Consider the following 89,831-nt stretch of genomic DNA (forward strand, 5'->3'; position numbering starts at 1 on the left):
GCTACGATTTGATTATTCAAGACGCCGTTACCGTTAGCCCCCGTGTTGATCTTACCGACCAGGTTCTTCAAGCGTTGGGTGGCTAAAATTTCATGCCGGTGTTGCTCGCGCCTGAACAGGCGCCTTCTTTAACTAATCTGCTGGCCAACGTTAATACGGCAGGGTTGAATACATTTATTGCAGATAACTCACAGCCGGATCCCATTATCCAGGGAATCGGCTCTTTGCAACAGGCGGGGCCCAACGAGATTAGTTTCCTGTCGAATCCTCGTTTGAAGGCAGAGCTCGATCGCTGTAAAGCCGCTGTGGTTATTGTCCCGCCAGAAGTATTTGAAGCGCTGAAAGATCGAGACCTTTCGTATCGGCTGGTTAAGTGCGATCAGCCCTATCTTTTATATGCGTTGCTGGCACAGTGGTTTGATCGCCATCGAATTAGCCGGCTCCCGTCGGGAGTTCACCCCACTGCGGTTATTCATAGCAGTGCACAGCTTGAATCAAACGTCCATATTGGGCCGCATTGTGTTGTTGAAGCGGATGCCCGTATCGGCTCCGGTTCGCGTCTCGGCCCAGGGTGTGTAGTAGGGGAAAAGAGTGTTTTAGGGCACGATTGCCTGCTGCACGCCCGCGTGACCATTTATCACGGTGTTCAAATCGGTAGCCGGGCTATTTTGCATAGCGGCTCGGTGATTGGGGCAGATGGCTTTGGTTTTGCGCCTGACCCATCCAGCCAGGGTGCCTGGGCCAAAATTGCCCAATTGGGTGGTGTGCATATTGGTGACGATGTGGAAATTGGTGCCAATACCACGGTTGATCGCGGCGCGCTCGACGATACGGTTATTGGTAACGGCGTAAAGCTGGATAACCAAATCATGATTGCACACAATGTGCATATTGGTGACCACACCGCCATGGCGGCGTGTGTCGGTGTGGCGGGGTCAACTGTGATCGGCAAACGTTGTACCATCGGCGGGGCGGCGATGTTGTCCGGCCATATCACGTTGGGCGACGATGTCCATGTTTCGGGTGGTACGGCTATCACGTCAAATGTTGCTCAGCCGGGGCGTTACACCGGGGTTTATCCATTTGCCGAGCACGTTCAGTGGCAAAAAAATGCAGCCGTTATTTCCCAGCTTTCGCAGTTGCGACGCCGGGTCCGGGCCTGCGAAAAAAATCAGGATTGAATCGTTTGTATTAGGTATGGCGCGCAAAGCGCTTAGGAATAATTATGGAACTGGACATCAAGCAAATAATGGCGCGCCTGCCGCATCGGTATCCGATGCTGCTGGTTGACCGCGTACTGGAAATGGTGCCGGGTAAAAGTATCGTTGCGATCAAGAATGTTTCAATGAACGAGCCATTCTTCGAAGGTCATTTTCCCCATCACCCAGTGATGCCGGGCGTGCTGATTATCGAAGCGATGGCCCAGGCTTCCGCACTTTTTTCCTTCGAGGGAGACGAAACTGTTAATCCGGGGGACAAACAAATTGCTTACTATCTGGTTGGGGTCGACGGCGCGCGTTTTCGGCGCCCTGTTGTGCCGGGCGACCAGTTGCGTTTGGAAGTCACTGCCGATCGAATTAGTCGCACCATGTGCAAATATACCGGTCGGGCTACGGTTGATGGTCAGGAAGTGGCGGAAGCTAAACTCATGTGCGCAATTCGCGTTCTGGAAGACGCATGACGAATCCGATTCACCCAACGGCACTGGTGGCTCCCGAGGCCCAATTGGCCGATGGTGTCAGTGTTGGGCCTTATAGCATTATTGGTCCAAACGTGAGTATTGATGAAGGCACGCAAGTGGGCCCGCATTGCATTATTGACGGCCATACAACGATTGGGCGTAACAATACTTTTTACCGCTTTTGTTCAATAGGCGGTATGCCGCAAGACAAAAAATACCAGGGTGAACCCACACGCCTGGAAATCGGCGACGGCAACATGGTGCGCGAATATGTAACCATTAATACCGGTACAGTGCAAGATGTGGGTGTTACCCGCGTTGGACACGATAACTGGATCATGGCGTACGTGCACATTGCGCACGATTGCCAGGTGGCCAATCAAACTATTCTGGCTAATAACGTGCAATTGGCAGGACATATTCATATTGGAGACTGGGCTATTATCGGCGGTTCCAGTGCGGTGCATCAGTTTGTGCGTATCGGTGCGCACAGCATGGTTGGCGGCACCAGTTCCATTCGTCAAGATATTCCTCCCTATGTTATGGGCGCCGGCGACCCTTTTCGCCCTGTAGGCATTAACTCCGAAGGCCTCAAGCGGCGCGGTTATGAGCCGGACACGGTGTCTGCACTTAAGGAGGCGTACAAATGCCTGTATCGGCGTCAATTAAATGTCGAGCAGGCGCTTGACGCAATTCGCAAATTACAAGCTGAACGTAGCGCTGCGCATGACGCATTGCAGGTGCTTATCGATTTTCTAACCGCCGACGGGCGCGGCATCGCTCGCTTATGACAACGCGTATCGGGCTGGTTGCCGGGGAGCCTTCGGGCGACCTGTTGGCGGCGCGAATGATGGCGGGACTTACGGAACACATTGAGCAAGCGCAGTTTGAAGGTATTGGTGGACCGGCCATGCGCGCGCAGGACCTGAGCCAGTGGTATCCCATGGATGCATTGTCGGTCTTTGGCTACGTTGATGCCTTGAAACGGCTGCCTGGTTTGCTCCACACATACTCCCGCGTACGTTCGCGCTGGTTAAAAAACAAACCCGATGTGTTTGTTGGTATCGATGCACCCGATTTCAACCTGAGGCTTGAAAAAACGTTAAAGCAAGCCGGCGTACCTACTGTACATTTTGTCGGGCCGTCGATTTGGGCCTGGCGCTATAGCCGCATTCACACCATACGTGAGTCTGTTTCACACATGCTGGTTCTGTTTCCGTTCGAAACCGAGTTATATGAACGGGAAGGCATCCCGGTGACATTTGTTGGGCATCCATTAGCCGACCTGATTCCGGTACAACCCGATCGCCGAGCCGCTCAGGCGCGGTTGGGCCTGGATCCTAACCGGAAAGTGTTAGCCGTTTTACCGGGAAGCCGGGCCTCGGAAGTGCGACTGCTTTCCGCACGGTTCCTGCAAGCGGTGCGGTTATTACAAAAACAATCCCCCGATTTGCAAATTGTCGTTCCCATGGTGAATCAACAACGGCGCCGGGAATTCGAGGCCATTGCGCAAGAGAATGCGATTGAGCATATGTTGATTATCGATCAATCTTTGCAAGAAGGGCGTCCGGCGGCGTGGGAAGCGATGGAAGCCGCCGATGCGGTTCTGGTTGCCAGCGGTACTGCCACATTGGAAACGGCACTCTTCAAACGACCCATGGTCATTTCATATGTTTTGTCACCCATGATGCGACGTCTAATGGCCTGGAAGTCGGGCCAGGAAAAGCCCTATGTGCCCTGGGTAGGTTTGCCTAACGTTCTGTTGCAGGACTTTGTTGTGCCGGAGTTATTGCAAGACGACGCCACCCCTGTGAAGTTGGCTGAGGCTTGTTGGAATGCCTTGTCGGATGAAACCTATGTGGCCGACGTTGAAAAAAAGTTTGAACAATTACATCAAAGCTTGAAGTGCGACACGCCGAAACGGGCCGCAAACGCTATTTTAAAAGTCTTGAATCGTGAAGCAGGCACAACTGTTTGAGTCTCTTTCCAGGTCTGAGTATGTTGCGGGTGTTGATGAAGCCGGCAGGGGGCCTTTGGCCGGCCCGGTTTTCGCGGCAGCGGTCGTGCTTGACCCCGATCGTCCCCTTTTGGGGCTCGCCGACTCCAAAAAACTGTCGCCAGCCCAGCGCGATGTGCTGGCGGATCGGATTCGTCATTCAGCCCTGGCCTGGTGTGTTGCCAGCGCATCGGTAGAGGAAATTGATGAGCTGAATATCCTGCAAGCCACCATGTTGGCAATGCGCCGGGCGTGCGACGGCCTGACGCTTGCCGTATCGGCGTATCTTATCGACGGCAATCGGATACCACATGGTTTAAACGGCCCGGCCGAAGCCATTGTTAAAGGTGACAGTAAAGTGCCCGCCATCTCCGCCGCATCGATCTTGGCGAAAACGGCGCGTGATGCAGTATGTGAAGCGTTACATGAACGGTATCCCGTTTATGATTTTGCACGTCATAAGGGCTACGGTACCGTGTTGCACCGACAGCGTCTGGCCGAGTTTGGGCCGTGCCCGGCACACCGTAAAAGCTTCAGTCCTGTGCGAGACGCCCTTTTGCAACACAAAGGTGTGACGTAATGAAGCAAATCGAGTCGCGAGACAATGCGTTATTCAAAAGCTTTGTTCGGGCTGCCAATGGCAAAAGCCGCAACCAGGCGTGGTTGGAAGGCGTGCACTTGTGTCAAGCCTGGTTGCAGCACGGGGCAACGCCGCCGCAATTTGCTGTTTTCGACACAAGCCGTGTCGACCAAAGTGTTGAAATACAAGCACTGTATCGGGCAGTACCCGACCAATCGAAGGTTTTGCTTGCTTCCGGCCTGATGAAAAAGCTGGACCAGGTAGAAAAGGGGCAGGGCGTAGGTTTTATCGTCGCGCCTCCTGCTGCCGTTATTCCCGAGCATATTAAAGAAACGGTTCTGTGGCTCGATCGTGTTCAGGACCCTGGAAATATGGGCACCCTTTTCCGTACTGCAGCGGCGGCAGGGGTTGGGTCGGTTTATTGTTCGACGGGCTGCGCAGCAGCCTGGTCGCCTAAAGTGCTGCGTAGTGCGCAGGGGGCCCATTTTTCCCTTACCATTCACGAAAATTGTGATTTGCAAGCGTTGTTCAACAGGCTGGAAGTTCCACTTGCGGCTATGACGCTGCAGGGAAGTGTCTCTTTATATCAGGCTAAGCTTCCTCATCACATAGCCTGGTTGGCCGGTAATGAAGGGCAAGGCATTCTGCCGGCGCTTGAAGCGATTGCTCAATTGAAAGTTTATATTCCTCAAGCAAGCGATATTGAGTCATTGAACGTCGCGGCCGCGACGGCAATTTGCCTGTTTGAGCACCGTCGTCGATTTTTATCTGGAGAATAATATGATTTTGGCTGCGCTCGCGATACTGGGTGGTTTCGCGTTAATGATCTGGAGTGCCGATCGTTTTATTGAAGGCGCCGCAGCCACTGCCAAGCATGCGGGTATGCCGTCATTGCTGATTGGAATGGTCATTGTCGGGTTCGGCACCTCGGCTCCGGAAATGGTGGTGTCGGCTATGGCCGCTATCGACGGGAACCCCGATCTGGCGCTGGGTAACGCGCTTGGCTCGAATATTGTGAATACCGGCCTTATCCTGGGGATTACCGCGCTGGTTGCACCGATTGCCGTGCATTCGAAAATCGTGCGCAAAGAGTTGCCGATCCTATTGTTGATTGGCTTGTTTGCCGGTGCGCTTTTCTGGAATGGCGAGCTTAGTCGCTTAGAGGCGTTTATTTTATTGGCGGGCTTTTTTGGCCTTATCGGCTGGACTATCTTCGCGGCAATCAAAGGGCGGGGTGATGCGCTGGAGGTGGAAACAGAACAAGAGTTAACGGCACACCCCATGCCGCTCGGGCGCGCGATTATGTGGTTGTGTATCGGCCTGGTTTTGCTGATTGTCAGTTCGCGCATTCTGGTATGGGGCGCGGTGACGATTGCTCAGTCACTGGGCGTTAGTGATCTCATCATTGGCCTCACAATTGTGGCCTTGGGAACGTCATTGCCCGAGCTGGCCGCCTCAGTCATTGCCGCTCGTAAAGGAGAGCACGACATCGCCATTGGCAACGTGGTGGGGTCGAATATGTTCAACCTGCTTGCGGTAGTGGGCATTGCCGGTGTCATCGCGCCTATGCCGCAACTGTCTCCCGATGTGTTAACACGTGACTGGCCGGTGATGATGGCCATGACGGTCGGCCTGTTCGTTATGGCATATGGTTTTCGGGGTGAAGGCAGGCTCAATCGAATTGAAGGCGTGATATTACTGGCGTCGTATATTGCCTACAACATTTGGTTGTTGAACAGTGTCATGGCGGGCTAATGTCCGCCATGTTGGGTGTTCATTTAATATTTGTGCCCGTCCAACCCCACTTCCTGCAGTACCTTGGTTGAAATTTCCTCGATTGACCGGGTGGTAGTGGATAAAAACGGGATACCTTCCATGCGCATGAGCCGCTCTGCTTCGGCAACTTCGTACCGGCATTGCGCCAACGAAGCGTATTTGCTGTCGGGCCGGCGCTCATTGCGCACCTCCGAGAGGCGTTCGGGTTGAATCGACAAACCGAACAACTTTGCACGAAACGGCGCCAGTGTAGAGGGCAGGCTGCCGCGCTCGAAGTCTTCGGGAATCAGCGGAAAGTTTGCCGCTTTAATGGCATATTGCATGGCCAAATAAAGGCTGGTTGGCGTTTTGCCGCAGCGTGAGACGCCCACCAGAATCACATCGGCTTTTGCCAGGTCATGGATGAATTGGCCGTCGTCATGTGAAAGGCTGAAATTAATGGCTTCGATCCGGTCACGATACTGCTTGGTGCTGCCGCCGGCATGAGAACGCCCCACCGAATGGCTGGATTTCATCCCCAGGGCTTCTTCCAGTGGTTTCACAAAAGTCCCGAAAAGATCAAGGAATGTTGCATTTGCACCACGTAAAATTTCAGCCATTTCCGGATCGACCAAGGTGCTGAAAACCAGAGGGGCATCGCCTGTTTCGACTGCATTGCGGTTAATCCGCTCAACTGACTCTATTAGTTTTTCCCGGCTATCTATAAAGGGCAGGCGAATGGTCCGGAAAGAAACCTGTTCAAATTGCGACAGCACAGAATGGCTGAATGTTTCGGCAGTAATGCCGGTGCCATCGGAAACAATAAAAACGGTGCGTTCGCGGGTAGAGGAAGTCATTGATTGAATCAGCCCATATGGAAGGTGGAACGGGTACAATTGCGTGTTGCCTTTACACCGAAAGATGGCGAGGCTCGTTTGCTTAGTGCACAGATTTATAGCACAAGCCTGCCTGCGCAATAAGCAAACAAGCTTTCTTTTATCGCATTAAAGGTGACTTTATGTCTTATGTTGTATCTTTCGAGCAGCTTCGCATGTCGGATGTTGACTCGGTAGGAGGAAAAAACGCCTCACTGGGCGAGATGATCAGCCAGTTATCAGAAGCAGGGGTTCGCGTTCCGGGTGGGTTTGCCACCACGGCCGACGCTTTTCGTGGCTTTTTGAAACAAACCGGTCTCGACCAGCGTATTGTGCAGCGCCTTGAAACGCTTGATTCCGACGATGTCCGGGAGTTGGCGTTGGCCGGGGCGGAAATTCGTCAGTGGATTGTTGAAACGCCTTTTCCGGCTGAACTGGAACAGGCTATTCGCGAGGCATTTGCCAAGCTCGATGCTGACGGTAAGGGTTCGTTCGCGGTACGCTCATCGGCAACAGCTGAAGATTTGCCCGACGCGTCATTCGCCGGTCAGCAGGAAACGTTTCTGAACGTCGTAGGCATCGACGACGTACTCGATAAAGTCCGTCACGTATTTGCTTCGTTGTACAACGATCGTGCCATTTCCTATCGTGTTCACAAAGGGTATGCGCATGCCGACGTGGCCTTGTCCGCCGGTATTCAGCGCATGGTGCGTTCCGACCTCGGCAGCGCAGGTGTTATGTTTACACTCGACACGGAGTCGGGCTTTGATGACGTGGTGTTCATCACTTCATCGTACGGTTTGGGCGAAACCGTGGTCCAGGGTGCGGTGAATCCCGACGAGTTTTACGTTTTTAAGCCTACGCTGGCGATTGGAAATTACCCCATTATCAGTCGTCGCATCGGCTCCAAGCTTCTGAAAATGGAGTTTGACACTGAACGTGCCTCGGGTTCGTCTGTACGCACAGTTGACGTCCCTGTGTCCGAACGCAATCGTTATTCGTTAACCGACGACGAAGTTATTGAGCTGGCGCGCTATGCCGTTATCATCGAGAGACACTATCAGAGGCCCATGGATATCGAATGGGGCCGAGACGGCGTCGATGGAAAAATCTACATTTTGCAAGCCCGGCCGGAAACCGTTAAGTCGCAACAGTCGGGGCACGACGTTCAAGAGCGTTACCGTCTGAAAGCAACGGGTGACGTCCTAATTACCGGGCGTGCAATCGGCCAGAAAATTGGTTCCGGTAAAGTTCGTATCGTCGGCGATATTTCTGAAATGGATCAAGTTCGCGCCGGCGATATTCTGGTTACCGACATGACCGACCCGAACTGGGAGCCCGTAATGAAACTGGCTTCCGCCATCGTAACCAACCGTGGCGGCCGTACTTGCCACGCTGCCATTATTGCTCGCGAGCTTGGTATCCCTGCAGTGGTAGGTTGCGGTAACGCAACCGATGTTCTCACCAGTGGCAAAGAGGTAACGGTGTCGTGCGCGGAAGGCGACGAAGGTCGTATTTATGATGGCCTGATCGAAACAGAAATCGAGCAGGTTCAGTGGGGTGAAATGCCGGAAATCGGCGTGAAGATTATGATGAATGTGGGTAATCCACAATTGGCGTTCGATTTCTCCCAAATTCCGAATGCGGGTGTCGGCCTGGCACGTCTTGAGTTCATCATCAATAACAACATCAACGTTCATCCGAAAGCGGTACTCGATTATCCCAATGTCGACAGCGATTTGAAGAAAGCGGTGGAGTCGGCGGCGCGTGGCTATGCCAGCCCGCGTGCCTTCTTTGTTGAAAAGCTCGCCGAAGGCGTGGCCACAATCGGTGCGGCGTTTTACCCCAAGCCCGTTATTGTTCGCTTGTCCGACTTTAAGTCCAATGAGTATCGCAAATTAGTGGGTGGGTCCCGTTACGAACCTGAAGAAGAAAACCCCATGTTGGGTTTCCGTGGTGCGTCCCGGTATCTGGCCGAGGATTTCGAAGAATGCTTCCGTATGGAGTGTGAGGCGCTGCGTAAGGTTCGTGACGAAATGGGCCTGACCAACGTTGAAATTATGGTGCCGTTCGTGCGGACGGTGAAGCAGGCTGAAAAAGTTATTGCCTTGCTGGCCAGCCACGGCTTGGAGCGCGGCAAGAATGACTTACGTGTCGTCATGATGTGCGAGGTGCCTTCCAACGCTATTTTGGCGGATCAGTTCCTTGAGCACTTTGATGGATTCTCCATTGGTTCGAATGACATGACACAGCTTACTTTGGGCCTTGATCGTGACTCGGGCATGGAGTTATTGGCAGCCGACTTCGACGAGAGAGACGATGCCGTTAAGTTCATGCTGGCACGTGCAATTCAAGCGTGTTTGAAAGCGAACAAGTATGTCGGGATCTGTGGCCAAGGGCCCAGCGATCATCCGGATCTGGCTGAATGGTTGCGAGATCAAGGCATTTTGTCGATGTCGTTGAATCCTGATACGGTGGTTGATACTTGGCAGCGTCTGGCGGCAAAATAAGTCGTTGCAGTTAGTGCCTGATGCCCGGCCCGCGCACGTGTTTTAAACCAGGTGAGCGGGTTCCGGGCATTTTTCTGAATTGTTGCCATGTGCCCGTAGGAACAAATCAACCAAAAGGGTGGCTTTGGCATTCATTTGTTCACGATTCAAAGTTGGTCCGGCCCCTAACAGGTGGGCCATTAAGTCGCATTCGCACAAGGTGCGAAAATGCATGGCCATCACATTGGGGTCGTCTTTTCGCAAGTATCCGGCTTGTGCCTGTTGCCCCATGAACTGAGCTACCCGCTGCCATACGACCTCGGTTCCCAAATCAAAAAAACGGCGCCCTATGGTCGATTTTCCGCTTACGGAAATCGCAACCCGTAAAACTTGCTGGGTTTCCTCGGTTGCCAATACCTGCATGAGCGAATGAGCGAAGCGCGTCAGTTGCGCACGTACGTCGCCATTCGATCCGATAAGTGCAATAATATTCTCACCGTGTTCGCGGGCAGACGCATGCATGGCTTCAAGCAATAGTTCCTCTTTCGAGGAAAAATAGTTATATAGCGTTGCTTTTGAGCCACCTACGCGAGCAGCAATCTGCGACATGGACGCCGCCTCAAACCCAACCTCGCGAAACACGGCAAGCGCAGTTTGAAGTATGGCGTTGCGTTTGGCTTCACTTTTTCTTCTCATTATTCACCCCGCATGAAAATGGCCGATAAATGCGATTTTAACCATACTGTACGGTAATTTTCCGTTATGCAAGCAGAAACCTTATTTCATCGAGAAATTGAAACGCCATTAGGGTTGGCTGTTTTAGCAGCCGACACAACCGGTTTGGCCGGCTTCTATTTTTCCGACCAACGTGATTGCCCCATCGCGCTGGATCAGCGTCGCACGCAAAGAATCAGCAACCCGCAGGCCGGAGAGCATGAAGGCACAATGTTGCGGCGCTATAGGGTTTTGACACGTTCCGGTAACACCGACAAGGCACTTCGTCATCCTCTGTATACCAAGGTGAATTGGCAACGCGGAGTGGCTGCCGAAGACGCGAGCAGGGCGCAGCGCGCAAACGGATCCTTACCCGATTCGGTCTTATCGTACTTCGAACAAACAATGGAAGAACTTGACGCTTATTTTCGTGGCCGATTAACGCGTTTTTCCGTGCCGCTTTCCCTTAAGGGTACGCCTTTTCAGGTGAAAGTCTGGAAAGCCTTGGCAAAGTTGCCCGAAGATCAGCTTATTTCGTATAGTGAGCTGGGGCGTACCGCCGGGGTGTCGCCTGGGGCGTATCGGGCGGTTGGTGTGGCTGTGGGTCGTAATCCCGTCTCTATTATTGTGCCGTGTCATCGAGTTGTGGCCGCAGACGCACGGCTTACTGGTTATGGTGGTGGCCTGGAACGTAAAGTGGCGCTGCTTGAACACGAAGGTTTTCAGTTACGCTAGCAACGTCAGCCCGGCGTTCGGGTGTTTATGATTAAGGCATTCTTATGTGGTTCTGGTTTGGTATAGCGGCTTTGGCCCTAATTGGCGAGGTTCTAAGCGGCACTTTTTATCTATTGTTGATTGCCGTTGGGTTTGCCGCTGCCGGTATCGCCGCCGCGATGGGCACAGGGCTTGCAGTGCAAATTGCGGTTGTTGCCGTCATTACCGGTTTGGGCTTAATCGTGTTGCGTAAAACCCGTTTTTTAAAGAAACGTGAAATAAATGCCGCCCGTAATCGCGATGTTGTTTTAGATATTGGCCAAACCATTATGGTTACGACGTGGTCGGAAGGCAATCGCGCCAAGATTCGCTACCGGGGTGCGACCTGGGATGCGCGTTTGGCCAAAGGGGCAACGCCTAAGCCGGGCCCGCACAAAATTGTAGAAATGGATGGCACGGTGCTGATCCTGGAACCTGAAGAGTAACTGTCATGACATTCCTAGATTCTGATTTTTCGCTGTTCGTATCGATTATCGGTGCCGCATTGGCTTTTGTTATTGTCGTGAAATCAATCGCGATTGTGCCGCAGCAAAATGCTTGGGTGATCGAGCGTTTGGGTAAATACGATCGTACATTATCGCCGGGCGCGGGCTTTCTTATTCCCTTTATTGAACGCATTGCCTACAAGCACTTGCTGAAAGAGGTCCCGCTTGATGTGCCCAGCCAGGTTTGTATTACCAAAGACAATACCCAATTGCAGGTCGACGGGGTGATTTACTTTCAGGTCACTGATCCGATGCGGGCCTCTTATGGTTCATCAAATTATATTTTTGCCATTACCCAGCTTGCACAAACCACCTTGCGCTCAGTCATTGGCAAAATGGAGCTCGATCGCACCTTCGAAGAGCGGGAGTTAATTAACAGTACCGTGGTAGCCGCGCTGGATGACGCCGCTTTGAATTGGGGCGTTAAGGTGCTTCGGTATGAAATCAAAGACCTCACGCCGCCAAATGAAATTTTGCGTGCCATGCAGGCACAAATTACCGCAGAGCGTGAAAAAAGGGCGTTGATTGCGGCCTCTGAGGGGCGCCGGCAAGAACAGATTAATATTGCAACGGGAGAGCGCGAGGCTTTCATCGCCCGTTCGGAGGGCGAAAAACAGGCACAGATCAACAAGGCGCAAGGTGAGGCACAGGCGGTACTGCTCGTTGCCGAAGCCACGGCAAAGGCCATTTCACATGTTGCACAATCCATCAACCAGCCTGGGGGTATCGAAGCAGTGAATTTGAGCGTGGCGGAGCGCTACGTTGATGCATTTGCGAATTTGGCCAAAGAAAGCAACACTTTGATATTGCCATCCAACCTATCTGACATCGGAGGTTTAATCGCTTCCGCAATGAAAGTTGTTGATAAAGCCGGAAGCAGCTAAGTTTAACTGCCTTCGCCACGCAAATAGGCTTGTGCCCGCTGCGCCATGAGCGCTTCGCGACGAATGAAGTCGGCAACGAAAGTGCTAACCGGGTTATGGTGCAAGCCGTAGGGTGAGTCCCATTGCACGATATTTCCTTTTTCCATCACACCGATACGATCGGCAATGGCAAACGCTTCCGCCTGATTATGCGTTACCAGTAGGGCAGTATGGCCGGTTGCCTGAAGAATGTCACGCACCTCGAAAGCCAGCCGCTCCCGAGTGTCGACATCCAGATTCGAGAAGGGTTCGTCTAGCAAAAGGAGTTCGGGTTCGGGGGCCAACGCACGGGCCAATGCAACACGCTGTTGCTGCCCACCTGACAACTCATGTGGAAAACGGCTTGCTATGTCGGTGAGTCCAACCAGCTCGAGCATGTCCATTACGCGATCACGACGCTCGTGACGATTTTTGTGTTGCAGGCCGAAGCCAACGTTTTTTTCAATATTCAAATGCGGGAACAAGGCGTAGTCTTGAAACATCATGCCGACATTGCGATGCTGCGGTTCAACTTGATAGCCGGGTTCCGATAATAGTGTCTCACTCAGGAAGATTTTTCCCGCACGTAAGGGCTCAAACCCGGCTATCGAGCGCAAAACCGTCGTTTTCCCACAGCCCGATGCACCCAACAGGCACCCGATATAACCTTTTTGAAGCGTGAGTGATAGGTCGTTGACAACCGGCAGTAACCCTTCGGGTGTGTCGTAGGCCAGTGAAATGTGATCCAGCTTTAAATGATCTTCAGGCATAGCGTGGTTTAGTGTCCGGATTGCAATTGCTTTCGGGCCAATACAATAACCGGCAGCAACCCTGCCAGTACGATGGCCAGTGCAGCGACGGCGCCTTCTTCGTATGTCCCGCGTGCGGCCTCGGCGTAAAGCCAGGTGGCCAGCGTTTCGAAATTGACAGGCCGTAATAATAACGTGGCCGGCAATTCTTTCATGGTGTCGACGAAAACCAATAAGGCAGCCGCGCCCAGGGCGGGGCGCAATAAAGGTAAATGAACTCTTTTCAATGTTCCCGTTGCCGACTCACCCAGCAAACGCGAGGCCTGCTCTAGTGAAGGCGGAATGCGTGCCAACCCCGATTCGATTCCTCCCACGGAAATGGCGAGAAATCGGATGACATAAGCACAGACCAATGCGGTGGTCGATCCCATAAGGATGAGCCCGGGGCTGTGGTCGGAAAACACTTCCACGAGCCAGCCGATGGCATTGTCGAAATAAATGAGCGGGGTGAGCAGGCCAATGGCCAACACCGTGCCGGGCAGGGCATAGCCGATTGTGGAAATACGGGCCAGCGCATGATAGGTACCGGACCATGACGAGGCGCGCGCGCCTCGCGCGGCCCAGGTCACCACCAAGCCGCAAAAAACCACCACCAAGGTGGCGATGAGTGCGATTCGCAGTGTGTTAAAGCCACTCAATAAAAGCTGCTCCGAGACCCCGCCCTTGATTTGCAAATGCTTGATGGTTTCGTTAAGCAAGTAAAGCGCCGGCGCAATAAAGCCCACTACGATGGGAATCCAGCCTAATATGACTGCCACAAGTGCGGCCATGCCTTTAAGCTGCTTGGGTTGGACGGGACGCATGCGTTGGGTGTTGGCATAACGCTGCCTTTTGCGCCCCTGACGTTCAAGCAAAATCAACCCCACTACAATCGCCAACATGGCCAGTGCGATTTGTGCTGCACCGGCCAAATCGGTTCGCGTAACCCAGGTGGTATAAACCGAAACGGTTAGTGTATGTACACCCAAAAACTCAGACGCCCCGATATCATTCAGTGTTTCCAATAGGGCAAGACTTACCCCCACGGCAATAGCTGGACGCGCCAGGGGCAGGGCAACGCGAAGGAATACACCCCTACCGGATAAGCCCAGAATACGCCCGGCTTCCAGCAAACTGGCCGCTTGTGTTGAAAACATCACACGCGTGCTTAAATAAACATAAGGGTAAAGAACAAAGCCCAATAAGAAAATGGCGCCGGGGAGTCCACGGATATCGGGCAGATGAAATTCACGTGCACTGGAATAGCCCAGAATGCTGCGGATGAGCTCCTGAACTGGGCCAATGGGGTGAAGGAGATCGAGATAGGCAAACGCAACAATATAAGTGGGGACCGCCAGCGGTAATAAAAGGGCCCACGATAAGATGCGCTGCGAAGGAAAGCTAAAAGCCGTAACCAACCAGGCTGCACCAGTGCCTAAACAGGTTACAAGCACACCCACGCCCAGCAACAATAAAACGGTATTTTGAAACGCGGTGGGGATAACGTAATTAAGCAGGTGCACCCAGTGCTCAAGCGAGCCGCTGGCGGCTAACCCGCCTAACGTTAAAACCGGCGTGATAACGCATATTGCAATGAATAATGCGCCCAGCCGCCAGCCGGCATCGGATCCAAATTGGAGAGGGCGGGGTAGCGGCAAACGAGTCGGTTCCTGAAATGAAGCAGGCTGCACACCCTGCGGCTGTGCAGCCTTCACAGAAGGGTTGAACGAGTTGTTATTGATCGAACCCAACTTTGTCTACCAGCTTACTGGCTTCTTTACGATGCTTGGCGATTTCAACCAGCGGCAGCGGATCGACTTTAAGTGGCCCGAAACTCGCGACAACAGGATCAAGCTTAACACCGGCGCGAACCGGATACTCATAATTGGCTTGTGCATACATTTGCTGGGCTTTATCTGACACCAGATACTCCAGCAATGCCAGCGCGTTGTCTTTGTTAGGGGCATATTTTGCCACAGCTGCGCCGGAGATGTTTACATGGGTACCCTGGCTTTTTGTGGAGGCAAAAGTAGGGCGAATGACTTTAATGGCCTGGCCCCATTTGTGGTTGTCGCTGCCGGGTTCGGCATTTTTCATGCGGCCTACATAATAAGCGTTTGCGATGCCAATGTCGCAAATCCCACCCAGAATATCGCGGGCAACATCGCGATCACCCCCTGCAGCTTTGCGCCCCAGGTTTGCTTTAACGCCTTCCAGCCACGTCTCTGTGGCCTCAACACCGTTGTGCGCGATCATGGCTGCGATGAGCGCTGTATTGTATGGGTGCTGACCTGAACGGATGCACACCTTGCCTTTCCATTTGGGGTCGGCAAAGTCTTCATACGTGAGGCTGTCGATGTTGAGTTCTTTTGCTACGTAGGCAACACGGTCGCGTAAGGAAAGGGCGTACCAATGGTTGTCGGCGCCGCGCAAATTGGCGGGAATAACTTCGGTAAGTGTCTTGGACTCAACGGGCTGGGTGATGCCGCCCTGTACCAGGTCGATCAAGTTGCCAATGTCAACCGTCATCAGCACATCGGCGGGTGATTTATCGCCTTCAGCCTTAACACGTTCAAGTAGGCCGTCTTTAACAAATACGGTGTTTACGTTGATACCGGTATCGGTTTTGAATTGTTCAATAATCGGCTGTATCAAGCCTGGTTCGCGCGTGGTGTACAGATTTACTTCGTTGGCCTGCGCAGACGCAGCGGTGAATAGTCCGGAAAGTGCGATTGCAGATAGCAGAGCACGGGAAAATAACTTCATGAAGAGACTCCGAAGCGGAAATAGGCGTTGTTACGAATTAATGATAAAGCCGCACGCAGTGCACTGCTTGCACGGCTGGATGAAAACACTGTTGAGTTTGTAAATAACAATGATTCTCAAATAGAATAGCATAAATCAGGAATAAAGGGGTATGGTCTTGTCGTAATAAAGCGTAAACACTCTATTATTGCCGGGTCAGGCAAATGGGAAATAAACCGTCAAACAACTTGAAAAGTTGTGGTCTAACAACTTATCTATTGAAATTACAGGATAAATTGGTAAAATTATAGTAAGCCTGAAAATCAGATATGGGCAGGTATGGCAAACCTAAATGCAGTGTATTAATGCAATTATGCTGAAGGCTTGCTAATAAAACGGCATATATTATGCTCTAACCACCGAAGAAGACACTTATTATGGCAGCTTTCAATTCAGAAAAAGTTCTCAGTGTTCATCACTGGAACGAAACGCTTTTTTCCTTTACCACCACGCGCGACCCCGGCTTGCGTTTCCACAATGGACACTTCGTTATGCTGGGTCTGGAAGTGGAAGGCAAACCGCTGCTGCGTGCTTATAGCATCGCTAGCGCCAACTACGAAGAAAACCTCGAGTTTCTTAGCATTAAGGTGCCCGACGGTCCATTAACGTCGCGCTTGCAGCATTTGAAGGTGGGCGATGAAGTACTGGTTAGCAAAAAGCCGGTTGGCACGCTGGTTGTGGACGACCTGAATCCGGGCAAACATCTTTACCTGTTCGGTACAGGCACGGGCCTTGCTCCTTTCATGAGCATTATCAAAGATCCCGAAGTCTACGAGCGCTTCGACAAAATCGTTCTCATGCATGGCGTGCGCTTCGTTAGTGAGCTGGCCTATGCCGATTTCATCGAAAATGAGTTACCCAACAACGAATTCTTCGGTGACATGGTGCGCGAGAAGCTTATTTATTATCCGACGGTTACACGCGAAGAGTTCCAGAACAAAGGGCGTATTACCCATGCGATTGAAAGTGGTGATTTTGCCCGCAAAACCGGCTTGCCCGATCTGAACCCCGAAACCGATCGCGCAATGATCTGCGGTAGCCCTGCGATGCTGGAAGATATCAGCAATATGCTTGATACCCGCGGCTTTACCATTTCTCCGGGGGTCGGCGATCCTGGCGACTACGTTATTGAGCGCGCTTTCGTGGAAAAATAAGGGTTTTCATTGCTGCGGTGGGCTGTTAATTTTGTCTATAGAAAGATAAACTCTAATAGTATTTTCAACTCCAATACTTATGTAGAGACTTATCATGACAAAACAGGTTATTCACTCGAACGACGCCCCCGCAGCAGTAGGCCCATACTCTCAAGCCATTGCGGCCGGCTCAGGGAAAACGGTCTATTTATCGGGTCAAATTGGGCTTGAACCTGGTACGGGCGAATTGGTGTCCGAAAATTTTGAAGGGCAGGTTCGCCAGTCATTTGCCAACCTAAAAGCGGTGATCGAAGCGGCTGGTGGCACGCTCGACAGTATTGTTCGATTGAATCTGTATTTAACCGATCTTTCCAAGTTTGCCGGCGCCAACGCGATCATGGCCGACATCATTCCCGAGCCTTTCCCTGCCCGCAGCACAATTGGTGTTGCCAGTTTGCCCAAAGGGGCGCAGTTTGAGGTAGACGCCATTATCGTGGTTTAACACACCACTGCAGGCTTGCCTGGTTGAAACGAAAAACGGTGGCAACAAGCACATTGTCGGCAACGGAACGTCGCCTTCAGCGTCTTGGGTTGCGAACGCCCCAAGATTGCGTCATTCATTTGCCCATCCGCTACGAAGATGAAACGCAATTGCATCGCATCGCTTCGGCGCGCGTTGGGCAAACAGTGCAACTGGAAGGCGAAATTTCCTATAACGAAGTACAGCTTCGTCCACGTCGTCAGCTTGTTGCCTTATTAAGAGACGACACAGGCAGCATATTCCTGCGCTGGCTGCACTTCTACCCCAACCAGCAAAAGCAGGTTTCGAAAGGGCAATTAGTCCGTGTTCGCGGCGAAATTCGGTCTGGTTTCAACGGCTTGGAAATCGTGCATCCGCGCGTCAGCAGAGCAGGAGGGGCGCTTGCTTCCACATTCACTCCCGTGTATTCCACCACAGATGGGTTAACACAACCTGTTTTGCGGAAAATTATCGGGCAGGCACTTGAAAGCGCCGACCTTTCCGATACATTGCCGGACACAATTCGCCATCGTTTCAAGCTGATGCCGTTTGCTCAAGCAGTACGCACGCTTCACTACCCACCAACGCAAACCACGCTCTCCAGCCTTGAAGAACGTTCCCATCCTGCCTGGCAACGGATAAAGTTTGACGAGCTTTTGGCACAACAACTGTCTCTGGCTTCAGCGCGGGCATTACGCCTGGAGCAAACGGCAACCCCGCTGAACGCCAATCATGAACCGCTGTTTAATGCCTTGCGTGAACGCCTGCCTTTCGCATTGACCCGCGCGCAAGAACGGGTCATCAACGAAATTAGCCAAGATCTGTCACGCGCGTATCCCATGCATCGTTTGTTGCAGGGCGATGTTGGCAGCGGGAAAACGATTGTGGCTGCGTTTGCTGCGCTTAAAGCAATTTCAAGTGGTGCCCAAGTGGCGGTGATGGCACCAACCGAATTATTGGCCGAACAGCACTATCACAAATTGCAGGCCTGGATGACGCCTTTGGGTGTTCAGGTTCAATGGTTAAGCGGAAGCCAGAAGAGCAAAAACAAACAGCAAGTTCTAGGCTCCATTGCCGGCGGCGAAACGCAATTGGTCGTGGGCACTCAAGCGCTCATTCAAACTTCGGTTGAGTTTCATTGTTTAGGGTTGGTGATCCTGGATGAGCAGCACCGTTTTGGCGTGGGGCAACGGTTGGCACTAGGGCAAAAAGGTGAGCAGCAGGTCTCTCATGCGCCGCTGCTGCCGCATCAGCTCAATATGAGCGCCACCCCGATTCCACGCACATTGGCCATGACACTGTTTGCCGATCTCGACGTTTCGGTGCTCGACGAGCTGCCGCCTGGGCGCCGGGCGGTTGTAACGAAGTTGGTTGCCGACAGTCGTCGGCAGGAACTCATTGCGCATATCCATTCCGAGATACAGAAAGGGCGGCAAGTGTACTGGGTGTCCCCATTGGTTGAAGAAAGTGAGGCGCTGCAATTGCAAACCGCTGTGGATACCCATGCTTATTTACAGCAAACGTTGCCGGATTTAAGTATTGGCCTGGTTCACGGCCGCCTGAAGTCTGCCGAGAAAACCGAGGTAATGGAAGCGTTTCGCAGCGGTGAAATATCCCTGCTGGTTGCCACAACAGTGATCGAAGTCGGGGTCGATGTACCGAATGCAACGTTAATGGTGATCGAACATGCCGAGCGATTCGGCTTGGCGCAGTTGCATCAGCTGCGCGGTCGCGTCGGCCGTGGTGCCGAGCAATCAGTTTGTGTTTTGCTTTATCAGCCGCCTTTGTCGGCTATTGCGCGTCAACGCTTGCGCACTATGTACGAAACAACAGATGGTTTTGAGGTTGCTCGCCGTGACCTGGCGCTGAGGGGGCCGGGCGAGTTTCTTGGTTTAAGGCAGTCGGGCGTGCCGCTTTTGCGTTTTGCCGACATCGAAACGGATACCGCTCTTGTCGAACAAGCCCAGTCGCTTGCCACCGAACTATTGTCGAATGCACGCGACATTGCGCAGGTGCATCTTGATCGATGGATGAAAGGCAAACATGTTTATTTACGCAGTTAACAACGGGATCAGGAGTTGCCATGACGCTGACTGAGTTGAAGTATATTGTCGCCGTTGCCCGTGAGCGCCATTTTGGCCGCGCGGCTGATGCCTGTTTTGTCAGCCAACCGACATTGTCCGTTGCGATTCGCAAACTCGAAGAGGAATTGGGCGTGACCCTGTTTGAGCGAGGCGGGAATGAAATTGCCGTTACTCCCATTGGGTTGCGTGTGGTGGCTCAAGCCCAGAAGGTTTTGGAGGAGGCGGGTAATTTAAAGGAAATAGCACGGGAGGGGCATGATCCACTTGCCGGTCCGTTAAGGGTGGGAATTATTTATACGATTGGGCCATACCTATTACCTCGTTTGGTTCCGGCTCAAATTGAAATTACGCCTCAGATGCCGCTGATTCTTCAGGAAAACTTCACGACACGGCTCATTGAGTTGCTCCGACAGGGCGAGATTGACTGCGCGATCATGGCATTGCCTTTACCCGATGCGGGGCTGGAAGTGTATCCACTATACGATGAGCCTTTTGTGATTGCGGTACCGCGTCGACACCCTTGGGCCAAACGCAAAGAAATCAGCGCTTCGGAGCTTAAAGACGAAACCATGTTGTTACTGGGTGTTGGTCACTGCTTTCGCGATCAGGTATTGGAGGTGTGTCCCGAGCTTTCGCGCTTTTCAGCGTCCAGCGAAGGGATTCAGCGAACCTTCGAAGGCTCATCGCTGGAAACGATACGTCATATGGTTGCGGCAGGAATTGGCATCACCGTTTTGCCGGCTAGCGCGATTCCAGGGGCGCCTAACGATTTGTTGGCTTATATTCCGTTCAAGAAGCCCATCCCCAGCCGCCGAGTGGTTTTGGCGTGGCGGAAAAGCTTTCCCAGGCCTGCTGCCATTCAGGCGCTGATTCAAGCTATTGAGCAGTGCGATTTACCGGGTGTAAGCCCAATGTCTTACAACCAGCCCGTGTTATCGTGATATCACTGGCTTATCATTATCAACTTAGTTAAAAAATTATCGCTATGAGCACTCATCAGGAACTAAAACTTGCCTTCATCGGCGGCGGGAATATGGCATCGGCCCTGGGCGCCGGGCTGATCGGAAAGCGGTGCGGCGCGCAAGACGTCCACGTGGTTGATATTGATGAAAATGTACTAAAGCGCTGGGCAGAGCAGGGGGTCAGCACGGCTTCGCAAGCCGACGAAACGCTTGGCAACCATCGGGTCTGGGTGTTCGCAGTGAAACCGCAGGTTATGAAAGAAACCGTGGCGGCCTGCAAGCCCTTTTTGCGTGACGACACATTAGCGATCAGCATCGCCGCCGGCATCGATTCGGACACGTTCGCGCAATGGCTCGGTGAGCCGGGGCAACCCTGGACTCGCCTGGTTCGTTGCATGCCAAATACGCCGTCACTGGTAGGGGCCGGTATTTCCGGCTTATGTGCCGCAAAAGGCGTTTCCGAGCAAGATCGCGCTTTGGCACAGCAGCTGCTGCGGGCGGTTGGGGAAGTTGTGTGGGTCGACAACGACCAGCAAATTGACGCTGTTACGGCTTTATCGGGAAGTGGGCCGGCCTATGTGTTCCTGTTCCTGGAGGCCTTGATGCAAGGGGGCCGGCAGTTGGGTCTTTCCGAGGCGCAGGCCAGGCAATTGGCGTTGGCAACATTAAGCGGCGCAACAGAATTAGCCAGCTTGTCACCGGAACCCCCATCCGTGTTGCGTGAACGTGTCACTTCCAAAGGGGGTACAACGGCCGAAGCTTTGCGTGTTTTCAACGAACGTGATTTTGTGGCCATTGTTCAGGAGGCGATGAAGGCATCGTATAATAGGGCTTCCGAGCTGTCTGTTGAACTTTCCAAATGAAATCAAATTCTTATCACGTGCCCATGACGGCGCGTCAAATCCTGTTGGCTGTGGCCGCCATGGCCATTGTAGTGGTGGGGTCGAACGTATTGGTTCAGTATCCCATTAACAAATGGCTTACTTGGGGCGCCATTTCTTACCCTGTGGCTTTTCTGGTAGCCGACCTGATCAACCGGCGTTTTGGTGCCAAATCGGCCCGACAGGTTGCCGTGGCGGGTTTCGTGGTGGCCATTGTATTTTCGGTATGGGTTGCAACGCCGCGGATTGCGCTGGCTTCCGGGGTTGCATTCTTATTCGCCCAACTGCTTGATATTTACGTATTCGATCGTTTGCGGCAACAACAATGGTGGCGCGCTCCACTTATCGGCGGAGTGGCGGGTGCCACGCTTGATACCATTCTGTTCTTTAGCATTGCATTCGCAGGAACCGGCATTAACTGGCAGGCCTTGTTAGTGGGTGACCTGGCCGTTAAGCTGGCCGTGAATGTGGCCTTGCTGGCGCCTTTCCGGGCATTAATGTGGAATATCGCGCGGCCCGCCAAATCGGCTTAACAGGGCGGGCCGGGCGCATTTAGCTGTTTGCCAATTATTCCAAGCCCTGGCGGCTTAGCGCATTTTGAACGCCGGGGTCTGTTGCCATACGGTTGTAGAATGCGTCCAGGTTTTTCAGGTCAGGCATATCAATGCCTTTTGCGCGGGTCCAGCGATTAACCGTATACAGGTAAGGGTCGGCCAATGAGCGTTTCCCTGCCAGATAATCACGGTCGGCCAGGCGCTTGTCGGCCACACTAAATAAAAATTTGATACGTTCCGCCGCTTTGGTTGCCAGTTCCTCTTGCCCCTGCGGCGTGCTTTGAAAATTCTGCGGCACAAAGACCAGCGAGAAGGTACGGTGCAAATCGGAATTGCAAAATGATAGCCAGCGTCGTACTTCTGCACGTTCTTTTGCAGTGGTGCCGTGCAGCCCGCTTTCGGGATGCAATTCGGCCAGATATTCCATAATGGCCACACTTTGTGACAGAACGAAATCATCATCAACCAATACCGGTACGGATCCAACGGGATTCAAAGCCAGGAACTGGGGCGTTTTGGTTTGCTCACGAGTGACTTCTTCAAGCTCGTAGCCAACATTCATCCACTCGAGCACAATTTGCGATGCCAGCGGGCAGGCGCCTTTCAGGTAATAAAGCTTCATGGTTATCCTTGAATCAGTTAAATCGAATTGAGCTGATATTCTATCGATGACCATCGCGAATGCAAACAGGCTTGATTAAACCGGTAGTTTGATCCGATCAGGTTGCAGTTGCGCTACCATGTTATTTTTGGAGTGCGTTGTTACCATGTTCAAGCCTGATTTTTCGTTGAATAATCGTCTTGCTCTTGTTACTGGGTCCACTCGCGGATTAGGCTATGCCATTGCGTCTGCTTATGCCGCCAGCGGGGCCAATGTGATTATTAACGGACGAGACCCGGAACGCACGCAAGCGGTTGCCCGGCAATTACGTGAGCAAGGTGCAACCGCGCACGCATGGGTGCAGGATATTGCCGACTTCGACTCATTGCCCCAAGCGTACGCGAACCTTTGTAACCAATGGGGTACACCTGATATTTTGGTTAACAATGTGGGAATTCGTATCCGAAAACCCTTGTCTTCAGCCTCAGTCAACGATATCAATCAATTAATCCACGTGAATTTGTCGGCCGCAGTTTTCTTATCGAAGCTGGCGGCAGGGGCCATGCTGGACCATAACTCACAACCTTCCGGTCGCATCATCTCCTTAACCTCTATTGCAGGGAATCTGGCCCGCTCAGGTGACGCCATCTATCCTATTGCAAAACTAGGTTTGAAAGGCCTGGTTCACAGTTTGGCGGTGGAGTACGGGCCTTATGGCATTACCAGTAATGGTGTGGCTCCTGGTACTTTTGCCACCGAAGCGAATGCCGATCTGGTGGCTGACCCCGTTCGCGGGCCGGTCGTTATCGGTCGCAATCCGCTGGGTCGCTGGGGGCAGCCCGAGGAAATCACCGGCGCGGCAGTTTTTCTGGCGTCACCCAGCGCCGCCTACGTGAACGGCCATGTTTTGGTCGTTGACGGTGGTTTTTCTATTACATTCTGAATGGTTTTTTATGTCTGCAAAACTTCGTCTGGCAATTAATGGCTACGGGCGCATTGGCCGTTGCTTCTTGCGTGCACTCTACGAATCGTCGGCTTGTGAGCAATTTGAAATTGTTGCAATTAATGAGCCGGCCGACCTGGATTCCATGGCCTACCTTACGCGCTTTGATTCAACACACGGCGTTTTTCCGGGCGAAGTCGATCAAGGTAAACAAACGCTCATTATCAATGGACATTCAATCAAGGTAACGCACGCCGAAAAACCTGAATCGGTTGATTGGGGTGCTTACAACCTTGATGTGTTGGTTGAGTGTTCAGGTCGTTACAGTAGCAGAAGCGAGCTGATGCGGTTTATTCAGGCCGGATGCCCCCGGTTATTGTTGTCACAGCCGGCCGACGGAGCGGCCGAGGTTGATCAGACCATTGTGTATGGTATTAATGAGCACGTATTAAAAGGCGATGAGGTTCTGGTTTCGAATGCCTCATGCACGACAAATGCCATTGTGCCGGTGCTGGCAGCATTGAATCGTGCTTTTTCGCTTGAACACGCTTTCCTGACAACATTGCATTCGGTTATGAATGATCAACCGTTAATTGATGGCTACCATAGGTCGGATTTGCGTCGCACACGTTCAGCCATGCAATCGATTGTGCCGGTTTCAACGGGGTTGGCAAAGGGGGTCGAGCGATTGCTGCCGGAGTTGGCGGGTAAAGTTGTGGCCAAGGCGATCCGCGTTCCAACGTTGAATGTTTCTGCGATTGACCTCATGGTCACAACGAAACAGGTGGTCTCTGTCGAGGCGATCAATACGCAAATGCAAGCCCTTGCTCACAATGCAAAGCGTCTTGTGGCGTACTCAAGTCACCCCCATGCTTCAGTCGACTTCAATCATAATCCGCACTCAGCCATTATCGACGGCAGCCAAACACGCGTGAATGGTGAGAATTTTGTGAATTTGCTGGTATGGTTTGATAACGAATGGGGCTTTGCCAATCGGTTGCTCGATACCCTGGGGTATTGGGCAACCCACTTAAACCTCAGTAGCCCTGTTCAGTTCAAGCAACCAGCCTGATCGACAGGAGGCCAAAATGAGCAAAATGCGCACGGAGTACGATTCAATGGGACCCATCGACGTTCCGGCCGATCGGTACTGGGGCGCACAAACGCAACGGTCACTTCATCACTTCCCAATCGGTGCCGACCGCTTTGTCTGGCCTGCCTCCATTATCAAAGCGCTGGGCTTGTTGAAAAAGTCTGCCGCCAAGGCCAACGCATCGCTGGGGGAGCTAGACCCAAAACTGGCCGACTTAATCATTCAAGCCAGTGATGATGTCATTCAGGGGCGACTGAATGCACACTTTCCATTGGTGGTGTTTCAAACGGGCTCGGGAACCCAGTCGAACATGAACGCCAACGAAGTCATTGCCAATCGGGCTATTGAACTGGCCGGGGGGCAATTGGGGTCGAAACAGCCGGTTCATCCCAATGATCATGTCAATCGCGGACAATCTTCGAACGATACTTTTCCTACCGCAATGCACATTGCAGTGGCCCAAAGCGTGCAGCATCATTTGCTGGATTCGGTACAGGCTTTACGTGACACACTCGATGCAAAGTCGCGCGCGTACGACCAAATTGTGAAAACCGGGCGTACCCATTTGCAAGACGCAACGCCCATTACCTTGGGGCAGGAAATAAGCGCCTGGGTGGCGCAGATTGATTTCGGCCTGGCGGCTATCAAACAGGCATTGCCGGGCGTTTATGAGCTTGCAATTGGAGGTACGGCCGTAGGAACGGGTCTGAATGCACATCCTGAATTCGGTGACCGGGCCGCCGTGTATTTGTCGGAAGAAACAGGGTTGCCTTTTATTTCGGCCTCTAACAGGTTTTTTGCATTATCAGCGCATGACGCCCTGGTTCAAATGTCTGCGGCGTTGCGGACGCTGGCGGGTGGCCTGATGAAAATGGCTAACGACATTCGCTGGCTGGCCAGCGGACCCCGTTGCGGCATCGGTGAATTGTTGATTCCTGAAAACGAACCGGGTTCTTCAATTATGCCGGGCAAAGTGAACCCAACCCAATGTGAGGCTCTGACCATGGTTTGTGTACAGGTTTTTGGTAATGATGCCGCCACCGCCTTTGCCGGTACGCAAGGTAATTTTCAACTTAATGTTTACAAACCGGTCATGGTGCATAACGTGCTGGAAAGCATCCAGCTTCTGGGCGATGCATGCGGTACATTTAATCGCTTTTGCGCTGAAGGCATTGAGCCAAATAAGCCGGTAATCGAGTCACATTTACATCAAAACCTAATGCTGGTCACTGCGTTGAACCGCCATATTGGATACGACAAAGCAGCCGAAATTGCCAAGAAAGCGCATCGGGAAGGGATGTCGCTGCGCGAGGCGGCCATTGATTCTGGTTACCTTAGCGGTGAACAATATGATCAGTGGGTGGTTCCGATGAACATGACCCGACCGGGAGTGTAAGACGATGCTTGATATTGATACTTCAAAATGCCTGAATGCGCCTAGAGGCCTGTTGAGGTCGGCTTTTGCCTGTGCCCTCATGCTGTTTACGGCACAGTTTATGACTTTGTCACACGTTCGTGCGGCAGAAATCGAGGTTGAAGAGCTTGCTCAAGGTTTGCAACACCCTTGGGGCATGGCGTTTCTGCCCGACAATCAGGGCATGCTGGTGACTGAACGTGAAGGTTCTCTACGCCATGTTTCCTCAAACGGCCAGGTTTCCGACCCCATTAACGGGGTACCTGAGGTGTGGAATAAAGGGCAGGGTGGCTTGCTTGATATTGCATTGGCGCCGAATTTCAACCAATCCCGAAATGTCTATTTATCGTATTCCGAGGGTGGCAGTGCCCGCGCAGGAACGGCCGTGGGCTTCGGCAAGCTAAGTAACGACATGCGACAACTGGAGGGTTTCAAAGTGATCTTCCGCCAGGAGCCCAAAATGTCCACCGGCCAGCACTTTGGTTCCCGTTTGGTATTTGATAATCGCGGCCATTTATATATTACGTTGGGAGACAACGGGCAGCGCCCGTTGCCGCAAGATCTTGACAAGTTACAAGGTAAGGTCGTACGTATTCTCGCCGACGGCACGATTCCATCCGACAATCCCTTCGTTCGCGACCCAATGGCGCGAGATGAAATCTGGTCTTACGGGCATCGTAACCCGCAGGGTGCGGCATTACATCCCGAAAGTGGGCTCCTCTGGATAAATGAACACGGCCCACGCGGTGGCGATGAAATTAATATTCCGAAAGCAGGGAAAAATTACGGCTGGCCGATTGCCACGCATGGCATCAACTATTCCGGTAGTCCTATCCCTGAAGCAAAAGGGGAGCAAGTAAAGGGGACGGAGGCGCCGAATTTTGTTTGGGAAGTGTCGCCTGCGGTGAGCGGAATGGCTTTTTATACCGGCGAACGTTTCCCACAATGGCAGGGCTCGATTTTTGTGGGTGCCTTGCGCGACCGCAGCCTGATTCGGCTGACTCAAAACCAAGACGGCGTTATTGAAGAGCAAGAGCGCCTGTTAAAAGATTTGAATGAACGTATCCGTGATGTACGCAGTGGCCCCGATGGGTTTATTTACGTGCTAACAGATGCAGATAACGGGCGTTTGCTTCGCATAGGCTTGCAGTAAGTAACAGTAAAAAAACCCCGGTTTTAAGGCCGGGGCTTTTCTTGTGACGGCACATACTGCCAGATGATTATTTCATCAGTTTCCAGTCGCCGTCTTTAACCTCAACCAGCATGCGGGCACGTTCATCGTGGCCGAAGTGGTCGGTGGGGCTCATGTTGAACACACCATGCGAGCCGACGACTTCTTCTGAGTTTTCAATCGCGTCACGCAGCGCTGCGCGGAATGCTTGAGTGCCTGGCTCAGCCTTTTTAAGGGCTTCGGGAGCCGCTGCTTCAAGCACAAGATAAGCATCGAAAATATGGGCACCGAAAGACGAGAAGGAGCCTTCGCCATACATTTTTTCGTAAGCTTTGATGTATTCAATACCAGGTTGCTTCGAAGGGTGCGAATCAGGTAGTTGCTCTGCAATTACAACCGGCCCGACCGGCAGAATAGTGCCTTCCACCGCTTTGCCGCCTACACGAATGTACTCTTTACTGGCGGTGCCGTGCGTTTGGTATATCTGCCCTTTAAAGCCACGGTCTTGCAGGGTGACCTGGGGCAGAACCGAGGGGGTTCCAGACGCAACAACCAAAATAGCGTCGGGTTTTGCGGCAACCAGTTTCAAGGCTTGGCCTGTTACGCTGGTGTCGTTCCGGTTGAAACGCTCAACGTTTTCCATACTGATACCGGCCTTTTCAACCAAGGGGCGCATTTCTTTGAGCCAAACCTCGCCATATGCGTCAGCATAGCCGATAAAGCCCAGTTTTTTGACCCCGTTTTCTTTCATGTGGTCAACCAATGCACCTGCCATAAGACGTACGTGTTGGGGGGTGCGGAAAACCCATTTTTCTTTATCGGCTGGCAAGTCTAATGGGGCAACGGCGATTTGCGGTACCTCGAGTTCGTTGGTTATCTCAGCCACGGCCACGCTGGTTGGCGTTGAAGATGAGCCAAAAATAATATCGACTTTGTCTTCGGTAATGAGTTTGCGTGCATTACGACCCGCTTGCGTTGCGTCAGTGGCATCGTCGAGCACAATGTAGTTAACTTTGTGGCCTGCGATCTCTGTTGGTAAAAGCGGGATGGTATTACGCTCGGGTACCCCCAACGCGGCGGCCGGGCCGGTGCTGGAGAGCGTAACGCCCACATTGATGTCTTTGGTTTGCGCTGAGGCAACCATTGCACTGGCCATAAGGCCGGCCGCGGCCACGCCGGCCAGTTTCATTGAGAGTTTCATGTTTCCTCCGGTTGTAAGAAATTTTATTAATTGCGACGTTTTGAAAACGTTGCCAACTTTACGTAAACGTTCTGATTATGACAATAGGGGTGAACCCAGCGCAACTCTTGATTTTCATCAAGGTGGCCACCAAATAGCAGGTGTAGCATGAACATGCCAATTTGGAACTTAACTTGATAGAGAGGTGAGTCATGGCAAACTTAACACGTTTTGATCCATTTCGTGATTTAACGGCAATGGAACCCTGGCGAAATTTGGAGGACTTTTTTAGCGATTTCAGCTTGCGTCCTTTGGCGGATAAAGTCCAAACCGAGCCGCGCATCCGAATGGACGTAACCGAAGCGCAAGACCATTACGCCGTCAAGGCCGAGATCCCGGGTATGCGTAAGGAAGACATCACTGTTTCCATCGATGGTAACCAGGTAACCCTAAGTGCCGAGATCCGTCAGGAAAAAGAACAGAAAAAAGACGAAAAAGTGGTCCGTCGTGAACGTTTTTACGGCCGTCAGACGCGCAGCTTTTCACTCGCCCACGATATTGATGAGTCTGCCTCTTCAGCGCACTATGAAGACGGCGTATTGAACTTGAAGTTGGTAAAAAAGGCCGGTACGAACGGTAGCCGAACATTGGCTATTCAATAAAAATAAAGCTATAAATTATTGATCATAGGGGCGTTACATTACCGCCCCTAACTTTTTCCCTTTCGCCGCCGTTAACTAACAAATTGTCCTTTTTCAATTTGTTGCATTTTGTTATAAACCGGGGTAGTCTAGCGATTTTGTCTGGCGCAGGTGCCTTTATTCTGGCGGAAGGTTATGGTTTCTATTCTTCAAGGCGCAGTCAAGCATTTCCCGACCGACGCCAAGCGTCTGGCGAAGAAGATGCCATCGGCACACGGCCTGCAATTGTTATATAACGCAGTACAACGCCTTTCGGGAACCCGCAGAATTGATACCGGGTTGGCCCAGGTTCTTGAGTTGCTTTGTACGCATTCGCAATGGCAAGCTGCAATCGCCTGGATCACCCGACCACATGAGAAGCCGCAGTTTCAGTGTGCCTGGCATGAAACGCAGCACGGTATACAAGCGCTGGAAGCCTGTTTTCGCAACGGCGCGTTCAGCCACCAGGACACCATTCCATTCTTGGTGATGCAACAAGAAAGCGCAGTTTTCGCAGCAACCATTCCACAAAGCAATCACAACGAAGCAAACAATGTGGTTCGTAAACTGGGCTTGCACTCCGCCCTGGGTATCCCACTGCCTGGGCGTGTTCATGTTCTAGGCGTCATCGAGCTGCTGAGCACCGACACAAATGAGCCTGACGCCAGCACAATTGCACTACTGCAAACGTTGGGTAGCGACATTGGTTTGTTTCTGGAGGCCCGCCAGTTGGAGGGGCAATTACAGGAAAAGAATAAAAAATTGTTGCAGACACAACGTATTGCACGCCTGGCTTCCTGGGAAATCGACTTACTTAACTTAAAGCTATACGGTAGCCCTGATGCCGCAAGGGTCATGGGTTTATCGGTTGATGCTTTGCCGTCGAATTTGCATGAGCTATTGGCCTTGATTCCGCAAGAAGATCATGACATTTTCAATAGCCTGTTGGCCGGCGCACAACAGCGCGCGCATCCTTTCGTTACTGTAGAGCATCGTTTATGTTCTCCGGGCGGTATACGCTACCTTATGGTAAGGGCGGAAGGGCGATTCGACCACGGCGGCAAGCCGGTACGTATCACCGGCACGATGCAAGACATTACCGAACAAAAGCTCGCCAACATATATGCCACCCAGTCAGAGCAACGTTGGGAGGCCGCGTTTCGAAATAGTCCAGTTCCTTCCATTATTACGGAGCTGGATTCCGGGCTTTGCCTCGATGCCAACGATGAAATGTGCCGTCTGTTGCGGCTGGAACTGAATGAGGTGGTTGGCAAAACTACGACCGAACTCATGATTTGGCCGGCAAGCGAACCACGCGCCACGTTTATTGAAGAGGTCAAGAAACAGGGTTCGGTGCGCCAAAAGGAATTTCGGGCTATGGTCGACGGTGCCGAACACTATCTTCTGATCAATATGGAGCGCATTGAGTTTAACGACCACGATGCGCTTTACGGCCAATGGGTCGACATCACACCCGTAAAAAAACTCGAAGAAAAGTTGCGTTTAACCGCTGCGGCAGTCGAGCACGCCGCCGACGCGCTGGTGTTAATTGACCGTCAAGGCGATATTGTTGCCGTTAACCCCGCTTTTTCCACTATTACCGGGTATGCAACGGAACAAGCTCTGGGCAAATGGTTTCTGGGGTTACTCCACAAACCCACTGGGCGTCACGACAAACATTTTTTTAAAAACGCCGTCGATACGCTGGAGGATCACAATCAGTGGAAAGGTGAGGTCTGGACGCAACGGGCTAACGGTAATATTTTTCCGGCCCTGTTAACTTTAGGAGCGATTCGCAGCCCGGAGACAAACAAAATCACCCATTATGTTGGTGTTTTTTCTGATATCTCGCGCCAGAAAGAATATGAAGACCGCCTGCGCCAGCTTGCTTTGCACGATGAGTTAACTGGGCTCGCCAATCGTACGTTACTCATCGAACGGGGTAATCGTGCGTTGCTTCAAGCTGAACGGCATGACGGCATGGTAGCCGTATTGTTTATTGATTTGAACCGCTTCAAATCTGTTAATGACGCGCACGGCCATGCAGTAGGTGATGCACTATTACAACAAGTGGCTGATCGCCTGGTGTTATGCGTGCGGGCTTCCGACACAGTCGCCCGGGTCGGCGGTGATGAGTTCGTTATTCTACTTACTGATCTTTCACAAGACGACGACGCCTATCAAGTTGCCGATAAAGTGCACCTGGCAATGGTGCAGCCGTTTCGGGTGGAAGGTGTTGATATCGATGTAGGAGCCAGTGTCGGCGTGGCACGCTACCCACACGACGGGGTCGACATGACAATGCTGCTTAAATTTGCCGATGAGGGGTTGTACCAGGCAAAGCGGGCAGCAGGGCGGCGCGACTAAAGCTTTATTCCGGTCAATTCGGGTTTTTGTTGCAGTGATATTAAAGTTTGCGCCACACTTGCCGTTAACCTCCCGTTAACCTGTAAAGTGGTGCTTGCTTATGACGAATAACGACACGCAAGTCGGCTCGAACCCGGCAAATCTGCTCAACCAGATTGACCACCCACTGGCAGTTCATCTTTTACAAACCGAGAAAATGGCGGGGATCGGCCAGTTGGCGGCGGGTGTAGCCCATGAAATTAATAATCCAGTGGGTTATGTGTTTTCAAACCTGAAAACCTTGGCCGGTTATATGCAAGACATGCTGAAAATCATCGATGCGACCGATCATGTCGAGTCTATGGGTGAATTGCATCAATTGAAAAAAGCCCTGGATTACGACTACATTCGGCAAGATGTGCCGGCATTGTTACGCGAGTCCGAAGAGGGAATGGATCGCATAAAGCACATTATTTCAGCGTTGAAGTATTTTTCCCACACCGACGATGACAGCTTCCGTTTGGCCGACCTTCATCAAAGTATTGAGTCGACTTTAACGGTGGCAGGCAACGAAATTAAATATCGCGCACAAGTGATCAAACAATTCGGTGTTTTGCCACCCGTGCAATTCAATGTGTCGCAAATCAATCAGGTTGTGATGAATTTATTAATCAATGCAGCACAATCGATTGAAAATTCAGGCATGATTACATTACGTACCAATCAGGACGGCGCCTGGGTATGGTTCGAAGTTGAAGACACGGGGTGCGGTATGACAGCAGAGATACAGCAGCGTATTTTTGAGCCCTTTTATACAACCAAGCCCGTTGGGCAGGGCACCGGTATGGGTTTGGCCCTCTCTTACGGCATTGTTCAAAAACATAATGGCAGAATTGACGTATTCAGTAGAGTGGGACACGGCACCCGCATTCGTGTCTGGTTGCCGGTTCACCAACCCAACTTCTAAGTCTGGGTGTGATCATGTCTGACGCTTCACAATCGGCAACCATTTTAATTGTTGATGACGAACCCAACGTCATCAGTAGCCTCAAACGTGCTTTGCACGCACAACCTTTCAAGTTGTTGGGGGCCACCAATGGCGAAAGCGCTTTGCAATTGCTGGAAGAGGAGGGCGCCGACCTGGTCATCTGCGATGCCCGCATGCCGGGCATGGACGGCCCAACTTTGTTGCGCACCATTGAGTCGCGTCGGCCCGACTGCATGCGTATTCTTTTAACTGGATATGAAGACATTGACCAAACCATCCGTGCTATTAACGAAGGGCGTATTTTCCGTTACATCAGCAAACCTTGGGACGACCGGCTTTTGTTACTTGCGATCAAGCAGGCATTGGAGCATCAGCATATAGAACGTGACCGCAATCGTTTGCAACTATTAACGCAAGAACAGAATATTGCACTTCAGCAAGTAAATAGTGAACTGGAAAGCCGGGTTGAGTCGCGAACTGCCGAGCTTATGCGGGCGGCTGAAATGCTGTCGGCGGCCAATGAAGAACTGAAACAAGCGTATGTAACGGCAACTGAGGTTTTCTCGGCACTATTGGCCCAACGGTTGCCGCGCAGCCGACAAACCAATAAAGAAGTCATTGAGTTGATGCGCGCTTTTTGCAAGGCGCAAGAGTATTCCCAGCAACTGACCGACGACCTTTCAATGGCCGCCGCCTTATATAACCTGGGCAAACTCACCTGGAACGACGCCCTGATCGCCTTGCCGCCGGAATCTATGGATCGCGTTCAGCGCGAGAATTATAAAAACTACCCAACAACGGGTGAACGCCTGCTGATCGCGCTTGAGCCGGCACATGATGCCGCCCTCATTATCCGGCATCATCAGGAACGGTGGGACGGGGCGGGATTTCCCGACGGTCTGGTGGGCAATGCCATCCCGTTTGGGGCACGGGTTCTTAAGCTGGTGGTTGATTTCGTCGAAATGAAAATGGGCATGGTTTTTGCGCGCAAAGTGCCGCATGAGGAAATGGTAGAAAAAATGCCCAAGTATGCCGGGCGTTTATATGATCCGGAGTTATGTGCGGCGTTTATTGAATTAGTGAAGCGTTTGGAAGAAGAAAAAGAAGCGGAAAGCGAAGACGTTGTGACGCACAATACAAGTACGTTGCGCCCGGAGATGATTATTGCGCGCAGTTTGCATGCACAAAACGGCATGCTGCTTCTAAAGGAAGGTACGGTCATTACGGAAAGGCTCATCAATAAGCTCAAAGACTTCGAGGAAAACGAGGAAACGCAATACGTTATTCATGTCTTGCAGGTACTGCAAGACGAAGAGGCATGAGCGCATTCGGCTTCATTCGGATGTGTAGTGTTTATGGCGCAGCGCGTTTTTTACCCGCGCTGGCATTACTGTTTTTTGGCTTGGGCGGCCTGCTCGACGCCGTCATCAACTTATTGTTCTTCGCTCGCGTACCGCTTGTTTCCTGGGGCGAAATCACGCTTTATATATCAACCGGCCTAACATTGGGTCTGGCTGCCCATTGGGTTTGGCCAGGTCGTATTTTGGCGCTCGTGACACTGGTTGTTGCTGTTGCCTACACCTACTCGGCAGGTCTATGGGGTGGTTTGCTATTAGTTGGGGCATTTGGCTTAATCGCAACAATGTTCCCTTTGCCAAAACAAAAACTTGTTTGTCTCTTGATCGCCGCTTTATTGTTGTTTTTGTCGTTTTTTGCAGTGATTGTGCCCGACGACTGGGTAGTTTCACGCTTGCAAAGTTATGCGCACGAAACCCATATCGACGCCATCATGGGGGGGCTGATCGCCCTGGGCCTGGTTGGTCATGCATTTTCAAAAACCACTTCAGCCGGTTTTCAGGCGAAAGAAGAAGAGCGTAAACAATTTTTTGTCGCAACCGGCGGTGTTGCATTGGCCGTTCTATGCTGGTTTTTATTGGCGGAACAGGAGCAACGCTTTGCCGAACAACAAGCAACAATCAGCTCTGCACAGGCGCAAAGTGCCATCACCGAATCTTTGAGCGAAAAAATCGCCGCATTGCAACGCCTTCATTATCGCGTTGCAGCCTGGCAAGGCCCGATGCACGACGAAGTACAACTGATTGCCGAGGCGCAGCGTTTCATACAAGACCACACCACCGCGCTAGGCGTTGCCATCGTAAGCCAGTCGGGGCGAACCGAAACCGGCTATTCGTTGAATCATCCGCAACGCTTTTCCGACGTCCTGAGCCACTGGCCGGCTCGTGCCGAGGTGCAAAGCTGGCTCAGGCATGTTGCCTCGGAGAGTACACCGCATCTGTTCCTTTACAGTTCCGATAATGTCTCCGACTGGTTCTGGCTGGGTATAGCTTTGCCGGGCCCGAACGCGAGTCATCAGGTGTTGGTGGTGGCGCATAGTCTTGAGCAGTTTCTTGATTCCGCTCTGCGGCCCGACCTTGCCGCCATTCGGTTCCAGCTGCATATGGATGGCCGAATGCTATACGACAACCTGGAAGAGCAGGGCGTTCAAGCAGCCCGCTATCTGGGCACCAGCCGGTTCGATCCACATCATGATATTCACTGGGAATTGTCGACATGGATATCGCCGCGAGCGGCCCCGCTTATTAGCCGTTTGCTGCCCGACTTTCTGTTCCTGGTTTGTCTGGGTTTTACGATCCTGTTAGTTCGAACGCTGCGTCTGTCACAAGACGTTGTTCAACGATCCGACGCCCTTAGCCAGGCAATTTTTTACGACTATCTTACCGGGCTGCCCAATAAAGCATCTTTAATAGAAAAACTGGATGATGTATGCAAACGCGCCCGTGCACAGGCAAGTTGTGCCTCGATTATTTTGCTTGATTTGAATGGGCTCAAACTGATTAACGATTCGATGGGCTTTGAAGTGGGCGACCGCATACTGCGCGAAGTGGCAAACCGGTTGGCCGGCTCGATACAGGCTCCCCAATGGTTGGCCCGATTGGAAGGGGATGAGTTCGTTGTGGTGGTACCGGACGCGCCGGGCCATCAGGTGACGCAACTTGCACGACGCCTGATCAACGTTATTGCACGGCCTTACCAGCACCAACAGGCTGAATTACACCTAACGGCGTCTGCAGGCATTACCACCCACATAGCGAATGTGCCTGAACCGTTGGAGCTGATTCGCGAAGCCGACCTCGCATCGGCACAAGCCAAGCAAAGTGGCCGCAATACCTGGCGTGAATATGCAAATGAATTGGCTTCCGATGTGAATACGCGGCTTTCACTGCGCACCGACTTGCAGAAAGCGTTGGTCAACGACCATTTCAGTATGCATTATCAACCGCTCATCAACGGCTTTACCGGTCGCATCACTAGCGCAGAGGCATTGCTGCGTTGGCCGCACTCCGATCGCGGCTATATTTCGCCTTCGGTATTTGTGCCGATTGCCGAAGAGTCGGGCTTAATTGTGCCTTTAAGCCAATGGGTGCTGCATGCGGTTTGCCGTGATAAAGCGGCGTTAAATCGAAAAATCATGGCGGACTTTCCCTTCATCATTAACATCTCGCCCTTGTATTTTCAGCACCCGCGATTTGTTGAGGAGCTGACCCATGCGCTGGCAACGCATAATTTATCGCCACAGGATATCCAGATAGAAATTACAGAAGGCGTGCTGTTGGAAAGGGTTGATCACACCATCAGCAAATTGAGCACACTGCGTGAATTGGGGTTCAGTGTCTCGGTGGATGACTTTGGTACCGGCTATTCAAGCTTGAGCTATCTGAAAGATCTCCCGGTCGACAAAATAAAAATCGATAGTTCCTTCGTACGCCAAATCGCAGGAGACAGAAAAAGCGCGGCGATTAGCAAGGCCATTATCAGTCTGGCTCATCACCTGGGGCTTAAGGTGGTTGCGGAAGGCGTGGAGACGGAGGCGCAATACTGGTTCCTGAAACGGCATTTTTGCGATGAGTTTCAGGGGCATTTATTTGCCCGCGCTATGCCGATGGAACAATTGGAAACACGCTTAAGGGAAAAAGGGGGGGGTGAAACGCTTCCCATGGCACCGGAAAGCGATTTAACCCATCGCGCCATCCTGATCCTTGATGACGAAGAAAACATACTGAATGCGCTTCACCGTGTTTTGCGCCGTGAGGGTTATCTTGTATTCAAGGCTTCAAGCACACGCGAAGCGTTCAACATATTGGGGGAAAACGCGATACATGTCATTATCTCCGACCAGCGTCTGCCCAATATGACCGGGACCGAATTTTTCAGTGAAATCAAAAACCTTTACCCGTCGACCATTCGTATTATTTTGTCGGGCTATGCCGACTTGAAATCACTGACCGAGGCGATTAACCATGGCGCCGTATACAAGTTCATGGCCAAACCGTGGGACGAAGAAGAGCTGCGTCAGACGCTGTTGCAGGCGTTCAAGGAAGTTGAGCTGCGTGGTACATTCTCAAACTAATTCGCGCTGTTCTTCCTGAACCAACCGGTCGATCATACGCCGTGCTTGTACGCCGCCTGAATCAATATTGAGCATCAGCAAACGGCGCTCGGGATGACCGGCCAGATTTTTTTGCTGCGCTTCCAGCACCCCTAAATCCTGAGCAAAAATTTCGCCCTGGTTTTTGCGAATACGTTCGGTTAGCTCCGCGTCATCGGCCTTGAAATGACGCGCCATGCCCCAGAAATACCAATGTGAGTTTTCCGTTTCGGGGGTGATGAAATCAACCACAACGGCTGAAACCTTCACGGAAGGGTCGGCATCGAAGCCACCTTGGCCGGCATAAGCCACACCAACATTGATCAGGATATGGCTGGGGGGTGTAAAACGCGAAATTTGCCAACGGTCGACTGGTTTGTCCGGATTCAGCCCATTTGCGCGCATGGCGTTGGCTAGAAAGGGCGGTGCCTGAATGTTATGCATGAAACGGCTGGTAATGACCGTGTCTCCTTCGACCCGCGTATTAACCGGCGCTTCGTCGATCTCGTCTTGCCCAATACTTTCGGGATGCACGTAGGTTTCGTGCGTGAGATCCATTAAATTGTCGATCATTAAACGGTAATCGCAATTCAAGTGATACATGCCGCCGCCGTAGGCCCATTCATTGCTAACCGCCCATTCGAGATGCGGGATAAGGGCGGGGTCGGCTAAGGAGGCGTCGCCTGGCCAAACCCAGATAAAGCCGTATCTTTCAATCACCGGGAAACTTTTGATGCACGGGAAACCACCCACGCGCTGCATCGGCATCGATACGGTTTTGCCATCGCAACCCATCGCAAGGCCGTGGTAGCCGCATACGAGATTGCCGTTCTCGACAAAACCCAGCGATAAAGCAGCACCACGGTGAGGGCAAAAGTCTTCCACGGCCGCCACCTGGTTGTTCTCACCGCGATAAAACGCAATACGTTCCCCGCATATTTGGCGGCCCAACGGCTTGTCGTTAATTTCGTCGGGTGTACAGGCAACGTACCAGGTGTTTTTTAAATACATGATGGGATTTGTCTCCGTATTGATTTCGATGGTGCTGATGCCCACGAGTTGTACTTATTTTGTGGAGGGTATTGTAGCGATGCAGGCTAAAGGGATAAAGCCGTTAATAACGGTATGGATTCATAAATACTCGAATTTACATAATATACATTATGCGCATGAAGCCCTAACTAAACGTGAGCGATCTTTTTCAAGTTGAGGTTGATCCACAGCAAGGCCCTTTAGTAACTGAATAAGCCATTGCGGCGCACTTTGGGCAAGATCATAGAACACCCATTGACCTCGACGCCGATCAGACAGCAGCCCACAACGTCTTAGTTGTGCCAAATGCCTGGAAACCTTTGACTGGCCTTCGTTCAAAGCGCTGGTCAGTTCACAAACGCAAAGCTCTCCTTCTCGCGAAATGAGCAAAAGCATTCGCAGACGTGTTTCATCCGCCAGGCACTTCAGTATGGCTAATTCATTTATTGCGCTCATGGTTTCGTTCGCCATCCATTAAGGATCAATTTGGTTTCATTAAATTATGCCAGTTGCATGTAATCAGATCGCCCACCGATTTGATACTTAACAGCCATTATATTTGCTATTCCATATATGTGGTAAAACAGATATAATATTTCCACACGCGGGGAGTCACGACTCGCGCAATTCTATTCGTCATCCAAACTTGAAAAGTCTATATGTCAGAAACCACTGCAACCTCGCACAAACATGTCGACACACCGCCCATCAGTTTTTTTGAACGTTATCTAACGGTTTGGGTTGCGTTATGTATTATTGCCGGAACGCTACTGGGTTTGTATTGGCCAGGCGCAGCCCAAACGCTGGGAGCCATGGAGATTGCCCATGTCAATATTCCGGTTGGCATTTTGATTTGGTGCATGATTATTCCCATGCTCATGAAAATCGATTTTTCTGCGCTCAGCGAAGTGTACGAACAACGCGCAGGCATGGTCATCACCCTGGCAGTGAACTGGCTGATTAAACCGTTCAGCATGGCGCTATTTGGTTGGTTTTTCATTAAAGTGGTGTTTGCGCCCTGGTTACCGGCCGCATCACTCGACAGTTATATGGCTGGCCTCATTCTGTTGGGTGCCGCGCCCTGCACCGCCATGGTGTTTGTATGGAGCAATTTGTGTAAAGGTCACGCGAATTTCACGCTCACACAAGTCGCGCTGAATGATCTGATTATGGTGTTTGCCTTTGCCCCGATTGTGGCGTTACTGCTTGGCGTTTCGTCTATTCCCGTGCCCTGGGATACGTTAATTCTATCGGTGATCATGTACATCGTAATTCCACTGAGTATTGCCCAAGCATTACGCTTTTGGTTAATCAAAAAAGGCGGGCTGCCATTTTTCGAGAAGGTTTTATCCCGTATTGGCCCTTGGTCAATCGTTGCCTTGCTGGCCACATTGGTCTTGCTGTTCTCATTTCAGGGTAAAGCCATTGTCGAACAGCCTGTCATTATCGCCATATTGGCCGTACCCATTCTGGTTCAAACCCTGTTTATTGCTGCATTGGGTTATGTCTTGAACCGACAACTAAAAGTTCGACACGATGTTGCCGGGCCATCGACGATGATCGGCGCATCGAACTTCTTCGAATTGGCTGTAGCCGTCGCCATCGTGCTCTACGGATTTGATTCGGGCGCCGCGCTGGCCACCGTTGTAGGCGTGCTGATTGAAGTGCCTGTGATGTTGTGGCTGGTGCGAACCGTAAACCGCACGCGTCATTGGTATGAACAAGCATTGCAGGCGGGATAAGCCCCGCCTGTCCGCCTGCTTTTCATGACTGGTTAAATGACTCGCCTGCCTTGTTCATCCAAAACCGGTGTGCCGTCTTCCTTGGCGAAAGCTTTAGGCGGCATAGGCGGTAAAAGATCCAAAACCTTTTCACAAGGTCGGCATAAGTTCGCGCCTTTTTCAGTAATCACGAACGGGCGATTCAACAAAATGGGATGTGCCTCGAGCGCGTCGAGAATCTGCGTATCGGTAACGTTGGGTTGGTCGAGCCCCAGTTCCAGAAAAGGCGTGCCTTTTTCACGCAGCGCTTCGCGCAGGGAAAGGCCGGCCTGTTTAACCATATTGATGATGGTTTCGCGTTTGGGCGGTGTTTTCAGGTACTCAATAATTTCCGGTTCAATGCCGGCATGGCGAATAAGCGCCAGCGTGTTGCGAGAAGTCCCGCACTTGGGGTTGTGATAAATCGTGACGTTATGCATGACGACATTCCTTGTTTTTCAACGATATTCTGCTAAAAGGTCAGTATATGAGTGATAAAGTCTACAACGTGCTGTTTTTATGCACCCACAACTCTGCCAGGAGCATTATGGCAGAAGCGTTGTTGAACACGATTGGGCGTGGTCGTTTCCGCGCCTACAGTGCAGGTAGCCAGCCCGGCGGCAAAGTGAATCCATTTGCCATTGAAAAAGCATCGGCCATCGGTTACCCAATTGGGAATTTGCGCAGTAAAAGCTGGGACGAGTTCGCGCTGCCGAATGCCCCGCAAATGGATTTTATTATTACCGTCTGCGATAACGCCGCCGGCGAGGTTTGTCCTATTTGGCCGGGCCAACCTATTTCCGCGCACTGGGGGTTTGCAGACCCCGCGTCTGTTGTTGGTAGTGATGACGTTAAACGTGCTGCTTTTGACAAAATATTTCGACAGATTTCCACGCGTATCTCGATTTTTGCTAACATGCCTCTCGAAAAGCTTGAAAAAGCAGCAATCCATCGCGAGCTGAAAATTATTGGTGAAAACCCCGTTTCTCCGGCGTAAAACGTCGTGGCCGGAGGGGTGAAATGGCGCAGCATACTTAACCTTGACGGCCTTTAACGAATTTCTGCATTGGCGTTCCGATGGGCAAACACTGTTTGTGCAGGTTGCCGGTTCCTGGACGCTTGAGCATTACGGAACGCTAGCCAAAATACGTAATTTGCAGCAGGAAGATACGGGCGGCTCGCTGGTGCCGGTATTTGCCGGGCCGATAGAAATTGATCTAAGCGACCTCAAGGCTTTGGATACGGCAGGCGCGCAACGTTTATACGAATTGTTGGGCCCGGCGCTGGAAACATCGTTAGAGTCACACACTACCCTTCCTTCGGAACGTATTGCGCTGATCCGCACAGTTATTAACGCAATAAAACAAGCGCCCGCGTCAGAGCGCGCAATGAAGCCGCCATCCCCCTTACTGGAAATCCTTGGACGGATGGGCCAGGCTGTTGCCGAAGCGGGTAAACAAGCATGGTTGCTTCTGGGGTTTATCGGTCTGACATTGCAGGCGCTGTCTTACAACGCATTCCGTCCACGGCGCTGGCGTCTTACCTCCGTGATTTGGCACATCGAACATACGGGTTTTAACGCCGTTCCAATTATTGCGTTACTGACATTCATGGTGGGCGCGGTAGTGGCGTTTTTGGGCGCGACCATTTTGAAAGGGTTCGGTGCGTCGATTTACACCATTAATCTGGTGGCTTTTTCTTTTCTGCGAGAGTTTGCCGTCCTTCTTACGGCCATCCTCATGGCCGGTCGAACCGCCAGCGCCTTTACCGCGCAAATCGGCTCGATGAAGTCCAACGAAGAACTGGATGCCCTTCGCATGACTGGGCTGAACCCAATTGAATTACTGGTATTGCCCCGCATCCTGGCTTTGTTGGTCGCCCTGCCCTTGCTGACCTTTGTCGGCATGGTGTCGGGTATTGCCGGCGGAATGATGGTGTGCGCTTTATCGATGGATATTTCGCCGTCGATGTTTCTAACCATCATGAGCCGGGATATTGATTTGCGCCATTTTCTGTTGGGTATGGCGAAAGCGCCTTTTTTCGCCTACCTGATTGCCATTATCGGCTGTCTGGAAGGCTTAAAGGTGAAAGGCAGCGCTCAATCCATCGGGCAACACACCACCTCCGCCGTGGTGCAGTCTATTTTTGTGGTGATTCTGGTTGATGCGTTGGCGGCAATTTTCTTTATGGAAATGGGATGGTAGACGCCCGGTTTTCAAACGCTGACACCGTTGTACAAGTGCGTGATGTTCGCAACCAATTTGGGTCGCACATTGTGCACGACCATTTGAGTCTGGATGTGTATCAAGGGGAAATTCTGGGCGTTGTTGGAGGCTCAGGCTCGGGCAAATCGGTTTTACTAAGAACCATTGTCGGCCTGCAAAAACCCAGGGCCGGGCAAGTGTTGTTGCGTGGTAATGACGTATACAACCACTCCAACTTGAAAGCTCAAACGCAGAATAACTCCGCAATGGATATAGAAACGCGCCGTCGTTTTGGCGTGTTATTTCAGCGGGGTGCTTTGTTTTCTTCGCTTACGGTGCTTGAAAATATTGCCTTGCCATTAATTGAGCACGCAAAGCTTAGCCGGGACCTCGCCGAGCATATTGCCCAAATGAAGCTGGGGCTGGTGGGCTTACCTGGGCATGCGGGTCAGTTATATCCCGCGTCGTTGTCGGGTGGGATGATCAAGCGGGCCGCTTTGGCGCGTGCTCTGGCGCTTGATCCAGACATTCTGTTTCTTGATGAGCCCACAGCAGGCCTGGACCCCATCGGCGCGGGTGCGTTTGACCAACTTATTCGCACCCTGCGCGATGCGCTGGGTTTAACGGTTTTTCTAGTCACGCATGATCTTGATACGCTTTACACCCTATGTGATCGAGTGGCGGTTATTTCACAAAAAAAAGTGCTGGTAGCTGATACATTGGGCGTTGTCGCCGAGGTCGATGACGCCTGGATTCAGGAGTATTTTCACGGCCCACGTGGCCGTGCGGCCCTCGCTGCCACAGAGCAAACAAAAGGACACGCATAAACATGGAACCCCGCGCACACCACGTGCTGATTGGTATTTTTACGGTTGTTGTGATTGCGCTGGGATTACTGACCGCGCTTTGGTTCGGGAAATATGACCGCCGCTCTGACGCGGCACTTTACACCGTTGTTTTCAAGGATCCGGTTCGAGGCTTGTCGACAGGCAGCTCGGTTCAGTTCAACGGAATTCGAGTAGGCGAAATCACCGATTTGTATTTGGACCCCAGCGACGTCGCAAACGTCAAAGCCACGATTTCGATTCGCTCAGATATACCCGTGCGCGAAAACACGCAGGCGCAATTATCCATTGTGGGTATTACGGGCATGGCCGTGATTGCTTTGACATCGGGTTCGGGCGACGCGCCGCTACTGACTGCGCCACAGGGCGAACCCTATCCGGTTATTGTGGCCCGCCCCTCCCCCATTGCTCAAATATTTCGTAACGGTGATGCCGCACTCAGCGGCCTCACCGAGCTCATTCAGAACGCCAACACTTTATTGTCGGCGCAGAATGTGCAAGCATTTTCAAATACGTTGACACACCTCGAGGCTGCGTCCGCCCGCCTGGCTGAGCAAGACATCGGTGTGCTGATTGGTCAATTAACCAACGCCGCCCAATCGGCAGCAACAACGCTTGAAAATATCGATACGCTGGTTTCAAAAGAAGGTCGGCAAATGATGCAGAATGCTTCGCAAGTTATGTCGACTCTTGAACGCACGGTTGTCCGGCTGGACACTCTGATTAAAACCAACCAGCAGCCGCTAAGTGACGGTATGGAGGGATTTGCCCAACTGGGCCCCGCGTTGCAGGAGTTGCAAAGTACGCTGGCCACGTTGCGTTTAACGTTACGGCGTCTGGATGACAACCCAGCGGCTTATTTATTTGGGCGTGAACCTTTACAAGAGATTAACCCATGAACCTTGTTTATTGTTTTAAACGTTCGTTCACTTTTTTTTGCGTTGCCGCAAATGGGTTTGCCCGATGGGTGGCGGCGGGGGTATTTGCCGTCGTATCGCTGGCCGGCTGCTCAATTTTGCCGGAATCCACTCCACAACGCGTGTATCAATTACCAGGTGCACTTGTGCCTTCGGCACAAGCAGATATGCCCGCTATCACCGCGCCCTCACTGCGGGTCTTAACGCCCTCAAGTCCGTTGATCTTGGCTTCCAATCGCATTTTGGTCATGAGCAACCCTAATGAATTGGCCGCTTTCAAAGGCGTAAGATGGTCTGATCCCATGCCTCAGCTTTTTCAACGCAGGCTGGTGAGCTACTTACGTGAATCAAATAATTGGCGCGTTGTGACAACGGACGGCACACCGCTGACGGGTGATTACCAGCTCATTTTAAGCCTGGCCCAATTTCACGCCGTTAGAATGCCTGGGCAAAAGCCCAGGGTCGAAATTCGTGTTGATGCAATACTCAGTGATCGTGAAAAAAATAAAGCGGTTGCCAGCCACACGTTCATGGAAACGGCTTTCGCCGAAAGCGAGGCTTTCGACGCGTTATTAAACGCTTATGGTGAAGCGGGGAATGCTTTAGCCGGAAATATCAGTGCATGGGCCTACCAACAAACTCAGTTTTAACGTACCCGCACTGAAGGTGTATCAGGCCCTGACTCAGCCTCGGAGTTCATATTGTTGCCGTTAGCGGAGTTTGAAGTCGGTTCCCAATTCAGGCTGGCACCTTTGGATCTCGCAAGATAAACCGCCTGATTCCGATTGTGCGCACCCAGGCGCTGATAAACGCTTTCGGTATGTGCCTTGGTCGTTCCGAGTGAAATATCCAAAATGCGCGCCACCGACTTCAATGCGTGGCCACGCGACAACAATACCAAAACTTCGTATTGACGCCGCGTCAGGCCAAGCAGTTCGGACTCCTTCGCAACAGCCGCACTCGGTGCTACCGATGAACGCAGAGCAACCGTATTGGAGTGAGCTGCCGAGGCGGCCTTGGGAGCCGGCGACGGTGAAACCATTGAAGTGCCTAATCCCGAATGACTGCCATCGATGTGCGTATTGGATAAAGAGTGGTTATCCTGCGCCCCAACTGAACCGACGTTCTGATCCCAGGGGAAACACGTGTGCCCGCTTAACACGCGCCGTACGCTGTCGACGAAAACCTCGGCCGGCGCGGCCTGATCAATAAAACCTGATACTTGCCGGGGCAAAGCACTGATCGCCGAATAGTCTGGCGTGCTTTCGCTTAGTAAAACCACTTTTTGCGGCAGGAAAGCGCGTAAGCCGGCCGTAACCAGTGATGTGAGCCGCTCGGGCGAAGCAATGGAAATGAGTAACAGGTCAATTGACTGAGCGGGATCGGGATATCGGTCGAGATCGTGATAGGAAAAGCCCATTAGGCGAACGTTGGGAACCACGTCGGCCAAAATTTGTATCACGCCGGCCCGAAGCAAGGTGTTGCGGGACACCACGGCGATGGTAGTGATGAGAAACTCCTTTACGCCTTTGTTCTGGCTACGATAACGTTGATGGGCGGATAATTAAAACTATGTATGCAAAAGTAAAATTCAGTTTCAAATATCATAAAGAAATGTGAATATGATGGCAATACTGTGTTACCCGTCATCTGCTATGGGTGCACTTTTTTTCCCGCACTTTAATTCATAAGGGGACAGTCATGGGCGACCCAGAAAATTCCATGGCACATACAAAAACACACGATAACAGTCTTGCGCCAAGCGAAATTCGTCGAATAGACGCCTTTTGGCGCGCTTGCAATTATCTTTGCGCAGGAATGATCTATTTACGGGATAACCCTTTACTGCGGGAACCGTTGCAACCAGACCACATAAAAAAGCGATTATTGGGTCATTGGGGCTCGAGTCCCGGACAAACTTTTATTTGGGCGCATCTGAACAGAGTTATTCAACTGAATGAACTCAATATGATTTATCTGTCGGGGCCAGGGCATGGTGCACCGGCGGTACTTGCGAATGCCTATCTTGAGGGGAGCTTTAGTGCCATTCACCCCGAGGTATCGCTTAACGCAAGCGGTATGTTGGAACTCTTCCGTTCATTTTCGTTTCCGGGGAAATTGGGCAGCCATTGCACGCCGGAAATTCCTGGGTCGATTCATGAAGGCGGAGAGTTGGGCTATGTGCTGTCTCATGCATTTGGTGCAGCCTTTGATAATCCCGACCTTATTGTTACCGCAGTGGTTGGCGATGGTGAGGCGGAAACCGGTCCGCTTGCCACGGCCTGGCACAGCAATAAGTTTTTGAATCCCATCCGTGATGGCGCCGTTTTGCCTATTTTGCATCTGAACGGATACAAAATTGCCAATCCCACTATTCTTGCCCGCATTGGTAACGACGAGCTTACCCATTTAATGAAGGGGTACGGCTGGACACCGTTCTTTGTTGAAGGTGACGACCCGGTTGAAATGCATAAAAAAATGGCCGGCGTGCTAGACCAATGCATTGCAGCCATAAGAAAAATTCAACACCACGCAAAAGCAACAAACTCCCCGCAACGCGCGATATGGCCAATGATCGTCTTGCGCACGCCAAAAGGCTGGACGGGCCCCGATACGTTCAATCATCATCAAATTGAAGGGACATGGCGTTCGCACCAAGTGCCACTGGCCGATGTGCGCCAAGATCCAGCACAGTTAAAACTGCTCGAAGACTGGATGCGAAGCTATGATCCCGCCTCATTGTTCGACAGTAACGGGGCTTTGTTACCAGCGATGCAAGCAGCAATGCCCCCACCCGCCCTGCGCATGAGTGCAAACATGCATGCCAATGGCGGGCGATTGCGGATGCCACTATTCATGCCGGACTTTAAGGAATATGGCGTTACAGTCGATCGCCCCGCCGTCATGCGTGTTTCACCTACCGCTGTTCTGGCCGCTTTCCTGCGCGACATCATGCAACGTAACCCTAATAACTTTCGTTTGTTCAGCCCGGATGAGAATGCTTCGAACAAACTTGATGGGGTTTATGAAGTAACCGGAAAAACGTGGCTGGCAGATCGATATGCCTCAGATGACGATGGTGGCCATTTGTGCGCCGACGGTCGTGTCATGGAAATGCTCAGTGAACATACTTTGGAAGGCTGGCTCGAGGGCTATCTTTTAACCGGGCGACACGGCCTGTTCAACACCTATGAAGCCTTCGCCCATATTGTTGACTCCATGGTCAGTCAGCACGCGAAGTGGTTGGACAAATCACGTTTGGAAGCGCGCTGGCGCGCACCCATTTCTTCGTTGAACATCCTTTTGTCGTCATTGGTGTGGCGCCAGGATCATAACGGTTTTACGCATCAAGACCCGGGGTTTCTCGACGTGATAAGCAATAAAAGCGGTGACGTTACGCGAATTTATTTGCCGCCCGACGCCAACTGTCTGCTAAGTGTGGCAGATCACTGCCTGCGCAGTGTGAACTACGTTAATGTCATCGTGGCCGACAAACAACCTCATTTGTCTTACTTAGGCATTGAAGAAGCGGCAACACATTGCGCCAAAGGCATTGGCATCTGGCCGTGGGCAAGCAGCGATGAAGGCCGGGAACCTGACGTCGTCATCGCCTGTGCGGGGGATATTGTGACTGCGGAGGCGTTGGCTGCGGTTGCCTTGCTGCGAACCCATGTTCCCGATCTGAAAATCAGATTTGTGAATGTGGTCGATTTATATCGCTTGCCACCCGACACCGATCATCCGCATGGCATGACCCATTCAGATTTCGATGCTCTTTTTACACGTAACAAACCGGTTATTTTCAGCTTTCACGGTTATCCCTGGTTAATTCATCGCTTCATTTATCGCCGGCATAATCATGCCAATTTCCACGTGCGTGGCTATCGCGAAAAAGGCAACATTAATACACCGCTGGAATTGGCTATCATGAATCAGATAGACCGCTATCATCTGGCTATGGATGTGCTGAACTACGTACCACGCTTGCAGAATCAAACTTCACACTTTAAAGAGTGGCTTAAAGGGTGCCTGATCGATAGCGTAAACTACGCGCACACAGAAGGAACCGATCGGCCCGAAATATCAGGCTGGACATGGCCGGAGCGCAAAGTTTGAGTACATTTTTGGTTTGGTTGATGGCGACCGCCATTGGGGGAGCGGTAGCCAGTAATTATTATGCTCAACCCCTGCTGGATTCGATTGCAACAGAATATAGCGTCTCGTATGGCGCGGTTGGCATTATCGTTACCGTCGCACAAATTGGTTACGGTATCGGTTTGTTATTGCTGGTTCCATTAGGCGATAAATTTGAGAAACGCAATCTCATTTGCATCATGACTCTGATTTCAGCCTCGGGGTTGCTCATTAGCGGCCTGTCACCCTCTTTACCATTTCTTTTATTGGGTACGGGCATCACCGCCCTGTTTTCCGTCGTCACCCAGCTACTGATTCCTTTCGGTGCTCAGTTGGCACGCCCCGAAATGCGCGGCCGTATCGTCGGCGTGCTCATGAGCGGCTTGTTAATGGGCATCCTGCTTGGGCGTAGTGTCTCGGGCGGCTTATCTGCGTTTGGAAGCTGGCGAATTGTCTATTTTGTTGCCGCGGTATTCATGAGCCTGGTTGCGTTGCTGCTGTGGAAGTTATTGCCGCAACATCGCAACGAGAAGCAGGTTTCGTACGCTGAACTATTACTATCGGTGGGGCGACTTTTCGCCCAAGAGCCGGTTTTACGGTCTCGTTCCGTGATGGGCGCATTGTCGTTTGGTTTGTTTGCCTTGTTTTGGACACCACTTTCTTTCCTGCTCAGCGCCCCACCCTACGAATATTCCAATGCCGTTATTGGTTTATTTGGTTTAACCGGCGCGGCCGGCGCAATTTCGGCGGGCTGGGCAGGCCGCCTGGCCGATAAAGGAAGGTCGAATTTAGCTGTTATCCTGGGTTTGGTCATTATGCTGGGCTCATGGATTCCCCTTGGTTTTTCTCCTGTCTCCGTTATTGCGTTAGTTGTAGGTGTTATTTTTCTTGATTTTGCCGTGCAGTTGGTACATGTAAGCAATATGAACACAATTATTAAATTGCACCCTGAACAACGCAGCCGACTGAACGCCGGCTATATGACGGCTTACTTCGTCGGTGGGGCAAGCGGTTCGTTCATCGCCGCGCATATTTATGAAGATTACGGCTGGTTGGGCATCACCTTAACCGGATTCGGCCTATCGCTATTAGCGCTAACGCTTGGCCTGAACGGTCTTCATCGGGAAAAGCGCAGCGCCTGAAAACGGCGCAAGCGCAACGCATTCGACACTACAAATACGCTCGACAAAGCCATTGCGCCTGCTGCAAATACAGGGGAAAGCAAGATACCATAGGCCGGGTACAATACCCCCGCCGCCACGGGCACCAACGCAGCGTTATAGACAAAAGCCCAGAACAAGTTTTGCCGGATATTACGCATCGTGGCCTTGGAAAGTGCGATGGCATCGGGTACACCCATCAAATCGCCCGACATCAATACGACATCGGCTGCTTCCATGGCAACATCTGTGCCGGTCCCAATAGCAATCCCAACCTGCGCCTGGGCCAAGGCCGGTGCGTCGTTAATGCCGTCGCCAACGAACGCTACTGAACCATACTGCTCAAAAAGACGGCTGACAGCGTGAACCTTGCCGTCGGGTAAAACTTCCGCCACCACCTCGTCAATACTCAACTGGCGGGCAATTGCCTCAGCCGTGCGCTGGTTGTCGCCGGTAATCATGGCAACTTTCAACCCTAGCTGATGTAAAGCCGCAATGGCTTGCACAGTGTTCTCTTTCAAAGGATCGGCAACGGCGATAATGGCCGCCAAACGGCCATCTATTGAGGCATACATGGGTGTTTTACCCTCATTACCCAGTTTTTGCGCCGTCTCATTGAAAATACTCACATCCAACCCAAGCTTCTGCATGAAGCGATCGGCACCCACCGCCACCTTCATACCATTGGCTTGTGCCTGAACGCCATAGCCCGTCACGGATTCAAATTCCGTCAAATCGGGTAAGGACAATGACTTGTTCTTTGCTGCAGTGACAATAGCCTGCGCAATAGGGTGTTCTGAGCGCGATTCAACCGCCGCTACAAGGGCCAATACGTTTTCTTCGTTGAACTCATCTGCCACTACCAGGTCCGTTAAAACAGGTTTTCCCTGGGTCAGCGTGCCGGTTTTGTCCACCGCCACAACTTTCACGTCACGCAGCAGTTGCAATGCCTCGCCTTTACGAAACAACACACCAATTTGGGCGCCGCGCCCCGTTCCCACCATAATTGACGTTGGCGTAGCCAGGCCCATTGCGCACGGGCAGGCAATAATTAAAACCGCTACTGCATTCACCACAGCAAACGTAAGCGCCGGGCTGGGACCCCAAACGAACCAGATAACAAAAGTGAGCATGGCAATGCCCATGACGACAGGCACAAACCATAAATTGACGCGATCAACCAGCGCCTGAATGGGCAATTTTGCACCTTGCGCCTGCTGCACCATATGAATAATTTGTGCCAGTACGGTGTCTTTTCCAACGCTGACAGCCTGTACGCGTAATGCACCGGTCTGGTTCACCGTCCCCCCAACAACCTGAGTGTCGATGGATTTTTCAACCGGTACGGGCTCCCCGCTAATCATCGATTCATCAACAAAGCTATGCCCGTCTAGTACTTTGCCATCCACCGGAATACGTTCACCCGGGCGAATTTCCAGGGTGTCCCCCACCTGGACTTGGTCAATTGGTAGATCGGTAATGGTTCCGTTGCGCACAACCCGTGCGGTTTTGGCTTGCAAGCCCATTAAGTGTCGAATCGCCTGGGACGTGTTGCCTTTGGCGCGAGCCTCAAGGAAGCGTCCAAGTAAAATCAGCGTAACAATAACCGCCGCCGCTTCGAAATAAACGTTCACCGTTCCATCAGGTAACAGCGAAGGCATAAATGTGGCCACCACGGAATAAAGATAGGCTGCGGCCGTACCAACAGCCACCAATGAATTCATATCGGGTGCGGCCTTAAGCAAAGCCGGCACGCCTAATAGATAAAAATGACGACCCGGCCCAACCAACACGGCGGTTGTAAGCACAAACTGAAGGAGCCAGCTATTTTGCGTGCCGATGGTGTTTGCGACCCAGTGGTGAAACGCCGGCACCAAATGTGCCCCCATTTCCAGAATGAATACCGGCAAGGTGAGCAATAAAGCAACCCACAGTTGCATGCGCAAGTGCGCCACTTCCGCCTGCTGCCGATCTGCCAAATGATCGTCCCCTCCTTCCGACACGACCGCGGCCTGATAGCCCACTTTTTGAATCGCCTGAATGGCTTGCTGAACCAATGACGCATCGGTTACGTCGATTTCGGCCCGTTCCGTTGCCAAATTAACATTCGCCTGTTCGACTCCGGGTAGTTTTTTCAGGACACGTTCAACACGACCCACGCACGAAGCACAAGTCATGCCCTGCACGGACAAGCTGATATGACTGGATTTCATGGGAAACCTCGCAACAAACCAATAGAAGAGATTTGACCAGAATAAACCTTCCCATTGTGACAAGGTCAAGCGTCAGGTTGTCATACCGATACTGCTCATAATCCAACGCAGAACCAAAGCGAAAACCGTTAACGCCGCAACCCCGCCGAACCACAACGCCACCAGCCACCCCAACCGTTTAAGCCATGGTTTACGCGCGTCTGACATCTTTATTCATTCCGGACTGATAACGTTAGTGATAACCATCGCCTGGCCTTACTTTGCCCCGAAAAACATAATACGACCATGCCGTATACATAAGAATAAGTGGAATAATAAGCAACGCTCCCACAAGCGCAAAACCTTGGCTTTGCGGTGGCGCGGCCGCATCCCAAATGGTGATGTCAGGCGGGATGATGTATGGCCAAACGCTGATACCCAGACCGCTATAACCCAGAAATACCAGGCACAAGGTGAGCAGAAAAGGCCCTGCATGAGGCTGTTGCCCCAGTTGCCGCCAAGTAGCCCACGTCGCCAGCAAAACCAGAACCGGAACCGGCATGAAGTAAAACAGGTTGGGCACAGCGAACCATCGATCGGCGATTTCGGGATGGCTAAGCGGTGTCCAGAGGCTGATTAGGCCAATGACCGCCAACACGGTAAGCAGGAGTGGCCGCGCAACGCGAATCATGTTTTCCTGCAACTTGCCGTCTGTTTTGAAAATCAGCCAGGTGCATCCCAGAAGCGCATAGGCAATAACCAGGCCGATTCCGGTAAATACGCTAAATGGTTTCAGCCATTCAAGTGCACCACCGGAATACGTGCGCTCAACCACGTGAACACCATCAATAAAACCACCCAACGTGACGCCTTGGAAAAAAGCCGCACATATCGACCCGGCAATAAAACCTTTGTCCCACCAGTGCCTTCTTCTTTCAGATGCCTTGAATCGGAACTCAAACGCCACGCCACGAAAAACCAGCCCTAAAAGCATGAATATCAGTGGCAACATGAAGGCATCAAGAATGACTGAATACGCCAGTGGAAACGCCGCCAGCAAGCCTGCCCCGCCCAAAACCAGCCAGGTTTCGTTGCCGTCCCAAACCGGTGCCACCGTATTCATCATGACATCGCGATCGGTTTTGTCTGGAAAAAACGGAAACAAGATGCCGATACCGAGATCGAAACCATCAAGCACCACATACATGAAAACGCCAAACAGAATAATAATGGCCCACAACAAAGGTAAGTCGATACCCATTACTGGTCTCCGAAATGTGTGGAACGGTCATGCATCGCCGCCGATATCGGGCGCCGTGCGGTGGCAACCGGTTCTCCCGGCGACCCGGCGTCAGACGGCTCAGGCTTGGGTTCGTAGGGCTGCGGCCCTTTTGCAATGAGCTTTAACATGTACACAATGCCCGCGCCGAACACGAAAAAATACACCACTACAAAAAGCGCCAACGTCACGCCAAGTTCAATGGCCCCGTGAGGTGATACCGCGTCGGCCGTTCTCATGACGTTATAAACAACCCATGGCTGACGCCCTGTTTCCGTCGTGAACCAGCCCGCAAGAATGGCAATCAACCCGGCCGGCCCCATGACAAGAGCGGCCTTATGCAAACGGGATGACTCGTACAGGCGCCCTCTCCATCGCGCCCAGTTCGCCCACACCGCCAAGGCGATCATCAGTAGCCCCAGGCCGACCATTACCCGGAAGGACCAGAACACAATCGGCACGAAAGGACGGTCTTCAGGAGGAAACTCTTTAAGGCTTTTGAACTGACCTTCCCATGAATGAGTAAGAATCAAACTCCCCAGGTGTGGAATCTCGAGAGCGAAACGATTGCGCTCCTCCTCCATATCGGGCCAGCCGAACACAACCAGCGGCACGCCTTCACCCGGCTTGTTCTCCCAATGCCCTTCAATAGCGGCCAGCTTGGCCGGCTGGTGCTCAAGCGTATTTAAACCGTGTTGATCACCGACCAGTGCCTGGATGGGCGCCACCAGCAAAAGCATGCCCATCGCCATGGAAAACATTTTCTTCACCGCCGCCGATTTGTTACCTTTCAGAAAGTGCCAGGCTGCCGAGGCGCCGACAAACAACGCAGTTGCAAGAAATGCGGCCAGCACCATGTGCGTGAGGCGATAGGGAAATGAAGGGTTGAAAATGACTGCCAGCCAGTCTACGGGAATGACACGGCCATCAACAATTTCATAACCGGCCGGCGTTTGCATCCAACTGTTGGAAGCAAGAATCCAGGTTGAGGAAATTAAGGTGCCCAGCGCCACCATAATAGTGGAGAAAAAATGCAGGCCAGGCCCGACGCGGTTCCAGCCGAACAGCATGACACCCAGAAACCCGGCCTCCAGGAAGAAAGCCGTAAGCACCTCGTAAGCCAACAACGGACCGGTAATACTTCCGGCAAAGTCGGAGAAAAAGCTCCAGTTTGTGCCGAACTGATACGCCATAACCAGGCCCGACACGACACCCATCCCGAAATTAACCGAGAAGATTTTGATCCAGAAGTGGTAGAGATCGCGATACAGCGGGTTGCGGGTTTTCAGCCACAGCCCTTCCAATACCGCTAAATAGCTGGCCAGGCCAATGGTAATGGCGGGAAAGATAATGTGAAAAGATATCGTGAAAGCAAATTGAATCCGGGCCAGCAATAACGCATCGATATCCATCTCACACTCCAGGTTCCATCAAATAGCGGGCTTCACTTTAACCCATTTTAGCGGTGCCTTTATACCTTAACGTACCTGACAAATGCCGTTACACCGAAGGCGGTTCGCGATGATGCGGTGTCGTGAAGTCGATGTCCGGCCCTTTTGGAACCACGCCGGTGGGATTAACGGTGGCGTGACTCTGGTAATAATGGTTTTTTATGTGTTTGAAATCAACGGTTTCGGCAACCCCGTGCCACTGATAGAGCTCACGCGTAAAGCCCCACAAATTGGGCATGTCGACAATACGCTTCAAATTACATTTGAAATGTCCGTGGTAAACAGGGTCGAAACGTACCAGTGTGGTAAACAACCGCCAGTCGGCTTCGGTGATGCGATCACCCGTTAAATAACGCTGTCTCGACAAACGCAGCTCAAGCGACTCAAGCGCATCGAACAATTCCGTGACAGCCTCGTCGTAGGCATCTTGGGTGGTGGCAAACCCCGACCGATAGACACCATTGTTCACACTGTTGTATACCAACTCGTTAACCGCATTGATTTCCTGATGCAGATCAACTGGATAGTAATCCCCTTCCTTCGCACCAATATCATCGAATGCTGAATTGAACATACGGATGATTTCAGAGGACTCATTACTGACAATAACTTTCCTTTCTTTATCCCAAAGAATGGGAATGGTGACCCGTCCGGTATAGTCGGGCTGCGTTAACGTATATAACTGATGCACGTAATCGCAATGATTAACCGTATCCGGCACAACGCCCTCACCCGGTTCGAACGACCAACCTTGGCGCCCCATGAAAAAGTGCACAATCGAAATGTCGATCATGTTTTCCAGGCCCTTGAGCTTGCGGAAGATCAGCGTGCGATGCGCCCAAGGGCACGCCAGCGAGACATATAAATGGTAACGCCCGGGTTCGGCTTTGAAGCCGCCCTCACCTGTTGGACCGGCAGCGCCATCGGCGGTCACCCAATTGCGAAACTGCGCCTCAGTGCGAATAAACCGCCCGCCGGTTTTTTTGGTGTCATACCAATCGTCGTGCCACTTACCATCAACTAGTAAACCCATTTTTTCTCCTGTTATTGCTTAATTTGTGCAGGCGGTTGTGCCAAATCTTCAAGAATGGGACATTCGGGTGAGTCGTCTCCGCCGCAACATTGGGCCAACCGCTCCAACTCGTTGCGAATGGAAACCAAACGCGCGATGTCAGTGTCTAATTCCCGAATATACCCCTGCGCCAGTGCTTTTACGTCTTCGCTGCGACGATTGCGGTTACGCCAGAGCTCAAGTAGTGTTTGAATTCGCTCAAGCGAGAACCCCAAATCGCGCGCTCGGCGAATAAAAATAAGTGTCTGAACATCAGTGGGACCGTACCGCCGGTACCCCGAATCGGATCGGTCCGGGGGTTGAAGCAAACCCACTTGCTCGTAGTAGCGAATCATTTTTGCACTGATGCCCGATTGCTTTGCCGCCGCGCCGATGTTCATTGCTTGACCTTCCCACCGTGGGAACGATTAGATTAAAGTATGCTAATGCTAACAAATGCCTTCGGGCAACGCTGTAAAGGAGTTTAAAACCATGCAATTTAATGTTCAGGACATGACCTGCGGCCATTGTGTCGCCGCCATCACTCAAGCGGTGGAAAGCGCCTTTCCACAGGCTAAGGTATCGATTAACCTGGAGCAGCATCGGGTGGTTGTCGACAATGTCGACGACATCGCTGCAGTGCAGAAAATTATTGAAGAGGAAGGCTATACGCCGATTCCTGCCGAACAGTTGAAGAGAGAAATATGATTGATTTGTACTACTGGACCACCCCTAACGGGCATAAAATTACACTTTTCCTTGAAGAAACCGGCTTGGAATATAAACTGATCCCTATCAATATCGGTAAAGGCGATCAATTCAAACCCGAATTTTTGAGCATTGCACCGAATAATCGCATTCCGGCCATTGTCGACCAGGCGCCTGCCGATGGGGGCAATCCTATTTCCATCTTCGAATCGGGTGCAATTTTGCAGTATTTGGCCGAAAAAACAGGCCGGTTTTTGCCCGCCGATTTACGGGGTCGCACTGAAACGGTGCAATGGCTTCATTGGCAAATGGGTGGCTTGGGCCCGATGGCGGGACAAAATCACCATTTCAATCAATATGCGCCCGAAAAAATCGCGTATGCCATTGACCGCTATGTACGTGAAACTGCGCGTTTATATGGTGTCTTGAACAAACGGCTGGCCGATCGCGAGTTTATTGCCGGGAACGAGTACACCATTGCGGATATGGCCAGTTACCCGTGGATTGTTTCTCACCCCAAACAACAACAGAATCTCGATGACTTTCCCCACCTTAAACGCTGGTTCAACAACATTGCCGAACGGCCGGCAACCAAACGTGCTTATGCACGCGCTGCCGAAGTGAACAGTCAACCTACGGTACACGACGAAGAGGCACGCAAGCTACTGTTCGGCCAAGGTGCTCATACTGTCAAATAAAGTTGCAGCTTATGAAAGGCTTTTTCTCTCGAATTCATCCGGCGTCTGCCATTCTGGCCTGCCTCATGCTGGCAGGTTGTGCCTCGTCGCCTTCGAACATCTCTTTAATTCCGGCCGACAAGGTGGCCTCGCAAACGGAAAAGGAAGGCTTGTTCACGCAACCGGTTGAGTGGGAAAAAACCCGGCCGGGTTGCGAAGGTGAGTGCCCGACAATAACGGTCAAATCCCTGGTTTTTCCAGGGGTACCCGTGTTAACAGACTTGGTTGACCATGCCCTGGCCATGATGACGGGGGTGAATGCGCAGCGAGCGCCCGGCTATACCACCATTGCAGGGTTCGAGTCTTATTTCTGGCAAACAGCCGGTCCGCGCGATGAGGTGATTCTGAATGCCAAAACCCGTTACAGGAACCGCTATCTGACTGTTATTGAACTGGATAGCTGGCAATATTTAACCGGCGCCGCACATGGCATTGCGGCTACGCAGTTTTTAAACTGGGATAATGGCAGCCGGAAAGTACTGGGCATTCGCAATGTATTACAGCCAAATCAATACGAAGCGTATCTAGAAGCGCTACGTCGGGCGCATCAGCGCTGGCTGGAAACTCAGCCTGCCGCTCGCGAAAAACCCGCTGAATATAACCGTTTATGGCCGTTTCAACCCAGCGACAACTACGCCTTTACTGATACCGGTTTGGTCGTCAAATACGACTCGTATGCCATAGCGCCCTATTCATCCGGGCAGCCCGAATTGCTTATTCCATACAGTGAACTGCGCGGTGTTTTGCGCCCGGAATTTATACCGGCTGAAACAGCTTAAGAAAGGTCAAGGATTTGGCCCTTGCCTTTTGTCCAGTCAGTGAGTTGGGTGCAAAAATCGTCGCATTGCGCCTCAGGCACACGCAATTGCCAAACAACGCCGTGCGCGTCAAATTGCTCAGACTCTATATGCGCGCTGAACTGCCCCAATCGCCCTCGAATCAGGGCCATATCGGAAAAAGGGCACCAACAAGACAACGTGCGGGTTGGCACCCAGGGGGTTTTGGCCGCCAGCCTTAAGCACTGCCCTGCTGCACCACCATAAGCCCGTGCCAAGCCTCCCGTACCCAATTTAATGCCGCCAAACCAGCGTACGACCAAAACAACCGCATAATCAATTTCATGGCCTTCAATGGCTTGTAAAATAGGGCGCCCTGCGGTACCGCCCGGCTCACCATCATCATGAAAGCGATAATTTTGCCCGATGCGCCAAGCCCAGCAATGATGATTCGCGTCGGGATAAACATGTTGTGCAATAAAGCTTTGGGCTGCCTCGGTATCATTTACCGGTGCGGCAAAAGCCAGAAACCGGCTTTTGCGTACCTCCTCTTCAAATGAGTGAGCCTGGATAAGGACAAACGTCACCCGTGTTACTCCTCGATACCCCGCACGCTCAGAAAGTCATCGTAATTGCCCGCGTAATCCACCACCTCGCCATCCGCTTGAATTTCCCAGATACGCGTGGCCAGGCCCGACACAAACTGACGGTCGTGCGAAACGAAAATGAGCGTACCTTTATACAATTCCAAGGCATACTGAAGCGACTCGATCGACTCCATATCCAGGTGATTAGTGGGCTCGTCGAGCAGCAATACATTATGGCGCCCCAACATCAGGCGGCCGAATGTCATGCGATTCTTTTCACCCCCCGACAACACTTTCACCGGCTTTACGATGTCGTCGGCCGAAAACAGCAAACGCCCCAGCACAGAACGAATGGCTTGGTCGTCATCGCCGGGCTCGCGGTAATCTGTCATCCAGTCGAACACTTTTTTGTCAGTCTGAAACTGGTCTGATACGTCTTGGGCCATATAGCCGCAGTCGGCGTTTTCCGACCATTTGATACTGCCCTGATCAGGCGCCAGGTCATCGGCGAGCATACGCAGCAGCGTTGTCTTACCCACCCCGTTCGCCCCAATAATGGCGATTTTTTCACCCGCCTCCACCATGGCGGAAAAGGACTTAATGACTGGATGGTCGTATGTTTTGCTAACCCGCTCGGCGGTTACGGCCAAACGATGCATCACCTTCTTTTGTTCGAAACGAATATACGGGTTTTGACGCGAAGAAGGCTTGACTTCGATAGTATCGGCCTTGATTCGGTCGATTTGCTTCAGACGGGAAGTAGCCTGCCGTGACTTGGATTTATTGGCGGCAAAGCGGCGTACAAAGTCCTGCAATTCCGCTACGCGTTCCTTGGCTTTAGCGTTCGCCGTTACGGTCCGCTCACGCGCCTGAGCCGAAGCCAGCATGTAATCATCGTAATTGCCCGGATACACTCGCAACTCGCCGTAATCAAGGTCGGCCATGTGAGAACACACCGCATTTAGAAAATGGCGGTCGTGGCTAATGATGATCATAGTGCTTTGATAACCATTCAGCACATTTTCCAGCCAGCGAATCGTGTTGATATCCAGGTTATTGGTGGGCTCGTCGAGCAACAACACGTCGGGGTTGGAAAACAACGCTTGGGCCAACAAAACACGCAATTTCCAGCCAGGCGCGATTTCGCGCATAGGCAGGTTATGTTGCTCAACTGGAATTTCCAGTCCCAGCAATAGTTCTCCGGCGCGGGCCTCTGCGGTATAGCCGTCATATTCGGCGAATTTGGCTTCCAGCTCAGCCGCGCGCATGTAATCATCTTCAGTGGCGTCGGGGTTGGCGTAAATGGCATCGCGCTCGCTCATGACGCGCCACATTTCAACGTGGCCCATCAACACCACGTCGAGCACACGACTGTCTTCAAAGGCGAATTGATCCTGGCGCAATTTCCCAAGCCGGGTGCCCGGCTCCAACGACACATTGCCCGATGACGGTTCCAGGTCGCCGCCCAGAATCTTCATCAGTGTCGACTTGCCTGAACCATTGGCACCAATCAAGCCGTAACGGTTGCCTTCACCAAACTTGGCGTTGACGTTTTCAAATAAAGGCTTGGGGCCAAACTGAATTGTTAAGTTAGCGGTGGTAATCACAGAAAATACCGGCTCTATAAAAAAATAGGCGCCACTTTTCAAAGCAGCGCACAAAAGGGTGAATGACGTTAACCCGTTAGTTTAACAAGTTCCGTTTTAATGTTCTTCCAACACCAAATAGGCCATGCCGTCTTCAGTGGCAATGCCCACTTTACGCCCCACCGGCAGCGTTGCTTTTACTGCCACGTGGCCGTAGGGCAATCCGGTAACAACCGGTACTTTGACGGTGTTTCGTAACCAGGCCACTACCGAAGGCAAGTCGAAACCGTTATCCAATGGGCCCAGTTTGTAATCGGTAAATTGCCCCAGCACAATGGCCTTTTGACGCGCCAGAATCCCCGCCTGCCACAATTGCGCCAACATACGCTCGATACGATAGGGGTGTTCGGCCACGTCTTCAAGAAATAAAATACCGCCTTTAACCTTGGGCATGAATGGTGTGCCCACCAACGAGGCCACCATGGCTAAATTGCCACCCCATAAAACGCCGCGCGCGTCCACCGGGTCGGCATCAGGCGCTTCGAAACTCAAAATTTCCAGTTCACGGCTTAACGCCTCAGTGAACAGGGCGGCAGTTAAGTCGTTTATCTTTTTTCCGCCAAAATCATGAAATGCCATGGGGCCGGAAAAGCTGGTCGCACCGGTTTTTGCCAAAAGCGCCAGATTAAACAAGGTGAAATCACTTAAACCCACAAAAGTTTTACCGCTATCGGCCACGGCACGCCAATCGATTGCCGGAAGGATTCGACTTAAACCATAACCTCCCCGAGTTGCCATGACGACCGGCTGTTTTTGTTTTGTAGCGCGGTTAATGGCGGCCAATCGCTGCGTGTCGGTGCCGGCGAAACGCTCATGCACAGCCAAGGCGGCGCGATCGACTGTCGTGCGGAACCCCATTGACTTCAAATGTGCCCGAGCACGGTCCAGCGCCTCAGCATCCGGCACCACCCCGGACGGGGAAAACAAGTATATGCCCTTGGGCGCGGCTTCCTGATGGTGACCCATACTGCTTACCTCTTCAGTTGTTCACGCTGCGCACGAGCCTGGGCCCGCCTGTCGCGAAAGAAATCGGATAATAACGCACCACACGCGTCAGCCATGACACCTCCCCGCACCTGGGTATGATGATTCAACTGCTTAAAAGTAGAAATATCCAGCACGCTGCCGCATGCCCCCGTTTTGGGGTCGGATGCACCAAAAATCACCTCGGCCACCCTGGCATGCATTAAAGCGCCCATGCACATCACACACGGTTCAAGCGTTACATATACACGTAGCCCCGGCAAACGGTAGTTTTCCTGTTCCGTTGCGGCCTCGCGCAAGGCGACGATTTCAGCGTGGGCAGTGGGGTCGTGGTTAATAATGGTGCGGTTATGCCCTGCTCCCAACACACGACCTTGTTCATCGAGCACCACCGCCCCAACGGGAATTTCGCCCAGTTCAATCGCCCGTTTGGCCTGATCGAGCGCCAGTGCCATCGCAGCCGCGTCGCGCGCCGCTAAAGCTGTTCCAAGGGGAGCAGATTCAGTCATGCTGATATTGCCTTAGCCGACATACATACGCGACTGCAGCGCAATTCGACCGGCCAGGCTTTCAACCGCCTCTTCCAGCCATTGATACAGCTCGGCGTCTTCGTCGTAACGCGCCTGATTCAGGTTCGAGACCCGCCCTTCCTGAATAAACCCCCAGGCCCGGCTGCGCTTCTCGCGGTGGGCGCGGTCCCACACCCCGAACGCGACGCCACCGGCCTGGCGTACAAGTGAGAAACACGGCACATCGGTGTAGCCGTCGCCGATAAAAATCATTTGTTGAAAAGGCACGCGCAGTTTGTCGGACTCTACCTTGCGATTAACTTCGAAAGGTTTATTACGCGACGAGGCGCCGATAATACCTTTCTGAATATGAAACAAATAACGTGTTTTATCGGTAAAACTAACCACCCGGCGGGGAAAGTCGATTCCGCCATCGGCGCCATATTTGAATTCCGATGCCCAAATATCGGTAAATTCTTTCGCAATGGAGGTATGACGCACGACATCGCCTATACCACTGGAAATCAGATAAAACTCCAGTTGTACTTGCGGATGATCTTTGCGGACATGCCGACGCAAACGCTCGAACAGGGTTTCCACCCCTTGATGCAAAGGCAATCGGGCGCCCCACTCCTGCAACCGCTCCCGGGTAATTAAGCCGTACTCACGCGAGCGCGAAAGCGCAATCATTTCATGCAAATACGCGGGAATCGGATCCCAATCGTGCTCATTTAGCAACGGCCCCACTTTTTCAGACCAGAATTGCCCGGCATCGACACCGATATCGTTTAAAAACCCGGTGGTACTGTCCGGGGCAAGGGTGTCGTCGAAATCGAACACGAGGGCAATGACATCGGACATATCGGCTCTTTAAGAATATCTTGCGTTAAATCAAATAGTCGGCTTGGTGATCTTACTAGAATGAAAGAGACACCATACGTTATTAGGGGAAAATTATGCTGGGACGCATTGCTATTGATCTTACCAAAGATGGAAATCACATACGCCGACTGGACACTACCCTGCGTCTGGCCAAAAAACATGAAGCCGAGGTTGTGGGGGTGTACCCTCGGCCTGAACCGACAGAATATTTGCGTGGCAATAATTTAATGCCGCCTGAGGTGTCTAAAATGGTTAGCAGCCAATTGGCTGAGGAACGCACGGAGATGCATGAGCTCTTCAAAAAGCGTACTCAAGAAGCAGGAGTCAAGGCCACTTGGCGTGAGCCGCAAGGCTTCGCTGAAGAAGTACTGGCGATTCATGCACGCTATTGCGATTTACTGGTTATGAGCCAAAGTGAAAAACAGACCGCATCTATGCGCTCCAGCCCGGCCGAAACAGTTATTACCACTGCCGGGCGACCCATACTGATGGTGCCCTTTATTGGTGAAATCAACCCCGTTGGTAAACGTATTCTGTTTTGCTGGGACCGGGGACGGCGCGCAGCCCGCGCGTTGGCCGATGCCGGCCCGATTCTGCAACAAGCCAAAGACTTGGTCGTTCTTACCATTGACGAGAACCGCGAATTGGCCAAAAAACAAGATCTGCACGATGACGACTTCAATGCTTATTGCGCGACTCGAGGCTATCCGCAACCCAAATTCATCAGGCAGATCAGTGATCACACCAGCATCGGCACACTGATCTTGAACGACGCAACTGACCAAGGTTGCGATATGGTGGTAATGGGTGCTTACAACCGTAGTCGCACACGCGAGTGGGTATTAGGCGGCACCTCGAGAACGCTGCTCGATTCCATGACCGTCCCTATCTTGTTTTCTCATTAAGTCGTTAATTCACAGGCACCCGCCGCAGTACTTTTAGCGCTGCAGGAATTAAATGGATTAAATCATCGGCAACAAGACCGGGGCCATGTTGGCGAGCAGCCTCGCCGTGTAACCAACATGCAGCACACGCGGCATTAAACGGCGGCATTCCCTGGGCCATGAGGCCGGCAATCATGCCGGCCAAGACATCGCCCGCGCCACCTGTGGCCAGGTCAGGCGGCGCATTTGTATTCACAATCGCCCGGCCATCTGGATGCGCTATCACGGTATCGGCGCCTTTCAACAACACCACGGCACCCGACGTACGAGCCGCCATACGCGCACGCTCAAGCTTGCTGCCGCTTACATTGAAGACCCGGGCAAACTCCCCCTCGTGGGGTGTAAGCACACTCTTTTCTGATACGGCGGCGAACAACCGTTCCGGCTGCCCACTGAAACTGCTGATTGCGTCGGCATCCAGCACACAGGCACGCTGTTTCGCCAAAATTTGCAAAGTTTGATTCTGCGTGGTTTCACTGACCCCCAAACCCGGCCCAACGACGAACACGTTTTTTCGGGTATCCGCCAATAGCGACTCAAAGGAGTACTCATCACAAAAGCCTTCCACCATAATACTTTCCAGCGCAGTGGCGTAAACCGGCCATGCCGGCTCGGGCGCAGCCAGGGTAACCAACCCAGCACCCGCTCGTGCTGCAGCTCGCGCCGCTAAACGTGCTGCGCCGGTCATGCGATTGCCACCTACCACCAGCGCGTGTCCCCGACTGTACTTATGGCCTGTTAATTGCGGCCAGGGAAACGTCGCAGACCAAACGTCCGGACTATTTTCAGCTGTATGGCCTGCCAAACCGGGCAACACGGTATCAGGGATGCCGATTTGCGCCACAACTGTCGGGCCGCACAAAGCGCGCCCAGGAAACAGGACATGGCCCGGCTTTTTGCGAAAAAAGGTAATCGTTAACTGCGCCTGAAGTGCAGCACCCAAAACGGCGCCGTCTTCGCCATTTACCCCACTGGGCAGATCGACTGCGCAAACAGGAATATCCGAGTCATTCAGCGCCTGGATAAATGCTGCGGCATCGCCGCTTGGGGGCCGGGCCAGGCCGGCCCCAAACAAAGCGTCAATCACCAATCCTTCGCGAACGGTGTCCAACAATGCAGCCGACAATCGAACAACGGGCCGGCGCCATAAGCCCGCATGATGGGCCGCATCGGTTTGCTCAGAGGGCATGCGACCTTCCAGCGACGCTACGGTAACCGGCCACCCCCAATCGGCCAGGTAACGCGCGGCAACATAGCCGTCTCCGCCGTTATTACCCGGCCCGCATGCCACCAAAACCGGGCGTCGCGACCAACGACGGACAATTTCCCGTGCCACCGCGCGACCCGCATTATCCATTAATGCAGCACCAGGCACCCCGCTTGCGATCGCTGCCTTATCGGCCTGCCCCATTTCCTGAGGCGTAAGAAGCGCCGTTGAAAACATGTTGATCATGGTAGAGTTAAGCTCGCTGAACAAGACTTTATGATGCCATGAGTTCCGTTATATCGATACGCAATGTTTCGAAAACCTATGCGTCCGGTCACCGGGCCCTGAACAATATCAACCTGGATATCCAGCGCGGTGAAATTTTTGCGTTATTGGGTCCGAACGGCGCCGGCAAAACCACTTTAATCAGCATGATTTGCGGCCTGGTGAATTTGGACGAAGGCGAAATTGTCGTGGGTGGCCACGATATCAAGAAAGAATTTCGTGCTGCGCGCAGCCAAATCGGCCTGGTGCCCCAGGAGCTTACCGCCGAGGCATTTGAAAAAGTCTGGAATACGGTCATTTATAGCCGGGGACTATTTGGCAAAAGAGCCAACCCGGCGCATATTGAAAAAATACTGAAAGATTTGTCGCTATGGGAAAGGCGTGACAGTCGGTTACTGACCTTGTCCGGTGGCATGAAGCGCCGTGTGCTCATTGCCAAAGCGCTCTCGCACGAACCCCCTATCCTGTTTCTTGACGAGCCCACTGCCGGTGTTGATGTCACGCTGCGCAAAGGCATGTGGGATATCGTACGTAAACTACGTGATACGGGCGTCACAATTATTCTCACCACCCATTACATTGAAGAGGCCGAAGAAATGGCCGACCGGATCGGGGTCATTCGCCAGGGCGAACTGATTCTGGTGGAAGAAAAAGCGCGACTAATGCGTTCGTTGGGCAAAAAAGAACTTACCTTGCAATTGTCCCAACCTATACAGGAATTGCCGGCCACATTGGCCAATACCGGTTTAAAACTGTCCTCTGACGGCCGACGTTTAATGTATGCCTACCGCACCCAGGAAAACGACCAACATATAGCCGACCTGCTTCACCAGGTTCACCAGGCAAAGGTGGTTTATACCGACCTTCACACACGGCAAAGTTCGCTTGAGGATATCTTCGTTGATTTGGTACAGGAGCCGCAATGAACTGGTTGGCGATACGGGCAATTTACCTTTTTGAAATGAACCGCATCCGGCGTAACTTATCGCAGAGTGTGTTGGCGCCTATTATCTCAACGGTGTTGTATTTCGTCGTATTTGGCGCCGCCATTGGCAATCGTATTACAGAAATGGATGGGATTAGCTATGGCGCGTTTATTGTGCCCGGTCTCGTCATGTTAACGGTGCTAACCCAAAGTATTTCCAACGCCTCGTTTGCCATCTACTTCCCGCGCTTCACCGGCACCATATACGAGTTATTGTCGGCGCCGGTGTCGTACGCTGAAATTTTGCTGGGCTATGTGGGCGCCGCTGCCACCAAGTCGTTGGTATTGGCCACCATTATTATGATAACGGCCACATTTTTCGTGCCAATGAACATCCAACACCCCGTGTGGATGATTGTATTTTTGGTGCTAACCGCACTGACCTTCAGCCTGTTCGGTTTTATTATCGGGGTATGGGCCGATAGTTTTGAAAGCCTGCAAATCGTGCCGTTACTTATTGTGACACCGCTCGCCTTCCTGGGGGGCAGCTTTTACTCCATTCATATGCTGCCCCCTTTTTGGCACACTGTGTCGCTATTTAACCCGGTCGTTTATTTGGTCAGCGGTTTTCGCTGGAGTTTCTATGGTTCAGCCGATGTATCACCCAGCGTAAGCCTGGGCATGACATTTGTTATGCTGCTTGTTTGCCTGGGCATCGTGGCCTGGATATTCAAAACCGGTTATCGGTTGCGCAATTGAACTTTAATCACGAAAGTTGTTGAACTGCAGCGGTAAGTCGATATCTTGCTTGCGCAGCAAGGCCATTACGGCTTGAAGGTCGTCGCGTTTTTTGCTGCTGATGCGAAGTTTGTCGCCGTTAATTTGGCTTTCCACCTTTATTTTGCTGCCTTTAATGGCCGCGATCAACTTCTTGGCAGTAGCCTGTTCAATACCCTGACGCACGGTAATCTTTTGCCGCGCACCCGCCACGTTTTCCGCAACGTCGCCCAACTCCAGGCAACGCACATCAATGCTGCGAGCCGACATACGACCACGCAGGATGTCGAGCATCTGTTTAAGCTGAAATGAACTTGGCGCGGCCATGGTTACAACATATTCCTCCAGCTCAAACGTGGCGTTCGACCCTTTAAAATCAAAACGAGTAACCAATTCTCGATTGGCCTGATCAACCGCGTTCGACAATTCATGTTTATCGACTTCGGAAACAACGTCAAAAGATGGCATGGCGAATTTTTCCCCTATTTCTACACCAAAAGATCTGATTAATTAGAACGTGAACAAACCTAATGCAGCAAGCACAAACGGCACTATCACTGCCGTCGCCACCCCGTTCAGGCTGAGCCCCAATGCGGAAAACGCACCGGTGGTTTCATCGACCTGAAAAGCCCGCCCGGTACCGATTGCATGCGCACTTAAGCCCATGGCAAAGCCATGTACCACCGGGTCTGTAATTTTCATGAAACGCAACAAACCGCCTGTGAGAATTGCGCCGGAAATACCGGTAATAGCGCATGCCACGGTGGTTAACGATGCTATTCCACCGGTTAAGTCGGCAACCTCCATGGCAATCGGCATGGTGGCCGATTTCGGCGCTAACGACAATAATGTATCGGTGGTTGCACCAAACACCCAGGCAATGCCCAAAGCGGAAAGAATCGCAGTGAAACATCCCACCAGCAATGCCACGCTAATCGGCTTCCACATTTGTCGCAAACGGGGCAATTGTGTGTATAAAGGCACCGCCAGGGCGACCGTTGCCGGGCCGATCAGAAAATACAGAAATCGGGTGGCCTGTTCATATTCTGCATACGGTGTCCCCGTTGCCATAAGAATACCCACCACCACAATAACGGCCGTTAGTACGGGTAACAACAATGGATGGTTGTTGAAATGATCATAAATACGAAAGGCCGCCAGATAAACCACCAGCGTAACCGTAATCCACACCACCGGCGACGCAATCAGTTCAGGCCACGGAGCAAGAAACCAATTTTGCATGGTTAATCCTTTTGAGTGCGCTTAAGCACCCAACAAAACGTAGCCGCCGTTACCGCCACGGTAATGGCCGTTCCAACGGTGCACGCCAACACAAAGGGCAGCCACTCCTGTTCCAACCGTTCAAAATGCAACGTAACGCCGGCTACCGCAGGAATAAAAAGAAACATTAAATGCGGCAACACGTGATCGGCAGTTTGACGCAGGCCGGTTGGCAAGCGCCCCAACACCAACAAGGCCAAAAAAAGTAAAAGCAAGCCAACCAGCGCCCCCGGCACGGGCAAGCCCACAACACGTACAATCCATTCCCCGGCCAACTGCATCACAAGCAACGCGGCAACCGCATATAGCACCGGCATAATTCACCTGTTTTCACTTAAGTCTGCTGTCAGGGTCCCGGCGGTACAATTTCAGGCTTTACACACCCAAATGCCAGGCAGACAAGCAGTGCCATCCGACGACACCTCATTCAGCTTAAAGAAAATTTCGGTTGCCGCCTTCGGCCCTTCGTTATTGTTTGGTATTGGCGAGGGTGCCATCTACCCCGTTATTGCACTCAGCGCCCGCGATCTGGGCGCTTCAGTTGCACTTTCGGGCATTATTGTTGCACTGATTGGCATCGGTTCGCTACTGAATAATATCCCCGCCGCCATTCTAACCGCCCGCTTCGGTGAACGTCGGGCCATGGTGGGTGCCGCAATTGTCGCCATCATCGCCTTAATTATTTGCTTATTAGCGCCGAATCCCTTCACTTTGGGTCTGGGAATCTTATTGGTCGGCATGACCCGCGCCGTCTTCTTGTTGGCGCGCCAAACCTATTTAACGGAAGCGGTGCCCATTGCCATGCGGGCACGAGCCTTATCCACTCTGGGTGGAGTAACGCGTATCGGCATGTTTATTGGCCCTTTCGCCGGGGCCGGGTTAATGCATTTTATGGATCTACAGGGTGCTTACGTTGTTGCCATTGTCACTTTTGTCTTTATGGCGGCGCTGGCATTCGCCATTCCTGATTTACCGCAACATGCAGCCCACGAACAAGCCGATAGCGGGCCCTCAACACAGGGCTTGCGACACATCGCCCGTACGCATTTCAAAACATACCTGACATTAGGCGTAGGTTGTTTGCTGGTTGCCGCCGTTCGTTCAAGCCGTCAAGTCATCATCCCCTTGTGGGCGGCGAACATTGGTATCGATGCCGCCACGACCTCATTGGTTTACGGCCTGATGGGTGCCATCGACATGTTGCTTTTCTACCCTGCGGGGAAGCTGATGGATCATAAAGGGCGAGCGGCCGTGGCCATTCCCTCCATGATCATTATGGCGGTGTGCCTGGCGATGATGCCGCTTACCGCAAGCCTATGGACGTTTGTGACGGTCACCATGGTGCTCGGTTTCGGGAACGGCATTTCATCAGGCCTGGTCATGACGGTTGGCGCCGACGCATCGCCAAAACAAGGTCGCACCCAGTTTCTGGGCATGTGGCGTTTTATGGCCGATATTGGCAACAGCGGCGGGCCGCTTTTGTTATCAGCCATCACCGCCATGGCGTCGCTGGCAGGCGGTATGGTGGCCATCGGCGGCTTGGCCTTGATTTCAGCCGGTATTTTCTGGCGGTGGTTACCAGCGTCATTGTCAAAACCTGTTTCCCGGTCTTAAGATACATGTAAATATGCAAGGGGAAGCAAAATGGCACTACACCACGCACAACCCGGAGAAATTGTCAGTTTGGCGCCGCTGGGCAAATACCTGCCTGAAGCTCGTTCGGTGGCTATTACAAAAAAGGCGGGGTTTGAAACATTGCGGCTTATTATGCCGGCCCATTCCAGCATTCCCCGGCACGCGGTCCCCGGTAACGTCATGCTTCATTGCCTGGAAGGCAGTATCGAGCTTTCGCTGCCCTCGTCCAACGTAACGCTGAACGCGCATGACTGGGTTTATCTTGAGCATAGCGAGCCTCACAGCTTGAAAGCGTTGCAAAACAGCGCCCTGCTGCTCACTATTTTGTTCAATCCCGGCCCCAAACTCAAGCCCAGCCAACCTGCTCACGAATCATTAGAGCGCTGGGAGGATGAGGGCGGCTCGGCAAACGCGTATCAACTCGGCCCACCCTAATCGAAAACCCATCCAATCGACATCAAAGACGCTAAGTTTGAAATAAGACGAACTTATGTAGGTCAAACACAACTTCTTCTGTTACCGTGAGGAGTCCAACTATCAACAAGGGTCGCAGAAAGTGCGTAGCACAATATTATGAAGTACAAAGTTCGACCCTATTTGGCCTCGCTACTCTTTGCTGGCGTAGCCGCCCTGCCGTTAGCTCTCGTGCAACGTCTTGGCAAAATATGCGGATGGATTCTATTTATTGTGCCTGGTCGCTACAAGCGTCGGGCTAAAACGAATCTTGCACATGCATTCCCCAATCTACCGCCTGCCGCGCTTAAACAATCGTTGCTGGCAGTGGGTCAGCTTTTCCTGGAAATGCCCTATTGGTGGGTACGACGAGACGATCGGGCGCTGAACAAGCAGGTTCACTGCAATGATTGGCCATTATTTGAGCAGGCGCTCGCGCGTGGCAATGGGGTAATTTTGTTATCACCGCACTGCGGGTGTTTTGAATTATTGGGGCCGGTCTATTCCAGCCACTACCCTTCCACGGTCTTGTTTCGCCCGCCCCGCAAGGTATGGTTGCAAGACTGGATTATCAAAATGCGTACCCGCAAACAGTTAACCATGGCACCCGCAAACAAATCGGGGGTACGAACAGTTGTGAAAACCTTGCTGCGGGGGCACACAGTGGGTATTTTGCCCGACCAGGTCCCTGTTTCAGGTGAAGGTGTTTGGGCGCCATTTTTCGGTAAACCCGCCTACACGATGACGCTTGTGCAACGACTACAGAAACTGACAGGCGCCACCATTTTCATTCTGGGCGCGGAGCGAAACCCTGTGGGTCAAGGCTACAAAATGCATGTGAAGGAAATGACGTCGCCCCTGCCCGATGACCCAACCGAAGCAGCCACTATCATTAATACTGAAATGGAGAATGTCATTCGTATGATGCCTACTCAGTATTTGTGGGGCTATAACCGATATCGCCAGCCGCGTGAGAAACCGGCATAAACAACAAATCGGTTACGCCGAAGTCAATGCCCGAGCGCAATAAAGCCGCCGTAATCTGGCCGCGGTGATGCGTTTGATGATTGAAAAAATGCATCACGGTTCGGGCAAAGTCCATGTCTTTGGGCTGCTGATCGAGCAAGCTCACGTAATGCAACCGCTCCGGCAACGGGTTCCCCTGCAACCCCAGCGCCCACTGCTCAATCTCCCTATCTGTTTCGCGCCGTGCCTGATGAAGCGCATTGAAATCAGCGAATAATTCAGTGCTTAAGCTTTTACCCGCATAAGGTCGACCCACAAAACGAGCAAACCACATTTGATCGCACAACAATAAATGGTTCAGGGTTCCGTGAATCGATTTGAAGAACAGACCGGCATCGGCTTTACGTTGCTGATCGCTTAACGCTGAACAGGCATCATATAAGTTGTCGTTCATCCACTGGTTGTACTGCGCCATGGTCAATGCATAAGTATCAATACCGAACGCCATGCTGTCTCCTGTTAATCCGTTATGCTTGCACATTTATACATTCTATCGTTATCCGGGTCGTATCTATGTTGAAAACAACCGGCTTATTCATTGTGACCGCCGTGGCCACCACCGATTGGGTGGGCGCCACCGTAGCGCCGACAGGGGTGGGTATTAGGGTGTCAGGCTGGGAAGGATGAGCATTCGCGTGATTACGTTACCTTTCAACCGATTAAAAGTAGCCGGCTTTGCAGTGCTGTTTGTCGTGCTCAGCGCGCTGGTGCCCCTTACTATTCAACAGGAATTAAACGGCAAGGCCGACCAGCTTTGGAATGCCCTGCTCAACCCATGGATAATTTTCTCCGCCTTGGCGCTGCTGGCAGTCTATTATTTAAGTGACGCGCTCAGGTTGTGGTTCACCTTGCGCGCCCTTGGCCAACATCAGCATTTGCGCACCATGTTCCCTTTGGTGTTCATTAATATACTGTTTTCCAATATTACGCCCATGGCGACCGGCGGGGGTGTCGTACAGGTTTGGTTTTTACATCGGCGCGGAATACATATCGGTGCCGCAACGGCGGCAACGACATTACGCACGCTGCTGGCCAGCTTAATGATTTTCCTGCCGGCACCTTTTCTCATGGTCGGCATCGACCACCTTGTCGATAACCCGGCAATCAGCACCTGGGGCCCCTGGATGGGGCTGTTCGCCGCGCTTTATGTCGCCTTCTTTTTTGTCGTGCTCTTGCGTTTGCGCTGGTTTATGCATGCCGGCGCCACAATACTGGCAATTTTACGGCGAACTCATTTAATTAACCCAGCTCGTGAGCATCGGTGGCGGTTTCGTCTAAGACGGGAAATAATTCGTTTTGATTACAGTTTTCGGGCCTTTTTTAAAGCCGGTCGCACCGATCGATTGGCGGCACTGATATCAACGGCTACATTTCTGGTTTCTCTTTTTTCCTTCCCGGCTTTACTCATGTGGGGCCTGGGATATCCAGTCGACTACCCGTTGATTCTGGCGCTGATGCTTGTTAACACGTTTATCATGTATTTTGCCCCTACACCTGGGGCCGCCGGCATTGCCGAGGGTGTATTTGCAATATTGTTCTCCACGCTGGCTGGGTCGGGCGAGTTACTGATTCTGGTGTTGGGCTGGCGGTTTCTTACCGTTCACCTGGGCATGTTAATTGGCGTACCCATTACGTTATATGCCCTGGGTCGCAAAGGTTAAAGCCATGGATAGAAGAACACTTCATTGGTTGTACTGGTTCAGCGTCATGCTGGCGATTGCGCTCGTGGCGTATCAAATCTACCTCAATTTCTTCGAAAAAGACTTCACAGCCGAACACACTATTCAAATTGAAAAAATAGAAAGCACCCTGAAAGATCGTGAATCGTACCGTTTTGCCGTTCTGGGCAATATCAACAACTCGGTTGGTATTTTCGAACGTAAAATTATTCCCTTGCTAAATAAAGAGAAGTACGACTTCGTTGTGTCCGCGGGCAATGCCGTATCAAATGGCGGCGAAGACAAATACCGTGCCATTTATCGCACGTTATCGCGCTTGAATATGCCCTATTTGCTGGCCTTCGGTCCGCAAGAGGAAAGCCGGATCGGCGGATTTCGCTTTTACGATCACTTTGGCCCCTACCACTTCAGCTTTAAAGCAGGGAATAGCCGCTTTATTTTTCTGGACAGCACCGGTACCACCGATTTTGGCTGGCAACGCCGCTGGTTAAACAAGGAATTAAACAGCACGCAAGAGCCGAACAGCTTTGTGTTCAGCGCCCACCCGTTCTATCCGGTCGACAAGGCGGGTTTATTCGGCCTGACCGATGAGTATTTGCTTGCCGATGACGAAGAACGTACACGTATTGCCGCGCTTATTGAGCAGTTCGGTGTCGACGCCGTCTTTTCCACCAATTTACCCCAGTTCGACCGCCAAACCCATAATGGCACGCATTACATTATTACTGGTGGCGCCGGCGGGTTAATCATTGATAATGACCGGAGCCATCATCATTTTGTTTCGGTGGATGTTGAGGGCGACCAAATCACGATTGAACAACGGCAGCTCAACATTGCGCAGCCGCCGTTTTGGCGTACCCTGGAAAGCTTCTGGTTTTTTGTTCACTCCCTGTTTTATGTCGGTTATCTCAACTTTATTCTGTTGGTAACCATTGTCGTTGCAATTGCCATTTGGTTACGCAATCGAATCTTTACGGAACAAGACTACTACCCCAATTTTGACATGGACCCGGACGCGCTGAAAAACGCCCGACTGCGCATTGCCATGTTTACCAATAATTATTTGCCGTTCATCGGCGGCGTGCCCATTTCCATAGAACGACTGCGTCAAGGCCTACTACAGCAGCGGCACAAAGTACTTGTTGTTGCACCGGCGTATCCCACAGCCAACAAAACAAAGCATGGAATATTGCGTGTGCGTACCCTCATTCCTTTCGGAAAAGGCAAAAGCTTTCGTTTGGCAAATATATTCTCACCCGCACTGTATAAACAGGTTTTGCGTTTTAAACCAAACATCATTCATGTGCATCATCCATTCTGGCTTGGCAGCGTAGGGCTCTTTATTGGCCGGCGTTTGAATATTCCGGTTATCTACACCTACCACACCCGGTTGGAGCATTATGCCCACTATGTTCCCCTGCCAAGCGCTTTGTTTCGGAACCTGGCGTCGCATGCAATCGTACGTCGTTTCGCAAATCGATGTGACGGCGTCATCGTCCCAACCGAATCGGCCGAAGAGTATCTGCGTACCATTGGCGTAAAACGACGTGTTCTGGTTCAACCCACCGGTATCGATTTGCAAAAATTCGATGCCGTCGCCGAAGATCGCATTAATCTGTTGCGCCAGGAGCACGCGCCAAATGGCGAACGTATTCTAATCAGCATTTCCAGGCTGGGAAGGGAAAAGAATATCGACTTTTTGCTGGATGCCATTGCGTTATTAAAAGAAAGTAAGTTGCCACCGTTCAAACTATTAATTCTTGGCGATGGCCCTGAAAGGAACCGCATTCAGGGAAAAATTAACCAGCTGGGGCTGCGTAGTTCGATTTCTCTACTGGGGTCTGTACCGCCCGAGCGCGTTCCGGAGTATTGCCGGGCAGGCGACTTGTTCTTATTCGCTTCGCGCTCAGAAACCCAGGGCATGGTCATATTGGAGGCGATGGCGTCGGGCATGCCGGTTGTTGCCGTGCGTTCAAGTGGTATTGACGATATTGTTGAGAACGGCGTAAACGGTTTTAAAACGCCGCCAAGCAAGCAACAATGGTGTGAACGGATTAAACAAATTTTAGACAACGAGCCTTTGCACAAGCAACTGTCAGAAAATGCAAAGCTAACGGCCTCGAATTACAGCATCAAATGTTTCAGTGAACATGTACACCAGTTTTACGCCCAAATCCTGACTGCCGCACGACAGCTTGAAAAGTAGGTATGCTGGTACTCATTTGGAGGCTGTGTCACATGCGTGTATTTTCCAATCCAGTCGGTCCGGGCTCACTTTGGTTTGATAACCTGACCACTGCCGACGGCACCCCAGTTGCCTACGACCCGCAAGCACGTGCATTTCTACCAATGCCCCCTTTTTGTGCAAACCGCGAGCGGATTAACTGCAACTGGATTGCGCCGAAACAAGGCGCCCTTTGTCGATCATGTGCCATGACGACGCTGACGCCCGACCCAAACATTCCTGACGCTATTTTCAACTGGGCGCTCACCGAAGCGGCCAAGCGCTGGGTACTCGATAACCTGGGCCGATGGCATTGGTTCCGACCCGAAGACCCTGGTACACGACCCGTTTTCCACATGCTCGCTGAAGGCAATATTCCTGTGCTGATGGGCCACGGTGACGGTGTCGTGACCATAAGCGTCGCCGAAGCCGATCCCGTAGTGGGCATCACGCGCCGCCAAACCCTTGCAGAACCCTACCGGACCATGATTGGTCACATGCGCCACGAGATCGCACACATGCTTTGGTGGCGGTTAAGTTTGCGCGACGATTTTCTTGAGGCTTTTCGTGCGATGTTTGGCGACGAACGCGCCAATTACACCGCCGCGCTTCAACGCTATTACAACGAAGGCCCACCGTCCGACTGGACCCAGCACTTTCTAACCTCGTACGCGACCTCGCATCCGCATGAAGACTGGGCCGAGACGACAGCGCATTTATTACACCTGACTGATATTACCGACAGCTTCGTCGCGGCCGGGTTGTCGTCCCCGGAATTACCAACTGGAGGCTGGGACCCCTACGCAGAACCGGATACCAACCGCCTGATACATATCGCCGCATCGCTGACGGTAGGCGTCAATCACGTTAACCGCTCAATGGGCTTGTCGGATCTTTATCCGTTTGTACTGTCAACCACCGCACGCAATAAACTTACTTTTGTGCATGATTGGTTGCGCCGTGGTGCGCAAGGGCTTTAAAACGCCTTAATATCTTCCAGAACCAAGTACAAACAAGGCACCAGAAACAGAATCAAAGCGGTGGCAAACACAATACCAAACCCCAGTGACACTGCCATAGGAATAATATAGGTTGCCTGGAGCGAAGTTTCAGCAATAATGGGCGCAAGACCCCCAAAGGTAGTCAATGTCGTCAGGACGATAGGTCGGAAGCGACGCAGCCCCGCTTCGTAGATCGCCTGAGCCGGGCCCAAGCCCGCGCCTTGCTGTCGATTAGCATACGACACCATGATAAGCGAGTCATTCACCACGACACCAGACAATGCCACAATGCCCATGATGCTTACCAGTGAAAGCTCCATTCCCAGAATCATGTGGCCGATAATTGCCCCCACAGCACCGAAGGGTATCGCCAGTATCACTACCAAAGGTTGTAGATAGCTGCCGAAAGCGACTGCCAGCAATGCAAAAATAGCGATCATGGCCAGTCCGAAGCCGCCCCAAAGCGCCGCAGTGGATTCTCTGAGATCGGCCTGGCTTCCCTGAAAGCTCCAGGTCAGCCCTGGGAAATCCGCGCGTAGTTGCGGCAATATTTCAGTTTGTACCAATTCCAGCACCTGACCGACTGCCGGCTTGGGCTCGACATCCGTACCGACGGTGATGATCCGGCGACCATCCCGACGATCGATCGAGCGAAAAGAGGTGCTAACTGTGATCTCTGCCACATCAAGTAACGGGACCTCCTGACCCGAAGGCGTGCGAATCACCAGATTGTTCAAGTAATAAAGGTCCTGACGCTGAAATTCCGGCAACCGTACCCGAATTTCATTTTCATTAATCCCTCGCAACTGGCGTAGCGCAATACTGCCGTAAAACGCATCCCGCAGTTGCCAGCCGATGTCGGCGCCTGTAAGGCCCAGCGCCCGGCCTTCTGCTGTAAGACTAATATCGAACTGCGGTTTGCCGGGACTGTAATTGTCGTTGACATTGCGGGTCTGGCTTATCTGTTCCAGCTCGTCGACAAACCGTTGGCTGGCCTGGGCAAGGATATCGATGTCGGTATGGCTCAGGTCGACGCTGATGTCATCACGCCAACTGCCCGGACCTTGCTCGGCCTCGAAGGTAATCTGATCCACGCCTTTAAAATCACCCAATTCGTCGCGCCACAGGGCAATGATCTCGTTGACCGTCATGTCACGCTCTTCCTCCGGGCGCAACACCAGCTCAACGTCGATAAACTGCTGTCCACCACGCACATTCGTCTTGATGCCTTCGACGTTGCGACTTAGATTATTCGCTTCGAACAGACGTTGCGTGTCTTCAGTTATTGCCATGGCCAGCTCGCCGGCTTGACGGGCCGTGGTGCCAACCGGCAGTCGAACCGCCGCTTCGATTTCATCGGCCGGCGCCTCCGGCATCATAATCATGCCCATATGGTCGCTGGTGGCATAGGCGCCCGAGACGACCATAATGGTAAAGGCAGCGCTAAGCGTGAAATAACGAAACCGTAGCGCCATATCCAACAGTGGCCGGTAAACCCGGTTCACCACCGCTTCGAACCCCTGGGAAAACGCACGCTGTACACGATGCATCCCGCGACCATAAACAGTAACGCTGCCGCGTCCGCTGCGGGCCAGATGCGCGGGCAGAATAAACAACGCCTCCACCAGGGAAATCGCCAGCACCAGTATCACCACCACACCCAACGGCCACCAGAACTTGCCGGTGGTACCGGGTATGAACAGCAACGGCAGGAAGGCAACAATATTGGTAAGAATGCTGAAGGTCACCGGGCCGGCAATATCGCGCGCGCCTTTAATGGCGGCCTCCATGAAACTCATACCCTTCTCACGGTACTCGTAGATGTTCTCTCCCACGACGATCGCGTCGTCAACCACAATACCCAGCACCATGAGAAAGCCGAACATGGAAATCATATTAATACTGACCCCCATCGCCGGCAGGAACAATACACTACCAACAAAGGAAATGGTCATCCCCATCATGATCCAGAATGCCAGCCGATATTCAAGAAACAGGCTAAGAATGACCATCACGATAATCATGGCCATCACGCCATTTTCAAGCAGCATGTTCATTCGCTCTTCAAACTGCTTGGCCCGGTTACTGTCTATGCGAACATCAACCCCGTCCGGTAGCGTGACAGACAGTTCGGCCATCACCTTTTCAACTGCATCGGCAATCTCCAGGGGCGACTGCTCACCAGTGCGGAATATTTCAATCTCCACCGAATACTGGCCGTTAAACCGAGAATGAAATCCATCTTCCTCGAAACCATCGCGAACGGTGGCGATATCGCCAAGCGTAACCGTACCCCCCGAGTCCGCATTCAGGATCACAATGTCTTCAAACGCGTCAGCCCACTGTTTGCGCTCCTTAAGCCTTAGCAGAATATCGCCCTCCTCTGTGGCCATGGACCCTGCAGGAATGTCGCGGCTGGACTGTTCGATCAGGCGGGCTACATCGGACAAGGTCAGGTCGTACTTGCGCAATGTCTCCTGACTGATCTCAACGCTGGTCATGTAATCGGGCACATCGTCGATCACCGCCTGCGTGATGGCGTCTTCAGAAAGCAACCGGTTGCGCACTTGCTCGCCAAGCTGGCGTAGCGTCCAGATATCCACATCGCCATATATCGTCAGTTCCATGACGTCCTGGGTTGGTACGACCAGTTGTACCCGCGGCTCTTCGGCCTGCTCAGGGAAGGTGCGCACACGGTCAACCGCTTGCTGAATGTCTTGCAAGGCCTGCATCTGGTTACTGCCGGCAACCAGTTCCAATAGGATGGTGCCGGTATCCTCACGGGCCGTAGAGGTCATCTCTTTAATGCTTTGAATACCCTGCACCGCCTCTTCGACGGGCAAAAGAATACCCTTCTCCACTTCTTCGGGCGCGGCGCCAGGGTAATTAACCGTGACCTCGACAATATCCAGCTGAAACTCTGGAAAGACCTCTTTTTGTACCTGTAAAGCCATCCAGAAGCCGCCCACCAGCAACAGAATCATCATCAGGTTGGCGGCAATAGAGTTACGGGCCATCCACTCGATGGGGCCGACCCAGCCCTTTCGGCCTGATTCGTCACTCATTGCGCTCACCTTCCAACCTTAATCGGGCTCCGTTGACTACAGAAGCCAAATCATTGGTAATGACCTGATCGCCATCCGCAAGCCCGGCGCTAATGTAAGCGTATTCCTGATCACGAAAGGCAATGTCGACATCGCGTATGGATAGCCGGTTGTCCTCCATGACCCAAACCGTGTCATTACGACGCACCAGATTTCGGTCGAGGCGTATCACGCCTTCCAACGGCCGCCCTTTTATATGTACCCGCACTTGAGTGCCGAGGATCAGCGGCGGTTTGCCTGCGGACTGCGCCAGAGCAAGCGGATCCTCCACCGTAATCAAGACCCGGGCCATGCGGGTATTGGTATCCAGATCACCCACCAGTTGCTGCAGTTCCCCCTCACGTGTTACCCCAGCCGGCCAGACCGTATCATGGCGTAAGGTAACCGGCGATTTCGGGGCATTGGGATCATCGTTAAAGTCCAGCCACTGAAGCTTGGAAAGCGGAACGGTGGCTTCTACCCAGTATTGTTGGGTTCCCACCAGCCGGCCGAGGGCTTGGCCGGGGCTCACCTGGGAGCCTTCGGTGACCTCACGGCTGAGCACCCGAGCAGGGAAAGGCGCACGGATATCGGTTCGACCCAGATCCAACTCAGCCTTCCGGACAGCCGCTTCGGCCGCCATTATTTCAGCCTTCGCCTGTGCCATCTGCGGCTGGCGCAGCATCAGTGCTTTACTGCCGGGCTCTATCTCTTCGCCCAATAACTGGAATTCCTGCAAAGCGACAGCTTGCTGGCCCTCCTCAAGCGCCAAATTCGCTTGCGCCTGCTGAAGTTCACTGCGACGTTGATCAAGCACAGTGCGATAATCTGCCGGATCGATTCGTAGCAACACCTGGCCTTCATCAACCCGATTTCCGGGGGAAAACACTTCGGCTTGCTCGATGACCTGGCCACCTACCCTTGAGCTCAACGTTATTTCCTGGGCAGGCGTCACCATACCCATTACCTCTATCGACGGCCTGAAATCAGCGCGGCTAAGCGTTTGAACATCAACCAGCATCGCGGTTTCACGGACTGTGTCCGAGCGGGTGGCAGAGGGCTCCGTTTTGAAGATCAGCCAAATCAGGACGACACCCGTTAGCAGAATCAACAACGTTATAAAGCCGGTTTTTACGGGGCCGGCCCTGTGCGCCTCGGGACGGACAACATTTTCATCGACGGGTTGGCTCATAAAGAGTCATTCTCCGAATTGGTAACGTTTTGATTGTTGGATGGCTATTCTATGGTTTCAATATTGCCCGCCAGCGCCCGATATAGCGCGACCCGGTTAGAGAGCGACTGCTGACGGGTCGCCAGCTGTGTGCGCCTGAGGTCTTGCTGTTCCTGCAAAGCGTCCAGCACTTCGATATAACTGACGGCGCCATTCAGGTAGCGGTTACGCAACTGCCGGTAGGTCGCGTCAGCTAATTGAATTCGCGTTGCTAGATTTTCCAGGCGCCGGCGTTGTTCTTGCTCTCGGATCAGCGCGTCTTCAACCTCTTGAATGGCGGTTAGAACCGCCTGGCCATATTCTCGCACCCGTTCCTCGCGCAACGCCTGCGAGCGCCGCACCTCCGCTCGACGTTCTCCCCCATCCACCACCGGCATCACCAGATTGCCGGCCAAGGCGAGCAGCCAGTTATAAAAAAGGTCGCCGGAGCCGCGCGACTGAGAGCTCAGTGATACGTCGATGGAAAAGCGGGGGAAACGATTACTAATCGCGGCGGCCAATTCCCGATCTGCGGCCTGAATCAACCACCACGCCTGCTGCAGGTCCGGGCGCCGCTGAACAAGCTCGGCAGGTATCCCGGTTTTTGGTAGCTCCGGGAGTGTCGGCAAGGCATCACCGTCAGGTAACTGAACCCGGCCCGGCGACTGCCCGACCAGCACAGCCAGTTGATTTTCAAGGACACCGATCTGTGCGTTTGTTTCGTTAATACGGTCAACCGACGCCGCAACCAGCTGACGCTGACGCAAAACATCTGCACTACTACTCAAGCCTACGCCAAAACGAGTTTCGATGATGGTCAGCACATTACGATTAGTGTCAAGCTGGCGCTGCGCCAAATCACTTTGCGCCCGCTGCGCCAGTAGTTGAAACCACGTGTTGGCAATCTCCCCGCTCAGCGTAATGGCCGCCGCCTGGTAATCCGCCAGGGTCGCCGACGCACGAAACTGGTCGGCGTCAGCCAAGGACTGCACCCTGCCCCACAGATCCACCTCATAACTAGCGCTAAGCCCGACACTAAATAGGTTGACGTCGGTGTTATTGGGCCCTTCCTGTCGCTCAGCGCCGCCACTCGCATCAACAGACGGATACAGCGTTGCTTCTTGCCGTTCGGCCACGGCCCGCGCCTGAAGCAGACGTTGATACGCAGCCTGAAGACTCAAATTCTCGTCCAGTGCACGGCGCACGAGCTGATTCAGGTTCTGATCATCAAACGACTTCCACCATGTATCGGAGACAGGTTGTTGCCCAGTCTCGGAAAACGAGTCAGGCAGTATCACCGGGGCGTTTGACACGGACGGCTGGGTAGAGCAGGCAGCAAGAAGCAACACCAGAATAAGGGGAAATAGCCGATACGACATCACTATGTATCGGTCACCGCACCACGGCTGGCCGTACCGACCAATTTGGCGTATTTACCCAACACGCCACGCGTGTAGCGCGGTGTCGGCGGCTTCCAGGCGGCACGGCGTTGGGCAAGCTCTTCATCGGAAACATCTACGTGAAGCAACAAACGGTCTGCGTCGATCGTAATCAGATCCCCCTCCTCGATGAGCGCAATGGTGCCGCCAACATAAGCCTCCGGTGCAACATGGCCGACCACCATCCCCCAGGTGCCGCCGGAAAAGCGCCCATCGGTGATCAGGCCGACGCTGTCGGTGAAACCCTTGCCGATCAATGCAGAAGTGGGGCTCAGCATCTCGCGCATGCCGGGGCCACCCTTGGGGCCTTCATAGCGAATAACGATAATGTCTCCATGGCGAATCTGGTCGGCCATAATCGCCTTCATCGTCTCGTCTTCCGAGTTGAATACCCGGGCCGGGCCCGTAATGCTGGGCTTTTTCAGCCCTGTAATCTTGGCCACACAACCTTCGCCGGCGAGGTTACCCTTGAGAATAGCCAAGTGCCCCTGTGCATACAGCGGTTGATCAAACGGCCGAATGACTTCCTGATCTTGCGGCGGCACCTCGGGAAGATGCGCAAGGTTTTCGGCTACAGTACGACCCGTCATGGTTATGCAGTCGCCATGCAAAAGCCCGTTTGCCAGTAGCACTTTCATTACCTGCGGGATACCCCCGGCCCGGTGCAAATCAACCGCAACAAAACGCCCCGAAGGCTTCATATCACACAGTACCGGAACCTTCTTGCGAATGTTTTCGAAATCGTCAATATTCAACGGTACGTCGGCTGCCGAGGCGATCGCCATCAAGTGCAGTACTGCATTGGTTGACCCACCGGTCGCCATGACCACTGCGATGGCGTTCTCGAGCGCCTTACGGTTAACGATATCGCGTGGTTTCAGATCGGACTTGATTGCACCCACCAACGCTTCAGACGATGCAGCGACCGAATCCGCTTTTTCCGGATCGGGGTTGGCCATGGTTGACGATGAAGGCATCGACATGCCCATGGCTTCAATCGCGGCCGACATGGTATTGGCGGTGTACATGCCACCGCAGGATCCATAGCTTGGGCAAGCGTTTCGCTCGATGCCGTCATAATCTTCCTTGCTCATCGTGCCGGCACTATAAGCGCCGACGGCCTCGAATGACGAAACGATGGTGAGTGGGACGCCTTTCCATTCGCCCGGTTTAATCGTGCCGCCGTAACAGAAAATAGCGGGGATGTTCATGCGTAGCATGGCCATCATTGCGCCGGGCATATTTTTGTCGCAGCCGCCGACAACCAACACACCGTCCATGAACTGGCTCTGCGTAGCGGTTTCGATGGCATCGGCAATCACTTCGCGCGACACCAGGGAATACTTCATTCCCTCGGTACCCATGGCAATGCCGTCGGTAACCGTCGGGAAACCGAACGTTTGCGGCATGGCGCCTGCCGCCTTAAGCGCGCCTTCCGCGCGCGCCGCCAATGGGCCAATGCCGGCGTTACACGGATTCATCGTTGAATGGCCGCTGGCCACACCCACAATGGGCTTGTTGAAATCAGCATCGGTAAACCCGACGGCGCGCAGCATGGCACGGTTAGGGCTGCGGGATATGCCCTCGGTGATCGTTTTGGAGCGGCGGTTGAGCGGTGAATTCATAAATGATTCCCCTGATTCAGATGGAAAAAGGATACCCCCCTTTTCACCTACGTTCAGCGTTTAATGATGAAATTCCGGGGCAACCATTAGAGTAACCTAGTGATCGTGTTATTTTTTGGCAAGCGTTGTTTTGCGCGACTGAACATGCGACCACGTCTCAATCCTAAAAGGACTCACAAGCTTATGCCGTCACTCGCAAACCGAACCGGTGTCCTGCTGCTGACTCTTCTATTCCCGCTTGTTTGCGGAGCAAACGAGCGTGACTGGCGTGCAGACATAAGCAATGACGCGGCGCAAATGTCGCGTTTACATGCTTTAGTCATCATGCACCAGGGCCGTGAGGTAGCGGCGATGGACTTCAGCGGTACCGGCCTGGATACGCCTGTCAATATCAAGTCCTTGTCCAAAACCGTGCTGGCTGCGCTCATGGGCATCGCGATTGAAAAGGATGTATTCGAAAGCGTCGATCAGCCTGTGGTGGATACGCTTGGAGATCAGGTGCCAAATGCCGCAACTAATGGGGTCGAGCACATCACCCTGGGGAATTTACTGTCTATGCAGGCCGGCTTGCAGCGCACCTCGGGTGGCTATTACGGCGATTGGGTAAAAAGTAATAATTGGGTCGATTATGTGTTAACCCGCCCCTTTGTCGATGAACCTGGCGGACGCATGCTCTATTCTTCGGGTAATACCCATTTGCTCTCCGCTGCGCTCACTGAAAGCACAGGTCAAACAACGCTGGATTTGGCGCGAGACTGGCTAGGTGAGCCTCTTGGCATTACATTCCCGCCGTGGGACCAGGACCCTCAAGGCATCTACCTTGGTGGCAACAATATGATGCTTTCGCCACGCGCGCTGGCGCGTATTGGCGAGCTCTACCGCAACGCTGGGAAGGTGGGGGAACGACAACTGTTTTCAGAACGTTGGGTAGATGAGTCCTGGCGTGGCCGAGGCCGCTCCGCCTATACCGACCACCCTTACGGTTACGGCTGGTTTCTGCGCCCGCTCGCGGGTGAACCGGGTTATTACGGGCGCGGTTACGGCGGGCAGTTGCTTTATGTCATTCCCTCGTTAGAACTGACCGTGGTCATGACATCGGATCCGACGCCGCCTTCTCCCGGTTCACGCTACTTAAGGCGCCAGGTTCAGTTGCTGGAAAAGCATGTTATTCCCGCCTTTCGGAGTCGCCTCAATTAAGTTCATCACGCGCTACTTTGGCCTGGGCTTAAGAACCCAGCGGTCATCCGGCTATAAGGACGCTGCGCCAGGCGCTCGTTGACCAATGACTGGTGAATATCTTGGGCCCCACCACGATTAGCCGCTTCGATCAGCGTAAGGTCGATAATATCTCGCTGTGCATGGCTGCCTCCGAAAACGCCACAAAAGTGGCGAACAGGTAGCAGAAGTTCCACCGCTTTTCCGTCATTTCCATGCCAGAACGCTGTACAACCCTGCACCAGCGGTAGCCCAATACGGTCGATCCACTCAGCGCAGGGAGAGTCTGCTGCGGATTGCTGCATTCGCATAACCAACGCATTCAGTTCAGAATCAAGCCCAGCACCAAGAAATCCCATCGCCGCGTGCCAATCGTTAAAGGGATAGGTTTTTCCATCGGCATGATTACGCCAGACTTGCGCCAATTCTTTCCAGCGATCACCTACATCAACATTACAAAGATGCAAGCGCCACAAAAGCGCTGAAGCGTCGACCATTTCGAGTGCCACGGCATGATGCGCCCAACAATCCAAAGGCTCCAGGGTAAGCGCGTTGCGACCGGTATCTTCCGCCTGCGCGTAGTGCCCATCTTCCTCAAGCCCAAACGCATACATGCCGAGCACCACCGAATAACCTGGCATCTGCTCAGACCAAAGGGGGCATCGCCCGAGCGATGCGTTCACGCATGTTGCGCGAATCAGCGCAGTAAAAATCCAACAAATGGCCCGTCTGCAACGCCAAAAGATCTCGCGGAAAATACATATTGTGCAAATTAAGCGTCTGCGCTGCTTTAACCCAGTGTCCTGAAGACAACATCCTTGCCGCATCAAATAAGGAGCGTTCCCGGCTGTTCTTTTTCAGGTTGTGCGCCGTGGATAACTGACTAGTCGCCGGCTCGAATGCCGCAGGCTCTGATGACAACGCCAACATGAGCGCTTTGGCGATATGGGCCATCGGAAAATCCGGCGACACGGCTAAGGCACGATCAAGCAACGCAATCGGATCTCCGTGATACAGATTAAAAGCCGCAATTGCCTGTTCGTATGCATCCAGCGATTCACAGTTGGCGTTGGTCACTTCGTTACCCTGCATATCGCTGGTCATCATGACCTCCGGACGCAACTCACTTAAGCAAAAATTCTAAATCGCTTAGTTCCAATGGCATATCGTCCATATACCCGAGGTCATGATTCTTTCATAACAACCCTGGTTAGGGGTGTTTGCACTTGCTTCTTAGTCAGAAATGTTCGGCTCAACCAGTTTAGCCAGTTGGGCAAGAGACTCCTGCCACCCCAAATAGCAGGCCTCAATGGGAATGACAGAAGGAATCCCTTCCTGAACAATCCATAACTCGGTCCCGCATGACACCGGTTTGAAGTCAATCGTGACTTGCATTTCTCCAGGAAGATTGGCGTCATCAAAACGGTCGGTATGGAGAATGCGTTCATTTGGCACCAGTTCAACGAAATTAACGGTAAATGAGTGGCTGTCGCCCGTACCAAAGTTGGTGAACGACATGCGATATCCTCCGCCAAGACGCACATCCATTTCATGAATCGTGCCTGTAAACCCGTATGGCGGCAACCAGTATTCCAGGCCCTTTTTATCGGTAAATGCTTTATAAACGCGCTCAACCGGGGCCTTCAATACGCGATGCAGGCGAACAGTGCCGGTTTCTTCAGACATGTTTAATTCTCCCAAATATTAAGTTCGTGGCGTTTACGTGATAACGCCCTGATTCATTCACTAAAACTGCTTTCTTACCCGTTATTAGCGGCTGTTTTCTTGCGCCATTAACTCGCGCACCGGGCGTATTTCCACACTGCCGTAGCGCGCAGGGGGGATTTTTTCCGCCAATCGAATGGCTTCATTCATATCCCGGGCCTCCAGCATGTAAAACCCGGCCAATTGCTCTTTGGTTTCGGCAAAGGGGCCGTCGGTAATGAGGGGTTTACCATCGCGCACTCGCAATGTTGTGGCCGTCTCGGTTGAAAGCAACGGCGCGCCGTCCAGGAAATGACCACTGTCGGTTAAGTCGGCCACACATGCCATACACTCACGGTTCAGAGCGTCCCACTCTTCCTGCGACTTTTCCTGCATGGTCTTTTCGTTGTAATACACCAAACATAAATATTTCATTTGGATGCTCCTGAATGGTTATCCCTTATCCTCGAAGGCTGATCAGTGGTGGCCTATGCTTCCAGTGCCACTACGGGCGCAAAACCGCCGAAGACGACCCGAACACCATCAAAAGGCATGGGGTTGGTTTGCGGGTCCAGGCGTGGATCACTCTTCATTTTCGTCTTCATTTTCTCCATGCCGGCATCGCGCGTTGCCTTGTCGGGCCACTCTATCCAGGAAAACACCACAGCCTCGTCGCCTGTGGCCTGCACCGCGCGACGAAAATCAGTAACTTTGCCGTCAGGCACATCGTCTTCCCAACACTCAAGAACACGAACTGCGCCCCATTCCATAAAGACTTCGCCTGCGGTTTTCGCATGCTGAATGAATTTGTTTTTGTTGGCTTTGGGTACCGCCAGAATAAAACCGTCGATATAACTCATGGTAAGTCCTCCTCATTTAGCAGATGGTTCACCACATAGTCGTTCATGCTGGCTGGAAATCGACAGCTTTTGAATTTTTATTTCTGTTTTTGAAGTGTTGCCAAACGTTGTTGTATAAATCGCCGTTCCGGTGCCTGCTGGGTTAACCCCAATGCTTGCTGATAACAATGGGCCGCCTCTTCAGGCTGACTCAGTCGGCGAAACAGATCGGCCCGGGCGGCATGTAATAGATAGTAGCCCTGCAAATCTTTATGATCCGCCAGTTCATCAATGGCTTTTAGCCCTGCAAACGGCCCATCACGCATGGCAACAGCGGCAGCGCGGTTAAGGGCCACTACCGGAGACGGGTTAACTTTAAGCAAAGCGTCGTAAAGGCAAACTATTTGAATCCAATCGGTGTCTTCGGCGGCAGCCGCCTCTGCATGTACCGCGGCTATTGCCGCTTGCAAGGCATATTCGCCGGCTGACCCCGCCCGTAGCGCCTGCACCACTAAATTGCAGCCCTCTTTAATCTGAGTTTGGTTCCAACGGGTTCGATCTTGCTCATCCAACGGAATCAGATCCCCGTTTTCGTTAGTTCGACTCTCCCTCCTGGCATCATGCAACAGCATCAGAGCCAGCAGACCCATCACCTCGGGGTCGGGCAATAAGCCTAACAACAATCGACCCAATCGAATCGCCTCTGTGGATAAATCAGGTTGCATTAACTGCGTGCCGCTTGAGGCGGTATAGCCCTCGTTAAATACCAAATACACCACCGACAACACCGCCTCCAGTCGCGCGGGCAAGCCGTCTTGCTCGGGCACTTCATAGGGTATTGCCGCGTCACGGATTTTATTTTTCGCTCGCACAATGCGTTGCGCCAATGTGGGTACAGGCACCAGAAAGGCAGCCGCGATAGCTTCAGTGGTTAAGCCACACACTTCCCGCAGTGTTAGCGCCACGCGAGCCTGCATGGCCAGGCTGGGATGGCAGCAGGTAAAGATCAACCGCAAACGGTCATCTTCAATGGTGTCAGTCGCGTCGAATGAATCAGCTTGTGTTTCGGTTTCCAACGTATACGCTAGCTGCGCCAGATCATCAAGACGGGCATTCTTGCGGATTCGGTCGATCACCTTGAAACGCCCTGTCGAAACCAACCAGGCTCGCGGGTTGTTGGGAATACCGTCGCGCTGCCATTGCGACAGCGCTGCAACAAACGCATCTTGCAGAGCTTCCTCGGCTAAATCGAAATTACCGTGCAACAGTCTAATCAGGGTAGCCCGCACCCTGCTGGATTCTTGCTTATAAAGATCGGCGATACGTTGTTCGACCGAGGATGTTTTCATGTTTTATTGAAGGAGTTTAAGCAACTGCCTGGCAGCGGCCTCTGACGAAGCGGGATTTTGCCCGGTAACGAGCTTGCCGTCGACGACAACGTAAGAATCCCAATCCGGCGGCCCGGAACCATATGGCTATGCTGTCAACAACTCCACGTTGCCCCGTTTGCTCATCGGGTGCCGGATTATCTCTTTGGTAATGTTCACTTCCAACGCCACTTTTGCGATTTCCAATACGCCAGTATCAATATGGTAGCCGCCTCTGGCCCTCAACCAATCAAGTACCTCCGCCAGATGCCAGATCGAGGCACTACCCTCGTGAACCGGCATGGGGAACGTCTCCCGGTGGGTAACCATGAGCTTGCGCATCGCCTGCCTAGAAACTCCCACAATATCAGCGACGTCTGTCAGTCCGACAAGGTCCGGAGAAGCCTCGATCAGGCGCGCGGTAGGAATTGCGCCTTTGACATCGACCAGGGCGGTGCGAACAGCTTCCGCAGCGCTTTCTGCCTCGCGGGAGAACTCCAGCGCCAAGCGACCGGCCTGCCCCACACCGACGAGGGCGTCATCGCAACCAGCGCCCCCCAGTTGTTCGACGAGGGCGTCCAAATCGCTGTCGCGGTCGGTCAATTGGTATTTCAGCGTAAAAACATATTCCATAGCTCAATCCCCTGAATCCGTATCGTTCCGGCGCTGGTGAGTGGAGCATTTCTCCACCACCCTGCGCAGCGCTCGTGCATGACTGCCGGGATTTCTCGGCGTGCTCCACACACTGGCGATACAAAACTCACCACAGCGGCATTCATCGTCATTGTAGGGACAGTAGATTTTGCCCCAGGCATGACTACCACCCTCCTCGACTCGCCAACCCTCCTGTTCCGCATATTTAAGCGCAGCTTCAATTTCCTTCTTCGGATGTGATGAGCGAGTCAATCCTTGTCTCCATTATGGGGAAGACGATCATAGTTGTCAAGTGACAACTATGGGTTACAAAAAGCGTGCTACCGGCTGGTCCGCAGGTTTATCAAACAGCTTCCGCAATTCTTGGTTTGATTCACTATTCTTTCTCAATAGCTATTTCAAGCTGAGGATACTTTGCACTAAGCAAATTCACCGCCTCCAACGTTCTTATCCCCCATTGATTAGTCATAGCATATGTCTTTCCGTCAACTAGAAATAGTTCATCCTGTTTGCAGAAATAACGCTTTGTTTTTGGCAACTTACCCCCGGTATCAAGCGTCATAAGCTGTTCTGCAAATGTCTCTTCATCAAGTGAACCATCAAAGCAAACGAAAAAATCTCCTTTGCGCCAACTAATAATATCTGCAAACTCCTCTGGCTTGGCTCCACCTTGAATAATTTCACTCACTATTTTGTGCATAAGGTTTCGTTTATTCAAGCCGCGATAATCGCGCCCTCCAACAAAGAGCGTGAACTTTGAGAAGTCCCTAGAGGACGTTCTAGACTGTTGCTCTTTCTGCTTCTTTTGCCTTACCTGCACTTGGAACTGTTCAGTCTCAGGCAAAGGGATAACCTGCTGAATGTCTAACAGGATTCGTTGTCCGTCATAGAATGGGTCCATCTTTACACAACGAATATCAATTCCCTTGTCGTTAAGCCATAGCACTGCACTGGTAAGCTCTTTAGAAAACTCAGCAGACGCAAGTACAATTCGAACATCCTGAGCAAAGGAATCTTCATCCGGCTCTTCCCAGCCAAGGAAATCAAGGACTCTTTGTTGAGCATCCTCTTCCAATCCGACATTAGCCAAGAAGGAATTATGCGCCTCAACAACTTGATCAAAGGTCATGGTCGAGATCATGGCGCTATAGCGAATAGCCTGAAGCTCCATATGTCCGCCGTCGTCGGTACGTTTCAACTCAATAACAACCAAGTTTGCCTCTTTGTCGATGCAAAGCAAATCAATCCTCCTCCTGCTTGCATCCCAATCACCGAACTCCTCAGCAATCACCATTGTTTGCTCTGAAATAATTTCGATCTGATCTCTCAGCAATCGCTGAATATCCTGCCGTTCACGAATGCCACGGCTAGCAAAGGTTGTTTTCTGTAAACGTTTAATGCCCGTATCGCTCAACTCATAAATAGCCACTTTATTTACCTTTTTATTCCAGTAATTGAAACCATTGTTTATATATTTAGCAACGTGTGTCAGTGATCGGTGTAATGGAACCACCTGTGATCGTAAATATAGGGCCAGTGATGATCGAAATTATCGAGCCAATC

The 89,831-nt window shown here is 52.4% G+C and carries 87 protein-coding genes and 2 pseudogenes (1 of these 89 running past the window's edge); 48 read left to right on the forward strand and 41 right to left on the reverse strand.

The genetic code is table 11. The features are described from left to right. The 8 genes in view from CJO09_RS12660 to CJO09_RS12695 are tightly spaced (at most 44 nt apart) and all read left to right on the forward strand, a layout consistent with a single transcriptional unit that may run on beyond the window. Positions 1–86, forward strand: the 3' portion of a protein-coding gene (locus CJO09_RS12660; protein ID WP_114421711.1) for an OmpH/Skp family outer membrane protein. It extends 472 nt beyond the left edge of the window; the window shows 86 of its 558 coding nt (coding positions 473–558); its start codon lies beyond the left edge, outside the window; the stop codon is at positions 84–86. Positions 87–92: 6 nt separating this feature from the next. Next, complete coding sequence (lpxD, locus tag CJO09_RS12665; protein ID WP_119442664.1) at positions 93–1,181, forward strand: UDP-3-O-(3-hydroxymyristoyl)glucosamine N-acyltransferase; 1,089 nt, start codon at positions 93–95, stop codon at positions 1,179–1,181. A 44-nt stretch (positions 1,182–1,225) separates the two neighbouring features. Beyond that, complete coding sequence (gene fabZ, locus CJO09_RS12670) at positions 1,226–1,681, forward strand: 3-hydroxyacyl-ACP dehydratase FabZ (protein ID WP_114421713.1); 456 nt, start codon at positions 1,226–1,228, stop codon at positions 1,679–1,681. Beyond that, complete coding sequence (gene lpxA, locus CJO09_RS12675; protein WP_119442665.1) at positions 1,678–2,472, forward strand: acyl-ACP--UDP-N-acetylglucosamine O-acyltransferase; 795 nt, start codon at positions 1,678–1,680, stop codon at positions 2,470–2,472. Before fabZ ends, lpxA begins: the two co-directional genes overlap by 4 nt. Continuing rightward, complete coding sequence (gene lpxB / locus CJO09_RS12680) at positions 2,469–3,659, forward strand: lipid-A-disaccharide synthase (protein ID WP_119442666.1); 1,191 nt, start codon at positions 2,469–2,471, stop codon at positions 3,657–3,659. Before lpxA ends, lpxB begins: the two co-directional genes overlap by 4 nt. Beyond that, positions 3,637–4,257, forward strand: coding sequence for a ribonuclease HII (gene rnhB / locus CJO09_RS12685; protein ID WP_179950538.1), 621 nt, complete (start codon positions 3,637–3,639; stop codon positions 4,255–4,257). Before lpxB ends, rnhB begins: the two co-directional genes overlap by 23 nt. Continuing rightward, a complete protein-coding gene (locus CJO09_RS12690; protein WP_119442667.1) occupies positions 4,257–5,036 on the forward strand; it encodes a TrmH family RNA methyltransferase in 780 nt (259 codons plus the stop codon). Before rnhB ends, CJO09_RS12690 begins: the two co-directional genes overlap by 1 nt. 1 nt (position 5,037) lies before the next feature. Continuing rightward, positions 5,038–6,012 (forward strand): calcium/sodium antiporter, encoded by a 975-nt coding sequence (locus CJO09_RS12695; RefSeq protein WP_119442668.1) that lies wholly within the window; start codon positions 5,038–5,040, stop codon positions 6,010–6,012. Between the two features lie 23 nt (positions 6,013–6,035). Here CJO09_RS12695 and ppsR read toward each other — a convergent pair whose 3' ends face one another. After that, complete coding sequence (ppsR, locus tag CJO09_RS12700) at positions 6,036–6,869, reverse strand: posphoenolpyruvate synthetase regulatory kinase/phosphorylase PpsR (protein WP_114421718.1); 834 nt, start codon at positions 6,867–6,869, stop codon at positions 6,036–6,038. 161 nt (positions 6,870–7,030) lie between these two features. Here ppsR and ppsA point away from each other — a divergent pair, with 161 nt between their 5' ends. After that, the gene (gene ppsA, locus CJO09_RS12705; RefSeq protein WP_119442669.1) at positions 7,031–9,397 is read left to right on the forward strand and encodes a phosphoenolpyruvate synthase; all 2,367 of its coding nucleotides are present in this window, start codon (positions 7,031–7,033) and stop codon (positions 9,395–9,397) included. 42 nt (positions 9,398–9,439) lie between these two features. On the opposite strand, the gene CJO09_RS12710 is transcribed toward ppsA, so the two are convergent. Then, the gene (locus CJO09_RS12710) at positions 9,440–10,072 is read right to left on the reverse strand and encodes a TetR/AcrR family transcriptional regulator (protein ID WP_119442670.1); all 633 of its coding nucleotides are present in this window, start codon (positions 10,070–10,072) and stop codon (positions 9,440–9,442) included. A gap of 66 nt (positions 10,073–10,138) precedes the next feature. Here CJO09_RS12710 and CJO09_RS12715 point away from each other — a divergent pair, with 66 nt between their 5' ends. From CJO09_RS12715 to CJO09_RS12725, 3 genes are read left to right on the forward strand one after another with little or no spacing between them, the layout of a single operon-like run. Continuing rightward, positions 10,139–10,825 carry a methylated-DNA--[protein]-cysteine S-methyltransferase gene (locus tag CJO09_RS12715; RefSeq protein WP_245961327.1) on the forward strand — a complete coding sequence of 229 codons (687 nt, stop codon included), beginning with the start codon at positions 10,139–10,141 and terminating at the stop codon, positions 10,823–10,825. Positions 10,826–10,869: 44 nt separating this feature from the next. Then, positions 10,870–11,289, forward strand: coding sequence for an NfeD family protein (locus tag CJO09_RS12720; protein ID WP_119442671.1), 420 nt, complete (start codon positions 10,870–10,872; stop codon positions 11,287–11,289). Positions 11,290–11,294: 5 nt separating this feature from the next. Next, entirely contained in the window at positions 11,295–12,233 is a 939-nt protein-coding gene (locus tag CJO09_RS12725; RefSeq protein ID WP_119442672.1) for an SPFH domain-containing protein, read from the forward strand. Positions 12,234–12,235: 2 nt separating this feature from the next. On the opposite strand, the gene CJO09_RS12730 is transcribed toward CJO09_RS12725, so the two are convergent. The 3 genes from CJO09_RS12730 to CJO09_RS12740 all read right to left on the reverse strand — a co-directional run bounded on the left by CJO09_RS12730 (position 12,236) and on the right by CJO09_RS12740 (position 15,805). Then, on the reverse strand, positions 12,236–13,021 hold the full coding sequence (locus tag CJO09_RS12730; RefSeq protein ID WP_119442673.1) for an ABC transporter ATP-binding protein: 786 nt from the start codon (positions 13,019–13,021) through the stop codon (positions 12,236–12,238). 8 nt (positions 13,022–13,029) lie between these two features. Next, a complete protein-coding gene (locus CJO09_RS12735; protein WP_119442748.1) occupies positions 13,030–14,697 on the reverse strand; it encodes an ABC transporter permease in 1,668 nt (555 codons plus the stop codon). Positions 14,698–14,773: 76 nt separating this feature from the next. After that, a complete protein-coding gene (locus CJO09_RS12740; protein ID WP_119442674.1) occupies positions 14,774–15,805 on the reverse strand; it encodes a Fe(3+) ABC transporter substrate-binding protein in 1,032 nt (343 codons plus the stop codon). Positions 15,806–16,221: 416 nt separating this feature from the next. Between CJO09_RS12740 and CJO09_RS12745 the strand changes: the two genes are divergently transcribed. The 6 genes from CJO09_RS12745 to CJO09_RS12770 all read left to right on the forward strand — a co-directional run bounded on the left by CJO09_RS12745 (position 16,222) and on the right by CJO09_RS12770 (position 21,957). After that, entirely contained in the window at positions 16,222–16,998 is a 777-nt protein-coding gene (locus CJO09_RS12745) for a ferredoxin--NADP reductase (protein WP_114421725.1), read from the forward strand. Positions 16,999–17,092: 94 nt separating this feature from the next. Next, positions 17,093–17,479, forward strand: a complete 387-nt coding sequence (locus tag CJO09_RS12750) for a Rid family detoxifying hydrolase (protein ID WP_114421727.1) — start codon at positions 17,093–17,095, stop codon at positions 17,477–17,479. Positions 17,480–17,568: 89 nt separating this feature from the next. Then, positions 17,569–19,560, forward strand: coding sequence for an ATP-dependent DNA helicase RecG (gene recG, locus CJO09_RS12755; RefSeq protein WP_245961338.1), 1,992 nt, complete (start codon positions 17,569–17,571; stop codon positions 19,558–19,560). 20 nt (positions 19,561–19,580) lie between these two features. Beyond that, positions 19,581–20,522 (forward strand): LysR substrate-binding domain-containing protein, encoded by a 942-nt coding sequence (locus tag CJO09_RS12760; RefSeq protein WP_119442676.1) that lies wholly within the window; start codon positions 19,581–19,583, stop codon positions 20,520–20,522. 44 nt (positions 20,523–20,566) lie between these two features. Further along, positions 20,567–21,406 (forward strand): pyrroline-5-carboxylate reductase, encoded by an 840-nt coding sequence (proC, locus tag CJO09_RS12765; protein WP_119442677.1) that lies wholly within the window; start codon positions 20,567–20,569, stop codon positions 21,404–21,406. Beyond that, positions 21,403–21,957 (forward strand): queuosine precursor transporter, encoded by a 555-nt coding sequence (locus CJO09_RS12770; RefSeq protein ID WP_245961328.1) that lies wholly within the window; start codon positions 21,403–21,405, stop codon positions 21,955–21,957. Before proC ends, CJO09_RS12770 begins: the two co-directional genes overlap by 4 nt. A 34-nt stretch (positions 21,958–21,991) precedes the next feature. On the opposite strand, the gene CJO09_RS12775 is transcribed toward CJO09_RS12770, so the two are convergent. Next, on the reverse strand, positions 21,992–22,600 hold the full coding sequence (locus CJO09_RS12775; protein WP_119442678.1) for a glutathione S-transferase family protein: 609 nt from the start codon (positions 22,598–22,600) through the stop codon (positions 21,992–21,994). Between the two features lie 145 nt (positions 22,601–22,745). Between CJO09_RS12775 and CJO09_RS12780 the strand changes: the two genes are divergently transcribed. From CJO09_RS12780 to CJO09_RS12795, 4 genes are all read left to right on the forward strand, one after another. Further along, a complete protein-coding gene (locus CJO09_RS12780) occupies positions 22,746–23,522 on the forward strand; it encodes an SDR family oxidoreductase (RefSeq protein WP_179950539.1) in 777 nt (258 codons plus the stop codon). 10 nt (positions 23,523–23,532) lie between these two features. Then, the gene (locus tag CJO09_RS12785; protein ID WP_119442749.1) at positions 23,533–24,594 is read left to right on the forward strand and encodes a type I glyceraldehyde-3-phosphate dehydrogenase; all 1,062 of its coding nucleotides are present in this window, start codon (positions 23,533–23,535) and stop codon (positions 24,592–24,594) included. Positions 24,595–24,610: 16 nt separating this feature from the next. Then, on the forward strand, positions 24,611–26,011 hold the full coding sequence (fumC, locus tag CJO09_RS12790) for a class II fumarate hydratase (RefSeq protein WP_119442680.1): 1,401 nt from the start codon (positions 24,611–24,613) through the stop codon (positions 26,009–26,011). Positions 26,012–26,111: 100 nt separating this feature from the next. After that, positions 26,112–27,182 (forward strand): PQQ-dependent sugar dehydrogenase, encoded by a 1,071-nt coding sequence (locus CJO09_RS12795; protein WP_245961329.1) that lies wholly within the window; start codon positions 26,112–26,114, stop codon positions 27,180–27,182. Between the two features lie 67 nt (positions 27,183–27,249). On the opposite strand, the gene CJO09_RS12800 is transcribed toward CJO09_RS12795, so the two are convergent. After that, positions 27,250–28,401: an ABC transporter substrate-binding protein gene (locus CJO09_RS12800; protein WP_119442682.1), complete on the reverse strand. Its 1,152-nt coding sequence runs from the start codon at positions 28,399–28,401 to the stop codon at positions 27,250–27,252. Between the two features lie 191 nt (positions 28,402–28,592). On the opposite strand from CJO09_RS12800, the gene CJO09_RS12805 reads away from it, so the two are divergent. The 5 genes from CJO09_RS12805 (at position 28,593) to CJO09_RS12825 (ending at position 36,823) form a co-directional block, all read left to right on the forward strand. Beyond that, entirely contained in the window at positions 28,593–29,042 is a 450-nt protein-coding gene (locus tag CJO09_RS12805) for an Hsp20/alpha crystallin family protein (RefSeq protein WP_119442683.1), read from the forward strand. A gap of 174 nt (positions 29,043–29,216) precedes the next feature. After that, positions 29,217–31,427, forward strand: a complete 2,211-nt coding sequence (locus CJO09_RS12810; RefSeq protein ID WP_119442684.1) for a diguanylate cyclase domain-containing protein — start codon at positions 29,217–29,219, stop codon at positions 31,425–31,427. Positions 31,428–31,527: 100 nt separating this feature from the next. Then, positions 31,528–32,373: an ATP-binding protein gene (locus tag CJO09_RS12815; RefSeq protein WP_119442685.1), complete on the forward strand. Its 846-nt coding sequence runs from the start codon at positions 31,528–31,530 to the stop codon at positions 32,371–32,373. 14 nt (positions 32,374–32,387) lie between these two features. Continuing rightward, entirely contained in the window at positions 32,388–33,716 is a 1,329-nt protein-coding gene (nosR, locus tag CJO09_RS12820) for a response regulator c-di-GMP phosphodiesterase, NosR family (RefSeq protein WP_119442686.1), read from the forward strand. Continuing rightward, entirely contained in the window at positions 33,713–36,823 is a 3,111-nt protein-coding gene (locus tag CJO09_RS12825) for an EAL domain-containing protein (RefSeq protein WP_119442687.1), read from the forward strand. The genes nosR and CJO09_RS12825 overlap by 4 nt, the downstream gene beginning before the upstream one ends. Here the strand turns inward: CJO09_RS12825 and CJO09_RS12830 are convergent. Both CJO09_RS12830 and CJO09_RS12835 read right to left on the reverse strand, forming a co-directional pair. Further along, on the reverse strand, positions 36,815–37,852 hold the full coding sequence (locus CJO09_RS12830; protein ID WP_119442688.1) for an aromatic ring-hydroxylating oxygenase subunit alpha: 1,038 nt from the start codon (positions 37,850–37,852) through the stop codon (positions 36,815–36,817). The two genes, CJO09_RS12825 and CJO09_RS12830, sit on opposite strands and share 9 nt — an antisense overlap. 150 nt (positions 37,853–38,002) lie before the next feature. After that, on the reverse strand, positions 38,003–38,329 hold the full coding sequence (locus tag CJO09_RS12835) for an ArsR/SmtB family transcription factor (protein ID WP_119442750.1): 327 nt from the start codon (positions 38,327–38,329) through the stop codon (positions 38,003–38,005). Positions 38,330–38,532: 203 nt separating this feature from the next. Here CJO09_RS12835 and arsB point away from each other — a divergent pair, with 203 nt between their 5' ends. Then, complete coding sequence (gene arsB, locus CJO09_RS12840; RefSeq protein ID WP_119442689.1) at positions 38,533–39,615, forward strand: ACR3 family arsenite efflux transporter; 1,083 nt, start codon at positions 38,533–38,535, stop codon at positions 39,613–39,615. Positions 39,616–39,647: 32 nt separating this feature from the next. Here the strand turns inward: arsB and arsC are convergent, their stop codons facing one another. Then, entirely contained in the window at positions 39,648–40,073 is a 426-nt protein-coding gene (gene arsC, locus CJO09_RS12845) for an arsenate reductase (glutaredoxin) (protein WP_119442690.1), read from the reverse strand. Between the two features lie 47 nt (positions 40,074–40,120). Here arsC and CJO09_RS12850 point away from each other — a divergent pair, with 47 nt between their 5' ends. Genes CJO09_RS12850 through CJO09_RS12870 form a run of 5 tightly spaced genes read left to right on the forward strand, consistent with a single transcriptional unit; the run spans position 40,121 to position 44,249 of the window. Next, the gene (locus CJO09_RS12850; protein WP_119442751.1) at positions 40,121–40,630 is read left to right on the forward strand and encodes an arsenate reductase ArsC; all 510 of its coding nucleotides are present in this window, start codon (positions 40,121–40,123) and stop codon (positions 40,628–40,630) included. 43 nt (positions 40,631–40,673) lie between these two features. Next, the gene (locus CJO09_RS12855; RefSeq protein WP_245961330.1) at positions 40,674–41,837 is read left to right on the forward strand and encodes an MlaE family ABC transporter permease; all 1,164 of its coding nucleotides are present in this window, start codon (positions 40,674–40,676) and stop codon (positions 41,835–41,837) included. Next, positions 41,831–42,664: an ABC transporter ATP-binding protein gene (locus CJO09_RS12860; RefSeq protein WP_119442691.1), complete on the forward strand. Its 834-nt coding sequence runs from the start codon at positions 41,831–41,833 to the stop codon at positions 42,662–42,664. Before CJO09_RS12855 ends, CJO09_RS12860 begins: the two co-directional genes overlap by 7 nt. A gap of 2 nt (positions 42,665–42,666) precedes the next feature. After that, complete coding sequence (locus tag CJO09_RS12865; RefSeq protein WP_119442692.1) at positions 42,667–43,581, forward strand: MlaD family protein; 915 nt, start codon at positions 42,667–42,669, stop codon at positions 43,579–43,581. Then, positions 43,578–44,249, forward strand: coding sequence for an ABC-type transport auxiliary lipoprotein family protein (locus CJO09_RS12870; protein WP_119442693.1), 672 nt, complete (start codon positions 43,578–43,580; stop codon positions 44,247–44,249). Before CJO09_RS12865 ends, CJO09_RS12870 begins: the two co-directional genes overlap by 4 nt. Here CJO09_RS12870 and CJO09_RS12875 read toward each other — a convergent pair. Next, positions 44,246–45,091 (reverse strand): response regulator transcription factor, encoded by an 846-nt coding sequence (locus tag CJO09_RS12875; protein WP_147404926.1) that lies wholly within the window; start codon positions 45,089–45,091, stop codon positions 44,246–44,248. The genes CJO09_RS12870 and CJO09_RS12875 overlap by 4 nt on opposite strands. Positions 45,092–45,321: 230 nt before the next feature. On the opposite strand from CJO09_RS12875, the gene CJO09_RS12880 reads away from it, so the two are divergent. Both CJO09_RS12880 and CJO09_RS12885 read left to right on the forward strand, forming a co-directional pair. Next, entirely contained in the window at positions 45,322–47,715 is a 2,394-nt protein-coding gene (locus CJO09_RS12880; RefSeq protein WP_119442753.1) for a phosphoketolase family protein, read from the forward strand. After that, a complete protein-coding gene (locus CJO09_RS12885) occupies positions 47,694–48,875 on the forward strand; it encodes an MFS transporter (protein WP_119442695.1) in 1,182 nt (393 codons plus the stop codon). The genes CJO09_RS12880 and CJO09_RS12885 overlap by 22 nt, the downstream gene beginning before the upstream one ends. Here the strand turns inward: CJO09_RS12885 and CJO09_RS12890 are convergent. The 6 genes and pseudogenes from CJO09_RS12890 to cueR all read right to left on the reverse strand — a co-directional run. Then, positions 48,851–51,118 (reverse strand): annotated as a pseudogene (locus CJO09_RS12890) (heavy metal translocating P-type ATPase); the annotation flags it as partial. The gene CJO09_RS12885 and the pseudogene CJO09_RS12890 overlap by 25 nt on opposite strands. Positions 51,119–51,178: 60 nt before the next feature. Next, complete coding sequence (locus CJO09_RS12895) at positions 51,179–51,313, reverse strand: DUF2474 domain-containing protein (RefSeq protein ID WP_119442697.1); 135 nt, start codon at positions 51,311–51,313, stop codon at positions 51,179–51,181. A 25-nt stretch (positions 51,314–51,338) separates the two neighbouring features. Then, a complete protein-coding gene (gene cydB, locus CJO09_RS12900; protein WP_119442698.1) occupies positions 51,339–52,346 on the reverse strand; it encodes a cytochrome d ubiquinol oxidase subunit II in 1,008 nt (335 codons plus the stop codon). Next, a complete protein-coding gene (locus tag CJO09_RS12905) occupies positions 52,346–53,776 on the reverse strand; it encodes a cytochrome ubiquinol oxidase subunit I (RefSeq protein WP_119442699.1) in 1,431 nt (476 codons plus the stop codon). The genes cydB and CJO09_RS12905 overlap by 1 nt, the downstream gene beginning before the upstream one ends. A gap of 88 nt (positions 53,777–53,864) precedes the next feature. Further along, a complete protein-coding gene (locus tag CJO09_RS12910; protein WP_119442700.1) occupies positions 53,865–54,848 on the reverse strand; it encodes a glutathione S-transferase family protein in 984 nt (327 codons plus the stop codon). 11 nt (positions 54,849–54,859) lie between these two features. Next, positions 54,860–55,267 carry a Cu(I)-responsive transcriptional regulator gene (gene cueR / locus CJO09_RS12915; protein WP_119442701.1) on the reverse strand — a complete coding sequence of 136 codons (408 nt, stop codon included), beginning with the start codon at positions 55,265–55,267 and terminating at the stop codon, positions 54,860–54,862. Positions 55,268–55,358: 91 nt separating this feature from the next. Here cueR and CJO09_RS12920 point away from each other — a divergent pair, with 91 nt between their 5' ends. The 3 genes from CJO09_RS12920 to CJO09_RS12930 are packed head-to-tail and all read left to right on the forward strand — an operon-like array spanning position 55,359 to position 57,090. Then, a complete protein-coding gene (locus tag CJO09_RS12920; protein ID WP_245961332.1) occupies positions 55,359–55,574 on the forward strand; it encodes a heavy-metal-associated domain-containing protein in 216 nt (71 codons plus the stop codon). Then, positions 55,571–56,272: a glutathione binding-like protein gene (locus tag CJO09_RS12925; protein ID WP_119442703.1), complete on the forward strand. Its 702-nt coding sequence runs from the start codon at positions 55,571–55,573 to the stop codon at positions 56,270–56,272. The genes CJO09_RS12920 and CJO09_RS12925 overlap by 4 nt, the downstream gene beginning before the upstream one ends. An 11-nt stretch (positions 56,273–56,283) precedes the next feature. Further along, on the forward strand, positions 56,284–57,090 hold the full coding sequence (locus CJO09_RS12930; RefSeq protein WP_119442704.1) for an RsiV family protein: 807 nt from the start codon (positions 56,284–56,286) through the stop codon (positions 57,088–57,090). On the opposite strand, the gene CJO09_RS12935 is transcribed toward CJO09_RS12930, so the two are convergent. The 5 genes from CJO09_RS12935 to CJO09_RS12955 all read right to left on the reverse strand — a co-directional run bounded on the left by CJO09_RS12935 (position 57,087) and on the right by CJO09_RS12955 (position 61,674). After that, positions 57,087–57,674 carry an IMPACT family protein gene (locus CJO09_RS12935; RefSeq protein ID WP_119442705.1) on the reverse strand — a complete coding sequence of 196 codons (588 nt, stop codon included), beginning with the start codon at positions 57,672–57,674 and terminating at the stop codon, positions 57,087–57,089. The genes CJO09_RS12930 and CJO09_RS12935 overlap by 4 nt on opposite strands. Positions 57,675–57,679: 5 nt before the next feature. After that, a complete protein-coding gene (locus tag CJO09_RS12940; RefSeq protein WP_119442706.1) occupies positions 57,680–59,281 on the reverse strand; it encodes an ABC-F family ATPase in 1,602 nt (533 codons plus the stop codon). A 96-nt stretch (positions 59,282–59,377) separates the two neighbouring features. Further along, positions 59,378–60,286, reverse strand: coding sequence for an LD-carboxypeptidase (locus CJO09_RS12945; RefSeq protein ID WP_119442707.1), 909 nt, complete (start codon positions 60,284–60,286; stop codon positions 59,378–59,380). Positions 60,287–60,291: 5 nt separating this feature from the next. Beyond that, positions 60,292–60,813 (reverse strand): tRNA adenosine(34) deaminase TadA, encoded by a 522-nt coding sequence (tadA, locus tag CJO09_RS12950; protein WP_245961333.1) that lies wholly within the window; start codon positions 60,811–60,813, stop codon positions 60,292–60,294. A 12-nt stretch (positions 60,814–60,825) separates the two neighbouring features. Then, positions 60,826–61,674, reverse strand: coding sequence for an HAD family hydrolase (locus tag CJO09_RS12955; RefSeq protein WP_119442708.1), 849 nt, complete (start codon positions 61,672–61,674; stop codon positions 60,826–60,828). A 95-nt stretch (positions 61,675–61,769) separates the two neighbouring features. Between CJO09_RS12955 and CJO09_RS12960 the strand changes: the two genes are divergently transcribed. Continuing rightward, entirely contained in the window at positions 61,770–62,600 is an 831-nt protein-coding gene (locus CJO09_RS12960; protein ID WP_119442709.1) for a universal stress protein, read from the forward strand. A gap of 4 nt (positions 62,601–62,604) precedes the next feature. Here CJO09_RS12960 and CJO09_RS12965 read toward each other — a convergent pair whose 3' ends face one another. Continuing rightward, the gene (locus CJO09_RS12965; RefSeq protein WP_119442710.1) at positions 62,605–64,092 is read right to left on the reverse strand and encodes an NAD(P)H-hydrate dehydratase; all 1,488 of its coding nucleotides are present in this window, start codon (positions 64,090–64,092) and stop codon (positions 62,605–62,607) included. A 38-nt stretch (positions 64,093–64,130) separates the two neighbouring features. On the opposite strand from CJO09_RS12965, the gene CJO09_RS12970 reads away from it, so the two are divergent. Continuing rightward, positions 64,131–65,057, forward strand: coding sequence for an ABC transporter ATP-binding protein (locus tag CJO09_RS12970; RefSeq protein WP_119442711.1), 927 nt, complete (start codon positions 64,131–64,133; stop codon positions 65,055–65,057). Beyond that, positions 65,054–65,815: an ABC transporter permease gene (locus CJO09_RS12975; protein WP_119442712.1), complete on the forward strand. Its 762-nt coding sequence runs from the start codon at positions 65,054–65,056 to the stop codon at positions 65,813–65,815. Before CJO09_RS12970 ends, CJO09_RS12975 begins: the two co-directional genes overlap by 4 nt. Positions 65,816–65,818: 3 nt before the next feature. Here CJO09_RS12975 and CJO09_RS12980 read toward each other — a convergent pair whose 3' ends face one another. From CJO09_RS12980 to CJO09_RS12990, 3 genes are read right to left on the reverse strand one after another with little or no spacing between them, the layout of a single operon-like run. Then, positions 65,819–66,301, reverse strand: coding sequence for a YajQ family cyclic di-GMP-binding protein (locus tag CJO09_RS12980; RefSeq protein WP_119442713.1), 483 nt, complete (start codon positions 66,299–66,301; stop codon positions 65,819–65,821). A 42-nt stretch (positions 66,302–66,343) separates the two neighbouring features. Next, positions 66,344–67,075 (reverse strand): LrgB family protein, encoded by a 732-nt coding sequence (locus CJO09_RS12985; RefSeq protein ID WP_119442714.1) that lies wholly within the window; start codon positions 67,073–67,075, stop codon positions 66,344–66,346. Between the two features lie 2 nt (positions 67,076–67,077). Next, entirely contained in the window at positions 67,078–67,431 is a 354-nt protein-coding gene (locus CJO09_RS12990; protein ID WP_391523636.1) for a CidA/LrgA family protein, read from the reverse strand. Between the two features lie 70 nt (positions 67,432–67,501). Between CJO09_RS12990 and CJO09_RS12995 the strand changes: the two genes are divergently transcribed. The 3 genes from CJO09_RS12995 to CJO09_RS13005 all read left to right on the forward strand — a co-directional run bounded on the left by CJO09_RS12995 (position 67,502) and on the right by CJO09_RS13005 (position 70,189). Next, the gene (locus CJO09_RS12995; protein ID WP_245961334.1) at positions 67,502–68,728 is read left to right on the forward strand and encodes an MFS transporter; all 1,227 of its coding nucleotides are present in this window, start codon (positions 67,502–67,504) and stop codon (positions 68,726–68,728) included. A gap of 30 nt (positions 68,729–68,758) precedes the next feature. Next, positions 68,759–69,184, forward strand: coding sequence for a cupin domain-containing protein (locus CJO09_RS13000; RefSeq protein ID WP_179950540.1), 426 nt, complete (start codon positions 68,759–68,761; stop codon positions 69,182–69,184). Between the two features lie 138 nt (positions 69,185–69,322). After that, complete coding sequence (locus CJO09_RS13005) at positions 69,323–70,189, forward strand: lysophospholipid acyltransferase family protein (protein ID WP_119442716.1); 867 nt, start codon at positions 69,323–69,325, stop codon at positions 70,187–70,189. On the opposite strand, the gene CJO09_RS13010 is transcribed toward CJO09_RS13005, so the two are convergent. Then, complete coding sequence (locus tag CJO09_RS13010; RefSeq protein WP_119442717.1) at positions 70,131–70,676, reverse strand: DinB family protein; 546 nt, start codon at positions 70,674–70,676, stop codon at positions 70,131–70,133. The two genes, CJO09_RS13005 and CJO09_RS13010, sit on opposite strands and share 59 nt — an antisense overlap. A gap of 175 nt (positions 70,677–70,851) precedes the next feature. On the opposite strand from CJO09_RS13010, the gene CJO09_RS13015 reads away from it, so the two are divergent. The 3 genes from CJO09_RS13015 to CJO09_RS13025 are packed head-to-tail and all read left to right on the forward strand — an operon-like array spanning position 70,852 to position 75,111. Further along, positions 70,852–71,889, forward strand: coding sequence for a lysylphosphatidylglycerol synthase transmembrane domain-containing protein (locus CJO09_RS13015; RefSeq protein WP_119442718.1), 1,038 nt, complete (start codon positions 70,852–70,854; stop codon positions 71,887–71,889). Positions 71,890–71,893: 4 nt separating this feature from the next. Then, positions 71,894–74,113: a glycosyltransferase gene (locus CJO09_RS13020; protein WP_119442756.1), complete on the forward strand. Its 2,220-nt coding sequence runs from the start codon at positions 71,894–71,896 to the stop codon at positions 74,111–74,113. A gap of 32 nt (positions 74,114–74,145) precedes the next feature. Then, complete coding sequence (locus CJO09_RS13025; protein ID WP_119442719.1) at positions 74,146–75,111, forward strand: zinc-binding metallopeptidase family protein; 966 nt, start codon at positions 74,146–74,148, stop codon at positions 75,109–75,111. Here CJO09_RS13025 and CJO09_RS13030 read toward each other — a convergent pair. The 4 genes from CJO09_RS13030 to ilvD are packed head-to-tail and all read right to left on the reverse strand — an operon-like array spanning position 75,108 to position 82,489. Continuing rightward, complete coding sequence (locus CJO09_RS13030) at positions 75,108–78,197, reverse strand: efflux RND transporter permease subunit (protein ID WP_119442720.1); 3,090 nt, start codon at positions 78,195–78,197, stop codon at positions 75,108–75,110. The genes CJO09_RS13025 and CJO09_RS13030 overlap by 4 nt on opposite strands. Next, positions 78,190–79,407, reverse strand: coding sequence for an efflux RND transporter periplasmic adaptor subunit (locus tag CJO09_RS13035; RefSeq protein WP_119442721.1), 1,218 nt, complete (start codon positions 79,405–79,407; stop codon positions 78,190–78,192). The genes CJO09_RS13030 and CJO09_RS13035 overlap by 8 nt, the downstream gene beginning before the upstream one ends. Before the next feature lie 44 nt (positions 79,408–79,451). After that, on the reverse strand, positions 79,452–80,804 hold the full coding sequence (locus CJO09_RS13040) for an efflux transporter outer membrane subunit (RefSeq protein WP_119442722.1): 1,353 nt from the start codon (positions 80,802–80,804) through the stop codon (positions 79,452–79,454). A 2-nt stretch (positions 80,805–80,806) separates the two neighbouring features. Beyond that, a complete protein-coding gene (ilvD, locus tag CJO09_RS13045; RefSeq protein WP_119442723.1) occupies positions 80,807–82,489 on the reverse strand; it encodes a dihydroxy-acid dehydratase in 1,683 nt (560 codons plus the stop codon). Between the two features lie 183 nt (positions 82,490–82,672). Between ilvD and CJO09_RS13050 the strand changes: the two genes are divergently transcribed. Continuing rightward, positions 82,673–83,686, forward strand: coding sequence for a serine hydrolase domain-containing protein (locus CJO09_RS13050; RefSeq protein ID WP_119442724.1), 1,014 nt, complete (start codon positions 82,673–82,675; stop codon positions 83,684–83,686). A 5-nt stretch (positions 83,687–83,691) separates the two neighbouring features. On the opposite strand, the gene CJO09_RS13055 is transcribed toward CJO09_RS13050, so the two are convergent. The 10 genes and pseudogenes from CJO09_RS13055 to CJO09_RS13100 all read right to left on the reverse strand — a co-directional run bounded on the left by CJO09_RS13055 (position 83,692) and on the right by CJO09_RS13100 (position 89,697). Continuing rightward, entirely contained in the window at positions 83,692–84,345 is a 654-nt protein-coding gene (locus CJO09_RS13055; RefSeq protein WP_119442725.1) for a tetratricopeptide repeat protein, read from the reverse strand. 4 nt (positions 84,346–84,349) lie between these two features. Beyond that, positions 84,350–84,811 (reverse strand): tetratricopeptide repeat protein, encoded by a 462-nt coding sequence (locus CJO09_RS13060; RefSeq protein WP_147404928.1) that lies wholly within the window; start codon positions 84,809–84,811, stop codon positions 84,350–84,352. 126 nt (positions 84,812–84,937) lie between these two features. Further along, positions 84,938–85,390 carry an SRPBCC family protein gene (locus CJO09_RS13065; protein WP_119442727.1) on the reverse strand — a complete coding sequence of 151 codons (453 nt, stop codon included), beginning with the start codon at positions 85,388–85,390 and terminating at the stop codon, positions 84,938–84,940. Positions 85,391–85,474: 84 nt separating this feature from the next. Continuing rightward, positions 85,475–85,843 carry a YciI family protein gene (locus CJO09_RS13070; protein WP_119442728.1) on the reverse strand — a complete coding sequence of 123 codons (369 nt, stop codon included), beginning with the start codon at positions 85,841–85,843 and terminating at the stop codon, positions 85,475–85,477. A gap of 53 nt (positions 85,844–85,896) precedes the next feature. Beyond that, positions 85,897–86,268, reverse strand: a complete 372-nt coding sequence (locus CJO09_RS13075; RefSeq protein WP_119442729.1) for a DUF1428 domain-containing protein — start codon at positions 86,266–86,268, stop codon at positions 85,897–85,899. 77 nt (positions 86,269–86,345) lie between these two features. Then, positions 86,346–87,596 carry an RNA polymerase sigma factor gene (locus CJO09_RS13080; protein WP_119442730.1) on the reverse strand — a complete coding sequence of 417 codons (1,251 nt, stop codon included), beginning with the start codon at positions 87,594–87,596 and terminating at the stop codon, positions 86,346–86,348. Between the two features lie 3 nt (positions 87,597–87,599). Then, positions 87,600–87,701: pseudogene (locus tag CJO09_RS15805) on the reverse strand (type 1 glutamine amidotransferase domain-containing protein); the annotation flags it as partial. A 21-nt stretch (positions 87,702–87,722) separates the two neighbouring features. Then, positions 87,723–88,247: a helix-turn-helix transcriptional regulator gene (locus CJO09_RS13090; protein ID WP_119442731.1), complete on the reverse strand. Its 525-nt coding sequence runs from the start codon at positions 88,245–88,247 to the stop codon at positions 87,723–87,725. 3 nt (positions 88,248–88,250) lie between these two features. Then, the gene (locus tag CJO09_RS15810) at positions 88,251–88,520 is read right to left on the reverse strand and encodes a hypothetical protein (protein WP_119442732.1); all 270 of its coding nucleotides are present in this window, start codon (positions 88,518–88,520) and stop codon (positions 88,251–88,253) included. A 124-nt stretch (positions 88,521–88,644) separates the two neighbouring features. After that, positions 88,645–89,697 carry a PDDEXK family nuclease gene (locus tag CJO09_RS13100; RefSeq protein WP_119442733.1) on the reverse strand — a complete coding sequence of 351 codons (1,053 nt, stop codon included), beginning with the start codon at positions 89,695–89,697 and terminating at the stop codon, positions 88,645–88,647. Positions 89,698–89,831: the final 134 nt, after the last annotated feature.

The organism is Neopusillimonas maritima, from assembly GCF_003576595.1.
In the GTDB taxonomy this organism is placed as follows: Bacteria; Pseudomonadota; Gammaproteobacteria; order Burkholderiales; family Burkholderiaceae_B; genus Neopusillimonas; species Neopusillimonas maritima.

What these genes read in the sequence shown, in the direction of transcription:
- lpxD (WP_119442664.1), top strand. Translation starts at nt 93, where the DNA reads ATGCCGGTGTTGCTCGCGCCTGAACAGGCGCCTTCTTTAACTAATCTG.
- fabZ (WP_114421713.1), top strand. Translation starts at nt 1,226, where the DNA reads ATGGAACTGGACATCAAGCAAATAATGGCGCGCCTGCCGCATCGGTAT.
- lpxA (WP_119442665.1), top strand. Translation starts at nt 1,678, where the DNA reads ATGACGAATCCGATTCACCCAACGGCACTGGTGGCTCCCGAGGCCCAA.
- lpxB (WP_119442666.1), top strand. Translation starts at nt 2,469, where the DNA reads ATGACAACGCGTATCGGGCTGGTTGCCGGGGAGCCTTCGGGCGACCTG.
- CJO09_RS12690 (WP_119442667.1), top strand. Translation starts at nt 4,257, where the DNA reads ATGAAGCAAATCGAGTCGCGAGACAATGCGTTATTCAAAAGCTTTGTT.
- CJO09_RS12695 (WP_119442668.1), top strand. Translation starts at nt 5,038, where the DNA reads ATGATTTTGGCTGCGCTCGCGATACTGGGTGGTTTCGCGTTAATGATC.
- ppsR (WP_114421718.1), bottom strand. Translation starts at nt 6,869, where the DNA reads ATGACTTCCTCTACCCGCGAACGCACCGTTTTTATTGTTTCCGATGGC.
- ppsA (WP_119442669.1), top strand. Translation starts at nt 7,031, where the DNA reads ATGTCTTATGTTGTATCTTTCGAGCAGCTTCGCATGTCGGATGTTGAC.
- CJO09_RS12710 (WP_119442670.1), bottom strand. Translation starts at nt 10,072, where the DNA reads ATGAGAAGAAAAAGTGAAGCCAAACGCAACGCCATACTTCAAACTGCG.
- CJO09_RS12715 (WP_245961327.1), top strand. Translation starts at nt 10,139, where the DNA reads ATGCAAGCAGAAACCTTATTTCATCGAGAAATTGAAACGCCATTAGGG.
- CJO09_RS12720 (WP_119442671.1), top strand. Translation starts at nt 10,870, where the DNA reads ATGTGGTTCTGGTTTGGTATAGCGGCTTTGGCCCTAATTGGCGAGGTT.
- CJO09_RS12725 (WP_119442672.1), top strand. Translation starts at nt 11,295, where the DNA reads ATGACATTCCTAGATTCTGATTTTTCGCTGTTCGTATCGATTATCGGT.
- CJO09_RS12730 (WP_119442673.1), bottom strand. Translation starts at nt 13,021, where the DNA reads ATGCCTGAAGATCATTTAAAGCTGGATCACATTTCACTGGCCTACGAC.
- CJO09_RS12740 (WP_119442674.1), bottom strand. Translation starts at nt 15,805, where the DNA reads ATGAAGTTATTTTCCCGTGCTCTGCTATCTGCAATCGCACTTTCCGGA.
- CJO09_RS12745 (WP_114421725.1), top strand. Translation starts at nt 16,222, where the DNA reads ATGGCAGCTTTCAATTCAGAAAAAGTTCTCAGTGTTCATCACTGGAAC.
- CJO09_RS12750 (WP_114421727.1), top strand. Translation starts at nt 17,093, where the DNA reads ATGACAAAACAGGTTATTCACTCGAACGACGCCCCCGCAGCAGTAGGC.
- CJO09_RS12760 (WP_119442676.1), top strand. Translation starts at nt 19,581, where the DNA reads ATGACGCTGACTGAGTTGAAGTATATTGTCGCCGTTGCCCGTGAGCGC.
- proC (WP_119442677.1), top strand. Translation starts at nt 20,567, where the DNA reads ATGAGCACTCATCAGGAACTAAAACTTGCCTTCATCGGCGGCGGGAAT.
- CJO09_RS12770 (WP_245961328.1), top strand. Translation starts at nt 21,403, where the DNA reads ATGAAATCAAATTCTTATCACGTGCCCATGACGGCGCGTCAAATCCTG.
- CJO09_RS12775 (WP_119442678.1), bottom strand. Translation starts at nt 22,600, where the DNA reads ATGAAGCTTTATTACCTGAAAGGCGCCTGCCCGCTGGCATCGCAAATT.
- CJO09_RS12780 (WP_179950539.1), top strand. Translation starts at nt 22,746, where the DNA reads ATGTTCAAGCCTGATTTTTCGTTGAATAATCGTCTTGCTCTTGTTACT.
- CJO09_RS12785 (WP_119442749.1), top strand. Translation starts at nt 23,533, where the DNA reads ATGTCTGCAAAACTTCGTCTGGCAATTAATGGCTACGGGCGCATTGGC.
- fumC (WP_119442680.1), top strand. Translation starts at nt 24,611, where the DNA reads ATGAGCAAAATGCGCACGGAGTACGATTCAATGGGACCCATCGACGTT.
- CJO09_RS12795 (WP_245961329.1), top strand. Translation starts at nt 26,112, where the DNA reads ATGACTTTGTCACACGTTCGTGCGGCAGAAATCGAGGTTGAAGAGCTT.
- CJO09_RS12800 (WP_119442682.1), bottom strand. Translation starts at nt 28,401, where the DNA reads ATGAAACTCTCAATGAAACTGGCCGGCGTGGCCGCGGCCGGCCTTATG.
- CJO09_RS12805 (WP_119442683.1), top strand. Translation starts at nt 28,593, where the DNA reads ATGGCAAACTTAACACGTTTTGATCCATTTCGTGATTTAACGGCAATG.
- CJO09_RS12810 (WP_119442684.1), top strand. Translation starts at nt 29,217, where the DNA reads ATGGTTTCTATTCTTCAAGGCGCAGTCAAGCATTTCCCGACCGACGCC.
- CJO09_RS12815 (WP_119442685.1), top strand. Translation starts at nt 31,528, where the DNA reads ATGACGAATAACGACACGCAAGTCGGCTCGAACCCGGCAAATCTGCTC.
- nosR (WP_119442686.1), top strand. Translation starts at nt 32,388, where the DNA reads ATGTCTGACGCTTCACAATCGGCAACCATTTTAATTGTTGATGACGAA.
- CJO09_RS12825 (WP_119442687.1), top strand. Translation starts at nt 33,713, where the DNA reads ATGAGCGCATTCGGCTTCATTCGGATGTGTAGTGTTTATGGCGCAGCG.
- CJO09_RS12830 (WP_119442688.1), bottom strand. Translation starts at nt 37,852, where the DNA reads ATGTATTTAAAAAACACCTGGTACGTTGCCTGTACACCCGACGAAATT.
- CJO09_RS12835 (WP_119442750.1), bottom strand. Translation starts at nt 38,329, where the DNA reads ATGAGCGCAATAAATGAATTAGCCATACTGAAGTGCCTGGCGGATGAA.
- arsB (WP_119442689.1), top strand. Translation starts at nt 38,533, where the DNA reads ATGTCAGAAACCACTGCAACCTCGCACAAACATGTCGACACACCGCCC.
- arsC (WP_119442690.1), bottom strand. Translation starts at nt 40,073, where the DNA reads ATGCATAACGTCACGATTTATCACAACCCCAAGTGCGGGACTTCTCGC.
- CJO09_RS12850 (WP_119442751.1), top strand. Translation starts at nt 40,121, where the DNA reads ATGAGTGATAAAGTCTACAACGTGCTGTTTTTATGCACCCACAACTCT.
- CJO09_RS12860 (WP_119442691.1), top strand. Translation starts at nt 41,831, where the DNA reads ATGGTAGACGCCCGGTTTTCAAACGCTGACACCGTTGTACAAGTGCGT.
- CJO09_RS12865 (WP_119442692.1), top strand. Translation starts at nt 42,667, where the DNA reads ATGGAACCCCGCGCACACCACGTGCTGATTGGTATTTTTACGGTTGTT.
- CJO09_RS12870 (WP_119442693.1), top strand. Translation starts at nt 43,578, where the DNA reads ATGAACCTTGTTTATTGTTTTAAACGTTCGTTCACTTTTTTTTGCGTT.
- CJO09_RS12880 (WP_119442753.1), top strand. Translation starts at nt 45,322, where the DNA reads ATGGCACATACAAAAACACACGATAACAGTCTTGCGCCAAGCGAAATT.
- CJO09_RS12885 (WP_119442695.1), top strand. Translation starts at nt 47,694, where the DNA reads ATGGCCGGAGCGCAAAGTTTGAGTACATTTTTGGTTTGGTTGATGGCG.
- CJO09_RS12895 (WP_119442697.1), bottom strand. Translation starts at nt 51,313, where the DNA reads ATGTCAGACGCGCGTAAACCATGGCTTAAACGGTTGGGGTGGCTGGTG.
- cydB (WP_119442698.1), bottom strand. Translation starts at nt 52,346, where the DNA reads ATGGGTATCGACTTACCTTTGTTGTGGGCCATTATTATTCTGTTTGGC.
- CJO09_RS12905 (WP_119442699.1), bottom strand. Translation starts at nt 53,776, where the DNA reads ATGGATATCGATGCGTTATTGCTGGCCCGGATTCAATTTGCTTTCACG.
- CJO09_RS12910 (WP_119442700.1), bottom strand. Translation starts at nt 54,848, where the DNA reads ATGGGTTTACTAGTTGATGGTAAGTGGCACGACGATTGGTATGACACC.
- cueR (WP_119442701.1), bottom strand. Translation starts at nt 55,267, where the DNA reads ATGAACATCGGCGCGGCGGCAAAGCAATCGGGCATCAGTGCAAAAATG.
- CJO09_RS12920 (WP_245961332.1), top strand. Translation starts at nt 55,359, where the DNA reads ATGCAATTTAATGTTCAGGACATGACCTGCGGCCATTGTGTCGCCGCC.
- CJO09_RS12925 (WP_119442703.1), top strand. Translation starts at nt 55,571, where the DNA reads ATGATTGATTTGTACTACTGGACCACCCCTAACGGGCATAAAATTACA.
- CJO09_RS12930 (WP_119442704.1), top strand. Translation starts at nt 56,284, where the DNA reads ATGAAAGGCTTTTTCTCTCGAATTCATCCGGCGTCTGCCATTCTGGCC.
- CJO09_RS12945 (WP_119442707.1), bottom strand. Translation starts at nt 60,286, where the DNA reads ATGGGTCACCATCAGGAAGCCGCGCCCAAGGGCATATACTTGTTTTCC.
- tadA (WP_245961333.1), bottom strand. Translation starts at nt 60,813, where the DNA reads ATGACTGAATCTGCTCCCCTTGGAACAGCTTTAGCGGCGCGCGACGCG.
- CJO09_RS12955 (WP_119442708.1), bottom strand. Translation starts at nt 61,674, where the DNA reads ATGTCCGATGTCATTGCCCTCGTGTTCGATTTCGACGACACCCTTGCC.
- CJO09_RS12960 (WP_119442709.1), top strand. Translation starts at nt 61,770, where the DNA reads ATGCTGGGACGCATTGCTATTGATCTTACCAAAGATGGAAATCACATA.
- CJO09_RS12965 (WP_119442710.1), bottom strand. Translation starts at nt 64,092, where the DNA reads ATGATCAACATGTTTTCAACGGCGCTTCTTACGCCTCAGGAAATGGGG.
- CJO09_RS12970 (WP_119442711.1), top strand. Translation starts at nt 64,131, where the DNA reads ATGAGTTCCGTTATATCGATACGCAATGTTTCGAAAACCTATGCGTCC.
- CJO09_RS12975 (WP_119442712.1), top strand. Translation starts at nt 65,054, where the DNA reads ATGAACTGGTTGGCGATACGGGCAATTTACCTTTTTGAAATGAACCGC.
- CJO09_RS12980 (WP_119442713.1), bottom strand. Translation starts at nt 66,301, where the DNA reads ATGCCATCTTTTGACGTTGTTTCCGAAGTCGATAAACATGAATTGTCG.
- CJO09_RS12985 (WP_119442714.1), bottom strand. Translation starts at nt 67,075, where the DNA reads ATGCAAAATTGGTTTCTTGCTCCGTGGCCTGAACTGATTGCGTCGCCG.
- CJO09_RS12990 (WP_391523636.1), bottom strand. Translation starts at nt 67,431, where the DNA reads ATGCCGGTGCTATATGCGGTTGCCGCGTTGCTTGTGATGCAGTTGGCC.
- CJO09_RS12995 (WP_245961334.1), top strand. Translation starts at nt 67,502, where the DNA reads ATGCCAGGCAGACAAGCAGTGCCATCCGACGACACCTCATTCAGCTTA.
- CJO09_RS13000 (WP_179950540.1), top strand. Translation starts at nt 68,759, where the DNA reads ATGGCACTACACCACGCACAACCCGGAGAAATTGTCAGTTTGGCGCCG.
- CJO09_RS13005 (WP_119442716.1), top strand. Translation starts at nt 69,323, where the DNA reads ATGAAGTACAAAGTTCGACCCTATTTGGCCTCGCTACTCTTTGCTGGC.
- CJO09_RS13010 (WP_119442717.1), bottom strand. Translation starts at nt 70,676, where the DNA reads ATGGCGTTCGGTATTGATACTTATGCATTGACCATGGCGCAGTACAAC.
- CJO09_RS13015 (WP_119442718.1), top strand. Translation starts at nt 70,852, where the DNA reads ATGAGCATTCGCGTGATTACGTTACCTTTCAACCGATTAAAAGTAGCC.
- CJO09_RS13020 (WP_119442756.1), top strand. Translation starts at nt 71,894, where the DNA reads ATGGATAGAAGAACACTTCATTGGTTGTACTGGTTCAGCGTCATGCTG.
- CJO09_RS13025 (WP_119442719.1), top strand. Translation starts at nt 74,146, where the DNA reads ATGCGTGTATTTTCCAATCCAGTCGGTCCGGGCTCACTTTGGTTTGAT.
- CJO09_RS13030 (WP_119442720.1), bottom strand. Translation starts at nt 78,197, where the DNA reads ATGAGTGACGAATCAGGCCGAAAGGGCTGGGTCGGCCCCATCGAGTGG.
- CJO09_RS13035 (WP_119442721.1), bottom strand. Translation starts at nt 79,407, where the DNA reads ATGAGCCAACCCGTCGATGAAAATGTTGTCCGTCCCGAGGCGCACAGG.
- CJO09_RS13040 (WP_119442722.1), bottom strand. Translation starts at nt 80,804, where the DNA reads ATGTCGTATCGGCTATTTCCCCTTATTCTGGTGTTGCTTCTTGCTGCC.
- ilvD (WP_119442723.1), bottom strand. Translation starts at nt 82,489, where the DNA reads ATGAATTCACCGCTCAACCGCCGCTCCAAAACGATCACCGAGGGCATA.
- CJO09_RS13050 (WP_119442724.1), top strand. Translation starts at nt 82,673, where the DNA reads ATGCCGTCACTCGCAAACCGAACCGGTGTCCTGCTGCTGACTCTTCTA.
- CJO09_RS13055 (WP_119442725.1), bottom strand. Translation starts at nt 84,345, where the DNA reads ATGCCAGGTTATTCGGTGGTGCTCGGCATGTATGCGTTTGGGCTTGAG.
- CJO09_RS13060 (WP_147404928.1), bottom strand. Translation starts at nt 84,811, where the DNA reads ATGATGACCAGCGATATGCAGGGTAACGAAGTGACCAACGCCAACTGT.
- CJO09_RS13065 (WP_119442727.1), bottom strand. Translation starts at nt 85,390, where the DNA reads ATGTCTGAAGAAACCGGCACTGTTCGCCTGCATCGCGTATTGAAGGCC.
- CJO09_RS13070 (WP_119442728.1), bottom strand. Translation starts at nt 85,843, where the DNA reads ATGAAATATTTATGTTTGGTGTATTACAACGAAAAGACCATGCAGGAA.
- CJO09_RS13075 (WP_119442729.1), bottom strand. Translation starts at nt 86,268, where the DNA reads ATGAGTTATATCGACGGTTTTATTCTGGCGGTACCCAAAGCCAACAAA.
- CJO09_RS13080 (WP_119442730.1), bottom strand. Translation starts at nt 87,596, where the DNA reads ATGAAAACATCCTCGGTCGAACAACGTATCGCCGATCTTTATAAGCAA.
- CJO09_RS13090 (WP_119442731.1), bottom strand. Translation starts at nt 88,247, where the DNA reads ATGGAATATGTTTTTACGCTGAAATACCAATTGACCGACCGCGACAGC.